The sequence below is a fragment of the Cupriavidus sp. SHE genome, assembly GCF_000812445.1.
Taxonomy (GTDB): domain Bacteria; phylum Pseudomonadota; class Gammaproteobacteria; order Burkholderiales; family Burkholderiaceae; genus Cupriavidus; species Cupriavidus metallidurans.
The window spans coordinates 113,494-228,184 of the sequence record NZ_JWMB01000009.1; the positions used below are offsets into that span (position 1 = coordinate 113,494).

Annotated in this window: 105 protein-coding genes (2 of these 105 running past the window's edge); 68 read left to right on the forward strand and 37 right to left on the reverse strand. The window is 65.1% G+C overall.

The genetic code is table 11. From position 1 onward, the window contains the following. The 6 genes from fliI to RN01_RS04560 form a co-directional block, all read left to right on the forward strand. Window positions 1–770: the 3' portion of a flagellar protein export ATPase FliI gene (gene fliI / locus RN01_RS04535; protein ID WP_017511939.1), read on the forward strand. Its footprint begins 703 nt before the window's first position; the window shows 770 of its 1,473 coding nt (coding positions 704–1,473); its start codon lies off the left edge, out of view; the stop codon is at window positions 768–770. Beyond that, window positions 763–1,215, forward strand: coding sequence for a flagellar export protein FliJ (gene fliJ / locus RN01_RS04540; RefSeq protein WP_017511940.1), 453 nt, complete (start codon window positions 763–765; stop codon window positions 1,213–1,215). Before fliI ends, fliJ begins: the two co-directional genes overlap by 8 nt. 15 nt (window positions 1,216–1,230) lie before the next feature. Beyond that, entirely contained in the window at window positions 1,231–2,718 is a 1,488-nt protein-coding gene (locus tag RN01_RS04545) for a flagellar hook-length control protein FliK (RefSeq protein ID WP_017511941.1), read from the forward strand. Window positions 2,719–2,913: 195 nt separating this feature from the next. Next, complete coding sequence (locus RN01_RS04550; RefSeq protein WP_024570034.1) at window positions 2,914–3,957, forward strand: alpha/beta fold hydrolase; 1,044 nt, start codon at window positions 2,914–2,916, stop codon at window positions 3,955–3,957. Between the two features lie 66 nt (window positions 3,958–4,023). Continuing rightward, complete coding sequence (gene alkB / locus RN01_RS04555) at window positions 4,024–4,686, forward strand: DNA oxidative demethylase AlkB (RefSeq protein ID WP_024570033.1); 663 nt, start codon at window positions 4,024–4,026, stop codon at window positions 4,684–4,686. Between the two features lie 156 nt (window positions 4,687–4,842). Next, a complete protein-coding gene (locus RN01_RS04560; protein ID WP_017515024.1) occupies window positions 4,843–6,321 on the forward strand; it encodes an SLC13 family permease in 1,479 nt (492 codons plus the stop codon). Between the two features lie 42 nt (window positions 6,322–6,363). On the opposite strand, the gene RN01_RS04565 is transcribed toward RN01_RS04560, so the two are convergent. Continuing rightward, the gene (locus tag RN01_RS04565) at window positions 6,364–6,654 is read right to left on the reverse strand and encodes a helix-turn-helix transcriptional regulator (protein WP_328592747.1); all 291 of its coding nucleotides are present in this window, start codon (window positions 6,652–6,654) and stop codon (window positions 6,364–6,366) included. 248 nt (window positions 6,655–6,902) lie between these two features. On the opposite strand from RN01_RS04565, the gene araD reads away from it, so the two are divergent. The 7 genes from araD (at window position 6,903) to RN01_RS04600 (ending at window position 14,907) form a co-directional block, all read left to right on the forward strand. Beyond that, complete coding sequence (gene araD / locus RN01_RS04570) at window positions 6,903–8,642, forward strand: L-arabinonate dehydratase (RefSeq protein ID WP_024570031.1); 1,740 nt, start codon at window positions 6,903–6,905, stop codon at window positions 8,640–8,642. A 7-nt stretch (window positions 8,643–8,649) separates the two neighbouring features. Continuing rightward, window positions 8,650–9,369 carry a ribonuclease activity regulator RraA gene (locus RN01_RS04575; RefSeq protein ID WP_017515521.1) on the forward strand — a complete coding sequence of 240 codons (720 nt, stop codon included), beginning with the start codon at window positions 8,650–8,652 and terminating at the stop codon, window positions 9,367–9,369. Window positions 9,370–9,448: 79 nt separating this feature from the next. Further along, entirely contained in the window at window positions 9,449–10,417 is a 969-nt protein-coding gene (locus tag RN01_RS04580) for a tripartite tricarboxylate transporter substrate binding protein (RefSeq protein WP_024570030.1), read from the forward strand. Window positions 10,418–10,459: 42 nt separating this feature from the next. Next, window positions 10,460–11,398 (forward strand): 2-hydroxyacid dehydrogenase, encoded by a 939-nt coding sequence (locus RN01_RS04585; protein ID WP_017515125.1) that lies wholly within the window; start codon window positions 10,460–10,462, stop codon window positions 11,396–11,398. A gap of 107 nt (window positions 11,399–11,505) precedes the next feature. Then, window positions 11,506–12,339, forward strand: coding sequence for an intradiol ring-cleavage dioxygenase (locus RN01_RS04590; RefSeq protein ID WP_024570029.1), 834 nt, complete (start codon window positions 11,506–11,508; stop codon window positions 12,337–12,339). Window positions 12,340–12,624: 285 nt separating this feature from the next. Continuing rightward, a complete protein-coding gene (locus RN01_RS04595; protein ID WP_024570028.1) occupies window positions 12,625–14,214 on the forward strand; it encodes an EAL domain-containing protein in 1,590 nt (529 codons plus the stop codon). A 75-nt stretch (window positions 14,215–14,289) separates the two neighbouring features. Beyond that, window positions 14,290–14,907 (forward strand): LysE family translocator, encoded by a 618-nt coding sequence (locus tag RN01_RS04600; protein ID WP_011519682.1) that lies wholly within the window; start codon window positions 14,290–14,292, stop codon window positions 14,905–14,907. Window positions 14,908–14,961: 54 nt separating this feature from the next. Here the strand turns inward: RN01_RS04600 and RN01_RS04605 are convergent, their stop codons facing one another. From RN01_RS04605 to RN01_RS34505, 3 genes are all read right to left on the reverse strand, one after another. Then, window positions 14,962–15,957, reverse strand: coding sequence for a tripartite tricarboxylate transporter substrate binding protein (locus RN01_RS04605; protein ID WP_017512405.1), 996 nt, complete (start codon window positions 15,955–15,957; stop codon window positions 14,962–14,964). 100 nt (window positions 15,958–16,057) lie between these two features. After that, window positions 16,058–16,984, reverse strand: coding sequence for a LysR substrate-binding domain-containing protein (locus RN01_RS04610; RefSeq protein ID WP_011519684.1), 927 nt, complete (start codon window positions 16,982–16,984; stop codon window positions 16,058–16,060). Between the two features lie 11 nt (window positions 16,985–16,995). Continuing rightward, window positions 16,996–17,175, reverse strand: coding sequence for a hypothetical protein (locus tag RN01_RS34505; RefSeq protein ID WP_223277374.1), 180 nt, complete (start codon window positions 17,173–17,175; stop codon window positions 16,996–16,998). Between the two features lie 27 nt (window positions 17,176–17,202). On the opposite strand from RN01_RS34505, the gene RN01_RS04620 reads away from it, so the two are divergent. Then, window positions 17,203–17,682 (forward strand): polyhydroxyalkanoate granule-associated phasin, encoded by a 480-nt coding sequence (locus tag RN01_RS04620; RefSeq protein WP_017512407.1) that lies wholly within the window; start codon window positions 17,203–17,205, stop codon window positions 17,680–17,682. Between the two features lie 164 nt (window positions 17,683–17,846). Next, entirely contained in the window at window positions 17,847–18,188 is a 342-nt protein-coding gene (locus tag RN01_RS04625; RefSeq protein WP_011519686.1) for a hypothetical protein, read from the forward strand. A gap of 170 nt (window positions 18,189–18,358) precedes the next feature. Here RN01_RS04625 and RN01_RS04630 read toward each other — a convergent pair whose 3' ends face one another. Continuing rightward, the gene (locus RN01_RS04630; RefSeq protein ID WP_017512408.1) at window positions 18,359–19,363 is read right to left on the reverse strand and encodes a dienelactone hydrolase family protein; all 1,005 of its coding nucleotides are present in this window, start codon (window positions 19,361–19,363) and stop codon (window positions 18,359–18,361) included. Between the two features lie 250 nt (window positions 19,364–19,613). Then, a complete protein-coding gene (gene dbpA / locus RN01_RS04635) occupies window positions 19,614–21,017 on the reverse strand; it encodes an ATP-dependent RNA helicase DbpA (protein ID WP_017512409.1) in 1,404 nt (467 codons plus the stop codon). A 347-nt stretch (window positions 21,018–21,364) separates the two neighbouring features. On the opposite strand from dbpA, the gene RN01_RS04640 reads away from it, so the two are divergent. From RN01_RS04640 to RN01_RS04660, 5 genes are all read left to right on the forward strand, one after another. Next, a complete protein-coding gene (locus RN01_RS04640; protein ID WP_017512410.1) occupies window positions 21,365–22,345 on the forward strand; it encodes a quinone oxidoreductase in 981 nt (326 codons plus the stop codon). A 70-nt stretch (window positions 22,346–22,415) separates the two neighbouring features. Continuing rightward, on the forward strand, window positions 22,416–23,483 hold the full coding sequence (locus tag RN01_RS04645; protein WP_017512411.1) for a 3-keto-5-aminohexanoate cleavage protein: 1,068 nt from the start codon (window positions 22,416–22,418) through the stop codon (window positions 23,481–23,483). A 117-nt stretch (window positions 23,484–23,600) separates the two neighbouring features. Further along, window positions 23,601–24,593 (forward strand): tripartite tricarboxylate transporter substrate binding protein, encoded by a 993-nt coding sequence (locus RN01_RS04650; protein WP_024570027.1) that lies wholly within the window; start codon window positions 23,601–23,603, stop codon window positions 24,591–24,593. 309 nt (window positions 24,594–24,902) lie between these two features. Then, entirely contained in the window at window positions 24,903–26,063 is a 1,161-nt protein-coding gene (locus RN01_RS04655; RefSeq protein WP_024570026.1) for a porin, read from the forward strand. Between the two features lie 83 nt (window positions 26,064–26,146). Next, window positions 26,147–26,905, forward strand: a complete 759-nt coding sequence (locus RN01_RS04660) for an SDR family NAD(P)-dependent oxidoreductase (protein ID WP_017514075.1) — start codon at window positions 26,147–26,149, stop codon at window positions 26,903–26,905. Window positions 26,906–27,031: 126 nt separating this feature from the next. Here the strand turns inward: RN01_RS04660 and RN01_RS04665 are convergent, their stop codons facing one another. Further along, entirely contained in the window at window positions 27,032–27,730 is a 699-nt protein-coding gene (locus tag RN01_RS04665) for an SDR family NAD(P)-dependent oxidoreductase (RefSeq protein WP_017514076.1), read from the reverse strand. Between the two features lie 61 nt (window positions 27,731–27,791). Then, on the reverse strand, window positions 27,792–28,727 hold the full coding sequence (locus RN01_RS04670) for a 3-keto-5-aminohexanoate cleavage protein (RefSeq protein ID WP_017514077.1): 936 nt from the start codon (window positions 28,725–28,727) through the stop codon (window positions 27,792–27,794). Between the two features lie 200 nt (window positions 28,728–28,927). Between RN01_RS04670 and RN01_RS04675 the strand changes: the two genes are divergently transcribed. Further along, the gene (locus RN01_RS04675; protein ID WP_017514078.1) at window positions 28,928–29,773 is read left to right on the forward strand and encodes a TauD/TfdA family dioxygenase; all 846 of its coding nucleotides are present in this window, start codon (window positions 28,928–28,930) and stop codon (window positions 29,771–29,773) included. 27 nt (window positions 29,774–29,800) lie between these two features. Further along, window positions 29,801–30,370, forward strand: a complete 570-nt coding sequence (locus tag RN01_RS04680; protein ID WP_017514079.1) for an alpha/beta hydrolase — start codon at window positions 29,801–29,803, stop codon at window positions 30,368–30,370. A gap of 54 nt (window positions 30,371–30,424) precedes the next feature. Here the strand turns inward: RN01_RS04680 and RN01_RS04685 are convergent, their stop codons facing one another. Beyond that, complete coding sequence (locus RN01_RS04685; protein ID WP_024570025.1) at window positions 30,425–31,417, reverse strand: tripartite tricarboxylate transporter substrate binding protein; 993 nt, start codon at window positions 31,415–31,417, stop codon at window positions 30,425–30,427. 285 nt (window positions 31,418–31,702) lie between these two features. Between RN01_RS04685 and RN01_RS04690 the strand changes: the two genes are divergently transcribed. After that, window positions 31,703–32,746: an AraC family transcriptional regulator gene (locus RN01_RS04690; RefSeq protein ID WP_024570024.1), complete on the forward strand. Its 1,044-nt coding sequence runs from the start codon at window positions 31,703–31,705 to the stop codon at window positions 32,744–32,746. A 244-nt stretch (window positions 32,747–32,990) separates the two neighbouring features. On the opposite strand, the gene RN01_RS04695 is transcribed toward RN01_RS04690, so the two are convergent. Continuing rightward, window positions 32,991–35,582: a bifunctional aconitate hydratase 2/2-methylisocitrate dehydratase gene (locus RN01_RS04695; RefSeq protein ID WP_024570023.1), complete on the reverse strand. Its 2,592-nt coding sequence runs from the start codon at window positions 35,580–35,582 to the stop codon at window positions 32,991–32,993. 448 nt (window positions 35,583–36,030) lie between these two features. Between RN01_RS04695 and fliL the strand changes: the two genes are divergently transcribed. The 7 genes from fliL to fliR all read left to right on the forward strand — a co-directional run bounded on the left by fliL (window position 36,031) and on the right by fliR (window position 40,601). Continuing rightward, window positions 36,031–36,519, forward strand: a complete 489-nt coding sequence (fliL, locus tag RN01_RS04700; RefSeq protein WP_017514583.1) for a flagellar basal body-associated protein FliL — start codon at window positions 36,031–36,033, stop codon at window positions 36,517–36,519. Between the two features lie 146 nt (window positions 36,520–36,665). Beyond that, window positions 36,666–37,676, forward strand: a complete 1,011-nt coding sequence (gene fliM, locus RN01_RS04705; protein WP_017514582.1) for a flagellar motor switch protein FliM — start codon at window positions 36,666–36,668, stop codon at window positions 37,674–37,676. Continuing rightward, window positions 37,669–38,139 (forward strand): flagellar motor switch protein FliN, encoded by a 471-nt coding sequence (fliN, locus tag RN01_RS04710; protein ID WP_017514581.1) that lies wholly within the window; start codon window positions 37,669–37,671, stop codon window positions 38,137–38,139. Before fliM ends, fliN begins: the two co-directional genes overlap by 8 nt. Then, a complete protein-coding gene (gene fliO / locus RN01_RS04715; RefSeq protein WP_017514580.1) occupies window positions 38,136–38,696 on the forward strand; it encodes a flagellar biosynthetic protein FliO in 561 nt (186 codons plus the stop codon). The genes fliN and fliO overlap by 4 nt, the downstream gene beginning before the upstream one ends. Further along, window positions 38,693–39,487, forward strand: coding sequence for a flagellar type III secretion system pore protein FliP (fliP, locus tag RN01_RS04720; RefSeq protein WP_011519706.1), 795 nt, complete (start codon window positions 38,693–38,695; stop codon window positions 39,485–39,487). The genes fliO and fliP overlap by 4 nt, the downstream gene beginning before the upstream one ends. Before the next feature lie 13 nt (window positions 39,488–39,500). Continuing rightward, window positions 39,501–39,770, forward strand: a complete 270-nt coding sequence (fliQ, locus tag RN01_RS04725) for a flagellar biosynthesis protein FliQ (protein ID WP_011519707.1) — start codon at window positions 39,501–39,503, stop codon at window positions 39,768–39,770. A 45-nt stretch (window positions 39,771–39,815) separates the two neighbouring features. Next, window positions 39,816–40,601, forward strand: coding sequence for a flagellar biosynthetic protein FliR (gene fliR, locus RN01_RS04730; RefSeq protein WP_024570022.1), 786 nt, complete (start codon window positions 39,816–39,818; stop codon window positions 40,599–40,601). A gap of 27 nt (window positions 40,602–40,628) precedes the next feature. Here fliR and RN01_RS04735 read toward each other — a convergent pair whose 3' ends face one another. Then, window positions 40,629–41,453, reverse strand: coding sequence for a penicillin-binding transpeptidase domain-containing protein (locus RN01_RS04735; protein ID WP_017515011.1), 825 nt, complete (start codon window positions 41,451–41,453; stop codon window positions 40,629–40,631). A 135-nt stretch (window positions 41,454–41,588) separates the two neighbouring features. On the opposite strand from RN01_RS04735, the gene RN01_RS04740 reads away from it, so the two are divergent. The 3 genes from RN01_RS04740 to RN01_RS04750 all read left to right on the forward strand — a co-directional run bounded on the left by RN01_RS04740 (window position 41,589) and on the right by RN01_RS04750 (window position 46,155). Beyond that, entirely contained in the window at window positions 41,589–43,247 is a 1,659-nt protein-coding gene (locus RN01_RS04740; protein ID WP_017515010.1) for a hypothetical protein, read from the forward strand. A gap of 66 nt (window positions 43,248–43,313) precedes the next feature. After that, the gene (locus tag RN01_RS04745) at window positions 43,314–44,843 is read left to right on the forward strand and encodes a metallophosphoesterase (RefSeq protein ID WP_029700255.1); all 1,530 of its coding nucleotides are present in this window, start codon (window positions 43,314–43,316) and stop codon (window positions 44,841–44,843) included. Between the two features lie 10 nt (window positions 44,844–44,853). Continuing rightward, complete coding sequence (locus RN01_RS04750; RefSeq protein ID WP_024570020.1) at window positions 44,854–46,155, forward strand: cytochrome-c peroxidase; 1,302 nt, start codon at window positions 44,854–44,856, stop codon at window positions 46,153–46,155. Here RN01_RS04750 and RN01_RS04755 read toward each other — a convergent pair. After that, window positions 46,125–47,753: a methyl-accepting chemotaxis protein gene (locus RN01_RS04755; protein ID WP_017514917.1), complete on the reverse strand. Its 1,629-nt coding sequence runs from the start codon at window positions 47,751–47,753 to the stop codon at window positions 46,125–46,127. The genes RN01_RS04750 and RN01_RS04755 overlap by 31 nt on opposite strands. Before the next feature lie 315 nt (window positions 47,754–48,068). Here RN01_RS04755 and RN01_RS04760 point away from each other — a divergent pair, with 315 nt between their 5' ends. After that, on the forward strand, window positions 48,069–49,274 hold the full coding sequence (locus RN01_RS04760; protein ID WP_024570019.1) for an NnrS family protein: 1,206 nt from the start codon (window positions 48,069–48,071) through the stop codon (window positions 49,272–49,274). 237 nt (window positions 49,275–49,511) lie between these two features. Here RN01_RS04760 and RN01_RS04765 read toward each other — a convergent pair whose 3' ends face one another. The 3 genes from RN01_RS04765 to RN01_RS04775 form a co-directional block, all read right to left on the reverse strand. Further along, on the reverse strand, window positions 49,512–49,811 hold the full coding sequence (locus RN01_RS04765) for a zf-TFIIB domain-containing protein (RefSeq protein WP_008651884.1): 300 nt from the start codon (window positions 49,809–49,811) through the stop codon (window positions 49,512–49,514). A 160-nt stretch (window positions 49,812–49,971) separates the two neighbouring features. Further along, window positions 49,972–55,158: an ATP-binding sensor histidine kinase gene (locus tag RN01_RS04770; RefSeq protein WP_024570018.1), complete on the reverse strand. Its 5,187-nt coding sequence runs from the start codon at window positions 55,156–55,158 to the stop codon at window positions 49,972–49,974. 97 nt (window positions 55,159–55,255) lie between these two features. Next, window positions 55,256–55,942 (reverse strand): response regulator transcription factor, encoded by a 687-nt coding sequence (locus tag RN01_RS04775; RefSeq protein ID WP_024570017.1) that lies wholly within the window; start codon window positions 55,940–55,942, stop codon window positions 55,256–55,258. A 355-nt stretch (window positions 55,943–56,297) separates the two neighbouring features. On the opposite strand from RN01_RS04775, the gene RN01_RS04780 reads away from it, so the two are divergent. The 7 genes from RN01_RS04780 (at window position 56,298) to RN01_RS04810 (ending at window position 62,677) form a co-directional block, all read left to right on the forward strand. After that, window positions 56,298–56,984 carry a hydrolase gene (locus RN01_RS04780; protein ID WP_011519715.1) on the forward strand — a complete coding sequence of 229 codons (687 nt, stop codon included), beginning with the start codon at window positions 56,298–56,300 and terminating at the stop codon, window positions 56,982–56,984. 65 nt (window positions 56,985–57,049) lie between these two features. After that, window positions 57,050–57,871, forward strand: a complete 822-nt coding sequence (locus RN01_RS04785) for an alpha/beta fold hydrolase (RefSeq protein WP_024570016.1) — start codon at window positions 57,050–57,052, stop codon at window positions 57,869–57,871. Between the two features lie 86 nt (window positions 57,872–57,957). Continuing rightward, a complete protein-coding gene (locus RN01_RS04790; protein WP_017513591.1) occupies window positions 57,958–59,823 on the forward strand; it encodes an amidohydrolase in 1,866 nt (621 codons plus the stop codon). Window positions 59,824–59,853: 30 nt separating this feature from the next. Beyond that, the gene (locus RN01_RS04795) at window positions 59,854–60,276 is read left to right on the forward strand and encodes a DoxX family protein (protein ID WP_008651870.1); all 423 of its coding nucleotides are present in this window, start codon (window positions 59,854–59,856) and stop codon (window positions 60,274–60,276) included. An 18-nt stretch (window positions 60,277–60,294) separates the two neighbouring features. Then, entirely contained in the window at window positions 60,295–61,914 is a 1,620-nt protein-coding gene (locus RN01_RS04800) for an MFS transporter (protein ID WP_024570015.1), read from the forward strand. A 64-nt stretch (window positions 61,915–61,978) separates the two neighbouring features. After that, the gene (locus RN01_RS04805) at window positions 61,979–62,254 is read left to right on the forward strand and encodes a XapX domain-containing protein (protein ID WP_008651867.1); all 276 of its coding nucleotides are present in this window, start codon (window positions 61,979–61,981) and stop codon (window positions 62,252–62,254) included. A gap of 33 nt (window positions 62,255–62,287) precedes the next feature. Next, entirely contained in the window at window positions 62,288–62,677 is a 390-nt protein-coding gene (locus RN01_RS04810) for a response regulator transcription factor (RefSeq protein WP_017513590.1), read from the forward strand. An 8-nt stretch (window positions 62,678–62,685) separates the two neighbouring features. Here the strand turns inward: RN01_RS04810 and RN01_RS04815 are convergent, their stop codons facing one another. From RN01_RS04815 to RN01_RS04825, 3 genes are all read right to left on the reverse strand, one after another. Then, window positions 62,686–63,342 carry a response regulator transcription factor gene (locus tag RN01_RS04815; protein WP_017513589.1) on the reverse strand — a complete coding sequence of 219 codons (657 nt, stop codon included), beginning with the start codon at window positions 63,340–63,342 and terminating at the stop codon, window positions 62,686–62,688. Between the two features lie 161 nt (window positions 63,343–63,503). Beyond that, window positions 63,504–66,641 carry an efflux RND transporter permease subunit gene (locus tag RN01_RS04820; protein WP_024570014.1) on the reverse strand — a complete coding sequence of 1,046 codons (3,138 nt, stop codon included), beginning with the start codon at window positions 66,639–66,641 and terminating at the stop codon, window positions 63,504–63,506. A gap of 51 nt (window positions 66,642–66,692) precedes the next feature. Next, window positions 66,693–67,907 (reverse strand): efflux RND transporter periplasmic adaptor subunit, encoded by a 1,215-nt coding sequence (locus RN01_RS04825; RefSeq protein WP_024570013.1) that lies wholly within the window; start codon window positions 67,905–67,907, stop codon window positions 66,693–66,695. A 169-nt stretch (window positions 67,908–68,076) separates the two neighbouring features. Here RN01_RS04825 and RN01_RS04830 point away from each other — a divergent pair, with 169 nt between their 5' ends. Further along, window positions 68,077–69,633, forward strand: coding sequence for an efflux transporter outer membrane subunit (locus tag RN01_RS04830; RefSeq protein ID WP_017514498.1), 1,557 nt, complete (start codon window positions 68,077–68,079; stop codon window positions 69,631–69,633). Here RN01_RS04830 and RN01_RS04835 read toward each other — a convergent pair. Continuing rightward, window positions 69,623–71,242, reverse strand: coding sequence for an ATP-binding protein (locus RN01_RS04835; protein WP_024570012.1), 1,620 nt, complete (start codon window positions 71,240–71,242; stop codon window positions 69,623–69,625). The two genes, RN01_RS04830 and RN01_RS04835, sit on opposite strands and share 11 nt — an antisense overlap. A 73-nt stretch (window positions 71,243–71,315) precedes the next feature. On the opposite strand from RN01_RS04835, the gene RN01_RS04840 reads away from it, so the two are divergent. After that, on the forward strand, window positions 71,316–71,936 hold the full coding sequence (locus RN01_RS04840; RefSeq protein WP_017513859.1) for a response regulator transcription factor: 621 nt from the start codon (window positions 71,316–71,318) through the stop codon (window positions 71,934–71,936). 7 nt (window positions 71,937–71,943) lie between these two features. Here RN01_RS04840 and RN01_RS04845 read toward each other — a convergent pair whose 3' ends face one another. After that, window positions 71,944–72,255, reverse strand: coding sequence for a hypothetical protein (locus RN01_RS04845; RefSeq protein WP_008651852.1), 312 nt, complete (start codon window positions 72,253–72,255; stop codon window positions 71,944–71,946). 303 nt (window positions 72,256–72,558) lie between these two features. On the opposite strand from RN01_RS04845, the gene RN01_RS04850 reads away from it, so the two are divergent. The 3 genes from RN01_RS04850 to RN01_RS04860 are packed head-to-tail and all read left to right on the forward strand — an operon-like array spanning window position 72,559 to window position 75,455. Next, window positions 72,559–73,323 (forward strand): membrane protein, encoded by a 765-nt coding sequence (locus RN01_RS04850; RefSeq protein WP_017513858.1) that lies wholly within the window; start codon window positions 72,559–72,561, stop codon window positions 73,321–73,323. A 48-nt stretch (window positions 73,324–73,371) separates the two neighbouring features. Next, on the forward strand, window positions 73,372–74,037 hold the full coding sequence (locus tag RN01_RS04855; RefSeq protein ID WP_011519728.1) for a response regulator transcription factor: 666 nt from the start codon (window positions 73,372–73,374) through the stop codon (window positions 74,035–74,037). Next, window positions 74,013–75,455: an ATP-binding protein gene (locus RN01_RS04860; protein ID WP_017513856.1), complete on the forward strand. Its 1,443-nt coding sequence runs from the start codon at window positions 74,013–74,015 to the stop codon at window positions 75,453–75,455. The genes RN01_RS04855 and RN01_RS04860 overlap by 25 nt, the downstream gene beginning before the upstream one ends. Here RN01_RS04860 and RN01_RS04865 read toward each other — a convergent pair. The 3 genes from RN01_RS04865 to zneB are packed head-to-tail and all read right to left on the reverse strand — an operon-like array spanning window position 75,440 to window position 81,256. Then, complete coding sequence (locus tag RN01_RS04865; RefSeq protein ID WP_024570011.1) at window positions 75,440–76,987, reverse strand: efflux transporter outer membrane subunit; 1,548 nt, start codon at window positions 76,985–76,987, stop codon at window positions 75,440–75,442. The genes RN01_RS04860 and RN01_RS04865 overlap by 16 nt on opposite strands. Beyond that, window positions 76,987–80,106, reverse strand: coding sequence for an efflux RND transporter permease subunit (locus RN01_RS04870; protein ID WP_024570010.1), 3,120 nt, complete (start codon window positions 80,104–80,106; stop codon window positions 76,987–76,989). Before RN01_RS04870 ends, RN01_RS04865 begins: the two co-directional genes overlap by 1 nt. Then, window positions 80,099–81,256 (reverse strand): zinc efflux RND transporter periplasmic adaptor subunit ZneB, encoded by a 1,158-nt coding sequence (gene zneB / locus RN01_RS04875; RefSeq protein ID WP_024570009.1) that lies wholly within the window; start codon window positions 81,254–81,256, stop codon window positions 80,099–80,101. Before zneB ends, RN01_RS04870 begins: the two co-directional genes overlap by 8 nt. A gap of 177 nt (window positions 81,257–81,433) precedes the next feature. On the opposite strand from zneB, the gene RN01_RS04880 reads away from it, so the two are divergent. The 4 genes from RN01_RS04880 (at window position 81,434) to RN01_RS04895 (ending at window position 84,845) form a co-directional block, all read left to right on the forward strand. Next, window positions 81,434–82,111, forward strand: coding sequence for a response regulator transcription factor (locus RN01_RS04880; RefSeq protein WP_008651839.1), 678 nt, complete (start codon window positions 81,434–81,436; stop codon window positions 82,109–82,111). Window position 82,112: 1 nt separating this feature from the next. Further along, window positions 82,113–83,528: a cell wall metabolism sensor histidine kinase WalK gene (locus RN01_RS04885; protein ID WP_017512217.1), complete on the forward strand. Its 1,416-nt coding sequence runs from the start codon at window positions 82,113–82,115 to the stop codon at window positions 83,526–83,528. A 281-nt stretch (window positions 83,529–83,809) separates the two neighbouring features. Next, window positions 83,810–84,010, forward strand: coding sequence for a hypothetical protein (locus tag RN01_RS33775; RefSeq protein ID WP_024570008.1), 201 nt, complete (start codon window positions 83,810–83,812; stop codon window positions 84,008–84,010). A 112-nt stretch (window positions 84,011–84,122) separates the two neighbouring features. After that, the gene (locus RN01_RS04895; protein WP_008651836.1) at window positions 84,123–84,845 is read left to right on the forward strand and encodes an MgtC/SapB family protein; all 723 of its coding nucleotides are present in this window, start codon (window positions 84,123–84,125) and stop codon (window positions 84,843–84,845) included. A gap of 39 nt (window positions 84,846–84,884) precedes the next feature. Here RN01_RS04895 and RN01_RS04900 read toward each other — a convergent pair whose 3' ends face one another. Beyond that, window positions 84,885–85,934 carry an MBL fold metallo-hydrolase gene (locus tag RN01_RS04900; protein WP_024570006.1) on the reverse strand — a complete coding sequence of 350 codons (1,050 nt, stop codon included), beginning with the start codon at window positions 85,932–85,934 and terminating at the stop codon, window positions 84,885–84,887. 191 nt (window positions 85,935–86,125) lie between these two features. On the opposite strand from RN01_RS04900, the gene RN01_RS04905 reads away from it, so the two are divergent. After that, window positions 86,126–86,611: an adenosine-specific kinase gene (locus tag RN01_RS04905; RefSeq protein WP_008651834.1), complete on the forward strand. Its 486-nt coding sequence runs from the start codon at window positions 86,126–86,128 to the stop codon at window positions 86,609–86,611. A 119-nt stretch (window positions 86,612–86,730) separates the two neighbouring features. On the opposite strand, the gene RN01_RS04910 is transcribed toward RN01_RS04905, so the two are convergent. The 5 genes from RN01_RS04910 to RN01_RS04930 form a co-directional block, all read right to left on the reverse strand. Next, window positions 86,731–87,390, reverse strand: coding sequence for a DUF799 domain-containing protein (locus RN01_RS04910; protein WP_017512215.1), 660 nt, complete (start codon window positions 87,388–87,390; stop codon window positions 86,731–86,733). Then, a complete protein-coding gene (locus RN01_RS04915; protein WP_017512214.1) occupies window positions 87,387–87,872 on the reverse strand; it encodes a DUF4810 domain-containing protein in 486 nt (161 codons plus the stop codon). Before RN01_RS04915 ends, RN01_RS04910 begins: the two co-directional genes overlap by 4 nt. A gap of 30 nt (window positions 87,873–87,902) precedes the next feature. Continuing rightward, window positions 87,903–88,550, reverse strand: a complete 648-nt coding sequence (locus tag RN01_RS04920; RefSeq protein ID WP_029700248.1) for a CsgG/HfaB family protein — start codon at window positions 88,548–88,550, stop codon at window positions 87,903–87,905. 85 nt (window positions 88,551–88,635) lie between these two features. After that, window positions 88,636–89,040, reverse strand: coding sequence for an ESPR-type extended signal peptide-containing protein (locus RN01_RS04925; protein ID WP_017512212.1), 405 nt, complete (start codon window positions 89,038–89,040; stop codon window positions 88,636–88,638). A 421-nt stretch (window positions 89,041–89,461) separates the two neighbouring features. Further along, window positions 89,462–89,809 carry a transcriptional regulator gene (locus tag RN01_RS04930; RefSeq protein ID WP_017512211.1) on the reverse strand — a complete coding sequence of 116 codons (348 nt, stop codon included), beginning with the start codon at window positions 89,807–89,809 and terminating at the stop codon, window positions 89,462–89,464. 95 nt (window positions 89,810–89,904) lie between these two features. On the opposite strand from RN01_RS04930, the gene RN01_RS04935 reads away from it, so the two are divergent. Then, window positions 89,905–90,498 (forward strand): hypothetical protein, encoded by a 594-nt coding sequence (locus RN01_RS04935; protein ID WP_017512210.1) that lies wholly within the window; start codon window positions 89,905–89,907, stop codon window positions 90,496–90,498. On the opposite strand, the gene RN01_RS04940 is transcribed toward RN01_RS04935, so the two are convergent. Further along, window positions 90,428–91,177, reverse strand: a complete 750-nt coding sequence (locus RN01_RS04940; RefSeq protein WP_017512209.1) for a hypothetical protein — start codon at window positions 91,175–91,177, stop codon at window positions 90,428–90,430. The genes RN01_RS04935 and RN01_RS04940 overlap by 71 nt on opposite strands. Before the next feature lie 286 nt (window positions 91,178–91,463). Here RN01_RS04940 and RN01_RS04945 point away from each other — a divergent pair, with 286 nt between their 5' ends. Next, window positions 91,464–92,375, forward strand: a complete 912-nt coding sequence (locus tag RN01_RS04945; protein ID WP_024570004.1) for a bestrophin family protein — start codon at window positions 91,464–91,466, stop codon at window positions 92,373–92,375. A 19-nt stretch (window positions 92,376–92,394) separates the two neighbouring features. Here the strand turns inward: RN01_RS04945 and RN01_RS04950 are convergent, their stop codons facing one another. The 3 genes from RN01_RS04950 to fisR all read right to left on the reverse strand — a co-directional run bounded on the left by RN01_RS04950 (window position 92,395) and on the right by fisR (window position 95,647). Next, complete coding sequence (locus RN01_RS04950) at window positions 92,395–93,213, reverse strand: c-type cytochrome (protein ID WP_024570003.1); 819 nt, start codon at window positions 93,211–93,213, stop codon at window positions 92,395–92,397. Window positions 93,214–93,261: 48 nt separating this feature from the next. Further along, on the reverse strand, window positions 93,262–94,098 hold the full coding sequence (locus RN01_RS04955; protein ID WP_017515732.1) for a sulfite exporter TauE/SafE family protein: 837 nt from the start codon (window positions 94,096–94,098) through the stop codon (window positions 93,262–93,264). Between the two features lie 223 nt (window positions 94,099–94,321). Next, window positions 94,322–95,647 (reverse strand): sigma 54-dependent transcription regulator FisR, encoded by a 1,326-nt coding sequence (gene fisR / locus RN01_RS04960; protein ID WP_024570002.1) that lies wholly within the window; start codon window positions 95,645–95,647, stop codon window positions 94,322–94,324. Between the two features lie 214 nt (window positions 95,648–95,861). Between fisR and RN01_RS04965 the strand changes: the two genes are divergently transcribed. The 7 genes from RN01_RS04965 (at window position 95,862) to RN01_RS04995 (ending at window position 103,274) form a co-directional block, all read left to right on the forward strand. Next, a complete protein-coding gene (locus RN01_RS04965; RefSeq protein ID WP_029700245.1) occupies window positions 95,862–96,740 on the forward strand; it encodes an MBL fold metallo-hydrolase in 879 nt (292 codons plus the stop codon). A 31-nt stretch (window positions 96,741–96,771) separates the two neighbouring features. Further along, a complete protein-coding gene (locus RN01_RS04970) occupies window positions 96,772–98,064 on the forward strand; it encodes an FAD/NAD(P)-binding oxidoreductase (protein ID WP_017511450.1) in 1,293 nt (430 codons plus the stop codon). Between the two features lie 69 nt (window positions 98,065–98,133). Further along, window positions 98,134–99,348: an MFS transporter gene (locus RN01_RS04975; protein ID WP_017511451.1), complete on the forward strand. Its 1,215-nt coding sequence runs from the start codon at window positions 98,134–98,136 to the stop codon at window positions 99,346–99,348. A 165-nt stretch (window positions 99,349–99,513) separates the two neighbouring features. Continuing rightward, window positions 99,514–99,807 (forward strand): hypothetical protein, encoded by a 294-nt coding sequence (locus RN01_RS04980; protein WP_011519757.1) that lies wholly within the window; start codon window positions 99,514–99,516, stop codon window positions 99,805–99,807. Between the two features lie 315 nt (window positions 99,808–100,122). Next, window positions 100,123–100,767, forward strand: a complete 645-nt coding sequence (locus RN01_RS04985) for a HugZ family protein (protein ID WP_017511452.1) — start codon at window positions 100,123–100,125, stop codon at window positions 100,765–100,767. A gap of 254 nt (window positions 100,768–101,021) precedes the next feature. Then, entirely contained in the window at window positions 101,022–102,356 is a 1,335-nt protein-coding gene (locus RN01_RS04990; RefSeq protein WP_017511453.1) for a DUF3300 domain-containing protein, read from the forward strand. Between the two features lie 12 nt (window positions 102,357–102,368). Beyond that, window positions 102,369–103,274 (forward strand): DUF2950 domain-containing protein, encoded by a 906-nt coding sequence (locus RN01_RS04995; protein ID WP_017511454.1) that lies wholly within the window; start codon window positions 102,369–102,371, stop codon window positions 103,272–103,274. 41 nt (window positions 103,275–103,315) lie between these two features. Here RN01_RS04995 and RN01_RS05000 read toward each other — a convergent pair whose 3' ends face one another. Beyond that, window positions 103,316–104,281, reverse strand: a complete 966-nt coding sequence (locus RN01_RS05000; protein ID WP_017511455.1) for a tripartite tricarboxylate transporter substrate binding protein — start codon at window positions 104,279–104,281, stop codon at window positions 103,316–103,318. Window positions 104,282–104,531: 250 nt separating this feature from the next. Here RN01_RS05000 and RN01_RS05005 point away from each other — a divergent pair, with 250 nt between their 5' ends. From RN01_RS05005 to RN01_RS05015, 3 genes are read left to right on the forward strand one after another with little or no spacing between them, the layout of a single operon-like run. Then, window positions 104,532–105,683 (forward strand): acyl-CoA dehydrogenase family protein, encoded by a 1,152-nt coding sequence (locus RN01_RS05005; RefSeq protein ID WP_017511456.1) that lies wholly within the window; start codon window positions 104,532–104,534, stop codon window positions 105,681–105,683. Then, window positions 105,680–106,720: an acyl-CoA dehydrogenase family protein gene (locus tag RN01_RS05010; protein WP_024570000.1), complete on the forward strand. Its 1,041-nt coding sequence runs from the start codon at window positions 105,680–105,682 to the stop codon at window positions 106,718–106,720. Before RN01_RS05005 ends, RN01_RS05010 begins: the two co-directional genes overlap by 4 nt. Continuing rightward, window positions 106,717–107,688 carry a tripartite tricarboxylate transporter substrate binding protein gene (locus RN01_RS05015; protein ID WP_024569999.1) on the forward strand — a complete coding sequence of 324 codons (972 nt, stop codon included), beginning with the start codon at window positions 106,717–106,719 and terminating at the stop codon, window positions 107,686–107,688. The genes RN01_RS05010 and RN01_RS05015 overlap by 4 nt, the downstream gene beginning before the upstream one ends. 54 nt (window positions 107,689–107,742) lie before the next feature. On the opposite strand, the gene RN01_RS05020 is transcribed toward RN01_RS05015, so the two are convergent. Continuing rightward, the gene (locus tag RN01_RS05020; protein WP_017511460.1) at window positions 107,743–108,738 is read right to left on the reverse strand and encodes a LysR family transcriptional regulator; all 996 of its coding nucleotides are present in this window, start codon (window positions 108,736–108,738) and stop codon (window positions 107,743–107,745) included. A 103-nt stretch (window positions 108,739–108,841) separates the two neighbouring features. On the opposite strand from RN01_RS05020, the gene RN01_RS05025 reads away from it, so the two are divergent. Both RN01_RS05025 and RN01_RS05030 read left to right on the forward strand, forming a co-directional pair. After that, window positions 108,842–109,675: an enoyl-CoA hydratase/isomerase family protein gene (locus RN01_RS05025; RefSeq protein WP_024569998.1), complete on the forward strand. Its 834-nt coding sequence runs from the start codon at window positions 108,842–108,844 to the stop codon at window positions 109,673–109,675. Window positions 109,676–109,681: 6 nt separating this feature from the next. Continuing rightward, window positions 109,682–110,893, forward strand: a complete 1,212-nt coding sequence (locus RN01_RS05030) for a CaiB/BaiF CoA-transferase family protein (protein WP_017511462.1) — start codon at window positions 109,682–109,684, stop codon at window positions 110,891–110,893. A gap of 91 nt (window positions 110,894–110,984) precedes the next feature. On the opposite strand, the gene RN01_RS05035 is transcribed toward RN01_RS05030, so the two are convergent. Together RN01_RS05035 and dkgB are read right to left on the reverse strand one after the other, a co-directional pair. Continuing rightward, a complete protein-coding gene (locus tag RN01_RS05035; protein ID WP_017511463.1) occupies window positions 110,985–112,103 on the reverse strand; it encodes an alkene reductase in 1,119 nt (372 codons plus the stop codon). 10 nt (window positions 112,104–112,113) lie between these two features. Further along, window positions 112,114–112,917, reverse strand: coding sequence for a 2,5-didehydrogluconate reductase DkgB (gene dkgB, locus RN01_RS05040; protein ID WP_017511464.1), 804 nt, complete (start codon window positions 112,915–112,917; stop codon window positions 112,114–112,116). A gap of 109 nt (window positions 112,918–113,026) precedes the next feature. On the opposite strand from dkgB, the gene RN01_RS05045 reads away from it, so the two are divergent. The 3 genes from RN01_RS05045 to RN01_RS05055 form a co-directional block, all read left to right on the forward strand. Next, on the forward strand, window positions 113,027–113,929 hold the full coding sequence (locus RN01_RS05045; protein WP_017511465.1) for a LysR family transcriptional regulator: 903 nt from the start codon (window positions 113,027–113,029) through the stop codon (window positions 113,927–113,929). A 133-nt stretch (window positions 113,930–114,062) separates the two neighbouring features. Next, entirely contained in the window at window positions 114,063–114,257 is a 195-nt protein-coding gene (locus RN01_RS05050; protein WP_017511466.1) for a hypothetical protein, read from the forward strand. After that, window positions 114,254–114,691, forward strand: partial view of an MFS transporter gene (locus tag RN01_RS05055; RefSeq protein ID WP_024569997.1) — the start only. It continues 729 nt past the right edge of the window; the window shows 438 of its 1,167 coding nt (coding positions 1–438); the start codon lies at window positions 114,254–114,256; its stop codon lies beyond the right edge, outside the window. The genes RN01_RS05050 and RN01_RS05055 overlap by 4 nt, the downstream gene beginning before the upstream one ends.

The following is a 114,691-nucleotide window of genomic DNA, read 5'->3' on the forward strand; positions in this document are numbered from 1 at the left end:
TCGTGGTCGGCCTGATCGGCGAACGCGGCCGCGAGGTGAAGGAATTCATCGAGAACATCCTCGGAGAGGAAGGCCGCAAGCGTTCGGTGGTGGTGGCCGCGCCGGCCGACACCTCGCCGCTACTGCGCATGCAGGGCGCTGCCTATGCGACGCGCCTGGCCGAGTATTTCCGCGACAAGGGCCAGCACGTGCTGCTGATCATGGACTCGCTGACCCGTTACGCGATGGCGCAGCGCGAGATCGCGCTGGCCATCGGCGAGCCGCCCGCCACCAAAGGCTACCCGCCCTCGGTGTTCGCCAAATTGCCGACGCTGGTGGAACGCACCGGCAACGGCCCCGAAGGCGGCGGCTCGATTACCGCGTTCTATACGGTGCTGACTGAGGGCGACGACCAGCAGGATCCGATCGCCGACTCCGCCCGCGCCATTCTGGACGGCCACATCGTGCTGTCCCGCAGCCTTGCCGAAGCCGGCCACTATCCGGCCATCGACGTGGAAGCTTCGATCAGCCGCGCCATGACTGCGCTGATCGACGCGCCGCAGTTTGCCTCCGTGCGGCGTTTCAAGCAGTTGATGTCGCGCTACCAGCGCAACCGCGACCTGATCAGTGTCGGGGCCTACGTGCCCGGCAGCGATCCGGAGCTCGATCTCGCGATTCGCATGTATCCGCGCATGGAGGCCTTCCTGCAGCAGGACATTCACGAACGCGCCGGCTACGACGCCTCGATCGCCCAGTTGCACGATCTCTTCGAGAGGACGCATCATGGTTAAGCACAATCCGCTGAATACGCTGGCCGATCTGGCCCAGGACGACACGGACAAGGCCGCGCGCGAACTGGGCCGTCTGCAGGGGCTGCGTACCCAGGCCGAGCAACAGCTCAACGCGCTGACACAGTACCGGCAGGAGTACCGCGTCCGGATGCAAGCGATCGCCGCCGAAGGCATGTCGTCGAGCCGCTGGCACGACTTCTCTCGCTTCCTCGATTCGCTTGACCACGCCATCCGTCAGCAGACCAATGCGCTGGCCAAGGCCGAGGCCGACCTGCTGGCCGGACGCGCCAACTGGCAGCAGCAGAAGCGCCGCCAGAACTCGTTCGATACGTTGATCACGCGGGCGGAAACACGCGAGCAGCAAGTCTCCGCCCGGCGCGAGCAACGCGCCAACGACGAATTCGCGGCCCGCATCGCCCGCCAGCCGGCGGCCGGCCGAACCTGATCCGACGAAGAGACCATGATCGATATCAGCCAGCTTATCGGTAACACCGCCAACGCCGCCCTCAAGACCCTGACGCAGTCCAATGCCGCCAGCACCGCCGCCGCGGACGCCAAGGCATTCCAGGACGCGCTATCGCGCGCGCGCGATAGCGCCCCGCAGAGCGCGCAACCGGTCGCCAGCAAGCCCAAGGATTCAAGCCAGACCAGCGCGCCGAAGGAAGATGCATCGCAAAACACGCGGCAGCAGACTACGCAGGCCAGTACGTCGGGCGCTTCCAGCACACCGCAGCAGAAAGACAACGGCAAGACCAACGCCACGACCGGCAAGAAGGACGACAGCACGCAAGCCAGCGACGATGGCTCGACGCCCTCGAGCGACGCGCAGGCTGCCGCAGCAGCCTTGGCCGCCGCGATGCTTGCACAGCAGGCCGCACCCGCCACGACGGCACTGACCGGTGGCGCGGCCGCTGACGCAGCCGCCGATGCAGCTGGATTGACCGGAGCCAACGGCCTCCCGCTCGCCGCTCAGACGGCAGCGACCACGACCGCCACGCAAGCAAACCCGGCCACCGACGCCGCCACGCTGCTGGCTCAGGCCGCCGACGCGCAATCGGCCACGACTACCGCGGGCACTGCCGCCAAGGGAACCACGCCAAGCCCGGCGGACACGCTGGCCACGATCGCCCAGCAGCGCGCGGCTGCGCAGAACAGCACGCCGACCGCCGCTGACAAGATCGCCGCCGCGCTCAACAACCCGGCACAGACGGGCACACAGACGGGCGCGCAGGACGCACGCGGCCAAAACGCGGGCCAGCAACAGACCGGCCTCGGCCACGGCGCGCAACCGACCTTGCAAGCCGACACGACGCAAGCCAGCCAGACGCCCGTCGCCACGCCATATGCCATGGCGCAGGCCAGCGCACGCACGGGTGAAGGCACCGACACCGGCGCCACGAATCCGAGCAGTGCTGCCATGCTGGCATCGGCCCTGTCCGCACAGTCCCAGACGAACGCCGCACAGGCCACAGCCGCCGCAGCAGCGGCACGCCCGGCAGTCGCACCGAATCTTGGCGACAGCCAGTGGGCTCAGGCACTGGGCCAGCAGATGGTGCGACTCTCCACGCAAGGCAGCCAGACCGCCGAACTCGACCTGAACCCGCCGAACCTCGGCCCGCTCAAGGTCGTGCTCAATGTGGTCAACGATCAGGCCCAGGCCCAGTTCGTCTCTCCGCACCAGGCCGTGCGCGCCGCGGTGGAAGCCGCGCTGCCGCACCTGCGCACGTCGATGGCCGAAGCCGGTATCCAGCTTGGCCAAACGTCTGTCGGCAGCGATGGTTTCGCCCAGGCTGGCAACGGCGGCCAACAGCAACAACGCCAACCGGGCAGCGGCAGCGCATTCGCGCAGGCCGCCGGGCTGACGCAGGATGCGCCAGTCCAGGCAACGGCGGCAGCGCCTCGCGCACCGCGCGTGCTGGCGCGTGGGGAAGTCGATACGTTTGCCTGATTCGACTGCCTCACGGTTTGGCCCTCTCTCCCATTTCATGGGAGAGAGGGGGAACACAATTCGCGCTTGATGCGTGCCCCGGCACGCACGCCTTCGCCCACGAAGGCAGAAGGCTGAAGGCTGAAGGCCCGCCCAAGCACGACATGGGCATTTGTGCGACGATTCCCCTCCCGATCCGCACGCCCCCTGCGCACCATGCCCAAAGCTCGCCCGCTGCTGCTCGCAGCCATCGCCCTCTCCGTCCCGCTCGCCCACGCCGCTCAGACCGCTCAGACCGCCCAGACGGCCGATAGCGGCCCGGCCTACGGTCCCCAACTCGAGGGATTCGATTACCCCTATCCGGTTCAGCAATATCGCTTCAGTTCGCAAGGGCAGCCGCTCGAGATGGCCTACATGGACGTCAAGCCGGAGAAGCCGAACGGCCGCGCCGTGGTACTGCTGCATGGCAAGAACTTTTGCGCTGCCACGTGGCAGGAGAGCATCCAGCAGCTCACCGCCGCCGGCTACCGCGTGATTGCCCCCGATCAGATCGGCTTCTGCAAATCGACCAAACCGCCGCATTACCAGTATTCGTTCCAGCAACTCGCGCGCAATACCCACGATCTGCTGGCCTCGATCGGTGTGCACGACGTCACCGTGATGGGCCATTCCACGGGCGGCATGCTGGCGATGCGCTATGCGTTGATGTATCCGAAGGAAACCGCGCAACTGGTGCTGGTCAACCCGATCGGCCTGGAAGACTGGAAGGCCAAGGGCGTGCCGTCGCTGTCGGTGGACCAGTGGTACGCGCGCGAACTCAACGTGACGGCCGACCGGATTCGCAATTACGAGAAATCGACGTACTACGTGAACCAGTGGAAGCCCGAGTACGAGCCCTGGGTGCAGATGCTGGCCGGCATGAACCGCGGCCCGGGCAAGCAGATCGTTGCGTGGAACTCGGCACTGCTCTACGACATGATCTACACGCAACCCGTGGTCTATGAGATGAGCGCGATCCAGGCCCCGACCCTGCTGATGATCGGAGACCGGGACACCACCGCCATCGCCAAGGACGCCGCGCCGCCAGACGTGCAGGCGAAGCTCGGCCACTACCCCGAACTGGCGAAAGCGACGGCCAGGGCGATTCCGAACACGACACTGGTCGAATTCCCCGACATGGGCCACGCGCCGCAGATGCAGGATCCGCAGGCGTTCCACAAGGCATTGCTGGAGGGATTGGCGAAGGTGGGTGGCAAGTAGGCGTGACGGGCGGGTGAACGGCAACTGCGATCCCGGGTACCATCCCAGGTACCCGAAATGCCCGCCATGACCTTCGACCTTTTCGACGCCCTTCCCGCCGATTCCAACGCCCCGCCTGCCGTGGAGACGCTCGCGCCGGGCGCCGTGGTGTTGCATGGATTCGCGCGGGATACGGGGCCGGAACTGCTCGCCGCCGTGCAGACGATCAGTGCCGAAGCGCCGTTCCGCCATCTGATTACGCCGGGCGGCCTGCGCATGTCGGTGGCCATGACCAATTGCGGCGAGCGTGGCTGGGTGTCCGATCGCACTGGGTATCGCTACGATGCGGTCGATCCGGAGTCAGGACGGCCCTGGCCGGCCATGCCTGCCGTGTTCCGGTCGTTGGCCGAACACGCGGCGGAAGCGGCTGGCTATCCCGGCTTCGCGCCTGATGCCTGCCTGATCAACCGCTATCTGCCGGGCACGCGCCTGTCGCTGCATCAGGATCGCGACGAACTCGATCTGCGCGCACCGATCGTTTCTGTCTCACTGGGCCTGCCGGCCGTCTTCCTCTGGGGTGGATTGCGTCGCGCCGACCGGCCGGGCCGATTCCGGCTCGCGCATGGTGACGTGGTGGTCTGGGGTGGGCCGTCCCGGCTCGTCTTCCACGGCATCGCCCCGCTGGCCGACGGCGATCATGCGTTGACCGGAAGCGAGCGAATCAACCTGACGTTTCGCAAGACCCGCTAAGCAATACCGCCAAGCAAGACCCAAGACCCGCCAATGACGCGGGAGCGCGTGGGCAGTTGCCTGCACAGTAGGACAACCACTACGATAGCGGCACCGCACCCTCTTCAGAACAAGACCGGCGCCACGTTGCGCCCGGCCGCCAGTGAGACAACCCCGATGTCAGCCTCCCCCGGCCATACCGGCCATACCGGCCAGCCCGAAAACACCGCGCCACGACAGGAAACCCCACCACCCAAACCTGCGCCGCTCGGCGGCCGGCCCGCCGATTCGATCCGCGCGGCATTGCTGATCTCCGCGTGCATCAGCGTGGTATGGATCGCAGGGCAGTGGCTGCAGGCGCCGCCTGCGCTGATCTGGGCCGGCGCGCTGGTGTTGTCGACGGTGTGCTGCTGGGCGGTCGGTGCGCTACCTGAGCCCACCGCCACGCTGCTCTTCTTCCTTGCCGCGGTGGTGTTCCATATCGCCCCGCCAACGGTGGTGTTCTCGGGGTTCACATCCACCGCGTGGTGGCTGATGTTTGGTGGCGCCGTCACCGGCGTGGCGTTGCGCAACACGGGACTGGCGCTGCGGCTGGCCGACATCATCTTCCACAAGCGCGTTGGCACCTATCCACAGGTGATCACCACGGTGGCGCTTAGCGCGGTGGGCCTGGCCTTCCTGATGCCCTCCACCACGGGCCGCGTGCTGCTGCTGATGCCGATCGTGCTGGCGCTGGCCGACCGCCTTGGCTTCGCGCCCGGCTCCAACGGCCGCATCGGCATGGTGCTGACCGTGGCGGCCGCGAGCTACATGCCGCCCACGTCGATCCTGCCCGCCAATATTCCGAACAGCGTGCTGTTGGGCGCTGCCAGTTCGCTCTATGGCATCAACCTGAGCTACGGCAGCTATCTGCTGCTGCATTTCCCGGTGCTCGGCGTGCTGAAGACCGTGGTGCTGATCTGGGTAATCTGCCGCATGTTCCCGGAAAGCGGGCCGATCGCGCCGCAAGCCGCCAGCGTCCGCACGCAGATGGGGCCGCAGGAGCGCGCGCTGGCGATCATCCTGGCGCTGGCCGTGGCGGGCTTTGCCACGGATGCCTGGCATGGCGTTTCGCCCGCGTGGATCTCGCTGGCTGCGTGCATCATCTGCCTGCTGCCGGGCATCGGGCTGGTATCGCCCAAGGCCATGACCGAGCAGGTCCACCTGGTACCGCTGATCTACGTGGCTGGCTTTCTGGGGCTGGGGGCGGTGGTCGAATCGACGGGCCTGGGCAGCGCGATCAGCGCGGGGCTGCTGCACTGGCTGCCGATGACGCCCGGCCACACCGCGGCGAATGTCGGCACGATTGGCGCGATGGGCGCCGTCATCGGCATGTTGTCCACGCTGCCGGCCCTGCCGGCCGTGCTGACGCCACTTGCCGCCGATCTGGCGAAGGCCACCGGATTGCCGCTTGAATCCGTGCTGATGCTGCAGGTGCCGGTGTTCTCCACCGTATTCTTCCCGTACCAGTCACCGCCGATCATGATCGCGATGCAACTGGGCGGCGTGGGCCTGCGGCACGGCACGCGCCTGTGCCTGACCATGGCGGCCATCACGATCGTGGCGCTGCTGCCGCTGGACTATCTCTGGTGGCGCCTGCTGGGCTACCTGCCCTGAACCACTCAGCCCCTAACCTGACAACCGCACAACCTCACGACCTCACCACTCCAACCTGTCGATCTCCGCGTCGCTCAAGGTGGTGCCCGGCTTGGGGTCCAGCTTGTGGTCCGGCTTGTCGTTCAACGCGCGCGGCTCCACGAACAGGTCGAGGTCATAGGCTGCCAGCAGCGCCAGCAGTTGCGCCACGCTGATCGTCTCGGGGTTGAGTTCCAGGTGCGAAATGCGGCTCTGGCTGGTGGCCAGCCGGGCTGCGGCATCTGCCTGGGAAAGCCCGGCGATCTTCCGCGCGCCCTGAAGCACCTGGCCGAGCTGCTCGCTGCTCGAAATCACGACTCTCGACATCATTGATTACCGAGAAATGAATATCTGAAATCTATCAATTTCGCGATATTCATGACAAATTTTCACGCCCGATGCACCGTGAATGTGGAGCATAGGGCGAATTTTCTGTCGCGCAATCCCAACCGCCACATATCTGACTTGCATTGACGCCCGGTTGCGTCGGTGAGTACACTGTGCCAGCCAATAGTCGTATGACAACTGACGACTATGACGAATACCAACGTGGAAGAGACAAGATGACGGCTCACAGAAAGACGCCGGACGCACTCCGCAGCGCGCGCTGGTTCGCGCCTGACGATCTGCGCTCATCCGGGCACCGCTCACGGATCATGCAAATGGGCTACTCGCCCGATGAATGGATGGGCAAGCCGCTCATCGCCATCATCAATACGTGGTCCGACATCAACCCGTGCCACGCGCACTTCAAGCAGCGCGTGGAAGACGTCAAGCGCGGCATCCTGCAGGCCGGTGGTTTCCCCGTGGAGCTACCGGCCATTTCTTTGTCCGAGAGCTCGGTCAAGCCGACCACCATGCTCTACCGCAACCTGCTGGCGATCGAGGCCGAGGAGCTGATCCGCTCCCACCCGATCGACGGGGCCGTGCTGATGGGTGGCTGCGACAAGACCACGCCGGGCCTGCTGATGGGCGCCACCAGCGCGGGCGTGCCGGCGATCTACGTGCCGGCCGGGCCGATGCTGCGCGGCAACTACAAGGGCACGGTGCTCGGCTCCGGTTCGGATGGATGGAAGTACTGGGACGAACGCCGCGCCGGCAACATCAGCAAGGCCGAGTGGATCGGCATCGAGGGCGGCATCGCGCGCAGCCACGGCACGTGCATGACGATGGGCACCGCCAGCACGATGACGGCGATCGCCGAAACCATTGGCATGACGCTGCCGGGTGCGTCGTCGATTCCGGCGGCGGACGCCAATCACATCCGCATGTGTTCCGAATCGGGTCGCCGCATCGTGGAGATGGTCTGGGAAGACCTGACGCCCGCACGCATCCAGACGCACCGCGCGTTCGAAAACGCCATCGCGGTGGCCATGGCCATGGGCTGCTCGACCAACGCGATCATTCACGTCATCAGCATGGCGCGCCGCGCGGGCCATGACATTGGTCTCGACGATTTCGACCGCATGAGCCGCCACGTACCCGTGATCGCCAACATTCGGCCCAGCGGCGACAAGTACCTGATGGAAGACTTCTTCTACGCGGGCGGGCTGCCCGCGCTGATGGGCCGTATCCGGGACAAGCTGCATCTCGACACGCTGACCGTCACCGGCCGCACGCTGGGCGAGAACATCGCCGGGGCCGAGGTCTACAACGACGACGTGATCCGCACGCGCGACAACGCGCTCTACCAGGAAGGCGCGCTGGCCGTCCTGCGTGGCAACATCGCACCGGACGGCTGCGTGATCAAGCCGAGCGCGTGCGAAAAGCGGTTCTTCAAACATACCGGTCCGGCGCTCGTGTTCGACGACTACCCGTCGATGAAGGCAGCGGTCGAGAACGAAGACCTCGACGTTACGGCCGATCATGTGCTGATCCTGCGCAACGCGGGGCCGCAGGGCGGGCCAGGCATGCCCGAGTGGGGGATGCTGCCGATTCCGAAGAAGCTCGTGAAGCAGGGCGTGCGCGACATGCTGCGCATGTCCGACGCGCGGATGAGTGGCACGAGCTACGGCGCCTGCATCCTGCACGTGGCGCCGGAAGCGTACATCGGCGGGCCGTTCGCGCTGGTGCAAACCGGTGACCTGATCACGGTCGACATCGACCGGCGCAGCATCCATCTGGAAGTCTCCGACGAAGAGCTCGAACGCCGCCGCGCGGCATGGCAACCGCCGCCGCCCCGCTACTCGCGCGGCTACGGCTGGATGTTCTCTCGCCATATCCGCCAGGCCAACGACGGCTGCGATTTCGATTTCCTGCAAACCGACTTCGGCGAAGCCGCCGGCGAACCGAGCATCTACTGAACCCGCCATGTCCGAGCTCACCCCTGCCCTGCGCGCCGCGCTGAAAACCGTCAGCACCGCCACGCTGTGCACCGCGCTGTTCAAGCGCGGGCTGCGCAACCAGTTCATCCAGGACGTGCGGCCGATCCAGTCCAACCCCGGCACGATGGTCGGCGAAGCGTTCACGCTGCGCTATATCCCGGCGCGCGAGGACCTGAATCCGATCACCGTGTTCCAGGACCCGAACCATCCGCAACGCCAGGCCATCGAGCAATGCCCGCCCGGCGCGGTGCTGGTCATCGACAGCAGGAAAGACGCGCGCGCCGCATCCGCGGGCTCGATCCTGGTGACCCGACTGATGCAACGTGGCGGCGCCGGCATCGTGACCGACGGCGGCTTCCGCGATTCTCCTGAAATCGCGCAGATGGCGATGCCCGCCTATCACCATCGCCCATCTGCCCCGACCAATCTCACGCTCCACCAGGCGCTGGAATTCAACGTGCCGATCGGCTGCGGCGATGTGGCGGTGTTTCCCGGCGATGTGATCGTCGGCGACGCGGAAGGCGTGGTCGTGATCCCGCAGGAAATGGTGGAGGACATCGCCGCCGAAGCGGTGGAGATGACCGCGTTCGAGGACTTCGTGACCGAGGAGGTACGCAAGGGCCGCTCGATCATCGGGCTGTATCCGCCCACCACTGAAAAAGCGCGTGAGGATTTCGCGGTCTGGCGGAAGGAACACAGGCGGTAACGCGTTCGGTCTCCCCTCTCCCACATCGTGGGCGAGGGGAGCGCATCACAAACGATAACGATAAAAATCGGGAGACCCCATGTTGAAGACAGCCCGCCTTGCCGTGGCGCTTTGCGCCGCCACGCTCTCCGTCGCCGCCCCCGCGCAGACGAACTGGCCCACACGCGCCGTGACAATCATCGTGCCGTTCACCCCCGGTGGCGGCACTGACATCGGCACGCGCCTTGTAGCCCAGCGCCTGTCGCAGCTCTGGGGACAACCGGTGGTCGTCGACAACCGCCCCGGCGCGGCCGGCAACGTTGGCCTGGAACTCACCGCGCGCGCCAAACCCGATGGCTACACGCTGGTGGCGGGCAACGTCGGCACGCAATCGATCAATCCGTTCCTGTACAAGAAGCTCTCCTACAACCCTGACGGGTTCGTCCCGGTGACGATGATGGCCGAGTTGCCATTTGCGCTCGTGGTCACGCCGGGACTGCCCGCGAATACGCCGAAGGAACTCGTGGCGCTGGCCAAGGCCAAGCCGGGCAAGCTAACGTTTGCCAGTTCAGGCACCGGCGGCTCGCCGCATCTGTCTGGCGAGATCTTCAAGGCGGCGACCAGCACCGACATGCTCCACGTCCCATACAAGGGCGGCGGTGCGGCGATGACCGACCTGATGGCCGGCAACGTCGACATGCTGTTCGCGTCGATCCTCGAAACTACCGGCCACGTAAAGGCCGGCAAGCTGCGCGCGCTGGCCGTGACCGGCACCGTGCGCTCACCGTCGATGCCAGATGTGCCGACGCTGGCCGAAGCCGGCATCCAGAACGCGGAGTCGGGCTCATGGGTGGGACTGCTGGCGCCGGCCGGCACGCCGAAGGATATCGTCGACAAGATCGCTGCCAGCGTGAAGCAGGTGGTGGTCATGCCTGACGTGAAGAAGCAACTCATCGAGCAAGGCGCGATTCCAGTGGGCAATACGCCGCAGCAGTTCGCCGCCATCATCGCCCAGGACCGAAAGCGTTATGCAAAGATCATCGCCGATAATCATCTGAGCGCGGACTGACCCGCACCCAGCCAAAACACCGATAACAAGGACTCTTCTCGCATGAAACCCCGCCTCCTTCAGCACGGCCGACTCCCGGAAAAGACCGAAGCCCAGCTTGCCGAGCAGTTCGATGTCCATCCGTTCTGGGCCGAGACCGATCCCGCCGGCTATCTGGCAAAACACGGTGGCGAGTTCGTGGCGATGACCACGCGCGCCGCGATCGGCGTCGATGCCGCGATGCTGGCCGCGCTGCCGAACCTGCGCGTGATTTCGAGCTTTGGCGTGGGCACCGACAAGCTCGATCTGGAGACGGCCCGCGCGCGCGGCATCGCGGTCGGCTACACGCCGGACGTGCTCAACGACTGCGTGGCGGACACCGCGTTCGCGCTGCTGATGGACGCCGCGCGACAGGTCAGCGCCGCGGACCGCTTCGTGCGGCGCGGCGAATGGCCCAAGGGCCCGTATCCGCTGACCACGCGCGTCAGCGGCAAGCGCCTGGGCATCGTCGGCATGGGCCGCATCGGGCGGGTCATCGCCAGGCGTTCGATCGGATTCGACATGGAGGTGCGCTACTTCGGCCGCAAGCCGCAGGACGGCGTCGACTACGGATTCGAGCCGTCGCTCGAAGCGCTGGCGAGCTGGGCTGACTTCCTGGTGGTAGCGACCTCGGGTGGCCCGTCCACGCGGCACCTGATCTCGGCCAGCGTGCTGGAGGCACTCGGGCCGCAGGGCTATCTGATCAACATCGCACGCGGCACGGTGGTGGACGAAGCCGCGCTCGTCAGCGCGCTGGCCGACAAGCGCATCGCGGGCGCAGGACTCGACGTGTTCGAGCGCGAGCCGCACGTGCCCGAAGCGTTGTTCGCGCTCGACAACGTGGTGCTGCTGCCGCACGTGGCCAGCGGCACGCACGAGACCCGTGCCGCCATGGCCGATCTGGTATTCGACAACCTCCAGAGCTTCTTCGCCACCGGCGCGGTGCTGAAATCCGCCGTCTGACGTCGCGGTCCGAAGTGTAGCCGGGTCGACACCAGGCAGAAATACTGCGCGCCCCGGCCCGGACTACACTGGCATTCCACATCTTCATCGCCCTAACGGAACGTGTGATGCCCGAAGACTCTCGGCCCCGGCCCTCGGGGCGCCGCCGTCACCTGCTGGCCATGGGGCTTGGCGGCGCCGGCCTGATGGCCGCATCGCGCATGGCCACGGCACAAGCGCCTGCCACGCTTCTGCCCCTCACCGCGCAGACCACCGAGGGGCCGTTCTACTTCGATGCCGGCAAGGTCCGACAGGACATCACCGAAGGCCAGCCGGGCGTGCCGGTGGAAGTCCGCTTCACGGTGGTCGACATGCATGGCCGGCCGCTCGCGGGCAGGCGCGTCGACCTCTGGCACTGCAATGCCTCGGGGGTCTATTCCGGCTATGCGGGCCAGGTGGATGACCACGGCCAGCGCGTGTCCATGCGGGACCGCACATTCCTGCGCGGAAGCCAGCCGGTGGGCGCCGACGGCGTGGCGGTGTTCCGCACCATCTACCCCGGCTGGTACGCGGGGCGCGCCACGCATCTGCATATGAAGGTAATCGACGGCAGCCGTACTTTGCTGACTACGCAGTGTTTCCTGCCCGATGCGCTCAGCGAGTATCTCTATACGCAACTGCCGACATACCGCCGCAAGGGCGTGCGCGAAATCCTCAACCGCAACGACGGTATCGCGCTGATGGCAGGCGATACCGTGCTGGGTGCCGTGCGCGAAGCCCGCGACCGGTATGTGATCACGCTGACCCTGGTAGTCGATCCCACCGCCACGGCGCCGCGCGAGCCAGGCCATCCGCCGGGGCCACCGCCCGGCGCACCCGGCGGCTTCGGCGAATCCGTGGTGCCTGCCGAAGGCATGGCCCGCGTCGAGGCGATCGTTCCCGGCCAGCATCTCCAGAAGTAGCATCCCGCCCCACCGCCCCGGTTCCGTCTCACCCGCATGACGGATATACCGGGTGCAGTCAAATCCCCTACGCTGTACGGATTGCCGCCGCCAAACCCGTGGTAGCGGCGTCCGGGCGCTTGCCGCCGCCGAAAAAAGTATCAGACATGATCGGCAATTGTTCGCTATGCTCCCCACAACGGCAGTGATTTCCCTGTTGCAGCTCACCTCCGCTCAGTACTAGTTGGTCAATGGATGGCGCCCACCGAAGGCGCCGCGTGCAGCGCAGTCTCGTGAGGGCCCCCGATGCAGCGAAGCTGGTTCCTGGTGGTGACGATCGCGCTGACGACGTTGGCCACGCTGTTTCCCGTGGGAATCGGTGTGTTCATGGCGCAGCTCGAGGCGAACCGGCGCGAGGCGGACCAACTAAGCGTGTTTGCCGATGCCGCGACCCGTCGGGCCGAGCTGGTCATGACGCAGGCAATCAATGCGCTGCAGGATATGGAAATGCTCCGGGAGGAGCCATGCACACCCGCCAACCTGGTCCAGCTTCGCCGCATCACCTACACCTATTCCTATATTCAGGACGCCGGCATCTATCGCGCCGGCAAACGGCTTTGTTCAGCGCTGCTTGGCCCCATCGAGCCTGGACAGTTCCCCCTGCCGCCGCCCGACTGGCGCACGCCTGACGGGCTTGACTACTGGTTCGACCAGCCCGTTCCGTTCAATGCCCAGCGCCACGTGGTGCTGATCGGCCGCAACGGCAACAACGTTGGGCTCGACTCGCAGGTCTTCGTCGATGTCGTCGATCGCGAATCACGGATGCTGGCCGTGGTCCAGACCGACGCCGGCCGTATCTTCTCGGCAACGCAGGGCGCGAACCTGACGCGGCTGCAGCAGGCCTACTCGGAACACTCATATGGGTCAGGCGCCGACGCCGCGCAGGAAGACGACGCCTCGATCGTCCTGCGTAAATCACGCAACATGCCGCTGGCAGTCGTGGTGCTTGCCCCGCGTGCGGCGTTGCTGGCCAACTGGAAATCGCTGCTGATCGGCGGGCTGGTGGTGGGACTGTCCGCCGGCGTGCCGCTCGGCATCCTGGTCTGGCGACGCGCCACACGGCGCTTCAGCCTGGAAGGCGAACTGCGCAGCGCCGTGCGCCGCCACGAGATGGCGGTGCATTACCAGCCGATTGCCTCGCTCGCGGACAATCACTGGGTGGGCGTGGAGGCGCTGGTCCGCTGGCGCCGCAACGGCAGGCTCGTGCGGCCTAACCTGTTTATCCCGATGGCGGAGAACGCTGGCCTGATCCAGCAGATCACCGACCAGGTGCTGGACATTATCCTGTCGGAACTCGGCACGCTGCTGCGCCGGTTCCCGTCGTTCTACGTATCGATCAACGTCGGCGTGGAAGACCTCAAGAGCCGGCGCTTTCTGAGCGTGCTCAATGCGCGGCTGCGCGGCTCAGGCATCGCGCCCCAGCAGATCCGCATCGAGGCCACCGAGCGCGGCTTTCTGGAACCCGACGTGGCCCGCGACACGATCCAGGCATTTCGCGACGCCGGACATCCGGTCTATATCGACGACTTCGGCACCGGCTATTCGAGCCTGTCATACCTGCAGAGCTTCAAGGTTGATGCGCTCAAGATCGACAAGTCATTCGTCGACACGATCGGCCAGGAGGCCGCGTCGAGTACCGTGGCGCCGCACATCATCGCGATGGCGCAGTCGCTCGGCCTGCAGGTCATCGCCGAGGGCATCGAGGACAAGATGCAGGCCGACTTCCTGCGCGAGCAGGGCGTCGACTACGGCCAGGGCTGGCTGTTCGGGCGACCCATGCCCGCTGTGGAACTGGCGCAACTGATGACGCGGGGCACGCCGCAAGCAGTGGCCTGACGGCTAGAATCGACCAACCCCAACGGTGATACGCCGCCGAATCAATTCCCAACGTATTGACCCCGGAGCCCCCGCATGTCGCTACCTGCCCTGTTCCTGACCGCTGCCGGCGTGGGTCTGGCCGTGGCCGCCCCCGTCGGCCCGATGGGAATGCTCTGCATCCGGCGGACGCTGACCGACGGGCCCCGCGCCGGGCTGGCCATCGGCTTCGGCATTGCCTGCGGCGATGCGATCTACGGACTGGTGGCGGCGCTGGGGCTGGTAGGCGTCTCGCAATTCATGCTGGCCTACGACAAGCCACTGCATCTGGCCGCCGGGCTGTTCCTGGTCTATCTGGGGCTGCGCACGTTCCTGCAGAAGCCGACCGACCAGGCGGCCACGCTGAACAGCAATGGCTACGGCGCGCGGGCCTTTGGCAGCGCGCTGCTGCTGACGCTGACCAATCCGCAGACGATCATCATGTTCGCCGCGTTGTTCGCCACACTGGCGCCGCGTGGCGCGTTCTCGACCCCGATCGCGATGACAACGGTGCTCGGCGTGTTCTGCGGCTCGATCCTGTGGTGGTGCGTGCTGGTGACGATCGTCAGTGGCGCCCGTCATGCGCTGGGGATGCGCGTGCGCCAATGGATTGATCGCGCGGCCGGCGTGGCGCTGGCGGCGTTCGGTGTGTCGGAAATCCGGCGCGCCCTGTAGCCCTATACCCCTGGCGGCACCGGGGATATGACCACCCCGATGCCGTACCGCTGATTACTCGGCCTTCGCGCCCGAATCCTTCGCCACCTTGGTCCACTTGGTGGTTTCCGTCTTGATGAAGGCGGCAAGCTGCGGCGGCGTCATGTCGCCAGCCGTCACGCCCTGATCGTCGAAGCGCTTCTGCACGTCCGACTGCTTCAGCACCTTGGCAAGTTCCGCGCTCATGCGCTGGCGAATCGGCTCCGGGGTGCCGCGCGGCGCCATCAGCGCATACCACGTGGTCACCTCGTAGCCGGGCACGCCGCTTTCCGCCACCGTCGGCACACCAGGATAGGCGGGCGAACGCTTGGCCGACGTGACGGCCAGCGCCTTGACCTTGCCGCTCTTCACGTGCGGATTCGCCGACGGGCTGGTCTCGATCGCCATCTGGATCTGGCCCGCGATCAGGTCGGTCATCATTGGCGCGCCGCCTTTATAGGGCACGTGCGAGATATCGGTGCCCGTGGCCGAGCGGAACAGCTCGCCGGACAGGTGCTCGGTGCTGCCGATGCCCGCCGAACCGTAGTTCACCTTGCCCGGATTGGCCTTGATGTAGGCGATCAGTTCCTGCACGTTCTTGGCGGGAATCGACGTGTTCACCAGCACGACGTTGGGCGTCAGCGCCACCATGCCGATCGGCTCCAGATCCTTCTGGAAATCGTACGGCAGCGTCTTGTAGATGCCGGGGGCCATGGTGTGAGCCACGGTCGCCAGCAGGAACGTGTAGCCGTCCGGATTCGCACGCGCTACCAGCGCGCCGCCGATGGTGCCACCCGCGCCGGGACGGTTATCGACCACCACGGGCTGACCAAGCGCCTCGCCCAGCCGTTGTCCGACCGCACGGCCGATGATGTCCGTGGTGCCGCCCGACGCGAACGGCACAACGAGCGTGATCGGCTTCGACGGCCAGTGGTCGGCGGCAAATGCGGAGCCGGTCGGGACGGCGGCCATGGCAATGGCCGCCCCCGCCAGCATCCTGAGCGCCGTGCGGCGCGCCATGCATGGGGTCATGCGAGTCTCCTCGGGGAACTATGGAATTCTGAAATGCCTGATCCCTGAGACTTTACGAAGGTGGCGAAGCCTGCACCAGCCCCGTGCCGGCGGGAGGTGTTCAGGATTTGTGAAGGGTGGCGCCGGGCCAGCGTTCGGCCGTGACCAGTTGGCGGGCCACCGATTCGAGCACGCCTCGCGCTGCCAGGCCGGCCGGCGACAACTCGTCGTCCGACAGGCTGACCAGCAGGTTCGGACGCCTGACGCTGGCATCGGCGATCTCGATCAGCGCCAGCGGGTCGCCCAGATGGCGCGCCACGGCGGCGCCAGGCTGAATCGTCGCGCCAATGCCGGCGCGCACGGCGTCCATCAGTACGGCCAGCCCGTCGATTTCGGCCACCACGTTCAGCGCACGCTGGTGACGGGCCGCGGCCGCGTTCAGCACGGCGCGCAGGCCGTGCGCGCTGCTGGGCAGAATCAGCGGGATGTCGCCGATGTCCTCGAGCCGCACCGCATTCGCCGCTGGCAAGCCGGGCTGATCGGGGCGCGCGATCAGGAAAAGCCGTTCTTCGAGCAATGGCGTGGTGCTCCAGCGCTGACCCGCTTCGAGCTGGAACAGCACGGCCAGGTCGAGCTGGCGCGCGCCAATCATCGAAGCTAGGTTGCCGGAGAGGCTTTCGACCAGATGAAGACGGATATCGGGATAACGCTCGCGCATCGCGACCATGAACGGAGGCCCCAGCACCGCCAGCGTGCTCGGTGCCATGCCCACGCTGACGTGGCCCGACAGCCGCGCCGTCCGCGCCGCGCGCGCGGCATCGTCCGCGTGGCGCAGCGCCAGTTGCGCCTGACGCCAGAAGGCCAGACCCGCGTCGGTCGGCACCACGCCGCTCGACGTGCGCTGCAGCAGTCGCGTGGATAGCTCGCTCTCGAGGCGGCTGATCTGCTGGCTCAACGCGGACGTGACGACGCCCAGTCGCTGGGCCGCCTGCCCCATGCTGCCAAGCTCCACCACATGCACGAAGTAGCGCAACTGCCGCAGTTCCATTTCCTCTCCTGTCACAAGCCCCCGGTATTGTGCCTTGTGCGCGGGTTGACCGGGCGGACACGATGGCCGAGCATGTTGACATCGCCCTCGCCGTGCAGCGCGGTGACGCTACCGTCACCGCGCTGCACCGTCACCCGCCAGATGACCGGCAGATGGCAGGCACAGTCCTCGCTTGCCACGCTATTGATCACCACGTGTATCCAAACGGAGCTTCCACCATGCAAAGCACTCCACCGGCTGCCGCAACGTTGTGGCCGATGCCGACATTCTCTTTCCAGGCCTTGACGTCGTTCGATCACAGCGCAATGGAAGGCTGGCACAAGTTCATGGGCCTCAATGCCGACTTCACGCGTTCGATGTTCGAGGAAGTCCAGTTCGACTGGGCATCGTGCTTCGTGCCGCAGGACCCCGAGGACTTTTACGTGCGCGAATGGTCGTGCCAGATCCCGCTCCTGTCGATCCCGCTGCGGTACGCCACAGCCATGATCGAACTAACGGCCTCCACGCAGCGCGCATGGATGGATGCCTGGGGTCACATGTTCGGGCTGCCGGTGCTGCCAACACCGCTGTCGCTGATGCCAGCGGCCCTCACCGATATGCCTGCCGCAGCACCGAAGGGCGAGGTCGAAGACGTTCCCGCTGCGTCCATCCGCGAGACGCCACACCCGCGCAAGGGTAAAGCCGCGTCGTCGACGTAACCAACGGTTGCAGATTCGTTCTGGCGGCATCACGCGGAGATCGTCGTTCTTCGTTGTAACGACTATGCTGCAAGGGACTGACCTCCGCGTCATGCCGCCTGCCCGATGACATTCTGGGCGCACCCGGCCAGGCAAGTGATTCGCGCCCATCTCGCGAGGCGACTATGCGCAAGATCCTCCTCACCAGCCTGATTGTTGCCACGGCGGCCGTGGCGGCCGCGCCGATGGCACATGCCCAGGACAAGAAGCAGTTCGACCCCTACACGCAAGGCGCGAAGTCGGATCAGTACAACCCGTACACCGATGGCGCCAGGACCGGCGACAAGTTCGATCCCTACACCCAGGGCGCGAACACGTCGGCGCAATCCAATCTGGTGCCGGACCAGAAGGCCGACCCGTACACCGAGGGCGCGAAGGCGGGCAAGTATGACCCGTACACCGACGGCGCGCGCACCGGCAAGTTCGACCCCTTTGTCGACGGCGCCAAGTCCGACTCCGACAAGTAGCCCTCATCCCTCGTTTGACGCCATGAACCCGCCCGGTGCCGCCGCAAGGCCGCGCCGGGCTTTCTGCTTCGGGTGACGGGCCCGTCTCCGTCTACAGCCGCACTGCTTCAGCGCGTCCGCGCCGTCTGCGCAACCGCGGGCGCCTGGCGCCTTGGCAACTGCCACAACGATCACGGGCGCGTTACGGTTGCGACGGCACCCGGCTTTAGCACCGCGATCACCAACTCGTGAAGCGCCTGCCTCGCCTCCCTTGCTGCCTGCTCGTCATAGGCGACGGTCACTCCCCGCTCGACGCACGGGTCATCGTAGGTAAAAGGCTTGCTGGTCTGGGCGTTGACCAGCAAGCCATTCTCCAACTCCACCGTCCTGCAATGCCGCGTTGTTTGCGCGCGCGGAAGCTGCACGGCCGACGCGAGCGCCCGCGAATCGAAGGCATGATTGGCCTTTGGATACTCGATCAACATCGCATCGTTACCCTTCGCCTTTAGTCGATCGACATATGCGCGGCACGGGCCAACCGGGTCGTAGTTGTCTGCGCTGCCCTGGAGAATTCTTAACGGCTTTGCAACAAGGTCATCGTCTTCGCGATACGTATAGGAGCAGTCGGGATAAAAGGCGACGTAGGCCGCGAACTCGGTTCCGGGTGACGCGTGCAATCGGTGAAACCGTTTCAGGCTTGCATAAAGCGCATTCTGCCCGCCTCGCGAAAACCCCACGAGCATGATTCTCGTCGGGTCGATACGCGGATGTCTTGAAAGAATCGCGAGCGCGCGAAAGGCGTCTTCCATTTGCGCCAGGCGAGGTAGCTGGGTCTGGTCGTTGATCGTGCTGGTAATGCCACGGGCAGAAAAGCTGTCAAGGACAAACGTCGCGACGCCCATCCCCAGAAGATCCTGCTCCCAGTCGGTCACCGAACTACCGATGCCGCCTGAGCCATGCAGCAGCATCACCAGTGGGAGCCGGTCCGCCCCGGCCTTGGGGAGCCGAAGTTCGCCCGCGATCGTTGCAGGCCGCCCGCCCTCGACACCGGCCAGAAACTCCTGATCCGACATCGTGACAGTCGGTACGGGAATCACCTCGGTCCGAACGACTTGCGCCAGTCCGTCGGGTGACAGACACCCGAGTGTGAAGAGCAAACAGAATTGGGCAGCCAGATAGGAAATTGCAGATTTCATGGCGCCCCCTTCTTTTGCGTTCTTGTGCCTTCTTGTGTTTTCTCGTGCCTTACTGTGAGCACCCATTCACACGCGGAGCATTGCCCCCCCAATAGTCTAGGTAGCACGATGCCCATCTGCTAAACGATTCTTCCAGCCTGGCAAGCGGGGGGTTTCCTGACCACGCTCGCGCAGGCCGGGGATGCCGACGCGGGCATTTCTGTTCAAGCTGTCGGTGCCGCATTGCGCCCGCGTGGAAACCAAAGCCGAGTTACCGCTGATCGGTCGTCAGCATTCTCACTCTCACCTTGCGGCCCTTCACCTTGCCTTCGTTCAGCCGTTTCACCGCCTCGCGTCCGATGGCGCGGTCCACGGCGATATAGGTCGACATCTCCATCACGCTGATCTTGCCGATCTGCTCCTTTGTGAAGCCAGCCTCTCCGGTCAGCGCGCCGAGGATGTCGCCGGGCCGGATCTTCTCCTTGCGCCCGCCCAGCATCTGCAGCGTGACCATTGGCGGCAGCAGGCGCCCGCCACCTGACGGCTTCAGTTCGTCAAGCGCGTGCCATTCGAACTCACCGCCCTGGTGCTGCTCGATGTTGCCGACGCGACCCATTTCATCCAGGCTGACGAGGCTGAAGGCCGAGCCTGCTTCGCCAGCGCGTCCGGTACGGCCGACGCGGTGGACATGGACCTCGGGGTCGGGCGTCACGTCCACGTTGATCACGGCTTCCAGCTGCGCGATGTCGAGCCCGCGTGCGGCCACGTCGGTGGCTACCAGCACCGAGCAGCTCCGGTTGGCGAACTGCACCAGCACCTGGTCGCGATCGCGCTGATCTAGGTCGCCGTGCAGTTCAAGCGCGGCATAGCCCTGCGCGCGCAGCAGGTCGGCCAGATCGCGGCAGCGCGCCTTCGTATTGCAGAAGGCGAGTGTGGTGGCCGGGCGGAAATGGTCGAGCAATCGGCCGACGGCGTTGAGCCGATCGCCCTCCTCCACCTCGTAGAAGCGTTGGGTGATGGTGGCTGCGTCGTGCGCCTCCTCCACCTTCACCGTCTTCGGCTGGCGCAGGAAGCGATGGGCGAGCTTGTCGATGGCAGCCGGATAGGTGGCCGAGAACAGCAGCGTCTGCCGGTCCTTCGGTGCGTGGCTGGCGATAAATGCGATGTCGTCATGAAAGCCCATGTCGAGCATGCGGTCGGCTTCATCGAGCACCAGCGTGTTGATCGCATCGATATTCAGGCTTCCGCGATCGAGGTGATCGATGATGCGGCCCGGCGTGCCTACGACAACGTGCGCGCCGTGAACAAGGCTCTCCACCTGCGGCCGGATTGGCGAGCCGCCGCTGAGCGTCAGCACCTTGACGTTGTCCTCCGCGCGGGCGAGACGACGGATCTCCTGTGTGACCTGATCGGCCAGCTCACGCGTGGGACAGAGCACCAGCGCCTGTACGTCGAGCGGACGCGGATCGAGACGATGCAGCAGGGAGAGCGCGAACGCTGCGGTCTTGCCGCTGCCGGTGCGGGCCTGGGCGATGAGGTCGTGACCAGCCAGCGCGAGCGGCAGGCTGGCGGCCTGGATCGGCGTCATGGCGTCGTAGCCGAGCTGGACGAGGGTAGCCTGCATGGCCGCGGACAGCGGCAGCGTGGCGAATGAGGTAGGGGCTGAAGAAGTCATGCCGGATTATAGATGCGCGGCCGCGTCTTGCACGCCTTACCTGCCCTGCGGCCTGACGGCATGACGAAATCAGCACACGCCGGGCCATCGCCGCGACCGGCACGCTCAACGTTGACGGGTGCGAATGTTGACGGGTGCGAATGCGGCGGCAGCGCGCCCGCGAGCCGATTCCCCCAACGTGACCGCGCCAGCCATATCCCTGTCGCAAAAGGGAAAGTTCAAGACATGCACGGAAAAGCGGAAAGTTTGGCCAGATCAGATGATTCACCACACAGGTTGTCCATCTGACGCGCTCGATCCGCACGCCGCAGGTGGACCTCCATATTCGACAGCAGACAGGAGACCACATGGCGAAAGTCGTCAGGATTTATGAAACGGGCGGGCCCGACGTCCTTCGTTTTGAGAACGCCACGGTTGGTGAGCCGGGACCGGGCGAGGTCCGTGTCCGTCACGTGGCGGTCGGTCTGAACTTTGCCGACACATACTTTCGCAGCGGCCTCTACAAGGTTCCCCTGCCCAGCAGCATTGGCAACGAAGCCGCCGGCGTGATCGAGGCCGTAGGTAGCGGCGTCACGCATCTTGCCGTCGGCGATCGCGTGACCTATACGGGCTTTACACCCACGCTGGGCGCCTACAGCACCGACCGATTGATCTCCGCCGACCCGCTGATCAAGCTGCCGGAAGCCATCAGTTGCGAAGTCGCGGCGGCCATGACCATGCGGGGATTGTCAGCCGCGTACCTGATGCGCCGGATCTATCCCTTCAAGGCCGGCGACACCATCCTGCTCCATGCGGCCGCGGGTGGTGCCGGCCTGATCCTCTCGCAATGGGCCAAATTGCTGGGGCTGACCGTCATCGGAACGGTTTCCACCGACGCCAAGGCCGAAGTGGCGCGCGCCCATGGTTGCGACCACACCATCAACTACAGCCATGAGGACGTGGCCAAGCGCGTGCGGGAACTGACGGATGGCGTAGGCGTGTCCGTGGTCTTCGACAGCGTGGGCAAGGACACCTTTATGTCGTCGCTGGACTCACTCAAGCGCCGTGGCCTGCTGGTCTGCGTGGGCTTCGCCTCCGGAGCCGTCCCGGCATTTGACCCGGCAATTCTGGCCCGCAAGGGCTCCGCGTATCTGACGCGACCGGGCCTGGCCGACTACATCGCCGATCCCGCCGAAAAGGCGGAGCTGGTCGATGAGCTGTTCGGCCACGTGGCCGCAGGCCGCATTCGCATCGACATCAATCGCCGCTACGCGCTAGAGGATGCCGTGCAGGCGCATCGCGACCTTGAGGCTCGCAAGATCGTCGGTTCGTCCATTTTCGCAATCTGACGGTTGCCCTTCCCTGGGGAGCATCCCGTTCGCCATCCCCGCTATTCATCATTCATCCGGAGACCCATCCATGCATTTCCTTGACGGCCACCTGTACCCCGAGAACCAGCAACCGCTGATCATCACCGCCGCACCGTATGCGCCGGGCTGGATTCCCGAAGATTTCCCGGAAGACATTCCGGTCACCATGGAAGAACAGATCCAGAAGGCGGTGGACTGCTACGAAGCCGGCGCCAGAGTGCTGCATCTGCACGTGCGCGAGGCCAACGGCAAGGGCAGCAAGCGTCTGTCGATGTTCAATGAGCTGATTGCGGGCGTGCGCGCCGCCGTGCCGGATATGGTGATCCAGGTGGGCGGCTCCATCAGCTTCGCGCCGGAAGAGGGCCAGGACGCCAAATGGCTCAGCGATGACACGCGACACATGCTGGCCGACCTCGATCCGAAACCCGATCAGGTGACGGTCACCGTCAACACTTCACAGATGAACGTGACGGAACATGCCGGTCTCGACGACTTCAAGGGTGTCTCGCGCGGCTTCCCGCACCTCTACAAGACCTACAAGGACATGGTCGTGCCCTCGAACCCAAGCTGGGCCGAGGAACACATCCGGCGTCTGACCGCGGCCGGCATCCAGAGCGAGTTCCAGTGCTACAACATCAATAGCTTCGAAACGATCGAGCGAATGATTCGCCGCGGCGTCTACAAGGGGCCACTGGTGATGAACTGGGTGGCCATCAGTGGCGGCATGGATCAGGCGAACATCTTCAACCTGGCAAATATGCTGCGAGCCGTGCCGGACGGCGCCGTGGTAACGGTGGAGAGTTCGGTACTGAATGTGCTGCCCATCAACATGATCGGCATCGCGCTGGGCCTGCACGTTCGTTGCGGCATCGAGGACGTGCTCTGGAACCAGTCCCGCACTGGAAAGATGAGCTCCGTCGAGCAAATCAAGCAGTTGGTGCGCATCTCCCGCGAATTCGGTCGCCCCATCGCCACAGCCAAACAGACACGGGAAATCCTCAAGCTTGGGGTCTTCTACGACACCGTGGAAGAGACGCTTCAGGCCAATGGCTTCTCGCCGAATCGCAACGGCGCAAACCAGGGTTTCCTGCGCAAGCAGGAGAACTTGCCGTCCTGAAGTCAGCCCGGCGGGCCGGACGCCAGCCCCTGCCCCCGGGGCTGGCATCGACCTCACGCATCGACCTCACACATCGGTTGAGCGACCGTCAAAAGACCAAGTACATGGAGGTAGACAATGGCATTACGCATGCAAAAGCCGACTGCGGTCGTGCTGGGTGCTGCGGCGCTTCTGGCGCTGTGCGCTTCAGCGCAGGCACTGGCTGAGGACGTCTGGCCCTCGCGCCCGATTCAGATGGTCGTGGCGTCGTCGGCAGGGTCCGGAGTCGATGCGCTGGCGCGCCTGATGGCGCAACGTCTGTCGATCGCGCTGAAGCAACCTGTCGTTGTCGATAACCGGCCCGGCGGCAGTGGCGTGATCGGGACCAACGCTGTCGTCAAGGCGCCTGCTGACGGATACACGATCCTTTACACCACGGCATCGAACATGGTCGTTGCCCCGGCCGTCCTGAAGACCATCCCCTACAACCCCAAGAAAAGCCTCGTACCCATCGCCGAGACGGCCTCGGGTGGCGTGGTACTGCTGGTGAGCAACGACTTGCCGGTCCATAGCCTGCCGGAACTCATCCAGCTGCTCAAGGCGAACCCGGACAAGTACGGCTACGCAACCTGGGCCACGGGATCGTCGGGCCAGTTGATGATGGAATGGCTCAAGAAGCAGACCGGCATGAAGACCGATCACGTCCCGTATCGGACTTCGACCCAGTTGCTGACCGACCTGTCCTCGGGAATCGTGAAGATCGGTTGGACAGACCCGGGCGCGCCAGTCCCATTCCTGCGCTCCGGGAAGGTCCGCGCCATTGCCATTGCCGGCAACGTTCGCGCGCCGCAGCTACCGGACGTCAAGACCATGGGTGAACAGGGCTACGCGTTCGATGCGGTGGGCTGGTTCGGCATGTTCGCACCGGCAGGAACCAACCCGGCGATCGTGAAGCGGTTGTCCGATGAGGTCAACAAGGCCCAGGCATCCCCGGATCTCGCAGCCACGATGAAGGCCATGAACTTTGGTCCCCCGCCTGTGAAGACAGCGGTGCAATTCGGCGAGACGGTCAGCCACGACCTCGATGTCTGGTCGAAGATCGCCACCGATGCGGGGATTCAGATCGACTAGTGGAAAAACGACCGCCAGGCGCCCACGGTGCCCGGCGTCTTGCGTCGACGGCGAGTGGAATTCGCGACGCAAAGCGGAGCAAGCCGTTGATCTGCCTTGCCCGTAGCTCTACTGCAAATCCAAGCGCAAGACAGGACGAACGCCATCGCTCACACAAAGGGCGAGAGCCGCGCTCGTCCATGGGTAAACGCGCGGGTTCTGCGCAAGAAAGGGAACCGGACTTCGATTCGGACCTGGCAACGTTCCAGGCCGGTGGCGCCCGCGCGTTACCAGCCTGGAAACCAAAACAATGAACGTGGAGGAGTGCTGGTGAACAAGAGACTTTTTGCCCTGGCCGCCGCTTGCGCGTGTGGCGCGGCCAACGCGCAATCGAGCGTGACCTTGTACGGTGTGGTCGATGTGAACGTGGAATACGTCAACCACGTTGGGGCCGTGCCGCAGGCAGGTAACGGTTACAACCCCGGTCCACCCCAGACGGTGTTTCGCGAGAATTCTGGCGGCTACTCCGGATCGCGTTGGGGTCTTCGCGGCGTCGAAGACCTCGGGGGCGGCCTGAAGTCGATCTTCGTGCTGGAAAACGGCTTCAATGCCGATACCGGCACGCTGCAACAGGGTGGACGCATGTTTGGGCGCCAGGCCTTCGTGGGCCTCGACACACGCTTCGGTGTGTTCACGTTCGGCCGACAGTACCAATCGATTTTCTCCACCATGGCCAACTTCGTCCCAGCGCGATATGCCACGCAATATGAGCCGACGGGTGTGGTGGCAGGGGCCAATTTCCGCCAGGACAACACGGTCAAGTACTCCGGGACGTTCGGCCCCTTCACCGCGCAGGCGGACTGGTCGTTCGGGGTTGGCACGACGCTGCCGTCCACCTACCCCACGGTGCCGACGGCGGGTGGTGCCGGTGAAGTACCGGGCCAGTTCCGCCGCGATTCGGCCTATGGTGTCGCCTTGAGCTATCAGGCTGGGCCGGTCGGGCTGGGTATTGGCTACGACCAGTGGAATCCGACCATCGGCACGGGCAATGGCACATTCAAGAAGGCCGTTGTCATGGCCAGCTACGCGTTCAACGATACGGCGAAGCTGATGGGTGGTTACCGATGGGGGCAGAACAAGGATCCGGGCGGCACGACGATCCTGCGCGATGACTTCTACTGGATTGGTGGCCAATACCGCTTCTCGTCGGCGCTGGATTTCACGCTCGAGTATGACTATCAGAACGTGAAGAACCTGGGTGGCAACAACAGCGTGGCCAACCCCTGGCAGATTGCCCTGATCGCAGACTATGCTTTCTCCAAGCGGACCGACGTGTACCTGACCACGGCATACAGCAGGAACGCCGGCCTGGCGATGGAATCGGCAGCGAGCGGCTTCGCGACCAGCCTGGCGTTGGGCAATTCCTATGCGCTGGCCAACGGACAGAAATCCATGTTCGGCGCGGCATTGGGGATTCGACACGTGTTCTGAGCGTTCGGCCGGAAGCGCCTTGAGGTGACTTGAGGCGACTTCCGGCTTCACTGACGTTGTCCGCATACTGGGGAGAGCGAACCATGGATCTTGGTCTGAAGGACAAACGAGCGATAGTCACCGGCGGCAGCCGGGGTATCGGCAAGGCGATTGCGCTCCAGCTCGCGCAAGAAGGCGTCGACGTGGTGGTGGCAGCCCGTGGACGCGCGGCGTTGGAAGCGACGGCTGCGGAGCTGGCGACGCTGACAGGAAGACGGATCGTGCCACTCGCCGTGGACACTTCCAGCAAGGCTTCCGTGGACAGCATGGTGAACCAGGCCATCGCCGCATTGGGCGGCATCGATATCCTGGTCAACGCCGCTGCATTGCCCGGTGGAATCTCATCGGCCTCCCGGCTCGATGAAATCGACGATGCGCAAGCCATTGAAGACATCGACATCAAGGTGATTGGCTATCTGCGCACCGCGCGGGCGCTCGCGCCACACCTGATTGCCAATGGCTGGGGACGGATCGTGAATATCGGTGGCCTGGCGATCTATCGCACCGGCCGCCCCATTGCCACGCTGCGCAACGTCGGCGTGGCTGCGATCACCAAGAATATGGCGGATGAACTCGGGCCGAAGGGCATCAACGTCACGGCGGTCCATCCCGGAGCGACACGGACGGAGACAACCGACGCGGCATTCGAGGCCTGGGCCGCAGCAAGGACCTCGCTGGGCCGCATTGTGGAAGCCCGCGAGGTTGCGGCCGTCGTGGCATTCCTTGCATCGCCAGTGAGTGTGGCGATCAATGGCGATGCCATTTCTGTCGCTGGCGGGAGCCCCGGCACCATCCGGTACTGATCGCTACTGATCGCTGCAGCACGCGCCGAAGCCCCGGCATTCCCGGGGCCCTAGACCGCGCCCCGGGACACCGCCGACTTACCCAGCGGTCTTCCCGCCGTTCACATGAAGGATCTGCCCCGTGATTTACGTCGATTGATCGGATGCCAGGAACAGAATCGCATCGGCGACCTCTTCCGGGGTGCCAACGCGCCCGGCAGGGATCGTCGCAGCGACGGAGGCAAGCCGATCCGCGCCACCGGCAATGCGCCCGAGCATGGCCGTTTCAATCGGGCCCGGCGCCACGGCGTTGACGCGGACATTCGCCTGGATGACATCAAGGGCCGCGGACTTTGTCAGGCCCTCGATCGCGTGCTTGCTCGCCACATACATCGGATTGCGCGGATTGCCGCGACTGCCCATCGTGGACGACAGATTGACAACGACTCCGCGCTGTTGCCCGATCATTGCTTTCAGCTCGTGCTTCATGCAAAGGAACGTCCCAAGGACGTTCGCATCGAACGTCGTCGCGTACGACTGGACGGTCTGCTCGACGATCGATCCCGGTGTGCCTTCCGTCCCGGCACTGTTCACTGCGATATCGAGGCCGCCAAAGCGCTCGATGGCATGACTGACAAGACGCATGACATCGTCCTCACGGCTGACATCGGCCGCCAGAAAGTCCGCTTCCGCGCCCATCTCCCGAAGTTCGGAGATGAGGGCGTCTCCGGCTGCGGCATTCCGCCCGGAACAGACCAGCCGCGCGCCCTTGGCTGCAAAGGCAAGCGCCGTCGCACGGCCGATGCCGGCGGTCGCGCCGGTAATCAAGACAACAGGATGAGACATGAGCGTTTCCTTGGATAAGTCAGGCGAGACTGTTCGTGAGCCCTTGGGGAAGATCGGCCGGTCAGAACGCGACGGCATCGCGGCCCTTTAGCTGCAGCATGTCGCGGGCCTCGTCCGGCGATGCCACGTCGAGGTTCAGCGACTTCAGAATGCCAACCACGCGTTTGACCTGGTCGGCGTTGCTGGTGGACAGCTTGCCGCGGTCCTCCCAGAGTGAATCCTCCAGGCCAACGCGGACGTTTCCGCCCATCGCCGCCGCCATCGATGCAATCGGCATCTGGCTGCGACCGGCGCCGAGCACGGACCAGTAGTAGTCCTTGCCGAACAGGCGCTCCGCGGTGCGGCGCATGTGCATGACATCGTCGGCGTGCGTGCCGATGCCGCCCAACAGGCCGAACACGGACTGGATGAAGAAAGGCGGCTTGAGGATGCCGCGATCAATGAAGTGCGCGGCCGTGTAAAGGTGGCTCGTGTCGTAGCACTCGATCTCGAAGCGTGTGCCGTTGTCGGCGCAGGATTCGAGGATGTAGCGGATCTCCTTGAACGTGTTGCGGAACACACGGTCCTCGGAGCCTTCGAGGTAGGGACGTTCCCAGTCGTGCTTGAACGTCGCGTGCCGGGCGAGCATCGGATAGAGACCGAAGTTCATGGACCCCATGTTCAACGAGGCAACCTCGGGCTTGAGTTGCAGCGCCGGCTGCAAGCGTTCTTCCACCGACATGTTGGGGGCGCCACCAGTCGTGAGGTTGATCACGACGTCCGAACGGGCCGCGATCCGTGGGAGAAACGCACGAAAGAGGGCCGGGTGTTGCGATGGCTGGCCATTCTCCGGGTTTCGCGCATGGAGATGGACAATGGCCGCGCCAGCCTCCGCCGCGGCAACGGCCTCGTCTTCGATCTCCCTGGCGGTGATGGGGAGATAAGGCGACATTGTGGGGGTGTGAATACTGCCGGTCACGGCGCAGGTGACGATCACCTTGCTCTGTGGTGCTGCCATGGTGGATGCCCTCCGTTATTTCGCTCGAAAATGAACTGCCCGGTGCGATGTCGCATGCTACGGAACTTGACCTTCGCAGGCCGCTGCTACGGCCGGAATGTCGCGAATTGGAAAGTGAATGTCCTGCCGAAGTAAGCATGGATGCCGGGAACACCAGATACTCGTTGTCAGGCACTTACAAGACAGCAGGAGACATGGAAATGAAGATCAGGCAAATCACCCCTGCCATCGGGGCCGAGATTTCCGGCGTCAACATCGGCGAGGCGGCGCGCGATCCGGCAGTCTTCGCCGAGATCCGCGCGGCGCTGCTCAAGCACCGGGTCCTCTTCTTTCGCAAGCAGGAAATCACGCGCGCCGACCACGTGGCCTTCGCCAGTGGCTTCGGCAAGCTGGAAGACCATCCCGTGGTTGGCAGTGTTCCGGACTACCCGGGGCTGGTGAAGGTCTACCGTAGCGACAACCCGCACAGCTTCGAGAACAGCTATCACTGCGACGGTCTGTGGCGTCCCAACCCCGCCATGGGGGCTGTCCTGCGCTGCCTCGAATGTCCCGAGATCGGCGGTGACACCATCTGGGTGAACATGGTGAAGGCGTACGAGGAACTCCCCGATGAGATCAAGTCGAAGATCGACGGCCTGCGCGCCAGGGCCAGCATCGAACACAGTTTCGGGGCGGTAATGACGCCGGAGAACCGCGCGAAGCTGGCGCAGGATCATCCACCGGTGGAGCATCCTGTGGTGCGCACCCATCCGGAAACCGGCGAGAAGATCCTGTTCGTCGGCGCCTCGTTCACGACGCACTTCACCAACTACAGCACGCCGGCCAACGTGCGCCATGGCATCGATAAATCGCCTGGCGCCTCGCTGCTGCTCAACTACCTGACCAGCCGCGCCACCATTCCGGAATACCAGGTGCGCTGGGCCTGGCAGGAGGGCGATGTCGCGGTGTGGGACAACCGCAGCACGCAGCACTACGCCGTCAACGACTACTATCCGGCGCCGCGCAAGATGGAACGCGCCGGCATTGTCGGTGATATCCCGTACTGAGCTGAAAGACAGAGGAGAGTGCATTCCATGACATCCGGAAATCAGCCAACGGTCGTGATCGTTCCCGGCTTTCGCGATCACATGCCGGAGCACTGGCAGTCACTGCTTGCGGAGCGCCTGCAGCAGCAGGGGCGAGCGGTGCGCATCGTGCCGCAGATCGATCACGACAAGAGGTTGCGCCGCGCGAGAGTGGAGAACCTCGAGCGTGTCGTCAGCGGCATCCCAGGGCCGGTCATCCTCGTCGCGCATAGCGTGGGCTGCCTGATTACCGTTCACTGGGCACAGGAGACGAAGTGCGCGGTGCAGGGCGCGCTGCTTGCTGCGCCGGCCGACTTTGACAACCCCTTGCCGCCCGGATACACCGATCCGCCGACGCTGGCAAAGGAAGGCTGGACGCCGATTCCACGCCGCCCGTTGAAATTCCCGAGCATCGTGGTCGCAAGCCGCAATGATCCGCTCGGAAAATTCGAGCGAATCCAGGAACTGGCGCAGGCGTGGGGCAGTCGTTGCATCGACGCTGGAGAAGTCGGGCATCTCGGACCTGTGGATGGCTTTGGCACATGGCCGCTGGCGGAAGAACTGGTTCAGCAACTCTGAGTCAACGCATCGCGGCGCTGGCAACCAGCGCCGCGATTCACCATCGATTCACCATCAGTCCGGCTTGAAGTGGATGGAGCGCAGCAACGCGCCCTGACGCTCGTACGACTCGCGCACATCCTTGAGAAGCTCATCGGTGGTAGCCGTCGAACCGGGCTCCATACCCATGTCCTCGAGCCTTGGCCGGAGCGTCGGAGATTGCGTCACCTTGAGCGTCGCGTCACGCATTTTCGTCATCACGGCTGGCGGCACGCCCTGGGCAGACCAGATCCCCATCCAGCTCACGTCCTGCAGGTCTGGATATCCCGCCTCGGTGAAGGTCGGAACGTCAGGCAGCGCGACCATTCGCCTGGGCGATGCCACCGCATAGGCCCTGAGCTTCCCCGCCTTGATGAACGGCAGCGAAGTCGCCGGACCGTCGAACATGAGCGGCACCTGTCCACCCATCACATCCTGCAGCGCGGCCGGTGAGCCCTTGTAGCTCACGGTGCCGGCATCGAGCCCGGCAACGCGATTGAACTGCACACCCATCGTCTGACCGCGCGTGCCGAAGCCGAAGTTCGCATAGTCGAACTTTCCCGGCTTCGACTTCACGTACCTGACCAACTCACCGAGGTCCTTCGCGGGCAGATTGGGATTCCCGACGAGAACGAGACCATATTGCGTAAGCTGAGCAATCGGGACGATGTCCTTGAAAGGGTCGTAGGACACCTTGATGGCATGAGGCACTTCCGATGCGATCCCCTTCTGGATCAAGAGGAACGTGTAGCCGTCTCGCGGCGAAGCCAGCATGGTCTGGACGGCGATGGTGCCCCCCGCGCCCGCCTTGTAGTCGACGATGACCGGTTGGCCAAGCGATGCCTGCAACTCACGGGCAACGAGGCGTGCCACGATATCCGCCGTACCACCCGGGGGAGCGCCTACGAGTATCCGCACGGGCCTGGTGGGCCAGTCGGCGGCCCGGGCCGCTTCCATGGCCGGCAGCGCAGAACCAAGGACGAGTGCGAGCGCCATGGCCTGGCGGGCACCGTGGGTGATCCATGTCATCGGGGGCTCCTTTCTATCGGACGGGGGTCATCATCGCCATCGATGTGACGATTGCTCAAGGACTCCCGATTCGGATCATCCCGCCCTACCCTCCTTCCCGCTTTGCCTATCGCGTCGTGATTTGGCTTTTGGCGACAGCGATTCCAACGCGGAAAGCCGGGGATCGCCGATGAGGCGAATGCAGCGCAAACAACCTTGCCTTCGCGCCTGAAGCTCGGGATTCCTCCCGCTTGACAACCCATTGCCGCTGTCTATCATGGGCTGTCATTCCATGGTCAGTTCCCGATGTCGTTACTTGTCCGGGCCGCAGCCCTCACCAACTACAGCGAGGTCGCTCGTGCCGCCGGGCTCGATCCGGTGCGGATGATGATGGACGCAGGAATCAGCCCGAGCGTGCTGCGCGAACCAGATCTCATGATTCCCGTCGAGCGTTACGGTCGCCTGCTTCAGACCTCCGCAACCATGTCGGGCAACGAGAGCTTCGGGTTGGCCATGGCCGAGTCGCGCCTGCTGTCCAATCTCGGGGCGGTCGGCATGCTGATCCGCGACCAGGCGACGCTGCGTGATTCCCTCACCTTGCTGATGCGCTATCAACCGTTGCTCAACGGCGCGCAGTCACTGGCGGTCGAGGATTGCGGCGGACGGGTCATCATTCGCGAGGTGCTGATCGCCGGCAACGCCCATCAGCCAACTCGCCAACGAGTTGAACTGGCGCTTGGGGTCATGGTGCGGTTGATACGTCAGCTCATCAAGGCCGACTGGCAGCCGCAACGCGTGTGCCTGGAACATCCCGCGCCGCACGACCTGAGCGCGCACCACCGGTTCTTCGGTCCCCACGTCGAATTTGATTGTGACTTCAACGGCATCATCTGCGCGAAGGCCGATCTCGATGCGCGCAACCCGTGGGCCGATCCGGCCATGGCGCGCTACGCACAGCAATTGATAGACGAGTCGGCCGTCATGCAACAGGCGACGATGTTAGAGGACGTGCGGCGCACCATCCTCCTGCTGTTGCCCAGTGGCCGCTGCAGCGCCGAGCAGGTCGCCGATCACCTGGGCGTCGTGTGCCGCACGGTCCAGCGCCGGCTGGCCGAACGTGGGCAGAGCTTCTCGTCGATGGTCAATGAAATCCGTACGGAGCTCGCGACGCGTCATGTCATCGAGAGCGATCGTCCATTGACCGAGGTGGCGACCCTCCTCGGCTTTTCCGCGCCGAGCGGATTCTCGCGCTGGTATCACGTGCAGTTCGGTTGCAGCCCCAAGGAGAGCCGGGCCGCGAATGGGACCGCACGCCGACAGACCACGTCCTCGCAAGCGAGCAATGCGTGATGCTGGCCGCAGCTGATCACGCGTAAGCGGCGACCGGAGAATCAGCCACTAGCCAGCACGATCCGGCCGATCTTCTTCACGCCGGTCCATCCCCCCAATGACAGCCACACGCGGCAGCCATCAGGCAATCCTGATCGGGCTTGCGCAATAACCCACAAAAAAACCCCGCGTGCGCTTCACGCGCACGCGGGGTTCATCGGACTTCGGTTCGTTCCTCGGCGTGGCCGCCGAGGAACATCGACACTTAGATCGACACCGTGTCCGCGACTTCCTTGAAGTCTTCGATCTGGTCGAAGTTCATGTACTTGTAGATCTTGTCGCCGTTAGCGCTCAGCACGCCCATGTCGGCCATGTACTCTTCCTTGTTCGGAATACGACCCAGGCGCGAGCAGATGGCAGCCAGTTCGGCGGAGCCGAGATACACGTTCGTGTTCTTGCCCAGACGGTTCGGGAAGTTACGCGTCGAGGTCGACATCACCGTCGCGCCTTCGCGCACCTGTGCCTGGTTACCCATGCACAGCGAGCAGCCCGGCATTTCGGTACGCGCGCCAGCCGTGCCGAACACGCCATAGTGGCCTTCCTCGGTCAGCTGCTTCTGGTCCATCTTGGTCGGCGGGGCCACCCACAGCTTCACGGGGATGTCGCGCTTGCCTTCCAGCAGCTTCGAAGCGGCACGGAAGTGGCCGATGTTGGTCATGCACGAACCGATGAACACTTCGTCGATCTTGGCGCCAGCCACGTCGGACAGCGTCTTCACGTCGTCCGGGTCGTTCGGGCAGGCCACGATCGGCTCGTGCACGTCGGCCAGATCGATTTCGATCACGGCGGCGTACTCGGCGTCGGTGTCCGGCTCCAGCAGCTTCGGATCGGCCAGCCATGCTTCCATGGCCTTGATACGGCGCTGCAGGCTGCGCGGGTCCTGGTAGCCTTCGGCGATCATCCACTTCAGCAGCGTGATGTTGCTGTTGATGTATTCGATGATCGGTTCCTTGTTCAGGCGCACCGAGCAACCGGCGGCCGAACGCTCGGCGGAGGCGTCGGACAGTTCGAAGGCCTGTTCCACCTTCAGGTCGGGCAGACCTTCGATTTCGAGGATACGGCCCGAGAAGATGTTCTGCTTGCCTTGCTTGGCCACGGTCAGCAGACCCTGCTTGATCGCGTACAGCGGAATGGCGTTGACCAGGTCACGCAGCGTCACGCCAGGCTGCATCTTGCCCTTGAAGCGGACCAGCACCGATTCCGGCATGTCCAGCGGCATCACGCCAGTGGCGGCGGCAAAGGCAACCAGGCCCGAACCGGCCGGGAAGCTGATACCGATCGGGAAGCGGGTGTGCGAGTCGCCGCCGGTGCCCACGGTGTCGGGCAGCAGCATGCGGTTCAGCCACGAGTGAATCACGCCGTCGCCCGGACGCAGCGAGATACCGCCACGGGTGCTGATGAACTGCGGCAGCGTGTGGTGCGTCTTCACGTCCACCGGCTTCGGATAAGCGGCGGTGTGGCAGAACGACTGCATCACGAGGTCGGCCGAGAAGCCCAGGCAAGCCAGATCCTTCAGCTCGTCGCGGGTCATCGGGCCGGTGGTGTCCTGCGAGCCCACCGAGGTCATCTTCGGTTCGCAGTACGTGCCCGGGCGGATGCCCTTGCCTTCGGCCAGGCCGCAGGCGCGGCCGACCATCTTCTGGGCCAGCGTGAAACCCTTGCCGGTGTCGACCGGGTTCTGCGGCAGGCGGAACAGCGTCGACGGGGCCAGGCCCAGCGACTCGCGGGCCTTGGCGGTCAGGCCACGGCCGATGATCAGCGGAATGCGGCCACCGGCGCGCACTTCGTCGAACAGCACGTCCGACTTCACCTTGAATTCAGCGATGACTTCGCCATTCTTCAGGGCCTTGCCTTCGTAGGGACGCAGTTCCACCACGTCGCCCATTTCCATCTTCGACACGTCGAGTTCGATCGGCAGCGCGCCGGCGTCTTCCATCGTGTTGTAGAAGATCGGAGCAATCTTGCTGCCCAGGCACACGCCACCGAAACGCTTGTTCGGCACGAACGGGATGTCTTCGCCGGTGAACCACAGCACCGAGTTGGTGGCCGACTTGCGGCTGGAGCCGGTACCGACCACGTCGCCAACATAGGCCACCAGGTGGCCCTTGTCCTTCAGCGACTCGACGAACTTGATCGGGCCACGCTTGCCGTCTTCTTCCGGCTGGAACGCGGCGCCTTCGCGCTTGTTCTTCAGCATGGCCAGCGCGTGCATCGGAATGTCCGGGCGCGTGGTGGCGTCAGGGGCCGGCGACAGGTCGTCGGTGTTGGTTTCGCCCGGCACCTTGAACACGGTGATCGTCAGCGATTGCGGCAGTTCCGGACGGCTCGTGAACCATTCGGCGTCGGCCCAGCTTTGCAGCACGGCCTTGGCATTGGCGTTGCCCTTGTCCGCCTTTTCCTTCACGTCGTGGAAGGCGTCGAACATCAGCAGCGTCTTCTTCAGCGCCTCGGCAGCCACGGTGCCCACTTCGGCATCGTCCAGCAGCTCGATCAGCGGCGAGATGTTGTAGCCGCCCAGCATCGTGCCGAGCAGTTCGGTAGCGCGGGCGCGCGAGATCAGCGGGGTCTTTTCCGAACCCAGGGCCACGGCGGCCAGGTACGAGGCCTTGACCTTGGCGGCGTCATCCACGCCTGCAGGCACGCGATAGGTAATCAGGTCCAGCAGCGCCTGCTCCTCGCCCGCCGGCGGGTTCTTGATCAGTTCGATCAGGTCGGCGGTCTGCTTGGCGGTCAGAGGCAGAGGGGGAATGCCAAGCGCAGCGCGTTCGGCGACATGGGCGCGATAGGTATCAAGCATAGGAACCTGCTGGTAATAGGGTTGTAACGGTACTGCCGTCTCTGTGAGGACTGGTGCGCAAGGCGGCCAGTTGCGCGTGATTGTAGACCGAAGTCCCCGTCAGATCAAATGTCTTATATCTTATATAAGAGTCGACACAAGCAAACCGTTACAGATCAATTACTTACCGAAACACGATTCATCTGCCCCCGCAAGCACTTTGCCGGAGCCCCACTTGACCGCACGGCGCCGCGCGGACGGACCTTGTGACTCGGCCGCCGTGCAGGTCTTAAGTTCCGCTCATCACATTCGTTAACCAGCAAGGAGGCGCAAATGGCGCTCCTATGCACCCGTGCGCCCGACGTCCGCCCAGCTCAAACGGCCAAGCTGAGCGGGATTCCCCCTTTTTATCGGCCCTTTGCTTGCCTGCAATTCGGGAAGAATGCAGGCATTCCGACACAGGCATCTCATGGCGAACACGCTTTCCCCCTCCCAGACCGGTGGCACCCCGAGCAAGCGCGGCCGGCTCCTGCTGATCGGCGGCGGTGTGCTGGTGGTGGCGCTGGGCGTTGGCGGCTTCGTGCTGGGCAACATCATCGGTGGCAGCCGTCAACCGGCGGCTCCTGCTGCCCCGGTGGTGCCGCCGCCGATCTTCGTGCCGCTGGATGCGTTCACCGTGAACCTCAAGAGCGAGGATGGCGACCGTTTCCTGCACACCGGCCTGTCTCTGAAGGTGGCGGACAGCGACACCCAGGCACGGCTGTCGCAGTACCTGCCCGAAGCGCGCAGCCGCATCCTGCTGCTGCTTTCGGCACGCCAGCCAGCCGATCTCGCCACCGTCGAGGGCAAGCAGAAGCTCGCGCGCGACATCCAGGCGACCATCAGCCAGCCGTTTGCCGCAGGTCTGCCGCCGCAGAAGATCCTGGACGTCTTGTTTACATCGTTCGTGGTGCAGTAAGCCGTGTGCCTGCCTCGCGAACCCTGAACCAAATCCGATATGAAACTGCCCGCCGAACTTCACCTCTGCCGCCGCATCGCGCGCGGCGCCTGAAGCCGGCCATGGACCGTTTCATCCTTAAAGCCGTTCACGGGGCAGGACACTAGATGGCCTACGACAAGTTCCTCTCGCAGGACGAGGTAGATGAACTACTGAAAGGCGTGTCGGGCGAATCCGATGCGCCCGTGGCAAGCGCGCCGGTCGCCGACGATGGCGGCGTGCGTCCGTACAACCTGGCCAACCAGGAGCGCATCGTCCGCGGCCGCCTGCACACGCTCGAGATCATCAACGAGCGTTTTGCCCGCGCCCTGCGCACCGCGCTGTTCAACTTCATCCGCCGCGGCGCCGACATTTCGGTAGGCACCGTGCGGATCGAGAAGTACGGCGATTTCGTGCGCAACCTGCCCGTCCCGACCAACCTGAACCTGGTCCACATGAAGCCGCTGCGGGGCACCGCGCTATTCGTGTACGACCCGAACCTGGTGTTTCTCGTCGTCGACAACCTGTTCGGCGGCGATGGCCGCTTCCACACCCGCGTGGAAGGCCGCGACTTTACCCAGACCGAGCAGCGCATCATCCGCCGCATGCTCGACCTCACGCTTTCCAGCTACGGCCAGGCCTGGCGCACCGTGCATCCGATCGAGTTCGACTATGTCCGCTCGGAGATGCACACGAAGTTCGCCAACGTCGCCGGCCCGAACGATGCCGTGGTCACCACCGCGTTCCACATCGAACTGGGCGCCGTGGGCGGGCAGCTTCATATCTGCATCCCGTTCTCGATGATCGAGCCACTGCGCGATCTGCTGATGAACCCGCTGCAGGACGAGGTCGAGGTGGACAAGCGCTGGCTCGGCCAGCTCTCCAACCAGCTACGTGCCGCCGAAGTGGAACTGGTGGCCGAATTCACGCACCTGCGCAGCACCGTGGCCGAGGTCCTGGCCATGCGCGAAGGCGACGTGCTGCCGATCGAACTGCCGGAACACATCTTCGGCAAGGTGAACGGCGTGCCCGTCGTGCAGTGCGGCTTCGGCACCATGAACGGCCAGTACGCGCTGCGCGTGGAACGGATGCTCAATTACCAAGACAGCGATTCCAACAAGGAAACCGATCATGACTGACGGCACCCAGGACAAGCCGGTCGATCCAATGGACGACTGGGCCAGCGCCCTCGCGGAGCAGACCAGCGCCGAGCAGGCAACGTCCACTGCCGCGCCGGCGCCCAGCGCTGCCGCACCGGTGGCGCAAGCCATGCCTGCCGCCACGCCGGCAGCTTCCACGGTATTCCCGCCGCTGGCGCAGGAAGCGCCGCCGGGGTTCCACAACGATATCGGGATGATTCTCGATATTCCCGTGCAGCTCACGGTGGAACTCGGCCGCACCAAGGTACCCATCAAGAACCTGCTGCAACTGGCGCAAGGTTCGGTCGTGGAGCTCGACGGCCTGGCCGGCGAACCGATGGACGTGCTTGTCAACGGCTACCTGATCGCCCAGGGCGAAGTGGTGGTGGTCAATGACAAGTTCGGCATCCGCCTGACGGACATCATCACGCCGTCGGAACGTATCCGGAAGCTCAACAAATGATGGTTGCCGCGCGCCGGCTTGCCGCGGGCATTGCCCTTGCGGGCGTTGCCGCTTCCGGCGCGCAGGCTGCCGACGTCGTGCTCAGCACGGCCCAGGCGGGCACGCCCACCGGCGGCGCCGCGACCAACACCACTACCAGCGCCACGACTAGCAACACCGGCGCCAACGCTCCCGTCATCAGCAGTGGGGCCAGCCTGGCGCAAGCCGGTCTGGGCCTGTTCGCCGTCATCGCGCTGATCCTGGCGATGGCATGGGTGGCGCGGCGCGTCGGCCTGGTGCGCCAGGGCTCGGGCAATGCGTCGATGAAGGTGGTCGGCAGCCTGATGCTTGGTCCGCGCCAGAGGGTGGTCACGGTGGAAGTGGGCGGTACCTGGCTGGTGCTTGGTGTGTCGCCCAATGAAATCCGTCCGCTTCACACGCTGGAAGCACAACCGCACACCGGTTCTCCGGACGATTCGCGGCCGGGCTCCCAGTCGGACTCAGGAATGCCCCGGAACATGCAGGGCGGATTCGGCGAGCGACTGATGCGCGCCATGCAGGAAAACCTCAAGAAATGAACTCGCTGCGTGCCGACGTCGCACGGCATCCCGCGCGCCTGCCGCGCGTGGCCGCCACCCTGCTGGCATTGCTGCCGCTCGTGCTGTGGCTCGCGCCCGAATCGGCGCTGGCCCAGTCGCTGCCCGGCGTAACCAGCCGGCCGGGACCCGGCGGCGGCCAGACCTGGTCGTTGTCGATCCAGACGCTGGTCCTGCTGACATCACTGTCGTTCCTGCCGGCGGCCATGCTGATGATGACGGGCTTCACCCGCATCATCATCGTGCTGGGCCTGCTGCGCAACGCGCTGGGCACGGCATCGTCGCCGCCCAACCAGGTACTCGTGGGCCTGTCGCTGTTCCTGACGTTCTTCGTCATGTCGCCGGTGTTCGACAAGGTCTACACCGACGCCTACCAGCCGCTCTCCGAAAACAAGATCAGCCTCGAGACCGCCGCCCAGCGCGCCGCCGTGCCGCTACGCGCGTTCATGCTGCGCCAGACCCGCGAGAAGGACCTGGCGATGTTCGCGCAGATGGCCAAGACGCCCGAACTGCAGGGCCCCGAGGACGTGCCGTTCACGGTGCTGGTGCCGGCGTTCGTCACCAGCGAACTGAAGACCGCGTTCCAGATCGGCTTCACGATCTTCATCCCGTTCCTCATCATCGACCTCGTCGTGGCCAGCGTGCTGATGGCAATGGGCATGATGATGGTGCCACCCGCCACCATTTCGCTGCCGTTCAAGCTGATGCTGTTCGTGCTGGTCGATGGCTGGCAACTGCTGCTGGGCTCCCTGGCGCAGAGCTTCATGAACTGACCGGAGGCCCGCCATGACACCGGAAATGGTGATGACCATCGCCACGCAGGCGATGAAGATGACGCTGATGCTGGCCGCACCGCTTCTGCTGGTGGCGCTGGCGGCGGGTCTGGTGGTGAGCCTGTTCCAGGCCGCGACGCAGATCAACGAAATGACGCTGACCTTCATCCCCAAGCTCATCGCGCTGTTCGCGACGATGGTGCTGGTCGGCCCGTGGATGATCAACACCTTCGTGGACTACATGCGCCAGGTGTTCCAGAGCATCCCCGCCCTGGCCCACTGATCCGGCCGCCGTACCCTTTTCCCTTTTCCTTCCCAATAGCTCGCCGTGATCGAGGTCACCACCGCCCAGATGTACGGCTGGATCGCCACCTTCCTGTGGCCGATGTTCCGGATGCTGGGGCTGATCTCTTCCGCGCCGCTGCTCAGCGAATCGACGATTCCCCGGCGTCTCAAGATCCTGCTGGCAGCCGCTCTTTCGATAATCATCTCCCCTACGATCGGCAATATCCCCACCGTGCCGGTCTACTCGCTCGATGGCCTGCTGATCGTCCTCAACGAAGTCGGCATCGGCTTGTCGATGGGCTTCGCAATGCGCCTGGTATTTGCCGCGGTGCAGATGGCGGGTGAAGTCATCGGCCTGCAGATGGGTCTGTCGTTCGCGTCCTTCTACGATCGCGCGGCCGGCGGCCAGACCATGGTGCTGTCACGCTTCCTGAACATGGTGGCCATGCTGCTGTTCCTGGCGCTCGACGGTCATCTGATGATGCTGGCCGCGCTGATCGACAGCTTCCAGGGCCTGCCCATCTCCGGCGTGCCGCTCTCCGGGCACGGCTGGGGCGTGCTGGCTCGCGCGGGATCGATGATCTTCTCCGCCGGTACCCTGCTTTCGCTGCCGATGATCGCGGCACTGCTGACGATGAACCTGGCCATGGGCATCCTGAACCGTGCCTCGCCGCAGCTTTCGATCTTCGCCGTGGGCTTCCCCGTCACGCTGCTGGGCGGCATGCTGGTCCTGGCGCTGGTGATGCCGCACATGGGCGCCTACATGCAGCACCTGATCGAAAGCGGCCTGCAGACCGCCGCCACCGTGCTCGACCAGCTCGCGCCCTAGCGATCAGACAGAGACCCGGGCCGTCGCTCAGGACAGCGCGCCCACCTGCTTCAGCACCGCGCGCGCAATCTCCTGGCGTTTCGGCGCGACGCCCGGGTTCGGCATATCCAGGTTGATCGCGAACACGTACGTATCGTTGCCGCGCGCCACCCAGCCCACCCACCAGCCAACATCAACCTTTCCGGGCACCGTCACCCATCCGGTCTTGGCGTAGATCGTGTACGCCGGCGTCTTCTCGATCGTCAGGATGTCATCGAGCATGTCGTAGCTCCGCGCCGAGATCATCGGCACCCTGCGCGCCGCCACTTCACGGAGGAAATCCACCTGCTGGTAGGCCGTGATCTTCAACTGGTTGTTAAGCCAGAACCAGTCCACCGGACCGTCGACGTTAGCATTCCCGAAACGCGCGGCTCGCAGGTACTTGCGGTACTGCTCGGTGCCGATGCGCCGCGCCAGTGTCTGATAGGCCGGAATGCACGAGTTCTTGAGCGCCACACGCATCGAAACCTCGCCGTTGCAGACCGGTGGTAGAAACGGCTTGCCGTTGTGCATGATGATCTTGCCGTCCCAGGGCAGCATGTCGTTGTCGACATCGGCGGCAGCGCCCGTCTCGAGCGCGATCAGCGAATTGAAGACCTTGAACGTCGACGCGGGCGAATAGGCAGTTGCCGCGCGTTCGGGGTTGTACGTCAGCGTGCGTTGCTGCCGCACGTCGTGAATGACCATCGTGCCGTCGACGCCCGCGGCATCAAACAATGCTCGGGCGTTGATTGTCGATCCGGTGATGGCATGGGCAGCCAGCGGCAACAGCAGGCAGAGCGCCAGGGTCAGACGCGCAAGTTTGTCTCGCATATTGACTCGTTATGTGAAGTGATGAGGATTGGTGTTTCGTCATGTCGACGGTTGGCAATCCAGGCCCGGATCGTGTTGCGGAGCATAGTTCGCGATGCATCGGGCGCCAACCGCGCCCGCTGTAACACGCGTAACATGGCGGCCATGCCCGCCCCCGTCATCCGCATCGACCTGTCTCCGCCCTATCGCGTCGCGGGACAATCCGCCCGCCACCAGTCGGTCTGGCTACTGGCGCGGATCTGGCTGGCCGCCACACGAGACCAGGATGACCTGCGCTCGGCCGAGGTACGGGCGCGCTTCGCCGACGCCACTGACGTACGCATGATCGTGTCACGCGCGTTCGCGGATTTCGCGCGCTGGCAGGTGCCCGTGGGCTGGGGTGCGGACAAGGACGTCGATGTTTCCGGCCTGCGCACGGCAGGCCGGAGCAAGGGCCCGTTCTGGATGCCAACGGCAACCGCGCAGCGGCTGCGTTTCATCGTCAACGGCAAAGCACTCGGCGTCGCGGGCGTCGCGCGCTGGCTCGGCAAGTCCGTTACCGGCGATGCCGCGGCATCGCCGGTAACGGCGGGCAACGACGGCGGATTGCGCTACGTGATGCGCGACATGGACTTCTGGCGCCACCTGACCCAGGCGATGCGAGGCGCGCAGGATGGTTTCGCGGGCACGCTGGAGGCTGGCGTCGCGGAATCGTTTCGCGCGGCGCAGCGTAGTGCGGCCGACGACTTCCAGCACGCGCTGTCGCTGCTCAAGGAAAGCCTCGCATGGCGCCGCAGCGATCGGCTGGACCGCAGTCGCGCGGCGTTGCAACGATTCCAGCGTCTGGTTGCGCGCGGCGGCGTCAACGCCGCGCTGCCGACCTTCGCGGCGATGGTGCACGTGGTGCGCGCCTGGGAACACTACGCGCGCGCCGACCTGTCGTCGGCACTGGCGGAACTCACGCGGCTCACCGCGGATGCGGAACTGCGACCCGTGGTGCGCTACAACCCGCGTGTCCGCTTCGAGACGCTGAATCTTGACGCGCTGGTACACAAGAGTCTCGCCCTGCGGCCCGATGCGACCCAGACGACCGATACGCCAACTCGACGGGTCGCCGCCTGTCGTGCGCTCGAGTCCTTTTCCAGCGCATTGCAGGCCGCGTATGAAGCTGACTCCGTCGATGCCGTACAGCACGCGGCGGCAAACATCGGCTGGTCGCTCTGGCTGTTCTGGCGCCAGGGTCTCGTCGATGAGGCTCGCACGCTGTCGGCTGGCGACGTGCAGCGGCAGGCCATGCGCTGGCTTGGACTATCCGAATGGATCTGTGATCGCTTCGGCGTAGGCGGTGGATCGGCCTGGAACACGGTGTTCCTTTTGCGTATCGCGCGTGGCGACATCGCCGACGAGCCGCCCATCTCATTGCGCGCCTTCCGTGCCCGCCGCCCCCTCAGCGTGGCCGAGGCGATCGACGCGCTGCGGCCCTTTCACGCCCCGTTCGCGCCCGCCAAGGGGTTCGTGCGCTGGTCGTCGGTGGCGGCGTTCGCGCTCGAGGAACACGATGCCGGACACGTCCGCTACAACGCGCTGCAGCTCGCCAATCTGCTGCTGGAGTCCGTCTGGTACCTGGCCCACGAACAGGGCGACTCGATGCAGGCGTACTCGACGATGGAACGGCTGGTGGCCCAGATCGCCGTGCTGAGGCCCGGCGAGCGCGGCTTCTTTCACGCCGAAATCCGCGCGTTCCCGCCCGAGTTGCGAACCGCCGCCAGCCACGCCGGGCCCCGGCGCCAGCGGGCGGGCATCGCGCCTGCGTGAGCACAGGCCGTCATATTTATTACACACTCGGCCTGTACGGTTGCGCCCCTAACAGGGGAGAAATCCATGCGCACAAAAAAAGCCCTCGGCTGGACAGCCGGGATGGTAGCGCTCGTCGCCGTGGCGGGATTGCACGGTTGCGGGAGCGACGACACCAACACCAATAGCAGCAACAACGGTAGCGGCAACGGCGGCACCACCACGCCACCTACGGTCACGCCGGCCGACGCGGCCACCGCGAGCGCCAACATCCAGGCCGCGTGGGTCGAGATCGGTGACAGCAACCAGGCCATCGCACGTGCGGTCACCAGCTATGTCGCGCCGGCCGACGCCGGGGCCAATGGCGTCTGCCCGATGCTGACCGTCGATGGCAAGGCAACGCGCATGACGCTGCGCGTGGGCCCCGCCACCGTGCCGCTGCGGACCACCGCGAGCGCGCCGGCCGATTCGAAGCCGTCCGAGTTCCCGGTATCGGTGTGCGAGGCCACCGTGGCTTCCAGCGCCACCAGCGCGGCCATCGGCACGCAGACACTGCCGCTGCCCAAGGCATTGCCGCAGCGCATCGTGGTGCTGGCCGACACGGGCTGCCGCCTGAAGAAGGCCGACAACGCATGGCAGGCGTGCAGCGACACCGACGCCTGGCCGCTCTCCACGGTGGCAACCACGGCAGCGGGCTTCAATCCCGACCTCGTGCTGCACATCGGCGACTACCACTATCGCGAGAACGCCTGCCCGCCGGACATCGCCGGTTGCCAGGGCAGCCCGTGGGGCTACGGCTGGGATACGTGGCAGGCTGACCTGTTCAAGCCCGCCGCGCCGCTGCTAGCCAAGGCGCCGTGGGTGGTGGTGCGCGGCAACCACGAGGAATGCGCGCGTGCCGGCCAGGGCTGGTCACGCTTCCTTGATCCACGCCCGTTCGACACCACGCGTTCGTGCGACGATCCCGTCAACGACAGCACCGGTAACTACGCCGACCCCTACGCGGTGTCGCTGGGCGCCGGTTCGCAGGTGATCGTGTTCGACTCGGCCAAGGCTGGCAAGGCAGCGTTGCCGACCACCGATCCGCAGTTCATCGCCTACCAGAAGCAGTTCCAGACCGTGGCCACGCTGGCTGCCAAGCCGGGCATGACCACCACGATCTTCACGAATCACCATCCGATCCTCGGCTTCGCCCCGATAGCCGGCGCAAATCCGGCGCCGGGCAACCTGGCGCTGCAGTCGGTGATGTCGAACCTGAATGCGCAGGCGTACTACCCGACTGGCATTCACGTGGCGCTGCACGGCCACGTGCATGACTTCCAGGCGATCAACTTCGCGTCGGCGCATCCGGCGACGATCGTGACCGGTAACGGCGGCGACAACCTCGACGTCGCGCTGCCCGATCCGTTGCCTGCCGGCAGCGTGCCGGCCCCGGGCACGACGATCGATCGGATCACGCACCATGCCAGCTTCGGCTTCCTGGTGATGGACCGCAAGGCCTCGCCGGCCACCGGGTGGACCTTCAAGGCCTACGCGAAGGACGGCAAGCTGATGGCCACCTGCAACCAGACCGGCAACACGGTGACGTGCGACAAGACCGGCTTTATCGCACCTTGATCGCACCTTGATGACACCAGCAAGACCTGCCGTCGCCGCCCTTGCACTCTGGGCGGTGACAGGCCACGCCGGCGCGGCGGGCTCCGTGTTGCTGCCCGGCGCACCGCCCGCGCAGGTGGTGGCGACCATCGGCAATGGCACGCCCAAGGTGAGCGCGAAGGTCGATGCCACTACCGGCGTCTTCCGGCCAGATCCGGCGCTGGTGGCGCTCGGCAAGCGCGCGTTCTTCGATCCGCGCCTGTCGATGCCGCGCGGGCAGTCGTGCGCAAGCTGCCATGACCCGGCGCGCGCGTTCTCGCCCACGCTGCCAGACGGTGGAAAGCGTGACCCCGGCGTGCCGCAAGGCAGTCGCCCGGGGCACTTCAGCCTGCGCAATCCACCTTCGTTGCTATACGTGCGCTACGTGCCGCGCCGGCATTTCTATCAGGACGACGATGCCCCTGCGGCATCACCGTTCGGTGGCCTGTTCGCCGACGGTCGCGCAGACACGCTTGCCGAGCAGGTACGCGGCCCGCTGCTCGATCCGAACGAGATGAACAACGGCAGCCCGGCCCGGCTGCTGCGCAACGTCAACGACACCGATCTGGCACCGGCAATGGCCGCGCAGTTCGGCCCGGCGGTACGCAAGGACCCGCAGGCGATGCTCCGCGCCCTGGGCGCAGCGCTGCAGGCGTACATGCAAAGCGACGAGATGGCGCCGTTCACGTCACGCTTCGACGACTACCTGCGCCGCCGCACACCGCTGGCGCCGCAGGAGATGCGCGGACTGGCACTATTCAAGAACCCTGACAAGGGCAACTGCATGAGTTGCCATACGCTGTCTGATACCGCGAGCCGGCCGGAGCGGTCGCTGTTCACGGACTTCGGCTACGACGCGATCGCCGTGCCGCGCAACCGCGCCCTGCCCGCCAACCGCGATCCCAGGCACTTCGACAACGGCCTCTGCGCCACCGCGCGCACGTTGCGCTGGCCCGATCCCGACCAGTGGTGCGGGTACGTGCGCACCCCCGGCCTGCGCAATGTGGCCGTTCGCCAGCGCTTCATGCATAACGGGGTGTTCACGACGTTGCGCGATGCCGTAGCGTTCTACAACACACGATCGATCGATCCGGGCAAGTGGTATGCCGGCGGCAAGACGTTCGACGATGTGCCCGTTGCCTATCGCGACAACATCAACGTCAACTCGCCGCCGATGAACCGGCGGCCAGACATGCCGGCCGCGCTGACGGAAGGCGAGATCGACGACATCGTCGCCTTCCTGCGCACGCTTACGGACGCGGCTTACGTGAACGCGATGCCTGCCGTCCGCTGACCAACGACGGCGCGGTGCGCGTCATGAAGGCGCCCGCCGCCCGATGGCAGCTTGAAGAACGCCACAGCATCGTCCAGCGACCGGCTCTGCTCCTCAAGCGCCTTCGACGCTTCCGCGGCCTCGTGCACCAGCGAGGCATTCTGCTGCGTGACCTGATCGATCTGCACGATCGCCTGATTCACCTGCTCGATGCCACGGTTCTGCTCGGCGGACGCGGTGGCAATCTCGTCGACGATATTGGTGACGCGAGCCACGGCCTGCGTGACGTCGGTCATGGTCTTGCCCGCTTCGCTGGCCAACGACGAGCCAGCCTGCACCTGGGCAACCGATGCGTCGATCAACTCCTTGATTTCCTTGGCCGCACTCGACGACCGCTGTGCGAGCCCACGCACCTCGCTGGCCACCACGGCAAACCCGCGCCCCTGCTCGCCGGCACGCGCAGCTTCCACTGCGGCGTTGAGCGCCAGGATATTGGTCTGGAATGCAATGCCTTCGATGATGCCGGTGATCTCCGCGATCTTGGTCGAGCTTGCGCTGATGCCTTCCATCGTATCGACCACGCGGCCCACGGTGCTGCTGCCCTGTTGGGCCACTTCGGTGGCGTTGCGGGCCAGTTCGCTGGCTTGTCGGGCGTTTTCGGTGTTGTGGCGGACCGTCGCCGCCAGTTCCTCGATGCTCGCCGCGGTTTCCTCCAGCGACGCCGCCTGCTGCTCGGTACGGCTCGACAGGTCCATGTTGCCCTCGGCGATCTGGCCTGTGGCCACCGCGATACTCGAACTGCCCTCGCGCACGCGCGCCACCGTTTCGCTCAAGCGCTCGTTCATGTCACGCAACGCGCCGAGCAGCCGGCCGGTCTCGTCGGTGGAATTCACCTCGATGCGCATGCCAAGCTCGCCACGCGCGACGGTGCTGGCCACGCCCACGGCGCGCTCGATCGGCCCGGTGATCGCGCGGGTCAGCAACATGCCGCCGGTCATGGCAAAGGCCACCGCGGCTAGCGACACGATGATCAGCAGATTGCGCTGCGCGACATAGTCGTCCTGCAGCTTCCGGATCATTTCGTCCTGGCGCTCCTTGGTGAAGCTGGCATAGGTGTTGGTCGCCTTGATCAGCTCGGCCAGCAGTGGGCGGCATTCGTTGTTCATCTTCTCGATGGCCGCGTCACGCTTGCCCTCGAGCGCCAGGCCGACGATGGCCGTGGCCACGGGACCATAACGCGCCTCGATGCGGTCGACCTCGGCCACCAGATTGCGGGCGGTCTCGCTTACGCCCTCGGCCTTGATCATCTCGTTGAGCTTGCCCAGCCGCGCCTTCACGTCGTCGTGCGCCTTGAGCACCGCTTCCTTTTCCAGACTGATATCTGCCGGTGTGGTGACCAGCACGAGATTGCGCGCGGCGATGGCGCGACGATCGACTGACGTACGCACCTCGGACGCCATCGCGCCACGGGCGTTGAGCCCGTTGATGTAGGCACTGAACCCGTCGGTCGCCTGACTCAGCGCACGCAAGGACAGCCCTGAAACCACCAGCACGATGAGTGCCAGCGCGCCAAACCCCGCAAGGAGCCTGGTCTTGATCGACAGATCGCGGATTTTCACAGCTACCCCCAGTTGCCGATTCCTCGGCGATATGGATGTTGTTGCATCACAGTGTGATGCATTAAGCACTGAAAATCCCCGTATCACGCGTTGCAGGTGTCGTCCGCGCCATCACGCCAACGCCCTGTATGTGTTGTTTGCTGGCTAACGGCTGTGGGCCCCTCGATTTCTCCCTACTCCGGTAGGGAGTGGGGGTGAAAGCGCCTAGGGATTTGCACTCATGCAACCCGATGCATGAGATCCGTAGTTTTAAATTGCATTTCAGATGCATGTTTCATAGAATCGATTGCGTCACGCGCACCTTCCCCTCCGATCATGTCAGTCCTGCTGCAAATCTCCCCACCCTCCCGCTCCCAGGCCGGCTATCGCGGATTGCCCGTGCTCGCGCTGGGTTTTCGCCCGTTTTATCTACTGGCTGCCGCATTCGGCGCCCTGGCCGTGGTGGCCTGGGTCGCCATGTACCTTGGCTGGTGGACGCCGGCCAGCCAGCCGTGGGCCGGCACCATGGTCTGGCACGCGCATGAGATGGTGTTTGGTTTCTCGGCCGCGGTAGTGGTCGGCTTTCTGTTCACGGCCGGCAAGAACTGGACCGGACTGCAAACGCCGCAGGGGGCCTGGCTCGGCACATTGGTCGGCGTGTGGCTGCTGGCCCGTGTGCTGATGTGGAGCGGCCCGGCATGGGCGGCCATCACGGTCGATGTGCTGTTCCTGCCACTGTGCAGCCTGAGCTTCTATCGCATCCTCCGGCGCGCCAAGAGCCAGCGTAACTATGGCCTGGCGATCGCACTCGGCGTGATGGGGGCCTTCAACCTCGGCTTCCACGCCGCCGTGCTGAGCGGCCGGATCGACTGGGCACTGCAGGCGTCAGAAGCCGCTATCGGGCTCGTCGCCATCTTTGTCACGGTGATCGGTGGCCGCGTGATTCCAATGTTCACCGCCAATGCGATTCCCGGTATCCGCATTCGGCGCTGGGCGTGGGTCGAACGCTGCGTGATCCCGCTGACGCTGCTGGCGGCGCTGGCCAGCGCAGTGGTGGCACCTGCGATCATCCTGGCGCCGCTGGCGCTCGCCGCTGCCTTCGCGCAGGGCGTCCGCCTGGCCGGATGGGATTCGCTACGCACGATACGCAAGCCGATCGTCAGCATCCTGCACGCCGCCTATGCATTCCTGCCGATAGGTTTCCTCTTGATCGCCGCAGCGTCGCTGGGCTGGGTGGACCGTTCCACCGCGCTCCATGCGCTGACCGTCGGCGTGATCGGGGGCGCCATCATCGCGATGGTGACACGCACGGCGCTGGGCCATTCCGGCCGCCGCCTGGAAACGGGCCGCATGGAACACCTGGCCTACCTGTGCATGGCGCTGGCCGCCATTGTGCGGGTGGCCGGTCCGATCGCCCTGCCGGCGCTCAAGCCCGAGGCCGTCGCCGCGTCGGGCATCCTGTGGGCGCTGTCCCTAGTGCTCTACCTTGTCAAATACACGCCTTACCTGACGCGCGCACGCATCGACGGCAAGGAGGGTTGAGCGGAGGGCTGGGCGTTATCGGGCACCAAGAAGCCGTTTCAAAATGAAGCGAAACGGTTCGGGCTAGACGCGGGGCCGCAGACAGTACAAGTAGTACGGCAAGGCCCCGCAACGACGCCAGAATCTTTTTAGAAACGGCTTCCACAGTCAAAGGGGGCGATCGACAGTGCTCGATCGCCCCCTTTCTTCCTTCAGCTTCCTGCCGTCGTATCAACCGCTTCGACCGCCTTGGTCATCCTAGTCAAAAAGCTCGTTCAGCCAGGACTTCCTGCGTTTATTGCCGTGATGGCCATTGCGACTGCCATAACCGTCATGACCGCCGCGCCCGTGGTCATCACCGTGGTAGGCAGGTGATGCCGGCCGTTCGCGCGGCGCCGAGGCCTGTGACACTGGCGTGGCCATTGCAGAGCGCTCCAGGATCTTGTCCAGCTCGCCACGGTCCAGCCAGACGCCCCGGCATCGCGGACAGTAGTCGATCTCCACACCTTGTCGATCCGCCATGATCAGTACCGAGTCGGGGCAGGTTGGGCATTTCATTTGAGGCTCCTTGCAGTGGGGTGCGCGCATGGCGCGTTGCGGCCCATTCTATGGCGCGCCCCTGCCACCAAGCGCTGCATGACAGCAATGTCATCTCGGTGTCATCCGCCGTTTATGCACGGGTGCCTCGCACGGCACCGGCCTCCTCCCGCCGCGCGGATCAAGGGCGCGTCGCGCTCCCCAGAACTGGCAGCCGGAACGTGAACACCGTGCCACCGCCATCGCGCGGCGCCGCATCGAGTTCGCCGCCGTGGGCCTCGACGATCGACTTGCAGATGGCAAGCCCCATGCCCATGCCGCTCTGCTTGCTGGTGATGAACGGGTCGAACAGCCGCTGACGCATGGCATCGGGAATGCCGTGGCCGGCGTCCTCGACCCGGATCACGACCTCGGCATTCTCCAGCGCCGAAGCAATCACCAGATCGCGCGCATCCGGCGGCGTCGTCGCCATTGCGTCGATGGCATTGGTGATCAGGTTCAGCATCACCTGCTGCAACTGCACGCGATCTGCCGCCACCAGCGCGCCGCCCGTGGACAAGCTCGTCGAGACCCGCACGCCGTGTCCGGCGATTTCCATGCGCACCATATCGAGCACTTCGCTCAGAACCTCGTCGGGCTGCAGCGGTGTCATTACCGATGGGGTCTGCCTGGCCAGCGCGCGCAAGGCACGAATGATCTCGGCCGCGCGCAGGCCATTCTTGCGAATATGCGCGAGCCCGTCCTGAACCTCGCCGAGATTTGGTGTGGCGCGGTTGAGCCAGCGCAGGCTGGCGTCGACCGACGCCACGATCGCCGTCAGCGGCTGGTTCACCTCATGGGCGATAGAGGCAGCCAGCGTGCCCATCACCGTCAGATGAGAGGTCCGCGCAAGCTCGGCACGGGCCGAACGCAGGCCCATCTCGGCTGCCAGGCGGCGATCGTTCTCATCGATCAATTGCTCGTAGAGCCGCGCAGTCTCCAGCGCAATCGCCACCTGCGGCGCCAGCACCTCCAGTTCGGCAATCCGCCCGGCGCCGAACACGCCTGGCGCCAGGTTGTTTTCGAGGTAGTACGCGCCGATCAACGTGCCGCCGCGCACCAGCGGCAGGCACAACAGCGAACGCAACCGCCGCCCGGACGCGCCGCGCATCCGGATCGACGGCGCATCGGCCGAGGCGTCCGCCAGCGCGAAGGTCTGACGCGTGCGCAGGACGCTGTTGAGGACGGTAAGCGGCAGCAGGTCGTCGTTCGGCTCCACGGTACCGAGCGTGGTGGAAACGGCGCCGTCGACGACGCGCGCGGACGCCTCGATCATCGGGCGATCGCCGCGCATCAGCAGCAGCAACCCGTACTGCGCACCGGCATGGACCACCACATCGGCCATCAGCGACTCGATCAGCCGATCCATGACGCGCTCGCTGCTCATGGCCTGGGCGGCCCGCATGCCGAGTTCCCAGCCGGCTGCCACCCGCGCCGGCTCGGCTGGCACCTGCTCCGGGCCACCCGCGCCGGCATCACCAAGCTCGGGATACTGGCGGCAGAGCTGGTCCGCCTTGTGGTGAGCACCCCAGCGGCGATACGCGTCGCGTGCCGAATGCAGATGGTGCAGCCCTGAGTCCGGCAGCCCGTTGGCCAGACACAGCGCACCCGCCAGCTCGCAAGCGAGCGCCTGCTCGTGCACGAACCCCGATGCCGCCGCTACCCGCGCCGACTGCTCGTAACTCGCCAGCGCCCGCATGGCATCGCCTTGCAGACGCAGCATTTCCGCGTCGATCAGCAGCAGCTTGTTCCGGAACGTCAGCGGATTCAGCGCAGTCCAGCGCGCAAAGCGGTCCCGGTGACCGGCCAGCGCGGCGAGGACTCCGGCACGATCGAGACCCTCGACACTATCGACACCATCGACATCAGCCGGCGCGGCATGTGCCAGCGCCAATGCCAGGTACAAGCGGCAATCGGCCACGTTGATATGGGCCGGCGCCGACCATGCCAGCGCTTCCGCCTGCCGCAGGCTGCCGAGCGCGCGCATCCATTGGCCACGGTATGCCCACGCCATGCCGTCGTGGAGCCAGACCCAGAAGCGCGTCGAGAAAGAGGTCGCGTCATCGGCCCGCTGCGCGACCGTCGATGCCGGGCCATCGCCACCGTAGCGCAGGCTGCGCAGAAAGAGGCGCTGTGCGGCCAGAATCCGCTCGATATCGGCATAGCGAACCAGCCGTGTCAGGCCCACGCCACGTTCGATCTCTTCATCGACAAGTGCAAGCGGCTCGCCCATCGCCAGCAGATCCGAGACGATGTGATTGCAGGCATAGCAGGCCATGCCGATATCGCCCGACTCCCGCCCCAGTGCCACGGCCTCCTGGGCGAGTCCGAGCGCAAACGCCAGCGGGCGAGTCCAGACGCTGACCTGGTCCACCGCCACCAGCGTGGCAATCTGCTCGGCCTGATACCCATGCCGCTCCACCAGCGCCATCGCCGCCAGCCCAAAGGCAAGGCCGTCTTCGTACGCGTCATAAAGGCTGGCGATAAAGACGCCGAACCAGGAAAGGCCATAGGGCGTCTCGGGCGTCGCGCCATGCGCGAGCGATAGCTCCACCATCGTCGCCACATGCAGGAAACTGATTCCATCGCGCACGAACTGCGACGAGATCAGCGTCGAGAGCAGCCCCATGACCGTGTGCATCCGCACGTCGGCCGTGACAGGAAGTTCGCCAAGACTGTCGATGGACCTTTCGCCAAGCAACGCCATGACCGATTCGTAGGCCTCCCGCATTCGCGCGGGCGACGGGTGTCGTTCGAGATGCACGTCCACCAGCGCCAGCCCGGAAAGCGCGGCATTGATCGCCCCTTCGTAGTCCGACCGCACGGTCTGCAGCGTGGCCAGCAGGCGATACACGGCGGCCTTGTCGACCGCCGGCATCTCGCGTTGCAGCAAGGTATCGATCTCCCGCGCGGCGCGGTCGAGATCGGCCTGCGCCAGCAGGCACTCGCAGCGCAACAGATGCGCGTCGCGCGCCAGCGGGTAGTGGGTGTCCCACCAGGTTGCATCCATCAGCGTGAACGCCAGATCCACATGGCTGGCCGCGCGCGTCAGCACGGCCGCACGCTTGGCCCGTCTCGCCGAGTCATTGAGCGCCCGCACGAACATCACCCGCTCGGGCTCGGATAGCGCCTGCCCCGCAGTCCGCTCGATCTGGCTGCCGATCTCGAACGCGTGGTCCGCCGCGTGCTCGCCCCAGTGTTCGATCATGACGCGTGCCACACGTGCATGCGCGGCCGGGCGCGCCTCCGGTTCCACCAACGAATAGGCGGCTTCCAGCACGCGGTCATGCTGGAACGCGAAGCCCTCCGGCACCTCGACGATCATCCCGGCATCGATGAACGGACGCAGCGCGTGGGCCAGTTCATCCGGCCCGACGCCGGCCACGCGGGCCTGCAACGCCGCTTCACCGCGAATGCCCACGCATGCCAGATGCTGCAGCAGCGCGGTGCCCGACTTCGGCAGCCGCGCGAAGCGCCGGAGCATCAGTTCGATCACGTTGTCCGAGTAGCGCCGGTGCGCCAGCGCGGCATCGTCCCAGGCCCAGCCGGCTTCGCCACGCGCAAGCACGCCGTCGTCAATCAGCGCCCGCAGCAGCTGCACGCAGAAAAGCGGATTGCCGCCGGTTCTGGCGTGGATCGCACGGGCAAGTGGCGCCACCTGAGCCACCGGCGCATCGAGCGCGGTGGCCACCAGATCGGCCACGGCCCGCCCGGGCAGTGACTGGAGCGCGATGCTCGACACCGGCAATCCACCGCTACGACTGCCCTGCTGCAACCACGCCAGGCGCTGCGCCATTTCATGGCCGGGCTCGCGATAGGCTGCGATCAGCAGGATATTGGCGGGACGATGCGCCGCGAACGCCTCGAGCAGGCCAAGCGTGGAAGCATCGGCCCATTGCAGGTCATCAATGAACAGCAGCAGCGGCTCACCGGGTGCGGCGAACGCAGCAAACGTACGCAGTACCGCGCTTTCGATCCGCGCCTGAGCCTGACGGGCCGGCACTTCCGAGAGCGGCACGGTGGCGCCCAGTACGTACTCGACGACGGGCGCCAGTTCGGCGACCGCGCGCCCCTGCCCGGTCAGCCGATCGAGCCAGCGCAGGCGCACCTGCTGCAACGACGCATCGTCCTGGCCGAGCAACGTCATGGTCAGCGATGTGATGGCCTGCACCACCGGCGCATAGGGAATATCGCGCTGCAACTGATCGCTCTTGCCCGCCGCGAAGCGGGCCCCGGTCTGGTCCGCGTGCCCGCACAGCCATTCGGCCAATGCCGACTTTCCCACACCGGCCGCACCGGCGAGTAGTACCAGTTCCGATACCCCGGTCGCACGGACACGTGCCAACGCGCCATGCAGCACCTCCATCTCCCTGGCGCGGCCGGACAGCCGCCCCTGAAGGCCCGACCCCGTCCCTGGCAACGGCAGCGTGCCCGGCATGTCGAGGCAGAACGGTTCGATACGCCCGCGCTGCAGCCACTCGGCACGGACACGTAGCAGGTCCGCCAGCAGCGCCGCCGCCGAGGTATAGCGGCTACCGGCATCCTTGGCCATCAGCTTGATGACGATCTGGCCGAGCACGGCAGGCAAATCGGGCCGACGCGACTGCGGCGGGGCCGGCTCGATGGCCATATGCGCGTGCTGCCATCCGGACGGCGAGTCCGCAACGAACGGCAGTTCGCCGGTCAGTAGCTTGTATAGCGTGACACCGAGCGCGTAGAGATCGGCACCGACGCTCGGACGCGCGCCATCCTGCCGCATCAGTTCCGGTGCCAGATACGGCAAGACGGTATCGGCTGGATGCCGCAGCGCGGCGCAGGGTTCCTCAACGGCCACGGCATATCCGAACCCCGTGAGCCGCATGCGCCCATCGTCGTCGAGCAGGAAGCTTTCTGGCCGGATCACACCTTGCAGCAGGCCGCGCCCATGCATGGCCGCCACGGCCCTGACCGCGCCGATTGCCAGTTCCAGGCGGGCGGCGATCGGGACGTCTTCACGCTCGCTGGCGTTCACCATGCCGAATTGGGTGGAGGCCTCGGCGTCGCTGATCAGCACAAGCCGGTCAGGCGTCCAGATCGTGGCCGCCGGTATCGCCGCCCACGATGACTCCATGCGCGTGGCAAGCCGCGCCGCGTTCCGCAGGCGCTCGCACACGGCCGTGGCCGTCAGCGGCGCGCTTTGGGCAAACCAGTGGGTCTGCGAGACCGGGTCAAACAGTCGGCAGGACTGGACGTGATCTCCCGTCAGCAGCACGGTCGATTCGACCCGCGCAAGCCAGACAGGGTCGAAGGCCGGCACGGGAGCATGTTCGATGCGGGAGAGGGAGGTCATGCTGGTGGCGATGGGCTGGCTCGTGGAGGGCGAGTGCGTCGTCACGCATTCTAGCCGTGCCCCGCAATACGTGTATTGCGTGTGTGGTGGTCAACTGCTATGCGTCGGCGAACTGGCGTGCCCGCCGCGCGGCATCCCTGTAAAGGCCGAGTTCCTGACCCATCAGCACCAGATCCGCAAAGGAGCGCGCGTTCATCTTGCGCATGGCCTGGCCCCGGTGAATCTTGACCGTCACTTCGCTGATGCCGATCTCGCCCGCAATCTGTTTGTTCAGCAGGCCGGACACCGCCATGCCCATGACTTCCGCCTCGCGTGGTGTCAGCGTGGCAAAGCCGCGACGGATCGCATCGGTCCTGCGCATCCCACGCCGCCGCGACCTGTCCCTGTCGAGGGCGGCGGACACGGCGGCAATCAGCGACGTCTCCAGAATCGGCTTGGTCAGGAAATCCACCGCGCCCGCCTTCATTGCGGCCGCCGTCATCGCCACATCGCCATACCCCGTCATGAAGATGATCGGCATCCCCACGCCGGACTGGCCGAGCCGCGACTGCAGGTCAAGCCCGCTGGCGCCGCCTAGCCTGACGTCTAGCAGCAGGCAGCACGGCGTATCGGGAAGCGGATCGGCCATCAGCTCGGCTTCCGATGCGAACAGCGCCACATCCATGTCCAGCGAGCGAAAGAGGCCGCCGAGCGCGTCGAGCACCATGGCGTCGTCGTCCAGCACGAGTACCGTGCCAGGCTCGTACTCGGCACTTGCGGCGGGTTCCAGGCAGGTAGAAGTCACGGCAATGTCACAGGAAGTTCATGGTTCATGGCCCATGGTTCATGGTTCATGGTTCATGGTTCATGGTCCATGCGCCGGCGCGCCAATGCGGTGCATTTCAGCATAGCGCCCAGATGCGTGCCACCCATACCAATGTCGTAGTTGCCAGCCCGCCGCTGCCCTGCCCCCGGACCGATGCCGCCCACCTATACGAAAGGTGTATGGCGTAGGCTCCCCGCGGCACCTACGCTGCGCACTGCCTCTTGCGGATGGGGCGGGTGGAGCCGATGGGCGGAACAGCCGATGCGAAGGCACGCGGCCAGCACATCCTCCGCCCGCGCCCCTTCGCCAACCCCGCTACCCAAGGAGCGACCCCATGTCCAACCCCAAGCTCGAAGTCCTGACCCCGCAGAACAGCCAGCTCATCATCATCGACCATCAACCGCAGATGGCCTTCGGCGTGCAGTCGATGGACCGCCAGGCGATGAAGAACAACGTGGTGGGTCTGGCCAAGGCGGCAAAGATCTTCAACATCCCCACCACCATCACCACGGTGGAGAGCGAGTCGTTCTCGGGCTTCACCTATCCGGAACTGCTGGACGTTTTCCCCAACACCAAGACGCTCGAGCGCACCTCGATGAACTCGTGGGACGACCAGAAGGTACGTGACGCGCTGAAGGCCAACGGCCGCAACAAGGTCGTGGTGGCAGGCCTGTGGACCGAGGTGTGCAACACCACCTTCGCGCTGTGCGCGATGCTCGAAGGCAACTACGAGATCTACATGGTGGGCGATGCGTCGGGCGGCACCAGCAAGGAAGCGCACGACTACGCGATGCAACGCATGGTGCAGGCAGGCGCGGTGCCCGTGACCTGGCAGCAGGTGTTGCTCGAATGGCAGCGCGACTGGGCCCACCGCGACACGTATGACGCCGTGATGAAGCTGGTCAAGGAACACTCGGGCGCGTACGGCATGGGCGTCGACTACGCCTACACGATGGTCCACAAGGCAGCGCAGCGCACCGCCACGACGCACGAGTCCCTGGCGCCGGTCCCGGCCCGCTGATCCGCGCCGCAGAGGGACATTCAGGCATTCAGGCATCCACCTACCCTTCTCTCCAGGAACAGACCATGAGCTACATCACCACTGAAGACGGCACACAGATCTTCTACAAGGACTGGGGCTCCGGCCAGCCGGTCGTGTTCTCGCACGGCTGGCCGCTCAATGCCGACGCATGGGACGCCCAGATGCTGTTCCTGGTGCAGAAGGGCTTTCGTGTGATCGCGCATGACCGCCGCGGCCACGGCCGCTCGGACCAGCCCGCCAAGGGCAACGACATGGACACGTATGCCGACGATCTGGCTGCGCTGCTCGTGGCGCTGGACATCAAGGGCGCCACGCTGGTCGGCCACTCCACCGGCGGCGGCGAAGTAGCGCACTACATTGGCCGGCACGGCACGCAGCGCGTGGCCAAGGCCGTGCTGATCGGCGCGGTGCCGCCGATCATGGCCAAGACCGCGTCCAACCCCAACGGGTTGCCGATCGACGTGTTCGACGGTATCCGTAAAGGCGTGGCCGACAACCGTTCGCAGTTCTACAAGGACCTGGCCGTGCCGTTCTTCGGCTTCAACCGTCCCGGCGCCAAGGTCTCGCAAGGCACCATCGACACGTTCTGGGCGCAGGGCATGGCAGGCGGCATCGTCGGCCAGTACGCCTGCATCCGCGAGTTCTCGGAAGTGGACTACACCGAGGATCTGAAGAAGATCGACGTGCCCACGCTGGTCCTGCACGGTGACGACGACCAGATCGTGCCGATCGACAACGCGGGCCGCCTCTCCGCCAAGCTGGTGAAGAACGCCACGCTCAAGGTGTACCCGGGCGCGTCGCACGGCATGTGCGTGGTCAATGCCGACGCGGTCAACGCGGATCTGCTGGCCTTCCTGAACACCTAGGCCAACGCCTCCCAACCCGCTACCCGCGGGCAACTCATCGCCCCGACCGCCGCCATCGCGCGGCGGCCTCTTTGGAGCTTTTCACCATGTCATCGACCCCCGACCTCATCCTCGTCAACGGCAAGTTCACCACGCTCGACAAGTCCAACCCGCAAGCTGACGCGGTAGCCATCCAGGACGGGCGCTTCACCAGCGTGGGGACGCGCGACGACATCATGAAACTCGCGGGCGCGCAGACGACGGTGATCGACCTGAACGGCCGGCGAGCCATCCCCGGCCTGATCGACAGCCACATGCACATCATCCGTGGCGGCCTGAACTACAACATGGAACTGCGCTGGGATGGCGTGCGCTCCCTGGCCGATGCGATGCGGATGCTCAAGGACCAGGTGGACCGCACCCCCGCGCCGCAATGGGTGCGCGTGGTAGGCGGCTTCACCGAGCACCAGTTCGCCGAGAAACGGCTGCCGACCATCGACGAACTGAACGCCGTGGCGCCGGACACCCCCGTGTTTATCCTGCACCTGTACGACCGCGCGATCCTGAACGGCGCGGCGCTGCGCACGGTCGGTTATACGAAGGACACCCCCAATCCGCCGGGCGGCGAGATCGTGCGCGATGCCAGCGGCAACCCCACTGGCCTGCTGCTGGCCAAACCCAACGCCACCATCCTCTACGCCACGCTGGCCAAGGGGCCAAAGCTGCCGCTCGAGTACCAGAAGAACTCGACGCGCCATTTCATGCGCGAGGTGAACCGGCTGGGTGTGACTGGCGTGATCGATGCCGGCGGCGGCTTCCAGAATTACCCCGAGGACTACAGCGTCATCGAGGATCTGCACAAGGAAGGCAACCTGACGGTGCGCCTGGCCTACAACCTGTTCACGCAGAAGCCGAAGGCCGAGCTGAACGACTTCACCACATGGACGTCCACCGTCAAGCCGGGCCAGGGCGATGACCTGTATCGGCACAACGGCGCTGGCGAGATGCTCGTCTACACCGCCGCCGACTTCGAGGACTTTCGCGTCGAGCGGCCCGACATGCCGCCGTCGATGGAGGCCGATCTCGAACCGGTGATCCGTCTGCTGGCCGAGAAGCGCTGGCCTTGGCGCCTGCACGCCACCTACGACGAGACGATCACGCGCGCGCTCGATGTCTACGAGAAGGTGGCGCGCGACATTCCGTTCACCGGCCTGAACTGGTTCTTCGATCACGCCGAGACGATCTCCGATCGCAATATCGACCGCATCGCCGCGCTCGGTGGCGGCATCGCCGTGCAGCACCGCATGGCCTACCAGGGCGAGTACTTCGTCGAGCGTTATGGCGCGAAAGCCGCCGAGGCCACGCCGCCGATCCGCAAGATGCTCGACAAGGGGGTCAAGGTGGGCGCAGGCACCGATGCGACGCGCGTGGCGTCCTACAACCCGTGGGTGTCGCTGTACTGGCTAACCACGGGCAAGACCGTGGGCGGCATGTCGATGTACCCCCAAGCCAACCTGCTCGATCGCGAAACCGCATTGCGCCTGTGGACCGAGGCCAATACGTGGTTCTCGTCCGAGGAAGGCAAGAAAGGGCAGATCAAGGCCGGCCAGCTCGCCGACCTCGCGGTGCTGTCTGCGGACTATTTCTCGGTGCCCGGTGACGACATCCAGGACATCACGTCCGTGATGACCGTGCTCGGCGGCAAGGTGGTCTACGGCGACGGCGAGTTCGGCAAGCATTCGCCGGAGATTCCGCCCGCGATGCCCGACTGGTCGCCAGCCCGCTACGGCAGCCAGTACCAGCCGCGGCCAACCGCCAAGGCGAAGACGCTGGCGATGAACACCGCCTGCGGCTGCGCGTCGTCATGCGGCGTGCACGGCCATGCGCACGCGAAGGCGTGGACATCGAACATGCCGACGTCCGACGAGAGCGGATTCTGGGGCGCGCTCGGCTGTTCGTGCTGGGCGTTCTGAGCCACGTGCCAATCTGAACGGAGACCGGTCATGCCTTCCTCGATGCCTTCGCTGTCATCCGCCGGCGATAGCCCTCACCGGCTGCCGCGCTGGCTGCACTGGGTCGCGTTGTTGCTGCTGTGCGCGGCCTACCTGCAGGGCGGACTGGTCAAGCTGTTCGACTTTCCCAGCGCGATGGCCGAAATGCAGCACTTCGGCCTGTCGCCGGCTGGCCCGCTGGCGGCGGGAACTATCGCGCTGGAACTGGGCGCATCGGCCATGATCCTGAGCGGACGCGGCCGTTGGCTCGGCGCGCTGGCGCTGGCCGCATTCACACTGGCGGCGACATTCCTGGCCAACAGCTTCTGGAACGCTCCGCCCGATGCCCGTTTCGGCATGGCCAATGCATTCTTCGAGCACCTGGGTCTGGTCGGCGGCTTCGTGCTTGTGGCCTGGCATGACCTGCGAGCGTAGAGACGATAGATAGTCCACATGACGCAATCCGCCTCGACGGCAAACGCTCCCGCATCAACAGGTACCTTCGCGCCGCTTGCGCAATCGACCTTCGCGGTCCTGTGGGTGGCGACGATCCTCGGCAATATCGGCAGCTTCATGCGCGATGTCGCCAGCGCATGGCTGGCCACCGACCTGTCGACCTCGCCGGCCGCGGTGGCCACCATCCAGGCTGCATCGACGCTGCCGGTGTTCCTGCTCGCGATTCCCGCCGGCGTGCTGTCCGACATCCTTGACCGCCGCCGCTTCCTGATCGTGATCCAGCTCTGCCTGGCCTTGGTCAGCGGCTCGCTGATGCTGTTGGCATGGCGGCAATCGCTGACGATCGAGCTCCTGATCGCGCTGGCGTTCGCCGGCGGCATCGGGTCGGCGATGATGGGGCCGACCTGGCAGTCGATCGTGCCGGAACTGGTTCCAGCCAACACGCTGCGGCAGGCCGTGGCGCTCAACTCGCTTGGCGTGAACATCGCGCGCGCCATCGGGCCGGCCACCGGCGGCCTGCTGCTGGCTGCGTTCGGCGCGGCCGCGACTTACGGCGTGGACCTGCTCAGCTACGTGTTCGTGGTTGCCGCGCTGATCTGGTGGCATCGACCCCAGCGACCGGTCGACCCGCTACGCGAGCACTTCTTCAGCGCGGCCCGCGCCGGGCTGCGTTTCACGCGGGCGCACAGCAAGCTCCATGTCGTGCTGGCCCGTACCGCCGTGCATTTCGCGTTCGGCAGCAGTGTGTGGGCACTGTTGCCGCTCGTGGCGCGCAAGCTGCTTCATGGCAGCGCGGGGCTCTACGGCGTGATGCTCGGGGCGGTCGGGGTGGGCGCAATTCTTGGCGCGCTGCTCATGCCGCGTCTGCAGAAGCGGCTCGACGCCGACGGGATGGTGCTGCTGTCCGCCATCGTCACGGCCGTCGTGATGGCCGCGCTCTCCGTCGCGCCACCCGTCTGGCTGGCGCTGGTGCTGCTGTTGCTGTTGGGCGCGGCATGGATCATGGCGCTGACCACGTTCGGCGGCGTGGCGCAAGCCATCCTGCCCAACTGGGTGCGTGGCCGCGCGCTGGCGGTCTACCAGATGGTCTTCAACGGCGCGCTGGCCGGTGGCAGCTTGCTCTGGGGCTTCGTGGCGCAGGCGCTCGGCACGCCCCCCGCGCTGCTGATCGCCGGGTCGGGCCTGGTAGTCGCCGCGCTGGCGCTGCACCGGCTGCGTCTGCCGCACGGCGAAGACGACCTTGGCCCGGCCGGCCACTGGCCCGAGCCCGAAATGGCCGACGAGATCGCGCACGATCGCGGCCCGGTGATGATTCTGATCGAGTACCTGATTGCCCCGGCCAACCGGGACGGCTTCCTGCACGCCGTGCACCGGCTCTCCGAAGAGCGGCTGCGCGATGGCGCATTCAGTTGGGGCGTGATGGAAGACCCCACCAATCCCGAATTGATGACCGAGTGGTTTCTGGTCGAGTCATGGGCCGAACACCTGCGGCAACACCGCCGCGTGCCGAACGCCGATGCCGACCTGCAGCGAGAAGTGACCGCGTTCCACGGTGGCACGACGCCACCGCGTGTGCGGCATCTGCTGGGCGTGGGACTGCCACCGGACAAGCGATGACGCGCCTGCCGTCCCCCCTGTTTCCTATGACCCGTTTCGTATTGCGACATATCGCGAGGCTCGCATGAAGCTCTATCTGATCTCATTGGGCGCCGGCATCCTGGTCGGCATCATCTACGCGCTGATGCAGGTGCGCTCGCCCGCCCCGCCAGCGGTGGCCCTGATCGGCCTGCTCGGCATGCTCATCGGCGAGCAGGTAGTACCGCCGATCAAGCGCATGATCGCGGGAGAGCCCGTCACCGTGGCGTGGTTCCACCAGGAATGCATGCCGAAGATCACGGGCACGCCCGGCCCGACACTGGCCGCGGCCGACACCAAGGAGAGCAAGCCGGAGCAATGAGGGCGCCATTGAGGCCGATGTCCGGAGCACCGTGTGACTGCCCTTCCCGTAATCGCGATCGTTGACGATGACGCCTCCGTCAGGGACGCCATGGGGCAACTGGTGCGCTCGTTCGACCTGGCCGTGGAACTCTACGCCAGCGGGCAGGCACTGCTGCAATCCGCGTCGATCGGGCACATCCGGTGCGTGGTGAGCGACGTGCGAATGCCGGGCATCGACGGCTTCGCGCTCTGCACGGCGCTGCGCGCGCTTGGGCTCGATGTGCCGGTCATCCTCATGACCGCCTATGCCCAGGACGGTGACGAACAGCGCGCCCTTGACGTGGGCGCCACCGGATTCCTCGGCAAGCCGTTTCAGGAGAAAGAGTTGCTCCGGTGCCTGGCGCGTGCGCTGGCCAGCGGCGAGAGTGGGTCGGGGATCTGACGCGCGGGCTATCCGGCGTCGTCCTGTACCAGCCCAAGAGACTGGGCCATGATGACCAGTTCGGCGAAGGTGCGGGCCTGCATCTTGCGCATGGCGTGACCGCGATAGATCTTGACCGTGGCCTCGCTGATGCCGAGGTCGTCGGCGATCTGCTTGTTCATCAGGCCACGCGCCGCCAGTTGCATGACTTCCTGCTCCCGGCGGGTCAGGGTGTCGAAATGATCGCGAAGCTGCCGGCTCTGCGCCTCGGCCTCGCGCTGCGCCCGGTCGCGCTGCAAGGCCTCGTCAACCGCATCGAGCAGGTCCTGGTCGCGGAATGGCTTGGCAATGAAGTTGACGGCGCCGGCCTTCATGGCCGCCACCGTCATCGGGACGTCACCACGGCCGGAGATGAATACGATCGACGCATGGCGGCCCGCCCGGTTGAGCGTGGCCTGCAGGTCGAGGCCGCTCGCGCCATGCAGATGCACATCGAGCACGATGCAGGTGGGCCGATCCGGAATGCCGTGCGCGAGCAATTCCTCGGCCGAGGCGAACGACTCCGCCGCGAGTCCCGCCGAGCGGAACAGGCTGGATAGCGCCACGCGCACATCCTGATCGTCATCGACGACCAGCACCGCGCTTTCTTCACTTTCGTCACCCTCTTCGATCCTCTCGCGCATCATGGCGATCCTGGGGGCATTTGTTCCGGGAAGTGGGATTATCGGTGCTTTCCCCTGAAATGCAAACGGCCACGCGATCCGTCCCGGCATTCTGTCCCGGGACGCATCGACGTGGCCGTTGCGTGTCACCAGCTACCGGCAAGAAGCCGGTCTGAGGTCTACGGTCAGGTCTCCTTCTTGCCGATGAACACCATGCGTAGCGCCGGCACGATCACCAGCAGCATGATCGGTCCGATCAACATGCCACCCACCACCACGGTGGCCAGCGGACGCTGCACCTGGCTGCCGATCCCGGTGGAGATGGCCGCCGGCAGCAAGCCGATACAGGCCGAAAGCGCTGTCATCAGCATCGGGCGCATCCGCTGCTGCGCCGCCTGCGACATCGCCGCTTCGGACTTCAGCCCCTGTTCACGCAACTGGTTGTAGTAGGTGATCATCAGGATGCCGTCCATGACCGATACCCCGAACAGCGAGACAAAGCCGATGGCCGCGGAGATACTGAAATCCAGACCGGTCACGAACAGCGCGATCACACCCCCGGCGATAGCGAACGGAATGCCCGCGAGCGTCATGACGCTGTCCCGCAGCGAATTGAACAGACCGTACAGCAGCACCATGATCATCACGATGCTGATCGGCACGATCAGCGCCAGCCGCTTCTTTGCCAGTTCCAGTTGCTCGAACTCGCCCGCCCACTGGATGCGGTAGCCCTCGGGCAGCTTGATCTTGCTGGCGATACGCGCCTGCGCTTCCGCCACCGTGCTACCCAGGTCGCGGTCACGCACGCTGAACTTGATCGGGATGTATCGCTGGTTGCGCTCGTGATAGATATACGACGCCCCGGTATCCAGCGATATGTCCGCCAACGCGCTCAACGGAATATAGGCATTCGCGCCATCCGCGGTCTGGTACGCCACCTTGATGTTGCGGATCGCGTCGATACTGCCGCGATACTCGGGCGCCATACGCACCGTCAGCGAGAACTGCCGGTCGCCTTCGAGCACGGTCGTCGCCTGCGTGCCACCCAGCGCGGCCTCCACCACCGAGTTGACATCGCCGGTGTTGAGCCCGTAACGCGCCGCCGCCTCGCGGTTGATCTTGATGTTCAGGTTGGGCTGACCCAGCACGCGGAACACGCCAAGGTCCGACACGCCCCGGATCTCCTTCATCTCGTGCAGCACCTGATCGGCCAGCTTCTCCAGCGTGGGCAGGTCGCGGCCGACGATCTTCACCGAGTTCGCGCCCTTCACGCCGGAAAGGCCTTCCTGGACATTGTCTTGGATGTACTGCGAGAAATTCAGCGAGATCCCTGTGAACTCGTTGGCGAACTCCTTCTGCACCTGCGCGACCAGCTTGTCCTTGGTCATGCCCGCCGGCCATTCATCCATCGGCTTGAGCGGTACGAAGAACTCCGCGTTGAAGAAGCCCGCCGCATCGCTGCCATCGTCCGGACGGCCATGCTGGGACACCACCGTCGCCACTTCAGGATGCGACAGCAGGATCTTGCGCATTCGCGCCACTGACGGCACGCCGGCCTCCAGCGAAACGGTTGGCGGCATGGTGGCGCGAATCCAGAGGTTGCCCTCTTCCAACGCCGGCAGGAACTCTGTGCCCAGCAGCGGCATCAACGCCCCCGTCACCGCCAGCACGCCGGCGCCAATCGCCACCGACAGCTTCTTGTTGCCGAGCGACCATTTGAGCGCGGGCTCATAGATACGATGCAGCCAGCGCACCAGGATGGTTTCCTTCTCCTCGATGTGCTTGGGCAGCAGATAGGTGCACAGCACCGGCGTCACCGTGAACGTGGCGATCAGCGCGCCCAGCAGCGCATAGCCATAGGTACGCGCCATCGGCCCGAAGATCTGCCCTTCCACACCCTGCATCGTGAACAGCGGGACGAACGCCGCCACCGTGATGGCCGCCGAGAAGAACACCGCCTTGTCCACCTGCAGCGCGCTCACGAAGATCATGCGGATGCGGTCCGTGATACCCGCGCCCTTGCCGATCGCCCGCGCGTCCCGACTCATCAGCAGCCGCTGCTGATCCGCCAGCGGCATCTGGAAGTTCCGGAATATGTTCTCCACCAGAATCACCGAGGAGTCCACGATGATCCCGAAGTCGACCGCCCCCACCGACAAGAGGTTGGCGGATTCTCCCAGCATCACCAGGATCATGATGCTGAAGAAGAGCGCGAACGGTATGTTGACGCTGACGATCACCGCGCTGCGCAGATCGCCCAGGAATACCCACTGGATGAAGAACACCAGCAGACAGCCGAACAGCAGGCTGTGCAGCACCGTGTGCGTGGTGACCGAGACCAGCGTCGAACGGTCGTAGTACGGCTCCATTTTCACGCCGGCAGGCAGCGTGCCGTCGCTGTTGATCTTGTCGATCTCGGCCTTGACGCGCGCCACCACCTCGTTGGTCTGCAGCGTCCGGTTCATCACGACGATGGCAGTGACCACATCGTCCTGGTTGTCACGCCCGGAGCGTCCCAGGCGCGGCGTGAAGCCGATCTTGACCTTGGCGACGTCCTTGACCTGCACGGGCACGCCATTGTGCTGTGTCAGCACCACCTGTTCGATGTCCTTGGTGTCCTCGATCAGGCCCACGCCACGTATGTTGACCGACTGCTGTCCAAGGTTGATGGTCCGGCCGCCAACGTTGATGTTGGCGTTACCCAGCGCGGAGATCATCTGCTGCAGCGTGATGTTGTACGCGTCGAGCTTGTGCAGGTCGGCCTCGACGTCGTACTCCTTGGTCGTGCCACCCCAGCTCACCACCTGCGCCACGCCCGGCACCGTCTTCAGTCGCCGTTCGAGCACCCAGTCCTGCAGCGTGCGCAGATTTGTCAGCCCGAAGTGCGCCGGCCCCCTGAGCTGGTAGCGGTAGATTTCACCGACCAGGCTCGACGCCTGGATCTGCGGCTGCACGTTGTTCGGCAGGCTGACGTTCTGCTGCAGGTTGAGCGCGGCCTGCGTATAGGCGAAGTAGTAGTCGACGCCGTACTTGAACGTCACCCGCACGAACGACAGGCCGTAAAACGAAGTCGAGCGGATGCTCTCCACGCCCGGCGTGGCGGCCAGCCCCACTTCCATGGGTACCGTGTAGTAGCGCTCCATCTCCTCGGCGGACAGGCCCGGCGCCTGCGCGGTGATCTCGAGAATCACCGGTGCGGGGTTCGGATAGGCTTCGATGTTCAGCTTCGAGTAGGCGAACAAGCCGGCCCCGGCAAATACCAGGAGGAAAAGCAGAATGAGCGGCCGTCGCGTCAGCGACAACCGAAGTACGTTCCTGAGCACGGAGGCCTCGTCTTCGAATTCTTCGGGATGACTGGGGAGCGGTCGATACGCTTACTGGGCGGCCAGTGCCGCGGCATTGCTCAGGAACAATGCCCCTTCGCTCGCCACAAGCTCGCCCGGCGCAAGACCGCTAAGAATCTGCACCAGACCGTCCTGGGTCTGTCCGACCGTGACCACGCGGCGCTCGAAGCGGCGCTGATCCGTGGTCGTCCATACGGTCATCGTGCCGTCGCCTTCGCGCACCAGACCATCGGCGGCGACTGCCGCGGAATGATCTGGCTCACCGGTGCGGATCGAGAAGGATGTGATCATCCCCGGCCGTAGTTCGTGCTTCGGGTCCTTGACCTCGGAGCGGACCATCAGACGGTGCGTGGCTGCGTCGATGGACGCGCCCGTCGTCGTGATGGTTCCGGCGAACTCCCGCCCCGGAAAGGCCATCGCATGGACCTTGACCGCCTGCCCCACCTTCAGCAGCGGGCTGTCTGCTTCGGTCACGAATGCCTGCATCCAGACCGTAGAGATATCAGAGACCGTGATCGGTGCCGGGCTGTTGCCGGGCTGGACCAGAAGGCCCGGCTGCGCATTGCGCGCCGTCACACGGCCCGCGATCGGGCTGAACACGGTCAGGACCGGGTCGGTGCGACGTTGTTCGATGATGCGATCCATCTCGGACGCGCTCTTGCCGAAGATGGCCACGGCGTCGCGTGCTGCCTTGTAGGCGGCTTCCGAGGCCTGCTGGTCGGAGATGGCCTGGTCGAGATCCTTCTGCGCGATACCCTGGATCTCGAAGAGCTGATGCGCGCGCTCCAGCGCCTTGGCATTGAGCTTGCGCGCGCCGGCCGCGGAGATCAGCGTCGATTCGGCCTGGACCAGATCCGGGCTCTCGATATCGAACAACGGCGCTCCCTTGGCCACGTCTTCGCCAACCTTGACGAACACGTTGCGGACCTTGCCCTGGTAGGCCGTGAACACCTGGACCGAGCGGTCCTGATTGAAGTCGATATTGCCGACGGCTTCACGCTGGTTGGCAAATTCATAGTCTTGCACCGACACGACCTTGACCGTACCCATCTGGGTCTGGGTCAGCGTGACGGACGAGCCGCGCGGCGCCACCTTGGGCGCCGACGGACCTCCCTGACCAAAGCCTTTTTCCGGGCCGTAGAGCGGGCTGGGCTGCGTCCACGCGTTGAATGCGAACATCAACCCCACCAGGACCACAGCGGTGGCGCCCCCGCCCAGGATGGCGGACTTGGCATCGAAACGCATGGACTAACCCTCTGGATTCTGAAAACTTGGCCAAATGATGAGAGTTCGCCGCGTCACGGTCTACTGTGATTAATGACAGTGGCCTGGCCGGCGCATCGCTCATAGAATCCGCCCAGCGCTACCAATAGCTCTACCAACAGCACCAGCCATCGCTTTGAGGTCACGGCCCATGCTGCCAGATCACCGCAGCCCTTCCATTCGTTCGAGAATCCCATTCGCCGGCACGGCTTGCGCCCTGGCCGTTTGCGGCGTTCTGACGGCGTGCGCCGTCGGCCCCAATTTCCAGACGCCCAAGGCGCCCGACGCTACCGCGTACACGCCCAAGCCGCTGCCCACCGAGACGGCATCCGCGCCGGTGCAAGGCGGCGAAGCCCAGCGCTTCGTGGAAGGCATGCAGATCCCCGAGCAGTGGTGGAGCATGTTGCACTCGGAAAAGCTCGACCGCTTTATCGCGGCAGCGATGAAGGCCAATCCGACGGTGACGGCCGCGCAAGCAGCACTGCGGCAAGCCCAGGCGCAGGTGCGCGCGCAGCAGGGCTTCTTCTTCCCGACCATCTCGGGTTCCTATTCGCCATCGCGGCAGCGCAATGCGGTAGGAACGATCTCGCCGACGCTGACGTCTGGCGATCCGCTTTACAACCTGCACACGGCGGAACTGTCGATCAGCTACGCGCCCGATGTGTTCGGCCTGAACCGCCGACGGGTGGAATCGCTGCAGGCGCTCGAGGATGCACAGCGCTTCGAGGTGGAGGCTACGTACCTGACACTGGCATCGAACATCAGCCTGGCCGCTATCGAGGAAGCCTCGTTGCGCGCCCAGATCGACGCGCAGCAACGCATCGTCGCCATCGAGACCAAGCTGTACAACCTGCTGCAGAAACAGTTCACACTCGGGTTCGTCAGCGGCCTCGAAGTGGCCGCAGCCCGGGCCCAGCTTGCGCAGGCCGAGCAGGCATTGCCAGGACTGCGCAAGCAACTGGCCCTGCAGCGCGACCTGCTGGCTGCCCTGGCGGGCAAGCTGCCGGCCGATCCGCTCGACGCCGAGTTCACGTTCGACGATTTCAAGTTGCCGGCGGAACTGCCGGTGTCGCTGCCGTCTGAACTGGTGCGACAGCGCCCGGACGTGCGCGCGGCCGAAGCCCAACTGCACTCGGCCACGGCGGAAGTCGGCGTGGCTATCGCCAACATGCTGCCGCAGCTCACCATCACTGGCTCGTACGGCGGCACGGCCACCGTGTTCAATCAGATGTTCAGCGCCGGCAACGTCTTCTGGAGCCTGGCGGGCAACGTCGCGCAAACGTTCTTTGCGGGCGGCACGATGCTGGCGCTCAAGCACGGCGCCGATGCCGCGCTCGTGCAGGCCGAGGCCCAGTACCGCAGCACCGTCATCAACGCGTTCCAGAACGTGGCCGATACGCTGCACGCGATCGACGCCGATGCGGAAACGCTGCGTGCGGCCATCACCTCGGAGCAGGCCGCGCGCACGACGCTGGAGATCACCGAGAAGCAACTGTCGAGCGGCTACGTCAATGTGCTGGCCGTGCTCAACGCCGAACAGACGATGCGCACTGCCACGCAGGCCACGGCACAGGCGCAGGCTGCGCGCTTCACGGATACCGTGGCGCTCTACCAGTCACTGGGTGGCGGCTGGTGGAACCGCCAGGCCGAAGGCACGCAGGTGGGTGACGCGGGCAAGCCGGCCCGCGCCGAAGTCGCTACGCGCTGAGCGGCGCTGGCGCTTCTGGCAGCCTGAGCAAGAAGCGCGAGCCCGTGCCTTCCGCGCTCCGCACCGACACCGTGCCGCCGTGCAATTCGGCGGCCAGCCGGACGATATAGAGACCCACGCCCGCGCCGGCGGTGCCGGTCACGTTGGCGCCGCGCACGTATCGCTCGAACACGTGGCCGAGATCCTTCTCCGGAATGCCGATGCCCTGGTCCGCGACGCAAATCAGGATCGCGCCCGATTCCATCGATACATCCACGCTGACCGGCGTCTTCGGCGGCGAGTACTTGACGGCGTTCCCGATCAGATTGCTCACGGCCTGGAACAGCAAACGCGCATCGCCATGGAAGACCTCGGGTACGTCGGCGTGCCACTGCTCGACGATCTGCGCATCCGGCGAACTTTCGCGATGCATCTCGCAGACCTCGTGCACCAGCAGGTGTAACGAGAACTCCGTGCGTTGAAACGCCCCCGGTGTTGCCAGGTCAAGTACCTGCGATGCCCCGAGCATGTCTTCGATCAGCGCGGTCATCCGCCGCACCGCCGCGCGGATTTTGCTCGAACGATCCTGCACCGCCTCAAGCGACAGCGGCGGCTTGATATGGCTCAGGCGCTGCGCGTAGCCGTCGATCACGGTCAACGGGGTGCGGAATTCGTGCGACACCATCGACACGAAGTTGCGCTGCAGCTCCGCCATGCGCCGCTCGTTGGCCAGCGTGATTTCCAGCGTGCGGGCCTGCTCGGCCAGCGTGGCGCGGCTTTGCGCCAGCGCCACCGTGTTATCGCGGAACCGGACCACGGCGCGAGCGATCTCGCCCACTTCGTCCGGGCGCTCGGTCGATGGGATGTCGATCTCGGTTTCGTTGTCGGAGATCCGGTGCATCCGGTCGACCAGTTCCGCGATTGGATTGGTCACAGCCGTGACGAAGTAGAGCACGCCGGCAATCATCAGCAGCGCCGCCACGATGATCGCGTTCACGATCAGGTCCCTGGCATGCCGGTAGGCTACGGCCTCCGCCTGGGTAGCCTCGTTCGCGCCGGTGACGTTGCGCTCGGTCAGCGTCGCCAGCGTGGCGTTGGCCACAGTGAAGGCGCGTCGGGACTCCTGGTAGTAAAGCGCGATGGCGTCGGTCTTGTCATCGCGCTGGGAAAGCACCAGCACTCGGCTGGCCAGTTCCCGATATGCCCGCCACTGCTCGCTGAACTGCCGGTAGAGGTCCAGCTCGATGGGGTCATGCTCGATCGTTTCGTAGCGCCGCTTGGCATCCGCGATTTCTTCATCGAGTACCGCGAGCGAACCTTCCGCGCGCCCCCGATCCTTGCCGCGACGCGCGGTCAGCAGTTCACCCTCGGTAGCGCGGAAGTCCGAGATGCTGTTGTTGAGATCGCCTGCGATGCGGTTGCTCAGCAGCCAGCGGCCACTGATCTCGGCCGCGACGTTGTGAAAGGCGCTGAGCCGGTTGATGCTGAACGCGCCCAGCCCGATTACGAGCAGCAGGAACAGGACGAACACCAGCGGCAGACGCACGCGCAATCGATTGAGCTGTGCCAGCGGGGCCGCGGAAAGCCTGCCCACCGCTACCTTTCCCTCCGCGCTAGACAAGTGGCGCATACATTACCTTGAAGTTGCAAGATGCCGTTCGATTGACGGGTTACGGCCCGCTCCCCTACAGTAGTGCCCCTACATGGTCACATCTGCAGACAATACTCCCCGCCAGATTCTATGCATCGAAGACGATGCAGAGACAGCAACGCTCATCGCGGAAGAACTGAGCGAGCGAGGCTTCGCCGTGACCGTCGCCCATGACGGCCAGGAAGGCTTTGCCGCCATTCTGCGCATGCCACCCGATCTCGTCCTGTGCGATGTGGGGATGCCTGTCATGGACGGCTTCGAGGTGCTCGCGAAACTGCGCGCGCTGGCCCCGCGATATGCTGAAGTGCCTTTCGTTTTCCTTACCGCGCTGGCCCAGCGCGATGCCGAACTCAAGGGACGCCGCCTGGGTGCGGACGACTACGTCGCCAAACCCGTGGATTTTGACATCCTTGAGAGCATTATCGAAGCGCGACTGTCGCGCGCTGTCAAACCGCAACAACGCACCCCGCAGAACGTCACGCTGAGCGAGCGCGAGATCGAGGCGCTTTCATGGTCCGCACGCGGCAAAACGTCGGGCGAGATCGCGACGATCCTGGGGCTGTCGAAGCGGACGGTCGATTTCCATATCGACCGCGCCAGGGAAAAACTGGGCGTGGCCACGCGGGTCGAAGCCGTGGTGCGCGCGGCCACCGAGGGGTTCATCAAACCGTAGGCGCCGATCAGTCGTCGTCGTGCCAGCGGTGCCATTCACGACGGCGGTACTCGTGCTCGCGCCATTCGTGCTCGCGCCACTCCCGGCCGCGCCAGCCATCGTAGTAGCCCGGCGCCACCACGACCGGCCGCGGTGCCACGTAGACCGGAGGCGGTGGCGCGACATACACCGGAGCCGGTTGGTAATAGACCGGCGCCGCCGGTGCCACAACGACACCGGGAATGCCGATGCCAATCCCTACGTCCACGCGAGCCAGCGCGCTGCCCGATGCCAGTGCCGCCACGCCGGCCACGATGCCGGCAATCATGATTCGTTTCATATGCAGTACCTCCTGCGTGCAAGTCTATGAGCGCCCGGGTTCGTCTTGTCTTTGCGAACTGTTAGCGCGGTTATGACGTGTAACGGAGATATCCATCGAACGTTGACGAATCAGACACATCCTGGCCGGAAGCTTTGTAAGGGATTGTTGCCGCGCCGCGCACTATGGCTACGCTAAGTCTTGTACGAAAGAATGGCCTCTCGTTTTCGCGGCGTCGCTCCTTAATGAAGACTTAATGCGGCCGCTGTACAACCTCCGCGCACGCGCCGCGACTTAATCCAGCCTTAAGACAACGAACATGCGATGAACACTTCCACCACACATCACGCACTCAGCAAGGTGCCCGAGATCACGCTGGGCTTCTGGCTCATCAAGATCGCCGCCACCACGCTTGGGGAAACCGGCGGCGATGCCTTGTCGATGTCGCTGAATCTCGGCTACCTCGTCAGCACGGCGATATTCGCGGTGATATTCCTTGCCGCCGTCTCCGCGCAAATCCGCGCACGCACTTTCCGGCCCGCGCTGTACTGGGTGACCATCGTCGCCACGACCACCGTCGGCACCACGCTTGCGGACTTTGCAGACCGCTCGCTCGGCATCGGCTATGCCGGAGGCAGCGCACTGCTGCTGGCGCTGCTCCTGCTGTCGCTGGCCACGTGGTATCGCTCGATGGGAACGGTGTCGGTGGACACGGTCAACTCGCCGAAGGCCGAGCTGTTCTACTGGGTGACGATCATGTTCTCGCAGACACTCGGTACGGCGCTGGGCGACTGGACCGCCGACACCATCGGCCTGGGCTATCTGGGCGGCATGCTCGTCTTCGTCACGCTGCTCGCGGCGATTGCCGCGGCCTACTACTGGACCAGCATCTCGCGCACCCTGCTGTTCTGGGCCGCCTTTATCCTGACCCGTCCGCTCGGTGCCGTGGTTGGCGACTTTCTTGACAAGCCGCTGCAATCGGGTGGGCTGGCGCTGAGCCGCTTCTCGGCGTCGGCCGCGCTGGTCTCGTTCATGGTGATCTGCATCCTGCTGCTGCCCCAGCGGGCGGCGGCCCGCGCAAGCCATTGAGCGGCGCTATGATGCGTGATGTCGGACACCGTTGGCATGGAGAACGCGATGCGGGTGCTGCTGGTCGAGGATGACCGCATGATCGGACAGGTGGTGCAGGACGCCCTGAAGGACGCCTCCTGCGCCGCCGACTGGGTCGAGGATGGACAGGCCGCGTTGGACGCGCTGGATCGCCAGCACTATGACGTGGTCTTGCTGGATCTGGGCCTGCCGCGCAAGAGCGGCCATGCAGTGCTGACGTCGCTGCGCGCGCGTGGCAGCGCCGTGCCGGTGCTGATCCTCACGGCTCGGGACGCGCTCGAAGACCGCATCGGCGGGCTCGATGCTGGCGCCGACGACTATCTGGTCAAGCCATTCGAGATGGATGAACTGCTCGCGCGAATGCGGGCTGTGTGGCGCCGGAGAAGTGGCCTGGCGTCATCGGTGCTCGGCAATGGCCGCGTCTCGCTGGACCTGTCGACCCGGCAGGCCACCCTGACGGGCGGCGCGCCCCAGCAACTCACGAATCGCGAGTTCGCGCTGCTGCAGGCGTTGCTGGCACGCCCAGGCGCGATCCTGTCGCGTGCCGAGCTTGAAGAGCGCATCTATGGCTGGGGCGATGAAGTGGAAAGCAATGCGGTCGAGTTCCTGATCCACGGCCTGCGCAGAAAGCTTGGCAGCACCATCATCAGAAACGTCAGGGGGGTGGGATGGCAGGTGCCGAAGGAAGGCTGAAACACGCCGGGCCAAAGCATTCGGTCCAGCAACGGCTATCCCTCTGGGTATCGCTGGCGATCCTCGCGGTGGCACTCATCGGCGGCATCTTTTCGTTCGCCTCCGCGTTCCGCGAAGCCAACATCATGCAGGACGACCTGCTGCGGCAGGTGTCGATGCTGTTCGATGCGCAGCATCTGCCCGCGCCCCAACTGGCAGACGCTGGCAGACTGCCACACAGCGACGAGGAAGCCCGCGTGATCGTGCAGACCCTGTCACCGGGCGGTGACGGCGCCCGGCAGATACTGGCATTGCCCGCCAGCGCGCCCGATGGTCTCGGCACCTTCGAGGTCGACCATGAGTCCTACCGCGTGCTGATCCGGACGCTGCCGACCGGCCAGCGCATTGCCGTCGCCCAGGAAACCGGCATGCGCGACGAAATCGCGCGCAACAGCGCACAGGTCACGGTGTTGCCGTTTCTGGTGCTCGTGCCGGTGCTGCTGCTGATCGTGGCCTATCTGGTCCGCCAGATGTTTCGCCCCATCTCTACCCTTTCCACGGACATCGACCAGCGCGGCGAGCACGAACTCTATCCGTTGCCGGAGGATGAGCTTCCCGCCGAAGTGCGTCCTTTCGTGGTGGCGATCAACCGACTGCTGGCCCGTATCGCGCAGGCCATGGAGATGCAGCGCCGCTTCGTCGCCGACGCGGCGCACGAACTGCGCTCGCCGATGACCGCGCTATCGCTGCAGGCCGAACGGCTCGAACGCACCGAGATGCCCGAGGCGGCGCGCACCCGGCTGGCCACCCTGCGGCGCGGCATCGAACGCAGCCGCGCCCTGCTGGAACAGTTGCTGAGTCTCGCACGTGCCCAATCGGCAACCGCCGCGCCAGCGCCAGCGGAAAGCATCTCCGTGCGGCACGCCTTCCGGCGCGTGCTGGAAGACCTGATGCCACTGGCCGATTCGCGTCACATCGACATCGGCGCGGTTGGCGACACCGATGCGCAGGTGCCAATTCAGGAAGTGGAGCTGATCACGCTGCTCAAGAACCTCGTAGACAACGCCATCCGCTATACGCCCGAACACGGCCGCGTCGATCTGTCGGTGGAGACTTCCCCCAATGCGGTGGCGATGATCGTGACCGATTCCGGACCCGGCATCCACGCGGAGGAACGAAGCAGAATCTTTGATCCGTTCTACCGGATTCCGGGCAACGACGCGCCCGGCTCAGGCCTCGGTCTCTCCATCGTCCGGGTCATTGCCGAGCGGGTGGGCGCCACGGTCGAGATCGACTACGCCGACGCGACCGCTCGCCGCGGCACGCGCGTGACGGTGCGCGTGCCCTGTGGTGGCAACGATAGCGATAACGTTGGCGGCAACGAGAGCGGCGTCCGTCGGCAGCACGCGGCTGCCGCCACGGATCAGCCGTTACCCTGAGCCTTGCCGGCGGCCTCCGGCGCTGCGGCCGGCTTGCTGTCCGAGTGGTTCTCCGGCGGGTTCTCCAACGTCTTGCCCGATTCATCCTCCCAGCTTCCGCCCAGCGCCTGCATCAGGCCCACGGTATCGGAGTAACGGCTCGCGCGCGCCTGTACGAGCGTAATCGCCGACTGCCGATACGTCTGCTCGGCCAGCATCACGGCCGGGTAGCCGATCTGTCCGGCCTTCCACTGTGCCTGGGCGATGTTGAAGCTGCGGTACGCGGCACGCTCGGCATCCGATGCAGTGCGCAGTCCCCGCGCATCGGCCTCGATCGCATGCAGCGCGTCGGCCACCCCCTGATAGGCGGTCAGCACGGTGCTGCGGTACTGCGCAGATGCCTGCTTGTAGGCCGCCTCGGCCGCGCGCTGCTGGTGCAGCAGCATCCCGCCCTTGAAGATCGGCTGCATCAGGCCCGCGGAGATTCCCCAGAAGCCGGTGCCGGCGGTGAAGAGATCCCCAATCGCCTGCGACGAGCTACCGAGCGCGGCGGTCAGCGTGATATTCGGCAGGCGGGCCGCAGTGGCCACGCCGATCTGGGCGCTGGCCGCGTGCATCTGCGCTTCCGCCGCGCGAATGTCGGGACGCTGGCCAACCAGCCTCGACGGCAGGCTCAGCGGCAATGTCCCGGGCAGCGTCAGCGATTCGAAGTCGAACTGCTGCGGCACAGCATCGCTCGGCAACCGGCCCGTCAATGCCGCCAGCAGGTTGCGCTGCTGGGCGAGTTGCCGGTCCAGCGGCGGCAATGCCGCTTCCGCCTGCGCCAGCGTGGCTTCCTGTGCTGCGACCTCGGCGGCGCCGACCTGCCCTAGGCGCTGCTGCTTGCGCACGGCATCGAGCTGGCGCGTGGATAGCGCGATGACGTCTTGCGTCGCGCGGATCTGGGCGCGCAGCGAGGCTTCCTGGATCGCCGCATTGACGACGTTCGACGTCAGCGTCAGGTACGCGGCCTGCCACTGGAACCGGGCAACGTCGGCCTGCGCCACGCCTGACTCCACCTGCCGGCGCGTGCCGCCGAAGACGTCAGGCACATACGAGACACTCAACTGCGCCGTGTGCAGCGTGAACAGATCGCTGTTGTCGGACAGCGGGCTCGCGATGATCTGGGCGATCTTCTGGCGCGACGGCGTGTACGACGCGTCGACGCTCGGAAAGAACGCGCCACGCTGCGCCGCCACGTTCTCCTGGGCCACGCGCAGCGCGGCCTCCATCGCCTGCAGATCCGGGTTGGCGCGCAATGCGGCATCCACCAGCGCGTTGAGTTCGCTGGAGCCGAACATCGTCCACCACTGCGCCGGCACATCCTGCCCCGGCGCGAAGCGCTGCGCCTGCCCATCCGGCGTGGATGCCGATGCGGTCTCCGCGGGCAATGTCGTCGCCGTGTAGCGATCGGTCTCGGGCGCGGCCGGGCGCTGGAAGTCCGGGCCCACCGCGCAACCCGCGGTGGCCAGCGCCAGCAGCGCCGCCATGCTGATCGAAGTGATTCTAGCCATTACAAGTCCCCTTCACTGGTGGGGCCAAACTGGACCGGCGGCTCCTCGCGCACCTGCTTCGCCGCGCGTGTCTCGATCAGGTAATACAAGGCGGGCAACAGCACCAGCGTCAGCGCGGTTGCCGTGATCAGCCCGCCCACCACCACCGTGGCCAGCGGACGCTGCACGTCGCTGCCCAGCCCGTGCGCAAGCGCCGCCGGAATCAGGCCCAGCGCTGCCACGGTCGCAGTCATCAGCACCGGCCGCATCCGCTCGCCCGCGCCACGCACCACCGCTTCCTTCAGGCTCACGCCAGAGGTATCGCGCCACCGGTTCAGGTTGGCGATCATGATGATCGCGTTCAATACCGCCACGCCAAACAGCGCGATGAAGCCAACCGCCGACGACACGTTCAGCGTCATCCCGCGCAGATGCAGCGCCACCAATCCGCCCAGCGTTGCCAGCGGCACCGCCATCAGGATCAGCGCGGGCTGCCGCAGGTTCTTGAACTCGCCGAACAGCAGCACGAACATCAGCGCCAGCACCATCGGCAGGATCACCGCCAGACGTGCCTGGGCGCGCTGCTGGTTCTCGAACTGACCGCCCCATGCCACCTGAATATGGGTACGGTCGTACGGCACTTCCTTGTCGATGCGCGTCCGCGCCTCTTCAAGGAACGACGACAGATCGCGGCCGCGCAGATTCAGGCGTACCGTCAGGTGCCGCTTGTTCATCTCGCGCGTGATCGTGGTCTCGCCTTCGGCCAGACGAATATGCGCCACCTGGGCCAGCGCCACATGCGCGCCATTGGCGGCCGTAAGCGTCAGGTTGCCGATTGCCTCGGGGTCATTGCGCGAGCTGCCGATGAAGCGCGCCACCACGTTGTAGCTGCGGTCCTCGACGAACACCTGCGTGACGGGGCTGCCACCGATGCCTGTCTGGATCAGCGCCATCACGTCGGCCACATTGATGCCCAGCCGCGCGGCGGCGGCGCGATCGACATCGATACGCACCTGCGGCAGCGGCGGCTCCTGATCGATGATCACGTCCTGCGCGCCCGGCACCGTCTTCAGCAGCCGCGTGATTGCCGTGGCCACCTGCCGTGTCTCGGCGAAGTCGTTGCCGTACACCTTGACCACCAGGTCGCTGTGCGCGCCCGCCAGCTTGTCTAGCACACCGTCGATCATCGGCTGGGAGAAGCCCACCTGAGTACCCGGCAGATCACGGAAGCGCGTGGCCATGGCCTCGATCAGTTGCTGCTTGTCGCGGCCGGAGGTCCAGGTGCTATATGGGTGCAGCGTCACCGCGGTCTCGATATGTGACGGCGAGAACGGATCGGTACCTTCGTCGTTGCGGCCCACCTGCGTCACCACGTGCTCCACCTCCGGGAACTCCATCGTCGCGGCACGCAGATTGTCGGCCATCTGGCCAGCCTTTTCGAGCGAGATGCCAGGCGGGAGCGTCACCTGCAGCCATATCGAGCCTTCGTCCAGATACGGCAGGAAGTCCCGCCCGATCGTCGCGCCCAGGATCATCACGCCGACCAGCGTGGCCACCGCGATGCCAATTGCCGTGCGCGTGCTGCCCACCAGCCGGTTCAGCACCGATTCATAGCGCGGCGCGAGCCAGACCAGCGCCGGGTTGTGAAACACCTTGCGCGGCTTGCGATAAGCCCAGTACGCCAGCCCCGGAATCAGCAGCAGCGCCACCAGCAACGCCCCGAACAGCGCGAAACCCACGGCGAAGGCCATTGGCGAGAACAGCTTGTACTCGATGCGCTGGAACGCGAACAACGGCAGATAGGCCGTGATGATCACGATCATGCCGAAGAAAATCGGGCGCGCCACCTGCAGCACCGACTGCATGATGTCTCGGCCATGCAGTTCTTTCTCCGCGTCCTCCTCGCGCCGGCGCAGGATGTTCTCCATCACCACGATGGCGCCGTCCACGATGATGCCGAAGTCGATCGCGCCGAGCGAAAGCAGGTTCGCCGGGATCTTGAAGTGATGCATCAGGATAAACGCCATCAGCAGCGACAGCGGGATCGTGACGGCCACAATGATCGCCGCACGCGGGCTGCCCAGGAACAGCAGCAGCACCAGCGACACCAGGAACATGCCTTCCAGCAGCGTCTTGCCCACGGTATGCACCGTGGCATCGACGAGATTGCTCCGGTCGATATACGGCACCACCTTGACGTCCTTGGGCAGGATGTTGTCGTTCAGGTCACGCACGGCGGCATGAACACCCTCCATCACGACCGACGGATTCTCGTTCTTGAGCAACAGCGTGATGCCCTGGATCGTGTCCGGGTTGCGGTCCATGCCCAAGATGCCGTGGCGCTGCGGGTTGCCAAGCACCACGCGGCCAAGATCCTTCACCAGCACGGGCACGCCATTCTTCTGGGTGACAACGATGTTGCCCAGATCGTCCAGATTACGGATCAGGCCCACGCCACGCACCACGAGCCCCTGCTCACCGCGATTCAGGATGCTGCCGCCGGCATTGGCATTGTTCTCGGAGATTGCCTGCGTGATCTGGTTCAGCGAGATGTTGTACTTCGACAGCATCACCGGATCGAACTCGAGCATGAACTGCGTGGTCAGGCCGCCGAAGTTGGCCACGTCCACCACGCCCGCCACCTGCTTCAGGCGCGGAATCACCTTCCAGAACTGAAGTTCCGACAGCTCGCGCAGATCGCGTGTCTTCGAGACGAGCGTATAGCGGTAGATTTCACCGATCGGTGACGTCAGCGGGTCAAGCGACGGCTGCGCACCGTACGGCAGCGAAACGCCATTGATGCGCTCCTGCAGGCGCTGGCGCGACCAGTAGTCCTCCGCGCCGTCCTTGAACACCACGGTGATCAGGGACAGGCCGAACGTGCTCTTGGAGCGCATCACGTGCATGCCGGGCACGCCCATGATCTCGCGCTCGAGCGGGATTGTGATCTGCTGCTCGACTTCCTCGGCGGCCAGTCCGTTGACCTGCGTGACCACCTGCGAGGTGGTGTCGGCAATGTCCGGATACGCTTCCAGGGGCAGTTGCTTCCACGCGTACCAGCCGTACAGCGCGACCATCGCGAACACCAGCGCGACGATACCGCGCCGGTTGAAGCACAGGGTTACAAGGCGCTCAATCATTCAGCAGCACCCCTTCCTTCACCACCACGCGGTCTCCCGCGGACAGGCCCGACTTCACTTCCATCCGGTCGCCGATTTGCGCGCCGAGCTTGATCACACGGGGTTCGAACTGCCACGGCGCCACTTCGACGAATGCGCGAGTGTAGAAGCCGCTCTGCACGATGGCCGACATCGGCACGACGATGCCTTCATGCGGCTGGGACAGGAAGGTAGCCTGCGCGAACATGCCGGGACGGAGCCGTCCGTCGGGGTTGTCGAACACCATGCGCACCTTGGTCGTGCGCGTGTCCGCATCAAGGATCTGGCCGACATAGCGCACCTTGCCCGGTTGCGGATCGTCATAGGCGTCAAACTTGACGGTGGCCGACTGGCCGACATACACGTGGCCCAGATCCTTTTCCTGCGCGTTGGCCGTGACAAACACGTGCGAGAGATCGGCAACGGTCATCAGCGAGGCCGTGGTGTCGTTCCAGTACGCGCCGGTCGCGGCATTGAGATCGACCACGCGCCCGTTGATCGGTGATCGCACGGTCAGGATGTGGCCGCCGCCCGTCTGCGCCGTGCCGCCACTCTTGGCGCCAAGTTGCGCCAGACGCGCATCGGCGCGCTGGGATTCGCTGGCGGCCTGGTCATAGTCGCTCTGGGCCTGCTCGAAGTCGCGCTTTGCGGCGATCTCTGACTTGTCCAGTTCCCGCTGACGATCCAGGTTGCGGCGTGCCATCGTCATGGCCGCGCGGGCCTTGGCGGCGTCGCTGGTGGCCTGCGCGAGATCGGCCGAATCGATCGTGAACAGCACGTCGCCAGCCTTGACCTCGTCGCCAAGCTGCTTGTTCAGGCTGACGATGCGGCCGGCCAGCGGCGGCAGCACTTTCACGAGCTTGGCCGGATCGGCTTCCACCATGGCCGGCAGATTGAACGGCGCGGCCACGGTTTCGCGCGTGGCAGGCGCGACGGCCAAGGTACGGCGCAATGGCGACTCGGCCGGGACTACCAGGCGCTCGCCTTCATGACGCAGGGCGACGGGCGGGTCCGCGCGCTTCTGGTCGGCCTTGGCGCGCATCGTCCAGACACCAGCACCGCCGAGACCCAGTATGACCGCCGCGGCAAGCCAGTAGACAACGCGCCCGGGAAAGGCTGGCTTGTTTTTCATCATTCACTCCGATGCTGATGTTTCAAAAGATATGGAATCGCCACATGCGGGAATTTGCCGCCAATGGTACGCACGCAAGCCCTCGCGCACCCTGAATTCTTCTTCAGGCAGGGCCGTATGCATAACATGCGGAAAAGTCGGCTGATAGAATCAGACCCGACCCGGAAAGGCGAACCCATGAGGATCCTATTGGTAGATGACGACCAGAAGGCAGCGCGACTGCTGGCCCGTGGTCTGCAAGAAGAAGGTTATGACGTGGAGACCGCCCATTCGGTTGACGTGGCAGCGGCTCACAATTGTTACGCGTTCAGTCTGCTGATCCTCGACTGGATGCTTCCAGGCAAAAGTGGCGTCGAGTTCTGCCGGGAATTGCGTGAGCAGGGCGTGCGCACGCCGATCCTGATGCTGACGGCGCGCGATGCGATCAACGACCGCATCACCGGGCTGGACACCGGCGCCGACGACTACCTGACCAAACCCTTCGTCTTCGAGGAACTGCTCGCGCACGTGCGGGCTTTGCTGCGGCGTGTGGAGCTGGCTCAACCCGCTCCGATCACGCTGGATGACCTCGTCATCGACCCGCAGACCCGTGGCGTCACGCGGGCCGGCGCGCGGCTAGATCTCACGCCGAAGGAATACGCGATTCTCATCCTGCTGGTGACGCACGCCGGGGAGATCGTCAGCCGGGCACAGCTTGCGGAACACATCTGGCACGCGGACCTGATCGCCATCGACAACCTGATTGACGTGCACATGAAGAACCTGCGCCGCAAACTCGACCCACCGGGCATGGCGGCGCTGATCCAGACCGTGCGGGGCCAGGGCTTCCGCATCTCGCCATTGGGGGCCCTCTGACGTGCTGAACTTCCGGCAGCGGCTGGTCCTGACCCACTGGACCGTCATCGTGGTGATCGTGGCCTGCTCGGCGTTGGCCGGGTGGTGGCAGCTATCGCGCCTGGTGCATGGGCAGCTCGACGCGGCGCTGCTGACGCTGGCCGATACCGAGGCCGGCATGCAGGTGGAGAGCCACGGGCAACCGGTCCGCGTGCACGAGCGCCCGCCCGGGTCGGCCCCGCCATCCCTGGTGCGCCTGGACCGGCTGGTGCAGATCGTCAATGCCAAGGGCGAAATCCTGGCCCGCAGCTCAAACCTGGGCGACGCCATGCTGCCCGCCCCGCCCGCGCTGCTCGACGAACTCGCATCAGGCGGCCAGGCGGTCTTTCAGACGCTGCCGAGCTTTGGCGAAGAACCGCTGCGCATGGTGTCCCTGCCCGCCGTGGCAAACGGCAAGCCCGTGGTGATCCAGGTGGCGGGCTCGCTGGACGATGTGCACAACGTGCTGGAGTCGGCCACGATCCTGTTCGGCATCATGGCCGCCGCGCTGCTGGCCGCCGTGGGCGCCGCCGGCAGCGTGCTGACGCGGCGCGCGTTCCGTGGCATCAACGACGTGGTGAAGCAGGCCCGGCTCATCGGCGACGCCAACCTTGGCGAACGCCTGCCGCACCCCGGCACGCCGGACGAAATCGGCCAGCTCGTCGATACGCTGAACGCGATGCTGGACCGGCTCGAGCAGGCTTTCGACCAGCAGCGACGCTTCACGGCCGACGCCTCGCACGAACTGCGCTCGCCGCTTTCCCGCCTGCGCACCGAGATCGAAGTGACGTTGCGGCGGCCGCGCGAGAGCCAGGAGTACGTGGATACGCTGCGCTCCTGCCTGGATGAAGTGGGCCGCCTGACCCGGCTGATCGAGGAACTGCTGATGCTGGCCCGCTTCGACGCGGGGCAGGATCGCCAGGCTGGCGAGCCACAGGCACTTGATGCGCTGATCGCGGAAACGCTGTTGCGCGCTGGCCCAGCCGCCCGTGAACGGCAGGTCGAACTGGTGGCAAGCAGCGAAGCGGTGGGCGGCGCCAAGGTGTCGCACGGATCGGTGGGGCTGGTGCTGGCCAATCTGGTGGACAACGCGCTCAAGTTCTCGCCACAGGGCAGCAAGATCGTGGTGGACTGCGCCGCCGACGCGCACCAGGCCACATTGCGCGTCACCGACCAAGGCCCCGGCATCCCCCCGGACGAGTTGCCCTTCCTGTTCGACCGCTTTTTCCGTGGCGCTGGGGCGCGCGCGTCCGAGAACGAGGGAGTGGGTCTTGGCCTGGCCCTGTCGCAATCGATCATCCATGCCCAGGGCGGGCATATCGAGGCCGCCAACGGGCCCGACGGCGGCGCGGTGTTCACGGTCAGGATTCCGCTGGCACCGCGTGAAACCAGTTCCTGAAGAAGAATTCAGTGTACGGAGCAGCACCCCGTCGATACACTGCGTCCCATCAAAGCTCGCCTGGGGAGGACCCTCAAATGGACTGTTGTTCTAGTCGATATCCAACACAAGGTTAAGCAGGCCACCCACATCCATTTTGTCGCTGGCTTGCATCGATCCATCGCAAGTCACGCAGCGGCAATCACGGGCGCCCCAGCCCGCCGCGCGCCACTCGCACGCGCCTGCCCCGGCAGGCACCATGCTGTTCCGCCATGATCGGCAGGACAGCGAAGGAGTCGGAAATGCGCAAGTTCCTCGCATCCACCACCCGGACCTCCGCGCTCACAGAGCGTCTGGTCTCCCCGTTCCTGCGCGCCCAGACGCAGTCGAACACCTCGACCACGAACTCGAAATCACTCGGCCAGGCCGGCCGCACGGACGCCCCGAGAACCGATCGGGAATACGCCGACGCGGCCATCCGGTTCTGCCGCACGCTCTGGTAAGACGCGTCCGCGATCCATACGCCAGTTGTACGCCACGGCACGCACGTGCCGTGTCCTGCCACATGCCAGCCACGGCTGCCATGTGGCGTCATGATTTCCACTTCCGTCGAGCATGTCCATCGAAGCCATCCAGAACATCAACCTTGAGTCGCTCCTCGACACCAGCATCAGCCTGGTTACCGCCTTCGTGCTTGGCGGGGTCATCGGCTATGAACGCCAGTACCGCCAGCGCACCGCCGGCCTGCGCACCAACGTGCTGGTCGCCGTGGGCGCGGCCATTTTCGTCGACATGGCCAACCGGCTGGCCGGCCACGACGGCGCGGTGCGCGTGGTGGCCTACGTGGTATCCGGCATCGGCTTTCTTGGTGCGGGCGTGATCATGCGCGAGGAAGGCAATGTGCGCGGCCTGAACACCGCTGCCACGCTGTGGGGCTCCGCCGCGGTCGGCGCCAGCGCGGGCGCGGACCTGATCATCGAGGCCGGCTTGGGCAGCATGTTCGTGCTGGCCGCCAACACGCTGCTGCGTCCCGTGGTCAATCGCATCAACCAGCAGCCAATCGACACGCCTGCGGTCGAGGTGACCAACACGGTCTACGTGATCACGCCACGCCATCGCCAGAAAGAGGCATTGCGGCTGCTGTCGGACATGCTGGAAGCCAGCAACCACCCCACGCGCGATCTGGTGGTTCACGCATTCGGCGCGAACGATATCGAGATCGAAGCCGTGCTCATGGCCACTTCGGTCGACGGCGACGAGCTGGATGCCGTGGTGGCGCGGCTTTCGGCATGTGAAGCGGTAAGCCAGGCGTTCTGGAGTCCGAGCACCACGGAATAGCGGCGCCCGAAGGCGCCGCCAGAGTGAGTCCCGCCCCGTTTAGCGATCGTTGCGGATCGGCCCGTACTCGACGGGCACCCATGTATAGCCGACCTGCTCGCGCCGCACATGTCCGATGCCCGGGAACGGCAGGTGCGCGCCGCCTACCCAGAGCTTGTCGCGGGCGGCGTCGGCCAGCACGCGGTTACGCGTAATCACGGCCTGATGGCTGTCGGTATCGAACTCGATCGCCACCTGCGGGCTGCGGAACTGCACCGCGTGGCTATGGATGACATCGCCCCACAGCAGCAGCTTTTCCTTGCCGGACGTGAACAGATAGCCGACATGCCCCGGCGTGTGGCCAAACTCGGGCACCGCGCGCACGCCGGGCACCAGTTCGTCACCAGCGCCGGCACTGGCACTAAACGTGCGGAACCGGCCAGCCGCCCGGTACGGCGCCACTGCGTCGCGTGCCATGGCAAACAGACCCTGCGCATCCTTGGGGGCTGCCGCAGCTTTCGACTCATCGAGCCAGTAGTCCGCGTCGGCCTTGTCGGCATAGACAGTGGCGGCGGGAAACACCGCCGTGCCATTGGACAGCAGACCACAGGCGTGATCAGCGTGCAGGTGGGTCAGCAGAATGGTGTCTACCTGTTCCGGCTCGTAGCCGGCGGCGTGCAGGTTCTCGCGAATGCGTCCCAGCGTCGGGCCGAAACATGCCGATGCGCCGGTATCGACCAGAATCAGATGGCTGCCGGTATTGACCAGATAGGCATTGACGGCGGTCTGCATGCCGGGCGTCGATTCGACGAACATGCGCGCGAGCAGCCGTTGCACCTCGCGCGCGCTGGTGTACTTGAGCACCTTCGGATCGAGATCGATATAGCCGTCGTACAGCGCGGTGACTTCGAACTGGCCGACCATCATGCGGTAGTAGCCGGGTACCTGCGTCTTCTTTTGCGCGTGCGCGGGTGCCTGCGCGCGCGCATCGGTCGGCATCGCGGGCAGGACCAGTGTCGCGGCCGCGAGCAGCGTGGCGGAAACCAGCGCCTGGAACACGCGCTTGCCGGAGCCCATTCCGGCACGAAGCGGAGCTGAATGCAGCTTCATGAGAGATTCCTTCTGAATGTAGATGTCGATGGAAACTGACGATGTCGCTGAACACGTGCCGGCGTGCTGCATCTGCGGCGACGCCGGCGCGGCGTAACGGCTATCTTAATCCACCCGGGATGCATCGGCTTGCATTCGAAGACACGCGGCCTACCATTGACTGGATAGGCACCCATGCGGGAGAGCAAGTCATGGAACTCAGCGCGGTGCCGGTATCCAAGCCGGCAGACACCAACTTCATCTTCGGACAGTCACATTTCATCAAGACCGTCGAGGATCTGCACGAGGCGCTCGTCGGCACGGTACCCGGCATCCGCTTCGGCATCGCCTTCTGCGAGGCATCGGGCAAACGGCTCGTGCGCTGGTCTGGCACCGACGAGGCGATGATCGACCTGGCCTGCCAGAACGCCACCGCGATCGCGGCCGGGCATACCTTCCTGATCTTTCTTGGGGATGGGTTCTTTCCCGTCAACGTGCTCGGCGCCGTACGCGCCGTGCCGGAGGTATGCCGCATTTACTGTGCCACCGCGAACCCGACTGAGGTCATCGTCGCGCAGACGGATCTTGGCCGGGCCGTGCTCGGCGTCGTCGATGGGGAGCCGCCGCTGGGCATCGAGACCGCCGCCGATATCGCCGACCGGAAGCAACTGCTGCGGCAGATTGGCTACAAGCTCTGAGTTGGTGGGAGCGATGGCGCCTATCGCGCGTATCGCTTGTATTTCCCGTATCGTCCATGAGGCACCGCCACAACCCCGGATCACCGAGGTCGTGGCCTGACGATGTACGCCGGCTACCGTTAGTCCGACTGATACTTCGGCGAACGCGGCCCGTACAGAATACCGGTGGGCTGACCCGCCGACAGCAACCGGTCGCTCGCGGCCCCAGCCACGCCGTAGCTGCGATCCACCGTGTGGTTGATCACCTGGGCAACGGCCGCGGCAATCAACGCGCCCACCAGTCCGCCACCGGCATTACCGGAGTCGTCGGTGGCCGCGGCGGCCGAACCGCTCCACAGCACGTCGCCGGTCTTCAGATCCACCAGCTTCGCGCTCGCGGCCACGCGCGTTACGCTGCTGAGCACCTGATACTTCGAACCGTACTCGCTCACGGTCACATATAGCGCGGCGTCGGCGCCGAAGATCTCGCGCAGCTTGGCCACCGGAACGGTGTGGATGTCACCCGGCACGGTCAACCCGTTCTGGCGGAACGTCTCGTCAACCAGCGCCACAGGCAGCACGTAGTAGCCCGACTCGGCCAGCGGCGCGGTGGACTGCGCCAGCATCGCGTAGGTCGCATTGATATCCGGCGACTCATTCAACGGCGGCAGCACCACAATCGAACGCGGCCGGCTGGCCTTGTACGCCGAATAGTCAATCTGCTTGGTCGGCACGGCACAGCCCGCGAACAGCGTCGCGGCACCAAGGCCAGCGATATAGGTCAGGATTCGACGCATCATTTGGCGCTCCCGGTGTTGGCGTCGGACTTCGCTTCCGCCGTGTCAGCCTTGGCCTTGGTGGAGGCATTGGTTGCGGCGCTGGTTGCGGCGTTGGTTGCCGCCCCTGCGCTCACATCCTTGCGCGCATCGGTCTTCACATTACGCATCAGGAAATCCATATAGGGCGTGGCTTCCGGGAACAGCGTCTTCTCGGTCTGGAACTCCTTCACCATCTGGTCACCCTTGCCCAGATTCAGATACAACATGCCAAGCTGGGCGTGATACCCCGGTGGCGCCGAGCCACCTTTCGCCTTCATCTTGTCCAGCCCGCTTTCCAGCGCCAGCACCTGCTCCTCCTTCGCGCCGTCCTTGAGGTACTGATAGACCTGGGTCTGATACCCCTCCCATTGATAGAGGGGCTTCGGCCCACTCGCACAACCAGCCAGCACGAGGCCGGCCGCCGACAAAAACGCTGCCTTGCGCAGCGTGACCATGCTCATCATTTTTTCTTCCCGTCGTACAAAGAACAGCGATTACTGCTGCGGCTTCCACGCGCCGGATTCGATGGCGTTGACCAGGTTGTTCACGGCCTCGCGCATGGCCAGATCCATCACCTTGCCATTGAGCGTGGAGTCATAGCTCGCCGTGCCGCCAAAGCCAATCACCTCCCGGTTCGACAACTTGTACTCGCCCGCGCCCTGCGTCGAGTACACGACCTCTGAGGTGCTGATGTTCACGATGTTCAGATTGACCTTGGCGTAGGCCACCTGCTCCTTGCCGCGGCCCAGAATGCCGAACAGCTGCACGTCGCCGACTTCCTTGCGGCCAAACTCGGTGATGTCGCCGGTCACGACATAGTCGGCGCCCTTGAGCTTCTGCGCCTGGTTCTTGATCGTCGCCTCGCGCTTCATCTCGTCCAGGTTCTCGCGCTCCAGCACATTGAATCGATTGGTCTGCTGGAGGTGGGTCACCAGACTTGTCTTCGCCTGGCCGCTCAGCCGATCGATGCCGTCCGAGAACACACCGCGCATATAGTTCGAGCGGTTATCGAACTTGCCCACGGCGATCGGCGTGCGCACGCCGTTGTAGGGGCGGCTGGCACTTTCCACCTTCTGCACGGCCACCGCCGTGGACGTCTCGGTCGCGCAGCCTGCTAGTCCCAGCGCCGCCACGAAGCCCATCGCGGCATAGGTCTTGAATCGAATCACCCAATTTCTCCTGTCTGACTACATTGCTGAAAGCGGCGAAAGCCGCCGGTATGAAAACTCAGTACTGGTACGCCATCTGCGTCCCGCCAGTGACGCGAGAGGTATGAATGGCGCCGGGCTTGTTGACGTCGAATTGCGAATATTGATTAGGAGAGACCCCTGCTGCGGAAGGACGCGTGATATCGACCTGCGGCAAGCCATTGGCGGTCTGTCCGACCGTCGGACGATGGGCGCCGGCATTCGGATCGGCCACGATCTGCGCCACGGCCTTTACCGGCACCCCCATTGCCATCCACACGCCCAGCGTGATCGCCGGCAATGCAAAACGCGCGGTGGCAGCGCGCGCCGTCGGCATTCCACGGCCGGCGTGACGGCCCTTGCCTCGATTGGCCGCACTTTCCTGCACAGCCACTAGCATTCCTTGCGCCGCGTTGAACACGAGGCGGTACAGATTGGTATTCATAACCCGGCGATTCCCGACGAAACGACAAACGGGGACGTTTGATCCCCAGATCAGGCTCCGTGCTTTGCGGAGGCATGTAGCCGACAGGCATGCCAGTCAAGCGCGGCCAGACCTGTGCGGTTTGAAGGCCAGCATATGAGCAGCGTCTATCCGCCGAAGGTTAAATTCGACAGATACTTGCTCTTGCGCAATTTGCAGTCAGGGGATGGGTCAACCAGAACGCGGAGCGTGGCTCGTGCGCGACGATTCTTTAATCGTAAAAAATTGAACGCGCGCAAATCATCAGTGCGCATTGATGCCGTAATGCTTCAGGGAAATAGAAATACTATGAGGAAAGCAGGCGAAAGGAAGGGACTGGCGGAGGGGCCTGCAACGCCATGCACGCTCTATGCACGGTGCAAGAATTTTCTTAAATCAATGTTCAACGATTTTTTGTTGCCTTGACCAAGCATTCAGACAATTTATCGAAGTGACGCAGCGCCGCCTGTGTCAGTTCGACCTGCTTGCGACGCGCGTCTTCGGTGTCCGCGAGTTCGATCCAGCCCTTCTCGCGCATCGACTTCAGCCGCGCGTGCAGCGTCGCGGGCGAGCCGAATTCGGCATGGCCGATCATGTCGCGCACGCACAGCGACTGGCCAGCCTGGCCGGCGCGTGCCACGAACTCCAGAATGCGCTGCTCCAGCGGGTCCAGCGTCGGGAGCGTGGGCAGTCCACGCACGGCGTCGGCAAGCTGCAGGAAGCGCAGGTAGATATCAGCGGGTCTGGTCATACGGACAGCATCGGCCGGGGCGCGGGACATTGACGGAGAGCGGATGCGTTATCATCCGCCGGCCCCCAATTTGGTACCGGTCGGATTCTACGTCAATGCCCCACCTCCGTCTGCAGTTCGCCATGGTCCTGGCGACGATCGTCATGTTCGCGCTGACGCTGGCGGCCAACGACTGGTTGTTCCCGCAACTGGAACTGATTCCCGGCATCAACTGGATCTACCTGCCTGCGGGCGTGCGGCTGGTCGCGACACTGCTGTTCGGCGGGGCCGGCGCAGTGGGCCTGCTGATCGTTTCCTGGCTCGTCTGCTTTCTGTACCTGTTTCCGGACGACTTCAGCCGCGCGTTCATGGGCGGCATCCTGGCGACTGTCGCGCCCTATCTCGTGTACAAGCTGGCGCAGCACTGGTTTGGGCTGCGGGCGTCACTGGCCAACCTGACGCCGAAACGCCTGCTGGCCTGCATCGTGGCGTACTCGGTGGCCAGCCCGCTGCTGCATCACATCTGGTTCTATCTGCACGACGGTGCGGACCACGTCGTGCAGAGCTTCTTCGTCATGTTTATCGGTGACCTGTCTGGCACGCTGATCGTGATCTACACGATCAAGGGCTTGCTCGCGCTCATGCCGCGCCGCCCGAGAGCAGACGCCCGATGTACCTTCCCAGAGCAATCTGCAGGACATCGGAATTGATACCGTCTGTGCCGCCGAGTAGCGGCACGATCACCAGTTTCGTCCCGTCCTTCGTGAAGACGCGCAGCCGCTTGGGCAGATCGGCCGGCTGCAGGATCACGTCCTCTCCCACAACGCCAGCGAAACCAAACGCACTTCGATAGTCATCGGAATGCTGATGGCCAAAGCAAACGATGATCTTCGGCGCCATGTGCCGCGCGAGCCTCGTGACGAACTCGAAGCGTCCGCCCTGCCGGCATAGCGCCGCATAGCGCGGGAGCGTGCGTGGCACGGCGAGCGTATCGTGCGGCGAGCGTCCGGATGCCGAATCCACGGTCCGGACCAATGCCGGGTAGAGGCTCAGCCAGAATTCGTTACCTGCCGGCCCGTACAACCGCTCCTGGAAATACTCCTTCCAGTCCGGCGCGCCAGGATCGGTGGCAAGAGTGTGCACGGCGGTCAGAATCCGCGCGATTTTCTGATGACTCTGCCATTTCGGCATTTCGTCCTGATTGCGCTGACGAAAATCCGCATTCCAGACGACGGGCATCTGCAACGGCTCTGGCGATGCGGCGATTGGCGAGCCCGCCAGACGTGAGGTTGCCTCGCACAGCCAGACTGGCGATTCAGGATTGCCCTGCATTCCGGCATATGAAGCCAGAAAAGCGTCCAGACCCGGCTTGCGATCGCAGGCGGACACACCCGCCCCATCCGCTTGCGCCGCCGGGGTTGCGCCTATGAACGCGGGATACCCGCCCCAACTCGAACAGCCTTCCACTGCATGACCCCCAGACTCTCTGCCGTACCCGTTTTAATCGTTATAAAAAGTATAACAATCAGATCTGCACGGCGTCTTATGTAGTTGGTACTTCATACAGAATGTCGGTCGCCTGCAACAGGTGGGCTGTCATCAAGGTGTATTCTCTCGGCCATGCCGGCGCCCGATGAAAACAGAAGATCCTGACCCAGCCCCCGTACGAACACCCATGATCACACGGCCTCAACTGCACTGGTTCCGGATGCTGTTCGTCCTGCGCGGGTCCGTGCTGCCGACAATCGCGCCGCAACTGCTCGGCGTTACGCTGTTCTCCGCGCTCATTACCGCGTTTCACGGGCGGATCTGGGACTGGAAGGTATCGCTGAATTTCGTCCCGTTCTCGCTGATCGGGCTGACGCTGGCCATCTTCCTGGGCTTTCGCAACAGCACCAGCTATGCGCGCTACTGGGAAGGACGGACGCTCTGGGGCAGCGTGCTGATCGAGTCGCGGTCGCTTGTGCGGCAGGCGCTGACGCTGACGTCGGACCCCGATGCCGCCCGGCAAATCGCCCACCGGCTCTGCGTCTTCGTGCACACGTTGCGCCACCAGTTACGTGGCACGGACCCGGCGGCCGATATCGCGCCGTTCGTCGATACCGCCACCAGCCAGCGCATGCGCGACGCCCGGTTCAAACCCGCCATCGCCTTGCTGATCGCCGGCGAATGGCTGGGCGAGCAGCTACGCCTGGGAAAGCTGTCGCCGTCGCTGGCGTTGCCGATGGAAAACGCGCTGAGCCATCTGGGCAGCGCGCTGGGCGGATGCGAGCGCCTTGCCAGCACGCCGATTCCGTTCACCTACTCCGTCATCATCCACCGCTGCATCTATCTCTATTGCGTGCTGCTGCCGTTCGGGCTGCTCGACACGATCGGCCTGATGACGCCAGTGATCGTCTGCTTCATCGCCTATACGTTCTTCGCGCTGGAAGCGCTCAGCGCGGAGATAGAGGAGCCCTTCGGCGAAGAGCCCAACGACCTGGCGCTGGCCACCATGTCCTACATGATCGAATCGACCGTGCTGGAGATGGTGGGCGAGCAGCCGCTTAGCCCCCGGCCGGTCAGTGACGGCTATATCCAGACCTAGACCGGGGAATCACCTCGCATCAGCGCGCGTCCTTCGGCTTGTCGCCCTTGGGCCAGTCGTTCGCACGCGCGGCGTAGTCCGGGCGCGGCTGCGCCGTGAAGTATGCCGACACGTCGAGCGCATCCTGCGCCGACAGCGTGCCACCCTGGCCTAGCGGCATGTTGTGCTTGACGAAGGCCGCAGCCGTGTACATCCGCGCCATGCCCGCGCCGATATTGAACGAGTCCTTGCCCCAGACCGGCGGGAACACGTAGCCGCCCTGAGGATTCTTCATGCCCTGGCCGTCGGCGCCGTGGCACGACGCGCACTGCGCCGCGTAGACGGCCTTGCCGTGCTCGCGATTCGGCACGAGCGCGGTGTCGATCTTCTCGAAGCCACGGCCGGTGACGTTGGTGCCGACCGGTACGCCGGAGGAGAGCCACTTCATATAGGCCATGATCGCGTTCATCTCGGCGGAGTCGAACGCCAGCGGCTTGCCGTTCATCGAACGCTGGAAGCAGTCGTTGACGCGCTCCTGCAGCGAGATCAGTTTGCCGCTGCGCGAGCGGTATTCGGGGAACGCGCCCGACAGCCCCACCCAAGGCGAGGCATAGGCCGTCGTGCCGCCGTTCAGGTGGCAGTTCGTGCAGTTCAGCCCGTTGCCGACGTTCTTTGGCAACTGCTTGTGGGTATCGGTGAGCAACTGCTTGCCACGGCGGACAGCATCGCCGACCGGCCCGGTTGGAATCGACGCCTCATCGGGAACGACCAGGGGCACGGTCTTCTCCGCATGCGATACGAACGGCGCGCATGTCGCCATGGCGACAAACGCCAGAACACCCAGTTTTGTCCGGTTCACTTTGTTCTCCTTGGTTTATATGTGAACGATTTGTTGGCTTGCCTACCCTCAGACTGCAAGCACGACCTTGACCACCATGCCAATGGCGATCAGTCCGGCGACCACAGCGAAGCCCTGCTGCAGCCGCTGACCACTCAGGCGGCTGGCGAAGAGCCTGCCGACGAGCATCCCGAGCATCGCGCCCGCCGCGAACGGCGCGGCGACATGCCAGTTCATATTGCCGGCCAGCGCGGTGGACACCACGCCCGAAGCGGACACCAGCGTGATCACGGCCAGCGACGTGGCCACGATCGTCTTGACCGGCGCATTGGTCGCACGGCGCAGCGCGGGAACGATCACGAAACCGCCACCTACGCCCAGCAGACCGGAGAGAAAGCCCGCGCCGATACCCGACGCCGCCAGCGCGCGTGTGCAAGATGCCGTCCAGACGAAGCGACCCGTCGCGTCATCGAGTTGGCAGGGTGGTAGTGGTCCCTGCGGCAGCATGGCGGTTGAGGCCGCTGAGGCCACTGATTGCGGCGCGCGGCTCTGCCTGAACATGCGCACGGCCACCCAGCCCAGCACGATCGCGAACAACACGGTCAGCGGGCCGTTCGGCACCCGGTGCGCGAGCCATAGCCCGACGGGCGAGGCCAGCACGCCGCTTGCCGCCATCATGGCGGCTGCCCGATAGCGCACGATACCCGCGCGGAGCCCGATCAACGCGCCGACCGCAGCCGACACGCCAACCGCCAGCAGCGCGATCGGGCCGGCTTCGGCCATGCGTAGATGCAGACCGAATACCAGCAGTGGCACGGCAAGAATGGCGCCACCAGCGCCGGTCAGCGCCAGGATCAGGCCCACGATGGCGCCCAGAGAGGCGCCCACGGCATAGATCGATTCCATCAGGACAAACGCTGGGGGGGCGAGCGTAAGAATTTTTGTAAGGCGCCAATCATTACAAATTCCGTGCCACCTACGCGCGCGGCCGGGAACCCCCATGGAACAAGGGCTCGGCACGGAATGCGCGGACTGCGAAAGCGGCATCGGCGCTGCCAGCGCGCGGCAGTGCTGCCATGATGGCAGCACGTGGCAGCGGATTGGCAGTGGGGGGAACCCCGAACGACGCCTATTCGATGCCCAGGGCCTTGAGCCGGCGATAGAGGGTGCGTTCGCTCATGCCGAGCGATTGGGCAAGCGCGCGGCGCGTGCCGGTGAAGTGGCTTGCGTGGAAACGCAGCGCCTCGTCGTCATCCTGCCGTGGCACCTGCGTGCGATACGCGGACGGCGGCACGAAGCGGACCGAAGACACACGGGCCTCGCCCATTCCCGGCGGCAGATCCTTCACGCGGATCACACCGTCGTCAGCATAGAGACGGGCGCGCTCGAGCACGTTGCGCAGTTCGCGAATATTGCCCGGCCAGTGGTGGGCGCGCATGCGCGCGAGCGCCTCGGGACTCAGCCGCAGCGGGTCCTTGGTCCGATTGCCGCGCGCCAGAATCGACTCGGCCAGCAGCGCGATATCGTCCAGGCGGTCTCGCAGCGACGGCAGATGGATCGGGAATGCCGCGATCCGGAAGTACAGATCCTGGCGAAACAGCCCCTGCGCCACCATCTGCTCGAGCGGCTTGTGCGTGGCGGCAACCAGCCGGAAGTTCGACTGCAGCGTCTCGACGCCACCCACGCGCCGGTAAGTACCCGACTCGATCAGGCGCAGCAGCTTGACCTGCATCGCCAGCGGCACATCGCCCATTTCGTCGAGGAATAGCGTGCCGCCCTCGGCCGTCTCGACCAGCCCCGGCTTGCGCGCCTGCGCCCCGGTGAACGCGCCCTTCTCGTAGCCGAACAGTTCACTCTCGAACAGGGTCTCCGTCAGGCCCGAGCAATCGACCACGACGAACGGCCCGCTGGCGCGGTCGCTGGCCTCGTGCACGGCGCGCGCGAACATCTCCTTGCCAGTGCCCGATTCACCGAGCAGCAGCACCGGTAACGACGACGGCGCCACGCGCTGCACGGCCTCCAGCGCGTGATTGAAGGCCTCCGAGCGCCCCACCAGCCCTTCCGCGCTCGGCCGCGCCGATGCGCTTCGCACGGTGTTCAGGCGCTCGACGTAAGCCACCACCTGGTGGTTGTCGTCGAGGATCGGGCGCAGTTCCACGTTCACATGCTCGGGGCCACGCGGGGTGTGATGGATGTGAAGGACGCGATCCGGCCCACGGGTCTCGAACGCCTTGCGCATCGGACAGTGTTCGCCGGCCTGATCGCACGGCACGTCATAGCCGTGCGAGACGCGGTAGCAGGGTTGGCCCAGATAGGGGCGCTCCACCGCGCCAAACTGGCGGCGGTAGGCCGTATTGGCAGCGAGGATGCGGTAGTCGGTATCCAGCACGATCGTCGGCTGGCTTTCCTGTTCCAGGTAGGACAACAGTCCCTGGAGTGTGGTGGGGCGATCCATAGGGGCGGGGGACGGGGGCGGGTAAAACAAGGGCGCCATTCTGCCAAGTTCTGCCAACACTGCCAAGTTGGCAGTGACCCGAGGTGCCTGACAGTCCACGCTCCGCACGCGCAGGAAGCGAAATCCCTTGGAAATCATCGCCTTGTGGCGCACAGGCAGCATGGCACGGGTTTTGAGTCATTGCCCCGATCAAAAAACGGAAACGCCGACACATATGACAACACAGATGGTCATCGAAGCCTTCTTCGACCCCGATACGTGGACCCTGAGCTACCTCGTACTCGACCGCGAGAGCCAGCAGTGCGCGCTGATCGACAGCGTGCTCGACTACGACCCGAAATCCGGCCGTACCGGAACCGCCAGCGCCGACCGCATGATCGACCGCGTAAAGACGCTCGGCGCCAGCGTGCAGTGGGTTCTGGAAACCCACGTCCATGCCGACCATCTGTCCGCCGCGCCCTACCTCAAGGCCAGGCTCGGCGGCCAGATCGCCATCGGCAGCCATATCACCACGGTGCAGAAGGTATTTGGCACGCTGTTCAACAGCGGCCCGGAGTTCGCGCATGACGGCAGCCAGTTCGACCGCCTGCTGCAGGACGGCGACACGCTCTCGATCGGCAGCCTGCAGGTGCGCGCGATGCACACCCCCGGCCACACACCGGCCTGCATGACGTACGTGATCAGCAACGGCAAGGACACCGCCGCATTCGTTGGCGACACGCTCTTCATGCCCGACTACGGCACCGCCCGCTGCGATTTCCCCGGCGGCGATGCGCGCACGCTCTACCGCTCCATCAACAAGGTGCTGAGCCTGCCCGCCGATACGCGCCTGTACATGTGCCACGACTACCAGCCCGGCGGCCGCGAGCTGCTGTTCATGTCCACGGTGGCGGACGAGCGCGCCAGCAACATCCATGTGCGCGATGGCGTGAGCGAGGACGAGTTCGTCGCGATGCGACAGGCCCGCGACGCCACGCTGTCCATGCCCACGCTGATCCTGCCGTCGGTGCAGGTCAATATGCGCGCCGGAGAAATGCCGCCGCCGGAAGCCAACGGCACGCGCTATCTGAAGATCCCGATCAACGCGCTTTGAGTCTTCGCCCCAGATTCGACAAGGAAAAAACATGCAATCGCGCCCCCTGCCCCTCGACCCCAAAACACCCCTCGCGCAGGCCGATGCCAGCCACGCCGTCGTCATCATCGGCGGCGGCGCCGCGGGCATTGCCGTGGCATCCAGCCTGCTGGCACGCAAGCCCGGCCTCGACATCGCCATCATCGACCCGGCCGACATCCACTATTACCAGCCGGGCTGGACACTGGTGGGCGGCGGCGTGTTCGAACCCGCGCATACCGCGCGCACGATGGCTTCGGTCCTGCCGCGCGGCGTGTCGTGGATCAAGGCCACTGTCACGGGATTTGAACCGGAAGCCAACGCGGTGATGCTGGAAGGCAACCGCGTGGTCAAGTACGAGCATCTGGTGGTTTGCCCCGGCCTGAAGCTGGACTGGGATGGCATCGAAGGCCTGCCGCAGGCGCTCGGCCGCAACGGCGTCACGTCCAACTATCGCTATGACCTGGCGCCATATACCTGGAAGCTCGTGCAGGAACTCGTGCGCAAGCAGGGCGGCAAGGCACTGTTCTCTCAACCCCCGATGCCGATCAAGTGCGCGGGCGCGCCGCAAAAGGCCATGTACCTCTCGGCCGATGCGTGGCGCCGTGCCGGCGTGCTCGATCGCGTGGACATCCAGTTCTGCAACGCGGGCAATGTGCTGTTCGGCGTGGCGGACTACGTGCCCGCGCTGATGGAGTACGTCGAACGCTATGCCATTGACCTGAACTTCGGCGAAACGCTGGTTGCCGTCGACGGCCCGGCACGTTGCGCCACATTCCGCCGCGCCAACGCCGATGGCACGACGGCACTGGTGACGCGCGAGTTCGACATGCTGCATGCCGTACCGCCGCAGAAGGCGCCTGACTTCATCCGTTCGAGCCCACTGGCCGACGCCGCAGGCTGGATCGACGTGGACCCCGCCACGCTGCGCCATACGCGCTTCGGCAATATTTTCGGTCTCGGCGACGCCGGCAACACGACCAATGCGAAGACGGCCGCCGCCGCCCGCAAGCAGGCGCCAGTGGTGGCGCACAACGTGCTGGCCGAGCGCGGCGCGGCACGGGGTGAAGCGCGCTATGACGGCTATGGTTCGTGCCCGCTCACCGTCGAACGCGGCAAGATCGTGCTGGCCGAGTTCACGTACGGCGGCAAGGTCGCGCCGACATTCCCGAGCTGGTTCATCGAAGGCAAGCGGCCCTCACGCATGGCATGGTGGCTCAAGGAGCGGATCCTGCCGCCGCTTTACTGGCGCGGGATGCTCAAGGGCCGCGAATGGCTCGCGAATCCCGAACTTCAGGGTCGCTAAGCCAGGCACGGCCTTCCTGTAGTAAAAAGGCGGGATCGTGCGCGTCCGCGCACGCCATCGACCAATGCCATGGCAACGCGCGCTCCCGCCAGCACCCTGCGACAGATCCCGTCCGGCATCTGGATGCTTGGATGCGTCAGCCTGCTGATGGATATCTCCTCGGAGATCATCCACAGCCTGTTGCCCGTCTTCATGGTCACCACGCTCGGCGCCAGTGCGCTGGCCGTGGGGCTGATCGAAGGCGCGGCCGAAGCCACCGCCCTGATCGTCAAGGTCTTCTCGGGCGTCCTCAGTGACTATCTCGGCAAGCGCAAGGCGCTGGCCGTGCTCGGCTATGGGCTCGGCGCGCTGTCCAAGCCGCTCTTCGCGGTAGCGCCCGGCGTCGGCACGATACTGGCGGCACGCCTGTCCGACCGCATCGGCAAGGGCATTCGTGGCGCGCCGCGCGATGCGCTGGTGGCCGATATCGCCCCCGCCCATCTACGCGGCGCGGCGTTCGGGCTGCGGCAGGCACTCGACACGGTTGGCGCATTCCTCGGCCCGCTGATCGCGATCGGACTGATGATGCTCTGGGCGAACGACTTCCGCGCCATCTTCTGGGTGGCAGTGGTGCCCGGCGTGCTGTCCGTTGCCTTGCTCGCATTCGGCGTGAAGGAACCGCAAACCCACACCGGGGACAAGCGTGTGAATCCGATCCGGCGCGCCAACCTGGCGCGGCTCGGTCCGGCCTATTGGGGCGTGGTTGCCGTGGGCACGGCCTTCGCACTGGCCCGATTCAGCGAGGCATTCCTGATCCTGCGCGTCCAGCAGGAAGGGCTGCCGCTGTTCATGGCGCCGCTGGTGCTGGTAACGATGAACGCAGTCTTCGCCGCCACGGCCTATCCGTTCGGCAAGCTCGCGGACAACTGCAGCCATGACAAGCTCCTGGTGGCTGGCCTTGCCGTGCTGATCGTCGCGGATACGGTGCTCGCACTCGGCTCGCACTGGAGCATCGCACTGGCCGGGGTCGCGCTGTGGGGCCTGCATATGGGCATGACCCAGGGATTGCTGGCCACGATGGTCGCCGATGCCGCGCCTGCGGATCTGCGTGGCACTGCATTCGGCGTTTTCAATCTGGCCAGCGGGGTGGCGTTACTGGTAGCCAGCGTCATGGCCGGCTGGCTGTGGGACCGGCACGGCGCCGCCGCCACGTTCCACGCCGGCGCGGGCTTCTGCGTGCTGACCATCGCACTGCTGATCCACCGGCTTCGCAACCGCCCCGCCTCCGGCGCGGCCACCCGCTGAGCTTCGTTGAAGTTCGCTGAGCGCCTGGCGACGGCAACCTTCCTGTTCGTGTTGCACAACTTACGGATTGTCACGACTCCGACGTCAACGGCGACCGCTTGCGTGCCGTTTTTTCCGGTAAGCACGACGCATTGTCGGGCTAACAATCTCCCAGGAGTTGACATCATGAAGAAGCTGTTCGCTGCTCTCGCATCCGTCGCTTTCGTCGGTACCGTTTTCGCGCAGACCGGCGCACCGGCTGCCGCCTCGGCCACCCCGTCGAAGTCGGAACCGGCGCAGGCTCAAGCCAGCGCCCACAAGGACAAGGCCGACGTTCATACCGGCGCGCACAAGTCCACCGCCAAGGGCACGCATCACAAGGCCAAGGCCACGACCGACATGGCGAAGTCCACTGACACCACCGGCGCGACGGCCGGCGCTGCCAAGACCGCTGCTCCGGACAACTCCAAGAAGCAGTAAGCCCCGGCATCGAGTTATCGGGGGGTTCACCGCCACGGTCAAGGCGAATGCCGTGGCGGCGACGCTCGAACCATGGGCTCTTGCGGAGAGCGCAAGCGAGAGGAAGGTCTCCGCGCTTGCCTCTCCGCTTTGTCATCCGGTCATCCGATCATCTGTGCGACCATGACGGCATGTCTCCACGACTTGGAAGCCATTTCAAAATGAAGCGAAGCGGTTCGGGCTAGACGCGGGGCCGCAGACAGTACAAGTAGTACGGCAAGGCCCCGCAACGACGCCAGAATCTTTTTGAAATGACTTCTTAGCCCCGGGATCAGCATGCTCACCGTACACGCCATCCATCTGCTGCACGAAGCCGCCTTCGGCACGCTTGCCACGCAATCGTCCGTCCTGGCCGGCTATCCCTACGCCACCGTGGTGCCCTATGTCACGGACCACGCGCATCAACCGGTCATCTGCATCAGCGCCCTGGCCGAACACACGAAGAACCTGCTCGCGGATACACGGATGAGCCTGTCTGTGCTGCAGCCGGAAGCCACGGATGTGCAGGCCGCCAGCCGACTGACGATCGTCGGAGACGCGGAACGCTTCGAGCCGGACACTGCCCTGCGCGACCGCTACCTGCGCTATGAGCCCGGCGCCGAACGTCTGCTGGCGCTCGATTTCGCGTTCTTCCGGCTGAAGCCGCTCAAGGTACGGTTCATCGTCGGCGTCGGCAGGATGGGTTGGGTGGAACAAGCCGATCTGGACGCTGTGCCCACGCTCCCCGCGCAAGAAGAAGCCGATCTCGTGAGCAGAATGTCCCGCCTGGTGCCCGAGAGCGTGCGCGTGCTCGGCATCGATCCGCTTGGCGTCGACGTCGAGATCAATGGACGCCGCCACCGACATCGTCTTGCCGGCACGGCGCCGATCGACGAAGCCATCCAGGCCGCCGCGCAGGAGATCACGGCGGCGCGGCGATGATGGCTTGACCGGCCGGCACTGCCCGCGCAAACGTGCTGACGCGCGATATGCAGCAGCACGCACCCGCCCGTCGCCGGCTTGGACTTTTCGCGTGAGGTGCCCTATCACATACCAGTGATGGGGACCAAAGCGACCATCGTGCGGAGCAGCATTCCCCGCGCGGCGCGCCCGACCTTACCCTTTGGGGAAATTGCCGGCATCCGGATCTCATCCCATAGTCGTGCAGGTACGCTGACAACTACTGCGGCCAGACCATGATCCACCATTGGATGCAACGCTTGGCGCCCACCATCGGCGCCGCCCTGCTCGCCGGCATGGCCCTCGTGGCAACCGGCGTCATGGCCCAGGAAAAGCCCGCCCCCGCTCCCGCGCCGTTCAAGGCCGAGGAGATCGAGGCACTGGTCGCACCGATCGCGCTCTATCCCGATACCGTGCTGTCGCAGGTGCTGATGGCGTCGACCTATCCGCTGGAGATCGTCTTTGCCGCCCGCTGGGTGAAATCGCACCCCGGCGAGAAAGGCGATGCCGCGGTCAAGGCCGTGCAGAACGAATCGTGGGACGTCAGCGTCAAGTCGCTGGTGGCATTCCCGCAGATCCTCGAACCGATGTACGACAAGCTCGACTGGACCCAGAAGCTCGGTGACGCATTCCTGGCCCAGGAGAGGGATGTGCTCGCAGCGGTACAGCGGCTGCGCGCGCGTGCCCGCGATGCCGGCAACCTGCAATCGAACGAGCAGCAACGCGTGATCGTCGAGCCGGCGACAACGTCGGGCGCGGTGTCGCAGACCATCGTGCGGATCGAGCCAGCCAACCCGGAGGTGATCTACGTGCCCGCCTACGACCCGGCGGTGGTCTATGGCGGCTGGGCCTATCCCGCCTACCCCTATTACTACTGGCCACCCTACCCGGCGTACTACCCGGGCTACGCGTTTGGCAGCGGCCTGGCATTCGGGTTCGGCCTCGCCGCCGCGGCAGCCATCTTCGGTGACTGCAACTGGGGCGGCGGCGACGTCCACGTCGACCACCACAAGGCCACCAATATCGACCGCAATTTCGATCGCAATGGTGGGCAAGGTGGCCAGGGCAGCAGTCGATGGGAGCACAGCGTCGATCATCGCAAGGGTGTTGCCTATCGCGACAACGCCACGCGCGAACGTTTCGGCCGCGAGCAGGCTGGCGCCGCCGACCGGCGCGCCAACTACCGTGGCCGCGATCCGGGCGCCGGCAATCGCGCCGGGGTGTCCGACCGCATGGCCGGCGGCAACCCGTCAGCCTCGGACCGCATGAACGGGGGCAACCGTCCGGGCACGTCCGACCGCCCCGCGACGGCGGATCGCGCGGCGGCCGGCAACCGGGCCGGCACCGCCGACCGCGCACAGGCCGCCGACCGCTACAGCGCGGGATTCGGCGGGCGGGACAACGGCTTCCAGGGCGTCGGCAACGGCGCCGGCACGCAGAACAACACCAATCGCGGCAGTTCCAGCATGCAGTCCTCGGGCTTCAATCGCGGCGGTGGCGGATATTCGGGCGGCGCGCGCGGCGGTGGCGGCGGTTTCGGTGGCGGCCGCGGCGGCGGTGGACGTCGATAAGCGGAGGCAACCATGACACTGACGACGCCAATCCGCGCAACACTTCGCCGCACCCTGTGCACGCTGCTGCTGGGTGCAGCCGCGAGCCTGACACCCGCGGCGCACGCCAACGAGGTCTTCGCCACGCCCGAGGCCGCGATGACCGCCTTCGGCAACGCCGTCATCAACGACGACGAGCCGACGCTGCAGAAACTGTTCGGCGGCAAGTTCCGCGACATCATTCCGCCGGTGGGCGCCGAGGTCCGCAGCAAGTTCCTGACAGCCTGGGGCAAGTCCCACGCTGTCGATCAGAAAGAGAATCGCGCCTATATCGACGTGGGAGACGACGGCTGGACCTTCCCCATTCCGCTGGTGAAGGGCAGCAAGGGCTGGCAGTTCGACACGCTGGCCGGCGTGGAGGAAATGCGGGTGCGCAGGGTGGGCCGCAACGAGCTGGCCGTCATCCAGACCATGCTGGCGATCACCGACGCACAGGCCGAATACGCGCTGACGCCGCACGACGGCAGCAAGACGCTGGTGTACGCATCGAAGCTGTCGAGCACGCCCGGCAAGCAGGACGGCCTCTACTGGGCCTCCGCGCCCGGCGAGCCACAGAGCCCGCTAGGCGCAGCGTTTCGCGGCGCGGGAACGAGCCATGCCAGCAAGGATGGCTATTACGGATATCACTACAAGCTGCTGGACGCGCAAGGCCCCAACGCCCCGGGCGGGGCCTACAGCTACCTGGTCAACGGCAATCTGTTCGGCGGTTTTGCCGTGCTGGCATGGCCGGCGCGCTATCAGGACACCGGCGTCATGAGCTTCATGGTCAGCCACGACGGCCAGGTCTACGAGCGTGACCTTGGCGCCGACAGCGCGGTCAAGGCCAAGGAGATCCGGACCTTCGATCCGGGGGCGGGATGGCGGAAGGTGGCGCCGTAGCAGGGTCGTAGGGTCGCAGCGTCACCTTCCGCTTCTCCGAATCACTCCTTCGGAATACCCGCGATTTCCGCGGCCTTCGTCCAGCGCTGGATTTCGTCGAGCTGGTATTTCCGCAGCACCTCCGACCCACCCGCGAAGATCTGGCCGTTCGTACGGCCCACGAACTCCGCCGCTTCCTTGCTGCTGATGATCTCGACCGTGGCGTCGCTGAGCTTCTTGACGATCGCCGGCGGCGTCTTCGCCGGCGCGAACAGCGCCACCCAGCTCACCATGTAGTAGTCCTTGTAGCCGAGTTCCTGCAGCGTCGGCACATTGGGCTCCAGCGGCAGCCGCTTGTCGCCGCCCACGGCGATGATGCGCGTCTTGCCGGCCTGCGACAGTGCGGAAGCGGCAAGGTAGTCCGACATCGCGAAGTCCACCTGGCCACCGGCGAGATCTGCGACAGCCGGGGCAGCGCCCTTGTACGGAATGGCCACGGCAGTGATACCGGCCTGCTTCATGAACAGCTCGGTGGCGATCTGGTACGACGCGGAACCCGAGCCATAGCTGAGCTTGCCGGGCTTCGCCTTGGCAGCGGCCACCAGATCGGCCACGGTCTTGTAGGGCGAATCGGCGCGCACCGACAGGATCATCGCCCCATAGTAAAGCCGCGCCACGGGCGCGAAATCGCGTACCGGGTCATAGGGCAGCGTCTTGAACTGGACCACGTTGGTCGCCATCGGCGAATTGCTCGCCACGAACAACGTGTAGCCATCCGGGTCCGCCTTCGCCACCGTCTGCGCGGCGATGAAGCTGTTGGCACCCGGGCGATTTTCCACCACGAAAGGCTGGCCGAAGCGCGCCTCGAGTTTCTGGGCCAGGAACCGCGCGCTGCTGTCCGAGCCCGTGCCAGGCGGGAACGACACCACGATCTTGACGGGCTTTCTGGGGTAATTGTTCGCGTTGGCGTGCGCCAGCCCGGAGACCCCGAGCGTGGCAATCAGACAGGCGAGAAGCAAACGCCGCATATCTACAGTCTCCTTCTTCGGGGTGATACGTGCCACCCGCTTTCATCATGAAAGAAGAAGCGTAAGGGAAGCGTGCTGCATGTCGCAATGCACATGGAGGCATATTCGTTATGCGCACGTCGGCATGGCACACCGCCACGCTGCACTGCCGCATGAGCGGTGAATTTCCGTTATCTCACGGCTGCGATAGGCGCGTCTGGAAGGCCACTGCTAACCTCGGCTCACACTCAAAAATCGCAAGGAGACAGAGTTGGAGATAGCCAGCAAGGTCGTGATACGGCCAGCCGATCCCGACGACGCACTGACGCCGCTGCGCCAGGAAGTCCGCGCATTCCTGGCGGAGACCCTCGGCAACCGGCCCCCCCAACTGCGCGCCAAGAGCTGGTCTGGCTACGATCCCGAATTCAGCCGCGCGCTGGGTGCGCGTGGCTGGATCGGCATGACTTGGCCCAAGTCTTACGGCGGCGGTGAACGCTCGATGCTAGAGCGCTACGTGGTGCTCGAGGAACTGCTCGCGGCAGGCGCGCCCGTTGGCGGCCACTGGGTTGCCGAGCGCCAGAGCGGCCCGCTGCTGATGCGTTACGCGGACAAGAGCGTGGCGGCGGACATCGTGCCGCGCATCACGCGCGGCGAAGTGCGCTTCTGCATCGGCATGAGCGAGCCGGACTCCGGTTCCGACCTGGCGTCGATCCGCACACGTGGCGATCGCGTGGATGGCGGATGGGTCATCAACGGCACCAAGCTCTGGACCTCCAACGCGCATCATTCGCAATACATGATCGCGCTGGTGCGCACCGACCGTGGCGCGGATGACAAGCACAAGGGCTTGTCGCAGTTCCTGGTCGACATGACGTCGAGTGGCCTGCAGGTGCGCCCGATCAAGAACCTCGCGGGTCACGAGGGCTTCAACGAGGTCGTGTTCGACAACGTCTTCGTGCCGGACCGGATGCTGATCGGCACCGAGGGCGATGGCTGGGCCCAGGTCACCGCCGAACTCACATTCGAGCGCAGTGGCCCCGAACGCTATCTGAGCAGCTACGCGCTGCTGGCCGAGATGGTGGATGCGGCGGACGCGACCGACTCGCGTCAGGCGGTGGAAATCGGCTACCTCGTCGCGGAACTGAGCAATCTGCGCCAGATGTCTCGCGGCATCGCGGCCATGCTCAATCGTGGCGAGAATCCGCAACTGGCCGCTGCCAACGTCAAGGACATGGGCGCGCTGTTCGAACAGCGCATCCCTGAGGTGGCCCACGCGCTGTTCGGCAATGAACTGCGCCGCACCGGCTCCCCGTTCGTCGCGACGCAAGCCTACCTGACCCAGAGTGTGCCCTCGTTCTCCCTGCGGGGCGGCACGCGTGAAATTCTGCGGGGAATCATTGCGCGAGGGCTGGGAATCCGATGAACGAACTCGAACAAATGCTGACCGACAGCGCGGAGCGCCTGTTCGGCAACGAGGTCACGCTCGAACAGTCCGAAGCGATGGAGCGCGGCGAGTTTCCGCAATCACTCTGGAATGCCGTGGACAAGAGCGGTCTGGTGCACGTGCTTGCCAGCGAGGAAGCCGGTGGCGCCAACGCGAGCTGGACGGAAGCGCTGCCGGTGATGCTGGCCGCCGGCCGCACGGTCACGCCGCTGCCGTTCGTCGATGCCGCAACGGCCACGTGGCTGCTGAGCCGTCTTGGCATCGAAGCGCCGCAGGGCCTGCTGGCCCTTGCCGATCTGTCCACGGCCCCGACCGCGAGCCAGGATGGCGACACCTGGCGGCTGAGCGCGGAAGTGGAAGTCCCCTGGGGCCGACACGCGCAACACGTGCTGGTGCGCGCCGCCAACGCCTGGCTGTTGCTGCCGACCGAGCACGCTTCGGTACGCGAGGATGCCAACATCGCTGGCGAACCGCGTGACAGGCTCACATTCGTCGACGCCGTGGCAACAGCCGCGTCGACGCGGCAGCCGCTGGAGGGATGCGACGATCCGGCCGCGCTCGGCGCATTGATGCGCGCCATCCAGATCACCGGTGTGCTCGAACGCGTGCTGAACCAGACCGTGCAATACGCCACCGAACGCATCCAGTTTGGCCGGCCCATCGGCAAGTTCCAGGCGATCCAGCAACAGCTTGCGGTACTCGCCAACGAAGTGGTCGCCTCGCGCATGGCCGTGGCCAGCGCCTGCGCGGCGTTGTCGGGCAAGGACTGGGCACAGCAGGCCATGATCGCCAAGATCATCTGTGGTCTGGCCGCCGGCCGCGCACCCGCGATCGCGCACCAGGTGCATGGCGCCATCGGCTTCACGCGCGAGCACTCGCTGCACTACGCCACGCGGCGCCTGTGGTCCTGGCGCGCCGAGTACGGCAACGAGGCGCAATGGGCCGCGAAGCTCGGCAAGATGGCAATCGAACACGGCGGCGACACGCTGTGGGAAAGACTGACGGAGGCCGCATGAATACACGTCGAGCCCTTCTCGCGATGATTGGCCTGCTGACGCTGTCGGCGTCAGTCCATGCGGAAACGGCCAAGGAATTCCCAACGCGGCCGATTCGCGTGATCGTGCCATTCACGTCTGGCAGCGGCTCCGATACGTCGGCACGCTACTACGGCGAGCAGATGGGTCGCACGCTGGGGCAGCCCGTGGTCGTCGAGAACCGGCCCGGCGCTAACGGCCTGATCGGCATCCAGGCGCTCAAGAACGCGCCGGCGGATGGCTACACGGTGCTGCTGGCCAGCAACTCGCCGATGTCGGTCAATCCGATCGTGATGAAGAACCTGCCCTATGACCCGCTGAAGGATCTCAAGCCGGTGTCGGGACTGAGCCGGAACATGAACGTGTTCCTGGTGCCGGAGAAGTCGCCGATCAAGACCGTGGCCGACCTGGTTGCCCACGCGAAAGACCGTGGCAAGCCGCTGGCAGTCGGCACGTATTCGGCGGGCTATCAGTTGGCGGCGGCGTGGTTCGCCAACCTCGCCGGCGTCCAGTTCGTCAACGTGCCGTACAAGGGGCAGGCCCAGATCATGACCGATGTCATCGGCGGGCAGCTCGACATGGCCGTGGTCGATCTGGGCGGCGCCATCACGCTACTCAAGGAAGGCAAGATCCGCGCGGTGGCTGTCACCGGCGAGACACGGCATCGCGACTTCCCGAACGTGCCGACGATCAAGGAAAGCGGCTATCCGGACTACGCGCAGTACAGCTGGGTGTCGTTCTACGTCCGCGCGGGAACGCGCGACGACATCACTGACAAGCTGGCCACCGCCGTGCAGACGGCCCTCAAGTCACCGGAGTCCGACGCATTCCTGGCCACCAAGGGCGGCGATCCCATGCCCTACCCACCGAAGGAAATGCGCCAGTTCCAGGAACGCGAGATGGCCCGGTTCCGCAAGGTTGCCGCGGCGGCCGGCATCAAGCCCGAGTAATGGGCGAGCGGATGCGTAAATGATGCGTGAGCGATGCGTGAACCCGACGATTGCCTAGGCGGCCACGTGACGCGCGGCGGATGCCAGCAGCGACCGCAGCACCGTGACGAACGGGTGCGAGTGGACGTTGTTGTGCCAGCACAGATGAATCGGCACGGCCATGCCTTCGTCCTCCATCGGCGAGAAGCGCATGCCGGGATGCCGGCACAGCGGCCTGGCGAGGTAGTCCGGAATCATCGCGTAGATCTCGGTGTCGTGAATCGCGTCGGCCACGGCCAGGTAGCTGGTCAGTGTGCCGACGATCCGCCGATGCAGGCCATGCGACTGGAAGTAGCGGTCGAGCAGCCGCGTAATCAGGCCGAACTGCGAGATGTCGAGGCAGTCGAGCGATGCCAGTTCGCGCGCCGAGGTGATCGCGCCGATATGCGGGTTGGATCTGGCCGACAGGCAGCCGAAGCGCGTCGTCAGCAGCAGCTCGGAGCGCAGCGATTCCATATCCACCGGATAGAACGCCACCATCAGGTCGATCGCCCCGCTGGTCATCGCGGAAATGCCGCCCTGCTGTGGCACGGGCTGCATCCGGACCCGCGCGCGCGGCGCCACCTGGCGCAGGCTGGCCAGGAACGCCGGGGCAATCAACGCCTGCAGGGAATCGTTGATACCGATCACGTACGTGCCGGTCTCCATCGCCGGGTTGTAGTCGCTGCCCTGCTGGTAGACGCCTTCGATGGCACGCAACACGTCATCGAGCGCGCCGCGGATGTCCTGGGCGCGGCGCGTCGGCAGCATCTTGTGCGCGCTCTTGATCAGCAGCGGATCGCCGAGATCGTCGCGCAGCCGGTCGAGCATCCGGCTCATCGAGGGCTGGGTGCTGTCCAGCCGCCTGGCGGCCTCGCTGACGCTGTTGCTCTCGAGCATGGCGGCCAGCACCACCAGCAGGTTCAGGTCCTTCTTGCGCAGTTCGGCAAGTGCCGGTCGTCTGCTGTCGCGGCCTTCCGGCGTCTCCGCGCCGTCCGTGCCTGGGGTGTCGCTAAAACGAGATTCGTTCATCGCTATTGCGCTTCAAATCCATATTGAATAAGGCATAACGCAGTATGCAGCATTTCAACCCCGCCCGGCGGGGAAACCTATCCACAGAACCGAGCCCATCGACATGACGCCCCCTAACGCTTCGTCTACCGCTTCCTCTACCGCTTCCTCTGCCGTCTCCTCTACCAGCGGCCAGGATTCCCTTCAGGTCACGCGCGACGGCCATGTCGTCCAGGTCCTGATTCGCAGGCCGCCCCATAACCACCTTGACCCGGCATTCGTCGGCCTGCTGGCGGACACGCTCGAACAACTCGATGGCGACGACGAATGCCGCGCCATCGTGCTGGCGGCCGAAGGCAAGTCCTTCTGCGCTGGCGCGGACTTCTCCGGCCAGCAAGCATCGTCATCGGTCAGCCGCGACCCGAGCCCGTTCTACAAGCAGGCCATGCGGCTCTTCCGCACGCGCAAGCCGATCGTCGCCGCGGTACACGGCGCGGCCGTGGGCGCCGGCGTAGGGTTGTCGCTCGTGGCGGACTTCCGCGTCACCTGCCCCGAGGCGCGGTTCAGCGTCAATTTCAACCGGCTGGGTTTTCATCCCGGCTTCGGCCTGAGCCTGACCCTGCCCCGCCTGATCGGGGTCCAGCAGGCATCGCTGCTGCTATACACGGGGCGTCGCATTGACGGCGAGACCGCCGTGCGCATCGGACTCGCCGACGAACTCGTGCCGGCCGACCAGGTTCTGGCCCGCGCCCATGCGCTGGCCACCGAGATCGCAATCTCGGCCCCGCTCGCCGTGGAAAGCACGCGCGCCGCGCTGCGCGAGGGGTTGGCAGATGCGATCTACGCCGCCAACCAGAAGGAGCTGGCTATCCAGCTCACGCAATTCCCGACCGAGGATTTTCGCGAAGGCGTGGCAGCCATGGCCGAACGCCGTCCGCCGAACTTCCGTCGTCGCTGATACTCAATGGAGCGAATCTACGTGACCGTTTCAACCAAAACAGATGTCGGACCACTGTCCGGCGTGCGCGTGCTCGATCTGTCCGCTGTGGTGCTGGGCCCGATGGGCACCCAGGTGCTGGCCGACATGGGCGCGGACGTCATCAAGATCGAATCGCCCGAAGGCGACCTGATGCGCGCCAACGGCGTGGTCGAGGTGCCGGGCATGAGCTCGATCTTCCTGGCGCTGAACCGCAACAAGCGTTCGGTCGTGCTGGACCTGAAGACCGAGGCCGGCCGCGCCGCATTGCGCCGCCTGATTCCAACCGTCGACGTGTTGGTGCATAACATGCGCGTCTCGGCGATCGAGCGGCTGGGTTTCGGCTATGACGCCGTGCGCGCGCTGAATCCCGAGATCGTCTACTGCGCCGCCACCGGTTTCGGCCAGGATGGCCCGGATCGCGAGAAGCCCGCGTTCGACGACATCATCCAGGCCGCCTGCGGATTCGTCGGCGCCGCGTCGATCAACACCGACGAGCCCGACTATCTGCCGAGCCTGATCGCCGACAAGACCACAGGTCTGGCGGTGGCCAATGCGGTGCTGGGCGCGCTGTTCCATCGCGAGCGGCATGGCCGTGGCCAGTACGTCGAGGTGCCGATGCTGGAAACGATGGCCGCGTTCGTGCTCACCGAGCATATGGGTGGCCTGACCTATCCGGGCTCCAAGACCAAGGCTGGCTACGCGCGCCTGCTCGAAGGCGGCCGCAAGCCCGTGCGCACCAAGGATGGGTGGATGAGCCTGCTGCCATACACGGACAAGCACTGGAAGGCCTTCTTCCACGAGGTGGACCGCGACGATCTGGGCGAACGTTACAACATCGCCAGCCGCGCCGACCGCAATGCGCACATCAAGGCGTTGTACAGCCACCTGCGGGAGCTGGCGCCGCTTCGCACGACTGCGCAGTGGATGAAGCTCTGCGAGCAACTCGACATCCCCGCCACACCGATCTACTCGCTCGAAGCGCTGCCCGAGCATCCGCACCTGAAGGCCGTCGGTCTGTTCCAGGAGTCGAAGCATCCCGTCGTCGGCACCATCCGGGAAATCCGGCCGACAGCGCGCTTCGCAGGCACGCCGACCTCGATCCGCCGTCCCGCCCCGACGCTGGGGCGTGACACGGCTGAGGTACTGCGTGAAGCCGGGTTCGAGGAAAGCGAAATCAAGGCGCTTGGCGGAAGCTGAGCGGTGGGTGCTGCGCGTCGGCGATTTCCCTTCAGGTCGCCGCCAGCGCGATCCTTGCCAGCGCCTTCATCTTCCATCTCCTGACCGACGCTCAGGCCGCCTTGGCAACAAGTGGCGGATAGTCGGTCAGGCCACGCGCGTCGCCGCCGAACAGTGTGTCGCGATCGTGGGCGTTGAGGGTGGCGCCGGTGCGCAGGCGCTCCGGCAGATCGGGGTTGGCCACGAACGGGCGGCCAAACGCGATCAGGTCGGCCCACCCTTCGTTCAATGCGGCCTGGGCGCGCGCCGCCGTGTACTTGCCGGCGTAGATCAGCGTGCCCGGATAGACCTTGCGCAGTTGCTGCTTGAAGGCCGTCGGCATATGCGGGGCATCTTCCCAGTCTGCTTCCGCGATATGGATGTAGCCCACGCCGATCTCTCCGAGCAACCTGGCCGCAGCGGTATAGGTAGTCTCGGGATCGGCATCGACGCAACCATTCAGCGTGGTCAGCGGCGCCAGACGGATGCCGACGCGGTCTTTGCCACCCGTGCCTTCGATCAGCGCCTGTGCCACCTCGCCCAGAAAGCGCAGCCGGTTTTCCAGCGAACCGCCGTATTCGTCGGTGCGATCGTTGGCGCCGGAGTCGATGAACTGGTTGACCAGATAGCCATTGGCCGCGTGCAGTTCCACACCGTCGAAGCCCGCCGCGATGGCATTGCGCGCGGCCTGGCGAAAGTCGTCGACGATGGCGTGGATTTCCGCCACCGACAGCGCGCGTGGCTGCGACGCCTGGGCGAAGCCGGGCTTGCCATCGCTTTGCGCGACAAACACGTTCACGCCCTGCGCCTGGATGGCTGACGACGATACCGGCGCATGGCCATCGAGCAGGCTGATATGGCTCAGGCGGCCAACGTGCCAGAGCTGCGCGAAGATGCGCCCGCCGGCCTGGTGGACGGCAGTGGTGACCTTGCGCCAGCCGGCCACCTGCTCCGGCGTGTGAATGCCGGGGGTCCACGCATACCCCTTGCCGAGCGGCGAGATCCACGTGCCTTCGCTGACGATCAGGCCAGCGCTCGCGCGTTGCGCGTAGTACTCGGCCATCAGCGCATTGGGCACGTCACCGGGCTGGCTGGCGCGCGAGCGCGTCATCGGTGGCATCACGATGCGGTTGGGCAGCGTGAAGGAGCCGAGCGAATACGGCTGGAACAGCGGATTGCTGGTGCTGGTCATGATGATCTCCTTAGTCCCACACCGGAGCCAGACCTTCAGGGCTGACTTCACGGCCGTTGCGTTCCAGCGAGGCGACCAGCGCCATGTCGTCGGCGTCGAGCTTCAGGTCGCGCGCCAGCAGGTTGCTGGCCAGGTTCTCGCGCTTGGTCGACGACGGAATCACCGCGTAGCCGAGTTGCAGCGCCCATGCCAGCGCCACCTGCGCCACGGTGGCGTGGTGCTTCGCGGCAATCTGCCCCAGCACCGGGTCCTTCAGCACCTTGCCGTAGGCCAGCGTCATGTACGACGTGACGGCGATGCCCTGTTCCTTCAGGAACGCGGTGAGCTTGCGGCTCTGCAGATAGGGGCTCAGTTCAATCTGGTTGGTGGCGATCTCGCCCTTGCCAACGACCTCGATCGCCTGGCGGGTCAGTTCGATATTGAAGTTGGACACGCCGATCTGGCGCGTCAGCCCGAGCGCCTTGGCTTCGGCAAGCGCGGCCATGTACTCGGACAGCGCCACGCCGTTGCCCGGCGCCGGCCAGTGAATCAGCGTCAGGTCGACGTAGTCGGTGCGCAGCTTGTCCAGGCTTTCACGCAGGCTCGGCACCAGCTTGTCGGCGGCGTAGTTCGCCGTCCAGATCTTGGTGGTCACGAACAGTTCGTCGCGCTCCACACCGCTTTCCGCGATGGCCTGGCCCACATCGGCCTCGTTGCCATAGATCTGCGCGGTGTCGATGGCGCGGTAGCCAACGTCCAGCGCATTGCGCACCGAGTCCACAACGATCTGGCCCGTCAGGCGAAAGGTACCAACGCCAAACGAAGGAATGCTCATGGTGTAACTCCTGTGAAGGTTCATGCAATCTCGATGGACGAAGTTTGCCGCCCTTATCTTTGCGGATAAAGCCGTGTATAAATGAAATTCATTTGAATTTTGATCAACAATGAAAACCACCATCGACGAACTGCTGGCCTTTGCCGCGGTAGTGGACACCGGCTCGATCACGGCGGCGGCTGAACAACTGGGGCTGACGATCTCGGCCACCAGCCGGACCTTGAGCCGTCTGGAGGAGAAGCTGAAGACCACGCTGCTTCGACGAACCACGCGGCGGCTGGAACTGACCGAGGAAGGCGCCGCCTTTCTGGAGCACGCGCGCGCGATCCTGGCGATGGTCGACGAAGCAGAAGAGCAGATGGCCGCACGGCAGATGCGACCCGTCGGGCGCTTGCGGGTGGACGCGGCCACGCCGTTCATGCTGCACGTGATCGTGCCGCTGGTGGCGGGATTCCGCGCCAGCTACCCCGAGGTGGAACTGGAACTGAACTCGAATGAAGGCTTCATCGACCTGATCGAGAAACGAACCGACGTGGCGTTCCGCATCGGCCAGTTGAAGGACTCGACGCTGCATGCACGACCGATCGGTATCAGCCAGATCCGCGTGCTGGCCAGCCCGGAGTATCTGAAACGCCACGGCACGCCCACCAAGCCGGCGCAACTCGCGCAACATGCGCTGCTGGGCTTCACCCAGCCAGAATCACTGAACGACTGGCCGCTGCGCGACGACGCCGGTGGCGTCGTGCACATCAAGCCGACGATTGCATCGTCGAGCGGCGAAACGCTCAGGAGCCTGGCGCTGGCGGGCCAGGGGATCGTCTGCCTGTCGGACTTCATGACGCTCGACGACCGGCAACGCGGGCGACTGGTGCAGCTGTTTGCGAAGCAAACCCTGGACGCGCGCCAGCCGATCAACGCGGTCTACTACCGCAACACCGCGCTGGCGTCACGGATCACCTGCTTTCTCGACCACGTGGTCAAAACACTGGGCAAGCATCCGTTCGAACAGTAGGCGAATCCGTCCCGTGCGGACATCCCCATACTTGACGCAAAATCAAGAGTATTTGACCAATACAGGTCTTAATCTGCAAATATAAACCGGGCAGACTGCCATCCATCGAAAAACCATCGTGGATCGCAGCCAAATGCCCCAACTGTTCAAGCCCTTCGCCATGGGCGAGCGCGCGCTCTCCAGCCGCATCGCCGTGGCGCCGCTGACACCCGCCCGCGCAGAGCCGTTTGTCGCCAACCAAGATCTGGTAGCCCAACTGGAACACAACCGGCCGCGCAGCGTTGCACCGCGCGCCTTCCACGACGTTCTGAGGGGCCTGCCGCGATGAAATCGAACACCGCACTGCTCGCCCTCGCCATCGGCGCATTCGGCATCGGCACCACCGAGTTCACGCCGATGGGCTTGCTCCCGGTCATTGCCGAGGGCGTCAACGTCAGCATTCCCACCGCGGGGATGCTGATCACCGCCTACGCCATTGGCGTGATGGTCGGCGCGCCCGTGATGACGCTGCTGTTCAGCCGATTCGGCAAGCGCACCGCGCTGATGGCGCTGATGGCGATCTTCACCATCGGCAACCTGCTGTCGGCATTGGCACCGGGATACGGCACGCTGCTCGCGTCCCGCCTGGTGACCAGCCTCAACCACGGCGCATTCTTCGGCCTGGGCTCGGTCGTGGCCGCAAGTGTGGTGCCGAAGGAGAAGCAGGCCAGCGCCGTGGCAACGATGTTCATGGGCCTGACCATCGCCAATATCGGCGGTGTG

Excerpts from the sequence above, each read along its gene's own strand:
- fliJ (WP_017511940.1), top strand. The coding sequence starts at position 763 with ATGGTTAAGCACAATCCGCTGAATACGCTGGCCGATCTGGCCCAGGAC.
- RN01_RS04545 (WP_017511941.1), top strand. The coding sequence starts at position 1,231 with ATGATCGATATCAGCCAGCTTATCGGTAACACCGCCAACGCCGCCCTC.
- RN01_RS04550 (WP_024570034.1), top strand. The coding sequence starts at position 2,914 with ATGCCCAAAGCTCGCCCGCTGCTGCTCGCAGCCATCGCCCTCTCCGTC.
- alkB (WP_024570033.1), top strand. The coding sequence starts at position 4,024 with ATGACCTTCGACCTTTTCGACGCCCTTCCCGCCGATTCCAACGCCCCG.
- RN01_RS04560 (WP_017515024.1), top strand. The coding sequence starts at position 4,843 with ATGTCAGCCTCCCCCGGCCATACCGGCCATACCGGCCAGCCCGAAAAC.
- araD (WP_024570031.1), top strand. The coding sequence starts at position 6,903 with ATGACGGCTCACAGAAAGACGCCGGACGCACTCCGCAGCGCGCGCTGG.
- RN01_RS04575 (WP_017515521.1), top strand. The coding sequence starts at position 8,650 with ATGTCCGAGCTCACCCCTGCCCTGCGCGCCGCGCTGAAAACCGTCAGC.
- RN01_RS04580 (WP_024570030.1), top strand. The coding sequence starts at position 9,449 with ATGTTGAAGACAGCCCGCCTTGCCGTGGCGCTTTGCGCCGCCACGCTC.
- RN01_RS04585 (WP_017515125.1), top strand. The coding sequence starts at position 10,460 with ATGAAACCCCGCCTCCTTCAGCACGGCCGACTCCCGGAAAAGACCGAA.
- RN01_RS04590 (WP_024570029.1), top strand. The coding sequence starts at position 11,506 with ATGCCCGAAGACTCTCGGCCCCGGCCCTCGGGGCGCCGCCGTCACCTG.
- RN01_RS04595 (WP_024570028.1), top strand. The coding sequence starts at position 12,625 with ATGCAGCGAAGCTGGTTCCTGGTGGTGACGATCGCGCTGACGACGTTG.
- RN01_RS04600 (WP_011519682.1), top strand. The coding sequence starts at position 14,290 with ATGTCGCTACCTGCCCTGTTCCTGACCGCTGCCGGCGTGGGTCTGGCC.
- RN01_RS04605 (WP_017512405.1), bottom strand. The coding sequence starts at position 15,957 with ATGACCCCATGCATGGCGCGCCGCACGGCGCTCAGGATGCTGGCGGGG.
- RN01_RS04610 (WP_011519684.1), bottom strand. The coding sequence starts at position 16,984 with ATGGAACTGCGGCAGTTGCGCTACTTCGTGCATGTGGTGGAGCTTGGC.
- RN01_RS04620 (WP_017512407.1), top strand. The coding sequence starts at position 17,203 with ATGCAAAGCACTCCACCGGCTGCCGCAACGTTGTGGCCGATGCCGACA.
- RN01_RS04625 (WP_011519686.1), top strand. The coding sequence starts at position 17,847 with ATGCGCAAGATCCTCCTCACCAGCCTGATTGTTGCCACGGCGGCCGTG.
- RN01_RS04630 (WP_017512408.1), bottom strand. The coding sequence starts at position 19,363 with ATGAAATCTGCAATTTCCTATCTGGCTGCCCAATTCTGTTTGCTCTTC.
- dbpA (WP_017512409.1), bottom strand. The coding sequence starts at position 21,017 with ATGACTTCTTCAGCCCCTACCTCATTCGCCACGCTGCCGCTGTCCGCG.
- RN01_RS04640 (WP_017512410.1), top strand. The coding sequence starts at position 21,365 with ATGGCGAAAGTCGTCAGGATTTATGAAACGGGCGGGCCCGACGTCCTT.
- RN01_RS04645 (WP_017512411.1), top strand. The coding sequence starts at position 22,416 with ATGCATTTCCTTGACGGCCACCTGTACCCCGAGAACCAGCAACCGCTG.
- RN01_RS04650 (WP_024570027.1), top strand. The coding sequence starts at position 23,601 with ATGGCATTACGCATGCAAAAGCCGACTGCGGTCGTGCTGGGTGCTGCG.
- RN01_RS04660 (WP_017514075.1), top strand. The coding sequence starts at position 26,147 with ATGGATCTTGGTCTGAAGGACAAACGAGCGATAGTCACCGGCGGCAGC.
- RN01_RS04665 (WP_017514076.1), bottom strand. The coding sequence starts at position 27,730 with ATGTCTCATCCTGTTGTCTTGATTACCGGCGCGACCGCCGGCATCGGC.
- RN01_RS04670 (WP_017514077.1), bottom strand. The coding sequence starts at position 28,727 with ATGGCAGCACCACAGAGCAAGGTGATCGTCACCTGCGCCGTGACCGGC.
- RN01_RS04675 (WP_017514078.1), top strand. The coding sequence starts at position 28,928 with ATGAAGATCAGGCAAATCACCCCTGCCATCGGGGCCGAGATTTCCGGC.
- RN01_RS04680 (WP_017514079.1), top strand. The coding sequence starts at position 29,801 with ATGACATCCGGAAATCAGCCAACGGTCGTGATCGTTCCCGGCTTTCGC.
- RN01_RS04685 (WP_024570025.1), bottom strand. The coding sequence starts at position 31,417 with ATGACATGGATCACCCACGGTGCCCGCCAGGCCATGGCGCTCGCACTC.
- RN01_RS04690 (WP_024570024.1), top strand. The coding sequence starts at position 31,703 with ATGTCGTTACTTGTCCGGGCCGCAGCCCTCACCAACTACAGCGAGGTC.
- RN01_RS04695 (WP_024570023.1), bottom strand. The coding sequence starts at position 35,582 with ATGCTTGATACCTATCGCGCCCATGTCGCCGAACGCGCTGCGCTTGGC.
- fliL (WP_017514583.1), top strand. The coding sequence starts at position 36,031 with ATGGCGAACACGCTTTCCCCCTCCCAGACCGGTGGCACCCCGAGCAAG.
- fliM (WP_017514582.1), top strand. The coding sequence starts at position 36,666 with ATGGCCTACGACAAGTTCCTCTCGCAGGACGAGGTAGATGAACTACTG.
- fliN (WP_017514581.1), top strand. The coding sequence starts at position 37,669 with ATGACTGACGGCACCCAGGACAAGCCGGTCGATCCAATGGACGACTGG.
- fliO (WP_017514580.1), top strand. The coding sequence starts at position 38,136 with ATGATGGTTGCCGCGCGCCGGCTTGCCGCGGGCATTGCCCTTGCGGGC.
- fliP (WP_011519706.1), top strand. The coding sequence starts at position 38,693 with ATGAACTCGCTGCGTGCCGACGTCGCACGGCATCCCGCGCGCCTGCCG.
- fliQ (WP_011519707.1), top strand. The coding sequence starts at position 39,501 with ATGACACCGGAAATGGTGATGACCATCGCCACGCAGGCGATGAAGATG.
- RN01_RS04735 (WP_017515011.1), bottom strand. The coding sequence starts at position 41,453 with ATGCGAGACAAACTTGCGCGTCTGACCCTGGCGCTCTGCCTGCTGTTG.
- RN01_RS04740 (WP_017515010.1), top strand. The coding sequence starts at position 41,589 with ATGGCGGCCATGCCCGCCCCCGTCATCCGCATCGACCTGTCTCCGCCC.
- RN01_RS04745 (WP_029700255.1), top strand. The coding sequence starts at position 43,314 with ATGCGCACAAAAAAAGCCCTCGGCTGGACAGCCGGGATGGTAGCGCTC.
- RN01_RS04750 (WP_024570020.1), top strand. The coding sequence starts at position 44,854 with ATGACACCAGCAAGACCTGCCGTCGCCGCCCTTGCACTCTGGGCGGTG.
- RN01_RS04760 (WP_024570019.1), top strand. The coding sequence starts at position 48,069 with ATGTCAGTCCTGCTGCAAATCTCCCCACCCTCCCGCTCCCAGGCCGGC.
- RN01_RS04765 (WP_008651884.1), bottom strand. The coding sequence starts at position 49,811 with ATGAAATGCCCAACCTGCCCCGACTCGGTACTGATCATGGCGGATCGA.
- RN01_RS04770 (WP_024570018.1), bottom strand. The coding sequence starts at position 55,158 with ATGACCTCCCTCTCCCGCATCGAACATGCTCCCGTGCCGGCCTTCGAC.
- RN01_RS04780 (WP_011519715.1), top strand. The coding sequence starts at position 56,298 with ATGTCCAACCCCAAGCTCGAAGTCCTGACCCCGCAGAACAGCCAGCTC.
- RN01_RS04785 (WP_024570016.1), top strand. The coding sequence starts at position 57,050 with ATGAGCTACATCACCACTGAAGACGGCACACAGATCTTCTACAAGGAC.
- RN01_RS04790 (WP_017513591.1), top strand. The coding sequence starts at position 57,958 with ATGTCATCGACCCCCGACCTCATCCTCGTCAACGGCAAGTTCACCACG.
- RN01_RS04795 (WP_008651870.1), top strand. The coding sequence starts at position 59,854 with ATGCCTTCCTCGATGCCTTCGCTGTCATCCGCCGGCGATAGCCCTCAC.
- RN01_RS04800 (WP_024570015.1), top strand. The coding sequence starts at position 60,295 with ATGACGCAATCCGCCTCGACGGCAAACGCTCCCGCATCAACAGGTACC.
- RN01_RS04805 (WP_008651867.1), top strand. The coding sequence starts at position 61,979 with ATGAAGCTCTATCTGATCTCATTGGGCGCCGGCATCCTGGTCGGCATC.
- RN01_RS04815 (WP_017513589.1), bottom strand. The coding sequence starts at position 63,342 with ATGATGCGCGAGAGGATCGAAGAGGGTGACGAAAGTGAAGAAAGCGCG.
- RN01_RS04825 (WP_024570013.1), bottom strand. The coding sequence starts at position 67,907 with ATGCGTTTCGATGCCAAGTCCGCCATCCTGGGCGGGGGCGCCACCGCT.
- RN01_RS04830 (WP_017514498.1), top strand. The coding sequence starts at position 68,077 with ATGCTGCCAGATCACCGCAGCCCTTCCATTCGTTCGAGAATCCCATTC.
- RN01_RS04835 (WP_024570012.1), bottom strand. The coding sequence starts at position 71,242 with ATGCGCCACTTGTCTAGCGCGGAGGGAAAGGTAGCGGTGGGCAGGCTT.
- RN01_RS04840 (WP_017513859.1), top strand. The coding sequence starts at position 71,316 with ATGGTCACATCTGCAGACAATACTCCCCGCCAGATTCTATGCATCGAA.
- RN01_RS04845 (WP_008651852.1), bottom strand. The coding sequence starts at position 72,255 with ATGAAACGAATCATGATTGCCGGCATCGTGGCCGGCGTGGCGGCACTG.
- RN01_RS04850 (WP_017513858.1), top strand. The coding sequence starts at position 72,559 with ATGAACACTTCCACCACACATCACGCACTCAGCAAGGTGCCCGAGATC.
- RN01_RS04855 (WP_011519728.1), top strand. The coding sequence starts at position 73,372 with ATGCGGGTGCTGCTGGTCGAGGATGACCGCATGATCGGACAGGTGGTG.
- RN01_RS04860 (WP_017513856.1), top strand. The coding sequence starts at position 74,013 with ATGGCAGGTGCCGAAGGAAGGCTGAAACACGCCGGGCCAAAGCATTCG.
- RN01_RS04865 (WP_024570011.1), bottom strand. The coding sequence starts at position 76,987 with ATGGCTAGAATCACTTCGATCAGCATGGCGGCGCTGCTGGCGCTGGCC.
- RN01_RS04870 (WP_024570010.1), bottom strand. The coding sequence starts at position 80,106 with ATGATTGAGCGCCTTGTAACCCTGTGCTTCAACCGGCGCGGTATCGTC.
- zneB (WP_024570009.1), bottom strand. The coding sequence starts at position 81,256 with ATGAAAAACAAGCCAGCCTTTCCCGGGCGCGTTGTCTACTGGCTTGCC.
- RN01_RS04880 (WP_008651839.1), top strand. The coding sequence starts at position 81,434 with ATGAGGATCCTATTGGTAGATGACGACCAGAAGGCAGCGCGACTGCTG.
- RN01_RS33775 (WP_024570008.1), top strand. The coding sequence starts at position 83,810 with ATGCGCAAGTTCCTCGCATCCACCACCCGGACCTCCGCGCTCACAGAG.
- RN01_RS04895 (WP_008651836.1), top strand. The coding sequence starts at position 84,123 with ATGTCCATCGAAGCCATCCAGAACATCAACCTTGAGTCGCTCCTCGAC.
- RN01_RS04900 (WP_024570006.1), bottom strand. The coding sequence starts at position 85,934 with ATGAAGCTGCATTCAGCTCCGCTTCGTGCCGGAATGGGCTCCGGCAAG.
- RN01_RS04905 (WP_008651834.1), top strand. The coding sequence starts at position 86,126 with ATGGAACTCAGCGCGGTGCCGGTATCCAAGCCGGCAGACACCAACTTC.
- RN01_RS04910 (WP_017512215.1), bottom strand. The coding sequence starts at position 87,390 with ATGATGCGTCGAATCCTGACCTATATCGCTGGCCTTGGTGCCGCGACG.
- RN01_RS04915 (WP_017512214.1), bottom strand. The coding sequence starts at position 87,872 with ATGATGAGCATGGTCACGCTGCGCAAGGCAGCGTTTTTGTCGGCGGCC.
- RN01_RS04920 (WP_029700248.1), bottom strand. The coding sequence starts at position 88,550 with ATGGGCTTCGTGGCGGCGCTGGGACTAGCAGGCTGCGCGACCGAGACG.
- RN01_RS04925 (WP_017512212.1), bottom strand. The coding sequence starts at position 89,040 with ATGAATACCAATCTGTACCGCCTCGTGTTCAACGCGGCGCAAGGAATG.
- RN01_RS04930 (WP_017512211.1), bottom strand. The coding sequence starts at position 89,809 with ATGACCAGACCCGCTGATATCTACCTGCGCTTCCTGCAGCTTGCCGAC.
- RN01_RS04935 (WP_017512210.1), top strand. The coding sequence starts at position 89,905 with ATGCCCCACCTCCGTCTGCAGTTCGCCATGGTCCTGGCGACGATCGTC.
- RN01_RS04945 (WP_024570004.1), top strand. The coding sequence starts at position 91,464 with ATGATCACACGGCCTCAACTGCACTGGTTCCGGATGCTGTTCGTCCTG.
- RN01_RS04955 (WP_017515732.1), bottom strand. The coding sequence starts at position 94,098 with ATGGAATCGATCTATGCCGTGGGCGCCTCTCTGGGCGCCATCGTGGGC.
- fisR (WP_024570002.1), bottom strand. The coding sequence starts at position 95,647 with ATGGATCGCCCCACCACACTCCAGGGACTGTTGTCCTACCTGGAACAG.
- RN01_RS04965 (WP_029700245.1), top strand. The coding sequence starts at position 95,862 with ATGACAACACAGATGGTCATCGAAGCCTTCTTCGACCCCGATACGTGG.
- RN01_RS04970 (WP_017511450.1), top strand. The coding sequence starts at position 96,772 with ATGCAATCGCGCCCCCTGCCCCTCGACCCCAAAACACCCCTCGCGCAG.
- RN01_RS04975 (WP_017511451.1), top strand. The coding sequence starts at position 98,134 with ATGGCAACGCGCGCTCCCGCCAGCACCCTGCGACAGATCCCGTCCGGC.
- RN01_RS04980 (WP_011519757.1), top strand. The coding sequence starts at position 99,514 with ATGAAGAAGCTGTTCGCTGCTCTCGCATCCGTCGCTTTCGTCGGTACC.
- RN01_RS04985 (WP_017511452.1), top strand. The coding sequence starts at position 100,123 with ATGCTCACCGTACACGCCATCCATCTGCTGCACGAAGCCGCCTTCGGC.
- RN01_RS04990 (WP_017511453.1), top strand. The coding sequence starts at position 101,022 with ATGATCCACCATTGGATGCAACGCTTGGCGCCCACCATCGGCGCCGCC.
- RN01_RS04995 (WP_017511454.1), top strand. The coding sequence starts at position 102,369 with ATGACACTGACGACGCCAATCCGCGCAACACTTCGCCGCACCCTGTGC.
- RN01_RS05000 (WP_017511455.1), bottom strand. The coding sequence starts at position 104,281 with ATGCGGCGTTTGCTTCTCGCCTGTCTGATTGCCACGCTCGGGGTCTCC.
- RN01_RS05010 (WP_024570000.1), top strand. The coding sequence starts at position 105,680 with ATGAACGAACTCGAACAAATGCTGACCGACAGCGCGGAGCGCCTGTTC.
- RN01_RS05015 (WP_024569999.1), top strand. The coding sequence starts at position 106,717 with ATGAATACACGTCGAGCCCTTCTCGCGATGATTGGCCTGCTGACGCTG.
- RN01_RS05020 (WP_017511460.1), bottom strand. The coding sequence starts at position 108,738 with ATGAACGAATCTCGTTTTAGCGACACCCCAGGCACGGACGGCGCGGAG.
- RN01_RS05025 (WP_024569998.1), top strand. The coding sequence starts at position 108,842 with ATGACGCCCCCTAACGCTTCGTCTACCGCTTCCTCTACCGCTTCCTCT.
- RN01_RS05030 (WP_017511462.1), top strand. The coding sequence starts at position 109,682 with ATGGAGCGAATCTACGTGACCGTTTCAACCAAAACAGATGTCGGACCA.
- RN01_RS05035 (WP_017511463.1), bottom strand. The coding sequence starts at position 112,103 with ATGACCAGCACCAGCAATCCGCTGTTCCAGCCGTATTCGCTCGGCTCC.
- dkgB (WP_017511464.1), bottom strand. The coding sequence starts at position 112,917 with ATGAGCATTCCTTCGTTTGGCGTTGGTACCTTTCGCCTGACGGGCCAG.
- RN01_RS05045 (WP_017511465.1), top strand. The coding sequence starts at position 113,027 with ATGAAAACCACCATCGACGAACTGCTGGCCTTTGCCGCGGTAGTGGAC.
- RN01_RS05050 (WP_017511466.1), top strand. The coding sequence starts at position 114,063 with ATGCCCCAACTGTTCAAGCCCTTCGCCATGGGCGAGCGCGCGCTCTCC.